Origin of the sequence: Rhodococcus sp. UFZ-B548 (assembly GCF_903819475.1) — a bacterium.
Classification (GTDB): Bacteria; Actinomycetota; Actinomycetes; order Mycobacteriales; family Mycobacteriaceae; genus Rhodococcus_F; species Rhodococcus_F erythropolis.
Genome location: NZ_CAIJDS010000021.1, coordinates 1 through 113288, shown reverse-complemented (window position 1 = coordinate 113288; position 113288 = coordinate 1). Strand labels below are relative to the sequence as shown.

Annotated in this window: 118 protein-coding genes, 1 pseudogene and 2 riboswitches; of the genes and pseudogenes, 62 read left to right on the top strand and 57 right to left on the bottom strand. The window is 62.0% G+C overall.

All coding sequences use genetic code 11. The features are described from left to right. Positions 1-61: 61 nt before the first annotated feature. Positions 62-143, top strand: a riboswitch (ZMP/ZTP riboswitch). Positions 144-161: 18 nt separating this feature from the next. Beyond that, complete coding sequence (locus tag H7C86_RS19195) at positions 162-662, top strand: GNAT family N-acetyltransferase (RefSeq protein WP_182262065.1); 501 nt, start codon at positions 162-164, stop codon at positions 660-662. Between the two features lie 224 nt (positions 663-886). Here the strand turns inward: H7C86_RS19195 and H7C86_RS19190 are convergent, their stop codons facing one another. Genes H7C86_RS19190 through H7C86_RS19180 form a run of 3 tightly spaced genes read right to left on the bottom strand, consistent with a single transcriptional unit; the run spans position 887 to position 2813 of the window. Further along, entirely contained in the window at positions 887-1375 is a 489-nt protein-coding gene (locus H7C86_RS19190; RefSeq protein ID WP_182262064.1) for a nuclear transport factor 2 family protein, read from the bottom strand. 56 nt (positions 1376-1431) lie between these two features. Beyond that, on the bottom strand, positions 1432-2331 hold the full coding sequence (locus H7C86_RS19185; RefSeq protein WP_182262063.1) for an SDR family oxidoreductase: 900 nt from the start codon (positions 2329-2331) through the stop codon (positions 1432-1434). Further along, positions 2328-2813 carry a nuclear transport factor 2 family protein gene (locus H7C86_RS19180; RefSeq protein ID WP_182262062.1) on the bottom strand — a complete coding sequence of 162 codons (486 nt, stop codon included), beginning with the start codon at positions 2811-2813 and terminating at the stop codon, positions 2328-2330. The genes H7C86_RS19185 and H7C86_RS19180 overlap by 4 nt, the downstream gene beginning before the upstream one ends. A gap of 104 nt (positions 2814-2917) precedes the next feature. Between H7C86_RS19180 and H7C86_RS19175 the strand changes: the two genes are divergently transcribed. The 3 genes from H7C86_RS19175 to H7C86_RS19165 all read left to right on the top strand — a co-directional run bounded on the left by H7C86_RS19175 (position 2918) and on the right by H7C86_RS19165 (position 6409). Further along, positions 2918-3586, top strand: a complete 669-nt coding sequence (locus tag H7C86_RS19175) for a winged helix-turn-helix transcriptional regulator (protein ID WP_182262061.1) — start codon at positions 2918-2920, stop codon at positions 3584-3586. 643 nt (positions 3587-4229) lie between these two features. Beyond that, positions 4230-5651: a DUF1214 domain-containing protein gene (locus H7C86_RS19170; protein WP_182262060.1), complete on the top strand. Its 1422-nt coding sequence runs from the start codon at positions 4230-4232 to the stop codon at positions 5649-5651. Positions 5652-6034: 383 nt separating this feature from the next. Further along, positions 6035-6409: a hypothetical protein gene (locus H7C86_RS19165; RefSeq protein ID WP_182262059.1), complete on the top strand. Its 375-nt coding sequence runs from the start codon at positions 6035-6037 to the stop codon at positions 6407-6409. 484 nt (positions 6410-6893) lie between these two features. Here H7C86_RS19165 and H7C86_RS19160 read toward each other — a convergent pair whose 3' ends face one another. Together H7C86_RS19160 and H7C86_RS19155 are read right to left on the bottom strand one after the other, a co-directional pair. Next, positions 6894-9497: a TrlF family AAA-like ATPase gene (locus H7C86_RS19160; RefSeq protein WP_182262058.1), complete on the bottom strand. Its 2604-nt coding sequence runs from the start codon at positions 9495-9497 to the stop codon at positions 6894-6896. A gap of 241 nt (positions 9498-9738) precedes the next feature. Beyond that, positions 9739-11001, bottom strand: a complete 1263-nt coding sequence (locus tag H7C86_RS19155; protein WP_220463466.1) for a DNA cytosine methyltransferase — start codon at positions 10999-11001, stop codon at positions 9739-9741. A gap of 212 nt (positions 11002-11213) precedes the next feature. On the opposite strand from H7C86_RS19155, the gene H7C86_RS19150 reads away from it, so the two are divergent. Then, the gene (locus H7C86_RS19150) at positions 11214-11444 is read left to right on the top strand and encodes a helix-turn-helix domain-containing protein (RefSeq protein ID WP_259349248.1); all 231 of its coding nucleotides are present in this window, start codon (positions 11214-11216) and stop codon (positions 11442-11444) included. Further along, entirely contained in the window at positions 11441-12454 is a 1014-nt protein-coding gene (locus H7C86_RS19145; protein ID WP_182262057.1) for a Cfr10I/Bse634I family restriction endonuclease, read from the top strand. Before H7C86_RS19150 ends, H7C86_RS19145 begins: the two co-directional genes overlap by 4 nt. A gap of 1 nt (position 12455) precedes the next feature. Here the strand turns inward: H7C86_RS19145 and H7C86_RS19140 are convergent, their stop codons facing one another. After that, positions 12456-12887, bottom strand: coding sequence for a very short patch repair endonuclease (locus tag H7C86_RS19140; protein ID WP_259349247.1), 432 nt, complete (start codon positions 12885-12887; stop codon positions 12456-12458). Between the two features lie 729 nt (positions 12888-13616). Between H7C86_RS19140 and H7C86_RS19135 the strand changes: the two genes are divergently transcribed. Further along, positions 13617-13865 carry a hypothetical protein gene (locus H7C86_RS19135; protein WP_182262055.1) on the top strand — a complete coding sequence of 83 codons (249 nt, stop codon included), beginning with the start codon at positions 13617-13619 and terminating at the stop codon, positions 13863-13865. Between the two features lie 86 nt (positions 13866-13951). Here H7C86_RS19135 and H7C86_RS19130 read toward each other — a convergent pair whose 3' ends face one another. Next, complete coding sequence (locus H7C86_RS19130) at positions 13952-14314, bottom strand: Lsr2 family protein (protein WP_182262054.1); 363 nt, start codon at positions 14312-14314, stop codon at positions 13952-13954. A gap of 400 nt (positions 14315-14714) precedes the next feature. Here H7C86_RS19130 and H7C86_RS19125 point away from each other — a divergent pair, with 400 nt between their 5' ends. After that, a complete protein-coding gene (locus tag H7C86_RS19125) occupies positions 14715-16850 on the top strand; it encodes a helix-turn-helix transcriptional regulator (protein WP_182262053.1) in 2136 nt (711 codons plus the stop codon). Between the two features lie 423 nt (positions 16851-17273). Here the strand turns inward: H7C86_RS19125 and H7C86_RS19120 are convergent, their stop codons facing one another. The 9 genes from H7C86_RS19120 to H7C86_RS19080 all read right to left on the bottom strand — a co-directional run bounded on the left by H7C86_RS19120 (position 17274) and on the right by H7C86_RS19080 (position 24009). Continuing rightward, positions 17274-17645 carry a hypothetical protein gene (locus tag H7C86_RS19120; RefSeq protein WP_182262052.1) on the bottom strand — a complete coding sequence of 124 codons (372 nt, stop codon included), beginning with the start codon at positions 17643-17645 and terminating at the stop codon, positions 17274-17276. A 162-nt stretch (positions 17646-17807) separates the two neighbouring features. After that, positions 17808-18446 carry a TetR/AcrR family transcriptional regulator gene (locus H7C86_RS19115; protein WP_259349246.1) on the bottom strand — a complete coding sequence of 213 codons (639 nt, stop codon included), beginning with the start codon at positions 18444-18446 and terminating at the stop codon, positions 17808-17810. Between the two features lie 146 nt (positions 18447-18592). After that, a complete protein-coding gene (locus H7C86_RS19110; protein WP_182262051.1) occupies positions 18593-18988 on the bottom strand; it encodes a hypothetical protein in 396 nt (131 codons plus the stop codon). Beyond that, positions 18985-19749, bottom strand: a complete 765-nt coding sequence (locus tag H7C86_RS19105) for a ParA family protein (protein WP_182262050.1) — start codon at positions 19747-19749, stop codon at positions 18985-18987. Before H7C86_RS19105 ends, H7C86_RS19110 begins: the two co-directional genes overlap by 4 nt. A 213-nt stretch (positions 19750-19962) precedes the next feature. Further along, on the bottom strand, positions 19963-21450 hold the full coding sequence (locus H7C86_RS19100) for a ParB N-terminal domain-containing protein (protein WP_182262049.1): 1488 nt from the start codon (positions 21448-21450) through the stop codon (positions 19963-19965). Between the two features lie 147 nt (positions 21451-21597). Then, the gene (locus H7C86_RS19095; protein WP_182262048.1) at positions 21598-22032 is read right to left on the bottom strand and encodes a hypothetical protein; all 435 of its coding nucleotides are present in this window, start codon (positions 22030-22032) and stop codon (positions 21598-21600) included. Between the two features lie 79 nt (positions 22033-22111). Then, positions 22112-22561 (bottom strand): hypothetical protein, encoded by a 450-nt coding sequence (locus tag H7C86_RS19090; RefSeq protein ID WP_182262047.1) that lies wholly within the window; start codon positions 22559-22561, stop codon positions 22112-22114. Between the two features lie 77 nt (positions 22562-22638). After that, positions 22639-22914 (bottom strand): hypothetical protein, encoded by a 276-nt coding sequence (locus H7C86_RS19085; protein WP_182262046.1) that lies wholly within the window; start codon positions 22912-22914, stop codon positions 22639-22641. A 117-nt stretch (positions 22915-23031) separates the two neighbouring features. Continuing rightward, positions 23032-24009, bottom strand: coding sequence for a DUF3560 domain-containing protein (locus H7C86_RS19080; RefSeq protein WP_182262045.1), 978 nt, complete (start codon positions 24007-24009; stop codon positions 23032-23034). 661 nt (positions 24010-24670) lie between these two features. On the opposite strand from H7C86_RS19080, the gene H7C86_RS19075 reads away from it, so the two are divergent. Then, a complete protein-coding gene (locus H7C86_RS19075; RefSeq protein ID WP_182262044.1) occupies positions 24671-25486 on the top strand; it encodes an SDR family oxidoreductase in 816 nt (271 codons plus the stop codon). A 161-nt stretch (positions 25487-25647) separates the two neighbouring features. Next, positions 25648-26652 carry a GAF domain-containing protein gene (locus tag H7C86_RS19070; protein ID WP_182262043.1) on the top strand — a complete coding sequence of 335 codons (1005 nt, stop codon included), beginning with the start codon at positions 25648-25650 and terminating at the stop codon, positions 26650-26652. 13 nt (positions 26653-26665) lie between these two features. Here H7C86_RS19070 and H7C86_RS19065 read toward each other — a convergent pair whose 3' ends face one another. From H7C86_RS19065 to H7C86_RS19055, 3 genes are all read right to left on the bottom strand, one after another. Beyond that, positions 26666-27862 carry a replication protein gene (locus H7C86_RS19065; RefSeq protein ID WP_182262042.1) on the bottom strand — a complete coding sequence of 399 codons (1197 nt, stop codon included), beginning with the start codon at positions 27860-27862 and terminating at the stop codon, positions 26666-26668. A 411-nt stretch (positions 27863-28273) separates the two neighbouring features. Then, positions 28274-28474, bottom strand: a complete 201-nt coding sequence (locus H7C86_RS19060; RefSeq protein WP_182262041.1) for a toxin-antitoxin system — start codon at positions 28472-28474, stop codon at positions 28274-28276. Positions 28475-28621: 147 nt separating this feature from the next. Further along, complete coding sequence (locus H7C86_RS19055) at positions 28622-29083, bottom strand: helix-turn-helix transcriptional regulator (protein WP_259349245.1); 462 nt, start codon at positions 29081-29083, stop codon at positions 28622-28624. A 1073-nt stretch (positions 29084-30156) separates the two neighbouring features. On the opposite strand from H7C86_RS19055, the gene H7C86_RS19050 reads away from it, so the two are divergent. The 17 genes from H7C86_RS19050 to H7C86_RS18970 all read left to right on the top strand — a co-directional run bounded on the left by H7C86_RS19050 (position 30157) and on the right by H7C86_RS18970 (position 48875). Beyond that, positions 30157-31338 carry an insoluble domain protein gene (locus H7C86_RS19050; RefSeq protein ID WP_182262039.1) on the top strand — a complete coding sequence of 394 codons (1182 nt, stop codon included), beginning with the start codon at positions 30157-30159 and terminating at the stop codon, positions 31336-31338. A gap of 221 nt (positions 31339-31559) precedes the next feature. Then, a complete protein-coding gene (locus tag H7C86_RS19045; protein WP_182262038.1) occupies positions 31560-32060 on the top strand; it encodes a hypothetical protein in 501 nt (166 codons plus the stop codon). Between the two features lie 3 nt (positions 32061-32063). After that, entirely contained in the window at positions 32064-34124 is a 2061-nt protein-coding gene (locus tag H7C86_RS19040) for a cutinase family protein (RefSeq protein WP_182262037.1), read from the top strand. Between the two features lie 152 nt (positions 34125-34276). Next, positions 34277-35926 (top strand): peptidoglycan DD-metalloendopeptidase family protein, encoded by a 1650-nt coding sequence (locus H7C86_RS19035; protein WP_259349244.1) that lies wholly within the window; start codon positions 34277-34279, stop codon positions 35924-35926. A gap of 80 nt (positions 35927-36006) precedes the next feature. Then, complete coding sequence (locus H7C86_RS19030) at positions 36007-36654, top strand: hypothetical protein (RefSeq protein ID WP_182262036.1); 648 nt, start codon at positions 36007-36009, stop codon at positions 36652-36654. Further along, positions 36651-37265: a hypothetical protein gene (locus H7C86_RS19025; RefSeq protein ID WP_182262035.1), complete on the top strand. Its 615-nt coding sequence runs from the start codon at positions 36651-36653 to the stop codon at positions 37263-37265. The genes H7C86_RS19030 and H7C86_RS19025 overlap by 4 nt, the downstream gene beginning before the upstream one ends. Before the next feature lie 49 nt (positions 37266-37314). Further along, entirely contained in the window at positions 37315-38685 is a 1371-nt protein-coding gene (locus H7C86_RS19020; RefSeq protein WP_182262034.1) for a ParA family protein, read from the top strand. Further along, positions 38682-39116 carry a hypothetical protein gene (locus tag H7C86_RS19015; RefSeq protein WP_259349243.1) on the top strand — a complete coding sequence of 145 codons (435 nt, stop codon included), beginning with the start codon at positions 38682-38684 and terminating at the stop codon, positions 39114-39116. Before H7C86_RS19020 ends, H7C86_RS19015 begins: the two co-directional genes overlap by 4 nt. Positions 39117-39188: 72 nt before the next feature. Then, complete coding sequence (locus H7C86_RS19010; protein WP_182262033.1) at positions 39189-39917, top strand: hypothetical protein; 729 nt, start codon at positions 39189-39191, stop codon at positions 39915-39917. 15 nt (positions 39918-39932) lie between these two features. Continuing rightward, positions 39933-42215 carry a hypothetical protein gene (locus tag H7C86_RS19005; protein WP_182262032.1) on the top strand — a complete coding sequence of 761 codons (2283 nt, stop codon included), beginning with the start codon at positions 39933-39935 and terminating at the stop codon, positions 42213-42215. After that, on the top strand, positions 42215-42532 hold the full coding sequence (locus H7C86_RS19000; RefSeq protein ID WP_182262031.1) for a hypothetical protein: 318 nt from the start codon (positions 42215-42217) through the stop codon (positions 42530-42532). Before H7C86_RS19005 ends, H7C86_RS19000 begins: the two co-directional genes overlap by 1 nt. Further along, positions 42529-44103, top strand: coding sequence for a hypothetical protein (locus tag H7C86_RS18995; RefSeq protein WP_182262030.1), 1575 nt, complete (start codon positions 42529-42531; stop codon positions 44101-44103). The genes H7C86_RS19000 and H7C86_RS18995 overlap by 4 nt, the downstream gene beginning before the upstream one ends. An 18-nt stretch (positions 44104-44121) precedes the next feature. After that, positions 44122-45630 (top strand): ATP/GTP-binding protein, encoded by a 1509-nt coding sequence (locus H7C86_RS18990; RefSeq protein ID WP_182262029.1) that lies wholly within the window; start codon positions 44122-44124, stop codon positions 45628-45630. Between the two features lie 130 nt (positions 45631-45760). Beyond that, on the top strand, positions 45761-46066 hold the full coding sequence (locus H7C86_RS18985; protein ID WP_182262028.1) for a hypothetical protein: 306 nt from the start codon (positions 45761-45763) through the stop codon (positions 46064-46066). Continuing rightward, positions 46063-47823 (top strand): type IV secretory system conjugative DNA transfer family protein, encoded by a 1761-nt coding sequence (locus tag H7C86_RS18980; RefSeq protein ID WP_182262027.1) that lies wholly within the window; start codon positions 46063-46065, stop codon positions 47821-47823. Before H7C86_RS18985 ends, H7C86_RS18980 begins: the two co-directional genes overlap by 4 nt. An 89-nt stretch (positions 47824-47912) precedes the next feature. Beyond that, positions 47913-48233, top strand: a complete 321-nt coding sequence (locus tag H7C86_RS18975; RefSeq protein WP_182262026.1) for a hypothetical protein — start codon at positions 47913-47915, stop codon at positions 48231-48233. A 48-nt stretch (positions 48234-48281) separates the two neighbouring features. Then, positions 48282-48875: a hypothetical protein gene (locus H7C86_RS18970; protein ID WP_182262025.1), complete on the top strand. Its 594-nt coding sequence runs from the start codon at positions 48282-48284 to the stop codon at positions 48873-48875. A gap of 546 nt (positions 48876-49421) precedes the next feature. On the opposite strand, the gene H7C86_RS18965 is transcribed toward H7C86_RS18970, so the two are convergent. The 5 genes from H7C86_RS18965 to mobF all read right to left on the bottom strand — a co-directional run bounded on the left by H7C86_RS18965 (position 49422) and on the right by mobF (position 56243). Next, positions 49422-50093: an RES domain-containing protein gene (locus H7C86_RS18965; protein WP_182262024.1), complete on the bottom strand. Its 672-nt coding sequence runs from the start codon at positions 50091-50093 to the stop codon at positions 49422-49424. A 6-nt stretch (positions 50094-50099) separates the two neighbouring features. After that, positions 50100-51128, bottom strand: coding sequence for a hypothetical protein (locus H7C86_RS18960; protein WP_182262023.1), 1029 nt, complete (start codon positions 51126-51128; stop codon positions 50100-50102). A gap of 97 nt (positions 51129-51225) precedes the next feature. Beyond that, complete coding sequence (locus H7C86_RS18955; RefSeq protein WP_182262022.1) at positions 51226-51429, bottom strand: hypothetical protein; 204 nt, start codon at positions 51427-51429, stop codon at positions 51226-51228. A 61-nt stretch (positions 51430-51490) separates the two neighbouring features. Continuing rightward, entirely contained in the window at positions 51491-51673 is a 183-nt protein-coding gene (locus H7C86_RS18950; RefSeq protein WP_182262021.1) for a hypothetical protein, read from the bottom strand. A 52-nt stretch (positions 51674-51725) separates the two neighbouring features. Beyond that, entirely contained in the window at positions 51726-56243 is a 4518-nt protein-coding gene (gene mobF, locus H7C86_RS18945) for a MobF family relaxase (protein WP_182262020.1), read from the bottom strand. A 325-nt stretch (positions 56244-56568) separates the two neighbouring features. Here mobF and H7C86_RS18940 point away from each other — a divergent pair, with 325 nt between their 5' ends. The 3 genes from H7C86_RS18940 to H7C86_RS18930 all read left to right on the top strand — a co-directional run bounded on the left by H7C86_RS18940 (position 56569) and on the right by H7C86_RS18930 (position 57940). After that, complete coding sequence (locus H7C86_RS18940) at positions 56569-57015, top strand: hypothetical protein (RefSeq protein ID WP_182262019.1); 447 nt, start codon at positions 56569-56571, stop codon at positions 57013-57015. Positions 57016-57355: 340 nt separating this feature from the next. Beyond that, the gene (locus H7C86_RS18935) at positions 57356-57721 is read left to right on the top strand and encodes a hypothetical protein (protein WP_259349242.1); all 366 of its coding nucleotides are present in this window, start codon (positions 57356-57358) and stop codon (positions 57719-57721) included. 18 nt (positions 57722-57739) lie between these two features. Continuing rightward, on the top strand, positions 57740-57940 hold the full coding sequence (locus H7C86_RS18930) for a hypothetical protein (RefSeq protein WP_182262018.1): 201 nt from the start codon (positions 57740-57742) through the stop codon (positions 57938-57940). 148 nt (positions 57941-58088) lie between these two features. Here the strand turns inward: H7C86_RS18930 and H7C86_RS18925 are convergent, their stop codons facing one another. Then, the gene (locus tag H7C86_RS18925) at positions 58089-59069 is read right to left on the bottom strand and encodes a DUF4192 domain-containing protein (RefSeq protein ID WP_182262017.1); all 981 of its coding nucleotides are present in this window, start codon (positions 59067-59069) and stop codon (positions 58089-58091) included. Positions 59070-59469: 400 nt separating this feature from the next. On the opposite strand from H7C86_RS18925, the gene H7C86_RS18920 reads away from it, so the two are divergent. After that, complete coding sequence (locus H7C86_RS18920; RefSeq protein WP_182262016.1) at positions 59470-59664, top strand: hypothetical protein; 195 nt, start codon at positions 59470-59472, stop codon at positions 59662-59664. Positions 59665-59672: 8 nt separating this feature from the next. Here H7C86_RS18920 and H7C86_RS18915 read toward each other — a convergent pair whose 3' ends face one another. Beyond that, positions 59673-60011: a hypothetical protein gene (locus H7C86_RS18915; RefSeq protein WP_182262015.1), complete on the bottom strand. Its 339-nt coding sequence runs from the start codon at positions 60009-60011 to the stop codon at positions 59673-59675. A 90-nt stretch (positions 60012-60101) separates the two neighbouring features. Continuing rightward, positions 60102-61004 carry an ArdC-like ssDNA-binding domain-containing protein gene (locus H7C86_RS18910; RefSeq protein WP_182262014.1) on the bottom strand — a complete coding sequence of 301 codons (903 nt, stop codon included), beginning with the start codon at positions 61002-61004 and terminating at the stop codon, positions 60102-60104. Positions 61005-61530: 526 nt separating this feature from the next. Here H7C86_RS18910 and H7C86_RS18905 point away from each other — a divergent pair. The 6 genes from H7C86_RS18905 (at position 61531) to H7C86_RS18880 (ending at position 65392) form a co-directional block, all read left to right on the top strand. Further along, positions 61531-62367, top strand: coding sequence for a hypothetical protein (locus tag H7C86_RS18905; protein ID WP_182262013.1), 837 nt, complete (start codon positions 61531-61533; stop codon positions 62365-62367). A gap of 234 nt (positions 62368-62601) precedes the next feature. Then, entirely contained in the window at positions 62602-62808 is a 207-nt protein-coding gene (locus tag H7C86_RS37285) for a hypothetical protein (RefSeq protein ID WP_259349241.1), read from the top strand. Positions 62809-63134: 326 nt separating this feature from the next. Then, positions 63135-63653 carry a hypothetical protein gene (locus H7C86_RS18895; protein WP_182262011.1) on the top strand — a complete coding sequence of 173 codons (519 nt, stop codon included), beginning with the start codon at positions 63135-63137 and terminating at the stop codon, positions 63651-63653. Next, positions 63650-64312, top strand: coding sequence for a hypothetical protein (locus H7C86_RS18890; RefSeq protein WP_182262010.1), 663 nt, complete (start codon positions 63650-63652; stop codon positions 64310-64312). Before H7C86_RS18895 ends, H7C86_RS18890 begins: the two co-directional genes overlap by 4 nt. 143 nt (positions 64313-64455) lie before the next feature. Next, positions 64456-64710: a hypothetical protein gene (locus H7C86_RS18885; RefSeq protein ID WP_182262009.1), complete on the top strand. Its 255-nt coding sequence runs from the start codon at positions 64456-64458 to the stop codon at positions 64708-64710. 25 nt (positions 64711-64735) lie between these two features. Beyond that, positions 64736-65392 carry a hypothetical protein gene (locus tag H7C86_RS18880; RefSeq protein WP_182262008.1) on the top strand — a complete coding sequence of 219 codons (657 nt, stop codon included), beginning with the start codon at positions 64736-64738 and terminating at the stop codon, positions 65390-65392. 31 nt (positions 65393-65423) lie between these two features. On the opposite strand, the gene H7C86_RS18875 is transcribed toward H7C86_RS18880, so the two are convergent. The 3 genes from H7C86_RS18875 to H7C86_RS18865 are packed head-to-tail and all read right to left on the bottom strand — an operon-like array spanning position 65424 to position 67122. Then, positions 65424-65999, bottom strand: a complete 576-nt coding sequence (locus H7C86_RS18875) for a recombinase family protein (RefSeq protein ID WP_182262007.1) — start codon at positions 65997-65999, stop codon at positions 65424-65426. After that, positions 65996-66904 (bottom strand): Fic family protein, encoded by a 909-nt coding sequence (locus H7C86_RS18870; protein WP_182262006.1) that lies wholly within the window; start codon positions 66902-66904, stop codon positions 65996-65998. Before H7C86_RS18870 ends, H7C86_RS18875 begins: the two co-directional genes overlap by 4 nt. Beyond that, entirely contained in the window at positions 66901-67122 is a 222-nt protein-coding gene (locus tag H7C86_RS18865; RefSeq protein ID WP_182262005.1) for a hypothetical protein, read from the bottom strand. The genes H7C86_RS18870 and H7C86_RS18865 overlap by 4 nt, the downstream gene beginning before the upstream one ends. Positions 67123-68043: 921 nt before the next feature. Then, positions 68044-68134, top strand: a riboswitch (Fluoride riboswitch). 17 nt (positions 68135-68151) lie between these two features. Here H7C86_RS18865 and H7C86_RS18860 point away from each other — a divergent pair. From H7C86_RS18860 to H7C86_RS18830, 6 genes are all read left to right on the top strand, one after another. Continuing rightward, complete coding sequence (locus tag H7C86_RS18860) at positions 68152-68637, top strand: CrcB family protein (protein ID WP_094731922.1); 486 nt, start codon at positions 68152-68154, stop codon at positions 68635-68637. Further along, entirely contained in the window at positions 68634-68999 is a 366-nt protein-coding gene (gene crcB, locus H7C86_RS18855) for a fluoride efflux transporter CrcB (protein WP_094650915.1), read from the top strand. Before H7C86_RS18860 ends, crcB begins: the two co-directional genes overlap by 4 nt. 10 nt (positions 69000-69009) lie before the next feature. Next, on the top strand, positions 69010-69570 hold the full coding sequence (locus H7C86_RS18850) for a universal stress protein (protein ID WP_094650916.1): 561 nt from the start codon (positions 69010-69012) through the stop codon (positions 69568-69570). 198 nt (positions 69571-69768) lie between these two features. Continuing rightward, the gene (locus H7C86_RS18840; protein ID WP_397517266.1) at positions 69769-70908 is read left to right on the top strand and encodes a LysR family transcriptional regulator; all 1140 of its coding nucleotides are present in this window, start codon (positions 69769-69771) and stop codon (positions 70906-70908) included. A 69-nt stretch (positions 70909-70977) separates the two neighbouring features. Then, on the top strand, positions 70978-72150 hold the full coding sequence (locus H7C86_RS18835; protein ID WP_094731921.1) for a TDT family transporter: 1173 nt from the start codon (positions 70978-70980) through the stop codon (positions 72148-72150). Positions 72151-72245: 95 nt separating this feature from the next. Then, complete coding sequence (locus H7C86_RS18830; RefSeq protein ID WP_094731920.1) at positions 72246-72593, top strand: hypothetical protein; 348 nt, start codon at positions 72246-72248, stop codon at positions 72591-72593. A 31-nt stretch (positions 72594-72624) separates the two neighbouring features. On the opposite strand, the gene H7C86_RS18825 is transcribed toward H7C86_RS18830, so the two are convergent. After that, entirely contained in the window at positions 72625-73260 is a 636-nt protein-coding gene (locus H7C86_RS18825) for a uracil-DNA glycosylase (protein WP_179282770.1), read from the bottom strand. A gap of 552 nt (positions 73261-73812) precedes the next feature. Between H7C86_RS18825 and H7C86_RS18820 the strand changes: the two genes are divergently transcribed. From H7C86_RS18820 to H7C86_RS18810, 3 genes are all read left to right on the top strand, one after another. Then, complete coding sequence (locus H7C86_RS18820) at positions 73813-74154, top strand: hypothetical protein (RefSeq protein ID WP_143545513.1); 342 nt, start codon at positions 73813-73815, stop codon at positions 74152-74154. A gap of 318 nt (positions 74155-74472) precedes the next feature. Further along, the gene (locus tag H7C86_RS18815) at positions 74473-75090 is read left to right on the top strand and encodes a bifunctional 2-polyprenyl-6-hydroxyphenol methylase/3-demethylubiquinol 3-O-methyltransferase UbiG (protein WP_182262004.1); all 618 of its coding nucleotides are present in this window, start codon (positions 74473-74475) and stop codon (positions 75088-75090) included. Further along, positions 75087-75434 (top strand): DsrE family protein, encoded by a 348-nt coding sequence (locus H7C86_RS18810; protein WP_006898207.1) that lies wholly within the window; start codon positions 75087-75089, stop codon positions 75432-75434. Before H7C86_RS18815 ends, H7C86_RS18810 begins: the two co-directional genes overlap by 4 nt. 37 nt (positions 75435-75471) lie before the next feature. Here the strand turns inward: H7C86_RS18810 and H7C86_RS18805 are convergent, their stop codons facing one another. Next, a complete protein-coding gene (locus H7C86_RS18805; protein ID WP_068575088.1) occupies positions 75472-76344 on the bottom strand; it encodes a cytochrome c biogenesis CcdA family protein in 873 nt (290 codons plus the stop codon). A 9-nt stretch (positions 76345-76353) separates the two neighbouring features. Next, complete coding sequence (locus H7C86_RS18800; protein WP_006898205.1) at positions 76354-77082, bottom strand: thioredoxin domain-containing protein; 729 nt, start codon at positions 77080-77082, stop codon at positions 76354-76356. A 104-nt stretch (positions 77083-77186) separates the two neighbouring features. Between H7C86_RS18800 and H7C86_RS18795 the strand changes: the two genes are divergently transcribed. The 3 genes from H7C86_RS18795 (at position 77187) to H7C86_RS18785 (ending at position 79358) form a co-directional block, all read left to right on the top strand. Further along, positions 77187-77699, top strand: coding sequence for a hypothetical protein (locus H7C86_RS18795; protein WP_006898204.1), 513 nt, complete (start codon positions 77187-77189; stop codon positions 77697-77699). A 78-nt stretch (positions 77700-77777) separates the two neighbouring features. Beyond that, positions 77778-78185: a DUF302 domain-containing protein gene (locus H7C86_RS18790; RefSeq protein ID WP_006898203.1), complete on the top strand. Its 408-nt coding sequence runs from the start codon at positions 77778-77780 to the stop codon at positions 78183-78185. Continuing rightward, positions 78186-79358, top strand: a complete 1173-nt coding sequence (locus H7C86_RS18785) for a hypothetical protein (RefSeq protein ID WP_006898202.1) — start codon at positions 78186-78188, stop codon at positions 79356-79358. Positions 79359-79380: 22 nt separating this feature from the next. Here H7C86_RS18785 and H7C86_RS18780 read toward each other — a convergent pair whose 3' ends face one another. Beyond that, positions 79381-79596, bottom strand: a complete 216-nt coding sequence (locus tag H7C86_RS18780; RefSeq protein ID WP_006898201.1) for a YgaP-like transmembrane domain — start codon at positions 79594-79596, stop codon at positions 79381-79383. Positions 79597-79629: 33 nt separating this feature from the next. Between H7C86_RS18780 and H7C86_RS18775 the strand changes: the two genes are divergently transcribed. Beyond that, on the top strand, positions 79630-80475 hold the full coding sequence (locus H7C86_RS18775; RefSeq protein ID WP_182262003.1) for a sigma-70 family RNA polymerase sigma factor: 846 nt from the start codon (positions 79630-79632) through the stop codon (positions 80473-80475). Between the two features lie 205 nt (positions 80476-80680). Here H7C86_RS18775 and H7C86_RS18770 read toward each other — a convergent pair whose 3' ends face one another. The 7 genes and pseudogenes from H7C86_RS18770 to H7C86_RS18740 all read right to left on the bottom strand — a co-directional run bounded on the left by H7C86_RS18770 (position 80681) and on the right by H7C86_RS18740 (position 87335). After that, complete coding sequence (locus H7C86_RS18770) at positions 80681-80899, bottom strand: hypothetical protein (RefSeq protein WP_006898199.1); 219 nt, start codon at positions 80897-80899, stop codon at positions 80681-80683. Between the two features lie 159 nt (positions 80900-81058). Further along, positions 81059-81604, bottom strand: coding sequence for a hypothetical protein (locus tag H7C86_RS18765; RefSeq protein ID WP_064113511.1), 546 nt, complete (start codon positions 81602-81604; stop codon positions 81059-81061). Beyond that, a pseudogene (gene ctaD, locus H7C86_RS18760) lies at positions 81601-83373 on the bottom strand (cytochrome c oxidase subunit I). The gene H7C86_RS18765 and the pseudogene ctaD overlap by 4 nt, the downstream one beginning before the upstream one ends. 82 nt (positions 83374-83455) lie before the next feature. Next, positions 83456-84298, bottom strand: a complete 843-nt coding sequence (locus H7C86_RS18755) for a sulfite exporter TauE/SafE family protein (RefSeq protein ID WP_006898194.1) — start codon at positions 84296-84298, stop codon at positions 83456-83458. A gap of 1 nt (position 84299) precedes the next feature. Then, on the bottom strand, positions 84300-84638 hold the full coding sequence (locus H7C86_RS18750; protein WP_006898193.1) for a rhodanese-like domain-containing protein: 339 nt from the start codon (positions 84636-84638) through the stop codon (positions 84300-84302). Between the two features lie 28 nt (positions 84639-84666). Continuing rightward, positions 84667-85455 (bottom strand): GntR family transcriptional regulator, encoded by a 789-nt coding sequence (locus tag H7C86_RS18745; RefSeq protein WP_151097339.1) that lies wholly within the window; start codon positions 85453-85455, stop codon positions 84667-84669. Positions 85456-85940: 485 nt separating this feature from the next. Then, entirely contained in the window at positions 85941-87335 is a 1395-nt protein-coding gene (locus H7C86_RS18740) for an MBL fold metallo-hydrolase (protein WP_006898191.1), read from the bottom strand. 579 nt (positions 87336-87914) lie between these two features. Between H7C86_RS18740 and H7C86_RS18735 the strand changes: the two genes are divergently transcribed. Continuing rightward, positions 87915-89120, top strand: a complete 1206-nt coding sequence (locus H7C86_RS18735; RefSeq protein ID WP_151097337.1) for an FAD/NAD(P)-binding oxidoreductase — start codon at positions 87915-87917, stop codon at positions 89118-89120. Further along, the gene (locus H7C86_RS18730; protein ID WP_006898189.1) at positions 89117-89653 is read left to right on the top strand and encodes a hypothetical protein; all 537 of its coding nucleotides are present in this window, start codon (positions 89117-89119) and stop codon (positions 89651-89653) included. The genes H7C86_RS18735 and H7C86_RS18730 overlap by 4 nt, the downstream gene beginning before the upstream one ends. A 93-nt stretch (positions 89654-89746) precedes the next feature. Here the strand turns inward: H7C86_RS18730 and H7C86_RS18725 are convergent, their stop codons facing one another. Both H7C86_RS18725 and H7C86_RS18720 read right to left on the bottom strand, forming a co-directional pair. After that, positions 89747-90010, bottom strand: a complete 264-nt coding sequence (locus tag H7C86_RS18725) for a metal-sensitive transcriptional regulator (protein ID WP_006898188.1) — start codon at positions 90008-90010, stop codon at positions 89747-89749. A 121-nt stretch (positions 90011-90131) separates the two neighbouring features. Then, positions 90132-92312 (bottom strand): MMPL family transporter, encoded by a 2181-nt coding sequence (locus H7C86_RS18720; RefSeq protein WP_182262002.1) that lies wholly within the window; start codon positions 92310-92312, stop codon positions 90132-90134. Between the two features lie 135 nt (positions 92313-92447). Here H7C86_RS18720 and H7C86_RS18715 point away from each other — a divergent pair, with 135 nt between their 5' ends. From H7C86_RS18715 to H7C86_RS18705, 3 genes are read left to right on the top strand one after another with little or no spacing between them, the layout of a single operon-like run. Next, a complete protein-coding gene (locus tag H7C86_RS18715) occupies positions 92448-92693 on the top strand; it encodes a DUF2892 domain-containing protein (RefSeq protein ID WP_006898186.1) in 246 nt (81 codons plus the stop codon). 20 nt (positions 92694-92713) lie between these two features. Next, positions 92714-93121 carry a DUF5313 family protein gene (locus H7C86_RS18710; protein ID WP_006898185.1) on the top strand — a complete coding sequence of 136 codons (408 nt, stop codon included), beginning with the start codon at positions 92714-92716 and terminating at the stop codon, positions 93119-93121. A gap of 3 nt (positions 93122-93124) precedes the next feature. Further along, the gene (locus tag H7C86_RS18705; protein ID WP_151097334.1) at positions 93125-93760 is read left to right on the top strand and encodes a class I SAM-dependent methyltransferase; all 636 of its coding nucleotides are present in this window, start codon (positions 93125-93127) and stop codon (positions 93758-93760) included. Positions 93761-94017: 257 nt separating this feature from the next. Here the strand turns inward: H7C86_RS18705 and katG are convergent, their stop codons facing one another. Beyond that, complete coding sequence (katG, locus tag H7C86_RS18700) at positions 94018-96213, bottom strand: catalase/peroxidase HPI (RefSeq protein ID WP_202427316.1); 2196 nt, start codon at positions 96211-96213, stop codon at positions 94018-94020. 93 nt (positions 96214-96306) lie between these two features. Further along, positions 96307-96711 (bottom strand): Fur family transcriptional regulator, encoded by a 405-nt coding sequence (locus H7C86_RS18695; protein WP_006898181.1) that lies wholly within the window; start codon positions 96709-96711, stop codon positions 96307-96309. A 269-nt stretch (positions 96712-96980) separates the two neighbouring features. On the opposite strand from H7C86_RS18695, the gene H7C86_RS18690 reads away from it, so the two are divergent. From H7C86_RS18690 to H7C86_RS18680, 3 genes are read left to right on the top strand one after another with little or no spacing between them, the layout of a single operon-like run. Further along, positions 96981-97946 (top strand): DUF302 domain-containing protein, encoded by a 966-nt coding sequence (locus H7C86_RS18690; RefSeq protein WP_039868152.1) that lies wholly within the window; start codon positions 96981-96983, stop codon positions 97944-97946. Beyond that, positions 97947-98498 (top strand): sigma-70 family RNA polymerase sigma factor, encoded by a 552-nt coding sequence (locus tag H7C86_RS18685; RefSeq protein WP_006898178.1) that lies wholly within the window; start codon positions 97947-97949, stop codon positions 98496-98498. Then, positions 98495-99172, top strand: coding sequence for a zf-HC2 domain-containing protein (locus H7C86_RS18680; RefSeq protein ID WP_151097330.1), 678 nt, complete (start codon positions 98495-98497; stop codon positions 99170-99172). Before H7C86_RS18685 ends, H7C86_RS18680 begins: the two co-directional genes overlap by 4 nt. 587 nt (positions 99173-99759) lie before the next feature. On the opposite strand, the gene H7C86_RS18675 is transcribed toward H7C86_RS18680, so the two are convergent. The 5 genes from H7C86_RS18675 to H7C86_RS18655 form a co-directional block, all read right to left on the bottom strand. Further along, positions 99760-100779, bottom strand: coding sequence for a recombinase (locus tag H7C86_RS18675; RefSeq protein WP_151097328.1), 1020 nt, complete (start codon positions 100777-100779; stop codon positions 99760-99762). A 32-nt stretch (positions 100780-100811) separates the two neighbouring features. Next, positions 100812-101978, bottom strand: a complete 1167-nt coding sequence (locus H7C86_RS18670) for a site-specific integrase (protein ID WP_039868144.1) — start codon at positions 101976-101978, stop codon at positions 100812-100814. 208 nt (positions 101979-102186) lie between these two features. After that, positions 102187-103398: a TniQ family protein gene (locus H7C86_RS18665; protein WP_241064937.1), complete on the bottom strand. Its 1212-nt coding sequence runs from the start codon at positions 103396-103398 to the stop codon at positions 102187-102189. 17 nt (positions 103399-103415) lie between these two features. Beyond that, entirely contained in the window at positions 103416-104354 is a 939-nt protein-coding gene (locus H7C86_RS18660) for a TniB family NTP-binding protein (protein ID WP_094610788.1), read from the bottom strand. Positions 104355-104358: 4 nt separating this feature from the next. Then, complete coding sequence (locus H7C86_RS18655; protein WP_094610787.1) at positions 104359-106038, bottom strand: Mu transposase C-terminal domain-containing protein; 1680 nt, start codon at positions 106036-106038, stop codon at positions 104359-104361. Between the two features lie 217 nt (positions 106039-106255). On the opposite strand from H7C86_RS18655, the gene H7C86_RS18650 reads away from it, so the two are divergent. The 3 genes from H7C86_RS18650 to H7C86_RS18640 all read left to right on the top strand — a co-directional run bounded on the left by H7C86_RS18650 (position 106256) and on the right by H7C86_RS18640 (position 108736). Next, positions 106256-106612, top strand: a complete 357-nt coding sequence (locus H7C86_RS18650; protein ID WP_182262001.1) for a hypothetical protein — start codon at positions 106256-106258, stop codon at positions 106610-106612. A gap of 451 nt (positions 106613-107063) precedes the next feature. After that, positions 107064-107759, top strand: a complete 696-nt coding sequence (locus tag H7C86_RS18645; RefSeq protein WP_182262000.1) for a hypothetical protein — start codon at positions 107064-107066, stop codon at positions 107757-107759. A gap of 311 nt (positions 107760-108070) precedes the next feature. Beyond that, positions 108071-108736, top strand: coding sequence for a hypothetical protein (locus tag H7C86_RS18640; RefSeq protein ID WP_182261999.1), 666 nt, complete (start codon positions 108071-108073; stop codon positions 108734-108736). Positions 108737-108855: 119 nt separating this feature from the next. On the opposite strand, the gene H7C86_RS18635 is transcribed toward H7C86_RS18640, so the two are convergent. After that, positions 108856-109086, bottom strand: coding sequence for a hypothetical protein (locus H7C86_RS18635; protein ID WP_182261998.1), 231 nt, complete (start codon positions 109084-109086; stop codon positions 108856-108858). A 70-nt stretch (positions 109087-109156) separates the two neighbouring features. Between H7C86_RS18635 and H7C86_RS18630 the strand changes: the two genes are divergently transcribed. Next, the gene (locus tag H7C86_RS18630) at positions 109157-109831 is read left to right on the top strand and encodes an LGFP repeat-containing protein (protein ID WP_050655212.1); all 675 of its coding nucleotides are present in this window, start codon (positions 109157-109159) and stop codon (positions 109829-109831) included. 113 nt (positions 109832-109944) lie between these two features. On the opposite strand, the gene H7C86_RS18625 is transcribed toward H7C86_RS18630, so the two are convergent. The 6 genes from H7C86_RS18625 to H7C86_RS18600 form a co-directional block, all read right to left on the bottom strand. Further along, on the bottom strand, positions 109945-110265 hold the full coding sequence (locus H7C86_RS18625) for an LGFP repeat-containing protein (RefSeq protein ID WP_182261997.1): 321 nt from the start codon (positions 110263-110265) through the stop codon (positions 109945-109947). A gap of 153 nt (positions 110266-110418) precedes the next feature. Further along, complete coding sequence (locus H7C86_RS18620) at positions 110419-112002, bottom strand: serine/threonine-protein kinase (RefSeq protein ID WP_220463465.1); 1584 nt, start codon at positions 112000-112002, stop codon at positions 110419-110421. A 137-nt stretch (positions 112003-112139) separates the two neighbouring features. Beyond that, positions 112140-112487 (bottom strand): hypothetical protein, encoded by a 348-nt coding sequence (locus tag H7C86_RS18615; RefSeq protein ID WP_182261996.1) that lies wholly within the window; start codon positions 112485-112487, stop codon positions 112140-112142. A 69-nt stretch (positions 112488-112556) separates the two neighbouring features. Continuing rightward, positions 112557-112775, bottom strand: coding sequence for a hypothetical protein (locus H7C86_RS18610; protein WP_182261995.1), 219 nt, complete (start codon positions 112773-112775; stop codon positions 112557-112559). 69 nt (positions 112776-112844) lie between these two features. Continuing rightward, positions 112845-113015, bottom strand: a complete 171-nt coding sequence (locus tag H7C86_RS18605) for a hypothetical protein (RefSeq protein ID WP_182261994.1) — start codon at positions 113013-113015, stop codon at positions 112845-112847. Then, positions 113012-113206: a hypothetical protein gene (locus H7C86_RS18600; protein ID WP_182261993.1), complete on the bottom strand. Its 195-nt coding sequence runs from the start codon at positions 113204-113206 to the stop codon at positions 113012-113014. The genes H7C86_RS18605 and H7C86_RS18600 overlap by 4 nt, the downstream gene beginning before the upstream one ends. Between the last annotated feature and the right edge of the window lie 82 nt (positions 113207-113288).

The following is a 113288-nucleotide window of genomic DNA, read 5'->3' as shown; positions in this document are numbered from 1 at the left end:
GGTAGCGGACACTACGTCAGACACACAAAGCACGACCCCCGATAATGGTTAATGCTAGGTTATCCGGCACGGCAACTGGCGATGGGTGGGTCACCACCGGGGAGCCCTGCACAAACGAAGCGTCGTCCGCCTGGGTGCTTCACCACTTCTGGTGAAGGAGAATGCCCGTGGTCGTTGTACGTCGTGCTGAGAGTGCCGACGCGGCCGCTATATTGGCGCTACGCCATGCGGCTGAGGACTGGCTAGCGTCACGATCCATAGACCAATGGAAGCCTCGTGAAATTCCACTGTCGACTATCGATCAGCAAGTCGCCAGCGGTGAGTTCATCGTCGGACTTCGGCCGCAAACGCAGTACATCGTCGCGGCAATGCGGCTGATTTGGTCGGACCCGAAGATCTGGACCGACGACGAGGACGCCTGCTACGTCCACGGACTCGTTATCGATCGTTCTCGCGCAGGCACCGGCCTCGGAACAGCAATGCTCGGTCACGCGTCCGATACAGCACGTAGGGCCGGTGTTGGCCGTTTGAGACTCGATTGCGCCGAAAGCAATGCCGCTCTGCGTAGCTACTACCAGCGCTGCGGCTTCACTGAGGTCGGCCGCCGTGATTTCGACGACGGCCAGTGGTTCAGTGTCACGCTGTTCGAAAAAGCGCTCTAATCGACTCGCTGCCACGCACCCCAGCAGCCGGCGACCATTCGCGGTCGTCGCCGAGCAGCGCCCAGACAGCCCGCGCTCACTTCGGCAAATCGCTCGGCCGAAATTGGTTGCAGCACAGCTCCTTAAGAGAATTATTGGTGAACCTGCATATCAAAACTCGTCGTATTGCCCCGTGCTCCTGCGTGAAGGAGACCGGGGACCGTCGGGTTCAGACTGCCGCGCGGTCAGCCCGCTATCGCGGTCCTGCGGGCTCGCTGCCAGGTAAGGGCGAGGGCGATGCGCGGTGCGGTTACGGCGAGGCGTAGGCGTAGGCGGGCGAGGATAGAGGTATGGTCGCGGACGTCGAGGTGGGCGTGCATCGTATGGTGGGTGACCAGTCCATCGCGGAACGTCCATATTTCGGTGCCGGCTTGGTTGAGTTCGTTATGGAAGCCGCCGGTCCAGGTGAGCGCGATCGTGGTGGCATCCGCGCACCGCACAGTTTTCGTTACGCGTAAGTGTTGCGTGCGCCAGAGGGTGGCGAGTTCGGTTGCTGCAGCGTTGATAGCGGTTCGGCCGACTAGGTGTTGTCGGGCTCCGTCGATCACCCATTCGGCGGTGGCATCTGGGGCGTACAGGGCTGTCCATTCGTGAATCGATGCGGTGTTGGTAATGCGTTCGGCGTTGGCGGCGAACGCATGTCCATCGAGAGCTTGCAGTCCGGTGTTGGTCATCGGTGTTCTTTCGTTCGGTTGGGTTCAGCTGCTGCGGATTGCGAGGCTGGTGGTCATTACCGGCTGTCACGGTCGGAGGACGGGCTCTTGCCTGCCATCTCGAGGGCAGCCTGCAGGGGGAGGGGTGTGATGTGTGCGAACGGCTGTGTGCGTGTGGGGTCGACGACGTAGTCGAATCGGTTGATGCTGGCGAGATGTCGACTGAAGTGAAACGAGTCATCGGTGAAGCGCGAAGTAAGGAACGCGTCGAGCGTGGGCGTACTCCACGGGACTCTGACGATCGGTCTGTGCAGGTTCAAGGCGTCCATGATCGCGCGTACGAGCTGCTCATGTGTGGGTTCGCCCGACGCTGGGATATCGACGATGCGGCCGATCTGTTCGGGGGTGGTGCCGGCGTGGACCAGACACTCGGTGGTGGTGGCGATGTCGACGACAGCCATGCGATGTCTGCGCCACGGGCCCATCGGGATCAGGGGAGCGCGGCGAATGAGTTGCAGGTAGGGCTGCAATCCGCGTGACTGGTCACCGAGGACCATTCCGGCTCGAACGACGATCATCCCGGGCAGGGCGAGGAGTTCCTGCTCGACGGCGAGGCGGTTGCGTTGGTAAAGCGGTGCAGGTGCGCCGTTGGGGGCGGGGAGGGTGCTGAGGAAAACGCAGCGAGTCAGCGCGGACGAGTTCGCGGCTGACGCGAAGTGGCGGGCCGCGGCGAGGTCGCGGCCGTCTTGATCGGTCGAATCCAAAGAATGCACGAAGTAGTAGGCGGCATCGATACCCGTGAGCGCCTCCGACAGTCCGACTCCGGTAGCGACGTCTCCGACGACGACCTGGTCCAATTCGGCTGGAGCGCGGCGGGGGTCGCGGACGAACCCGCGCACCCAATGACCATGCTCTCGCAGTCGAGCCGCGATGCGGCTGCCGTTGTATCCGCTGGCACCGACAACGAGAACTCTCACGATGCGCTCCCACGCGCTGGTCGGGTGACCGTGTGCAGCGATGTGTGCCCGTATTTCCAGGGGCGGGAACTGCCCGATCGCCACCACGACCGCCACACCGACGGGTGTCGAAGCATTGCCAGCACCAGCGGTAGCGGGTCGAAGAAGGCATCGCGTTCTACAGCTTTACCGTCGCGTAGAAGCAGCCGGTCCACACACGGCCACTCGATCCGTTGTCCACCCCAGCTCGCATGCAATCGCAGCTCGATGAACACCACCTCGGCGTCCCCGTGCCAGCGCACGATCTCCGCTCGCAGGTCCGGCATCCACCCCCCTAGAGCGTCGAACTCCCTTTGAACAGAGCGGATTCCGTCCAAGCGTTTGGTGAGTGGCTGAACGAGGATGACGTCGTCATGCAAGATTTCGGGCAGCCTCGCGGGTGACGGGGCAGCCCAGAAGTCGATGAACGCGTCGACGAAGTTCCGCGCTTCAGTAGTTGCCACCAGATGTCCTTTCGATAGGGGATATGCCGATGACTGTTACATAAAATTTAGAAGTAGGCAATACCAAATTACCTGTGAAGACTTCATTTATGTAAGCTGGCTGTATGACGCGGCGCAGCTATCAACAGTTTTGCGGGTTGGCCAGTGCGCTGGATACCGTCGGAGAACGATGGACGCTACTCATCGTTCGGGATCTGATGGCAGGGCCGAAGCGCTACACCGACCTGGCGGCATCGCTGCATGGCATCGGTACGAGCCTGCTCGCCGAGCGCGTCAAACAACTCGAAGCAGACGGGGTGATCACGCGGCGGGATCTTCCACCTCCGGCCGCGTCGACGGTCTACGAACTCACCGACATGGGATGGGAACTCGCCGACGCCCTGGTGCCACTGGCAATCTGGGGAGCCCGACACCAACTCAAGCCGGAACGAACCCCTGACCGACGCTTTCAGCCGGAATGGAGTCTGACCGTGTTCGCCAGACTCATCGCAACCAGTGAGCCGGAAGGGCGCGGAGTGTACGACTTCACGATCGACGGGGAGAATGTCCACATCACCCACGTCGGCACATCGACCACCGTGACCCGAGGCCTCGCGCCCGGTGGTGCCGACGCCACGGTCACCGGCGATTCGGGAACCGTCGCCGGCTTGGTCGCCGGTCGCCTTGCTGTCGCTGAAGCATTGACCACGGGCAGCCTGGCAATCGACGGAACCGATACCGCGTTGCATACTCTCGTCGCAGCGTTACCTCACACGGCTGATCGCCCGAACTGACCGATAGCCGTCGTCTGGACCCCGTGACGATTCGTGTTGTACGAAGACGTTGTCCATGACGACTTTTGGACGAAAAGTACTGCAGCAGAACAATACACAGCAACGTAACTGACATAATTTGAGTTATCGGCGAATCATTTCAGCTGGCATTCTGCTGAGCTGCAACAGATCTGCCCCCTCGCGGATGACTCGGGGGGACTGTCAGTTGTGGCGATTTGACAGCGCCGCAACCGAGACCCCGGCCCTGCACGTCGAGCCGGGGCAGTTAAACGCCATCTGCGTTGAGCACACAACCCAGATGACCCTCTTTCGGTGCGCGGTCAGTCATCCGTGCGGCCACGCTCGTTCCATCATAAACAGCATAATCGGTATGTATTGGACTCCCTTGCGCTACCAACCGGTAACCCTGCGGACCTCGAATTCAGCTCGACCGCCGCCGTACGTCGCGTCATGCCTTCGCTCAGTTCCGGGATGCACCGCCTCGTTCTTCATGCTCTGGACCGAGCGGCCGAAGTCATCGGCGGATGGGCGCCGCGGGCTCTCTTGATTCGGCCCATGACGGCCCTCTCCGGCAGGTAGCGTCCGAACTGTGGTCACTAGGGCATCTGCCCGGTTTCGACTCCCCGAACGAAAGGTACGAAGTATGTCCACCCTTCGCGATGCACGGTTGACCGGCGACGAGTCCATCGACACCCCGTTCGGCACGATCACCCTCGAACACGGCTTTCCCACGGACGACTCCTCTGGCCTGCTCTTCGATCAGCTCGATGCTCAACGCGCCGCCCAGGTGTACCTGTGGGCGCTTCCTCTGGTCGGGTTCGTCACCTGGCGTGAGCGCGCGGCGAAAACCTTCGACGCCACCCAGTTCGGCGACTTCGTCGTGTACGACACGCTGAGGGAGAAGCGGGGCATCGTCACCGCCAACCTCACCACCCCATACATCATCAATTTCACCAACATCTCCGACGGACCAGTGCTCATCGACTACCCCGCCGGCCCAACGGCGGGCGGGGTCTTGGACTTCTGGCAGCGACCAGTGGTCGACCTCGGTCAGACGGGACCCGACCAAGGCAAAGGCGGCGGCTACGTCATCCTCGGCCCGGACGACGACGCCACCCCATTCGAGGGATCCGGTCGATACGTGGCGCGCTCGGAAACAGTCAACATCTTCATCGCCTTCCGAGTCCTCACCGACGACCCGAACCTGATGGCCTCGTCAAAGCGTGGCCTCGCGCTCGGCCGGGCCGGTTCCACGCCCACACCCGTCCGATTCATCGAAGGCGTCGACACAGAGTGGAGCGCAACGCCCTCCCGCGGCCTCGGTTTCTGGGAGGATCTCGCCACTGCGGTGGACGAGGAATCCGTCCGCGAAGTCGACAAAGCCCTGATGGCGATGCTCGAACCTCTCGGGATCGTCAAGGGCGAGCCGTTCGCACCCGACGAACGCCAGCGACGCCTTCTCCTCGAAGGAGCCACGCTCGGGGAATTGATGGTCCGCAACATGCAGGTCAACCCGAGACACACGAGCCCGTTCTGGGTGGGCACGAGCTGGTACAAGCTCATCGACTTCGAGATCGAGCAGGAAACCGACACAATCTTGCAGATCGACCAGCGTGCCACCTTGTTCTACGAGGCAGTAACGACCACCAAGGGCATGGTCCACCCCACCCCAGGAACCGGCCAGGTCTACCTGACTACGAAGCGGGACAGCGAGGGCCGCCTGGTCCGGGCAGACCGCTCATACCGCCTACATGTTCCCGCGGACGTCCCCGTAGCCCAATTCTGGTCGCTCACCCTCTACAGCGAGGACACCCGGCGGCCGTACGAGAACGGCGGCACCGATATCCGCAGCGTGAGCCTCGACAGCCGGGACGAGAACCTCGACTTCAACGACGACGGCAGCATCGACCTGTACATCGGGCCGTCGGCACCCCACGGCGCCGAAAACAACTGGATGAAGACAGTCGCAGAAGACGGCTGGTTCGTCTACTTCCGCATGTACGCAGCCACCAAACCGTTCTTCGACAAGTCCTGGGCTCTGCCCGACTTCCAATCGATCCCATAACCCCCGGCAACACCGCTTCAGTTGCTCGATCAGCAATGCCCACGCTGCAATCGCTGGATAGTGGATTCATCGACACTGACCATTCCGCGGCGGAACACGCCGTATGTTGCGAGACTGTTGCCCGATAGGGTGATGCCCCCGACCTGAGCCAGATTGGGGGCATCCTTCACTCGGGAGAGAATCGCTCATCTCACGAGGAATCGTCATACTGCCACACGTGACCGTTTACCGGTTGAATGTCATGGCATCTGGTCGACAGTGCTCCCAGCCAGCACTTCTGATGGTGCAGCAGCTCGTTGCGAGCACTCCATTACGTGCGCACCCGGTCAAAACACCGAGCTACAAGTCCTGACGAATCCGATGTTGTTGTCTACGCTGGGTAAATGCAAGTGGACGGTATCGACGACCACCTCATCGAGGATGCAGGAGAATTGGTGCTCGATTCCCTCGACGTCCTCCTCGAACGTGTAGCCAGCCGACCGGAATTCGCACCCAAAGCAGGCTCACCAAAATGGCTCAGCGAATGGAATGACCGCGATTCCGATGCGGGACGTGCCCGCGCCCGTCAACACTTGCTCCTCAGAATTGCTCTTGCTGCTGCCGCTCACATCACCCCACGCACGGACATCGAGCTAGCCCGACAGATGGGCATCCCCCAGGACATGATCGAACGTGCACAAGGAGTGCGCCCTCGGTCACGGAAACGTAAGAGCCGAAACATATCCGATGGATCCCCCGTGCAACCTGCACTGTGGTGAGGCTCGATCAAAAGCACCACGACCACCCGAAACACCGATGAAGGATGCCCGCTCGAGGCAATCTTGTCTGCCCATAGCTGCCGCGCCACCGCTGCGCGCCGGCTTGCCAACGGATATGCAATCGACAGTCCCAGCGACCGAGTTCCCATCGCCCTCAACACCGTCGAGAACTTGGCACCCGCAACAATTCGACATTGATTCTCGACACGGGTTCTCGACAAACTCGACCTGCACAATCCCCGCGGCCGACCAGATGCCGAATAACGATTTTCGGCAGAAGCCGTACCCGGCGTTCCCATGCAGCTCTGAACCTGCAAACATCCACTAGGAACCACCTGGCAGAACGTTAAGAAGTTCGCTGGAAGTGACCTGCGCCCTGTGTCTACCCATAACAGGTGACCGCCGAGGTCGGTAGTACGCCGAAAGCGACACTCCCCTCCCGCCTGCATGACGCTCAAAGTGCCGTGGTCGGATGCGATTCGTATCAGAATCCATAGAGGTGGTGTCGGGCGTTGAACGCTGTGGGTCCGCCTTCCAGGATGTTCTCTGCCAGCGCCCGGATAGAGCTGTCGTCAAGTGAGCCGATCCCGCCCTCTGCCGGCTTGCCATGTGTCCCGTCACTCTCAAGCGCGATAATTAACTCCGCATCGCCTAGTACAGGGACATTGGCATTGTGAGTGCTCGCGATGACCTGGCGGCTACCCTTCAAATTGCGAAGGTTACGCACGATGCCCTTGTAGACGAAGTTGTTGTCGAGATCGTCTTCCGGTTGATCGATGATTAGTGGCGCATTCGATGCACCCAACAGCAACAGCAGTAAAGCGGTTGCCCGCTGCCCTTTCGAGAGTTGATCCATCGTGCGGAGTCCAGAGTTGCCGTCGACTTGGAGGAGCACCTCAACAGCGAGCTCGACCGAAAGCTCCTCCAGCTCGCGGGCGAGTGCCTCTCCTGCTATGACGAGACCTGCGGCTTGGGCACCTCGGATATCGAGTTCGGCAAGCGCATCGGTGCCCTTGCGGATGGCGGCGGCAAGCGCCCGCGGCGAGAAATCCGAAGTGTTGACAGCGGCATTGATCTGAGTGCGCTGCCCGGTTGTGTTGTCCTTTATGACGTTCAGGATGTGGCTACGATCGGCGGATGGGACCGGACGCACGACAACTACGCCACCTGTCGCTTTATTCGCCGCCCGCACTGCAAGCTGTAGTTGCTCTGTTCGGCGAGTCCCGTGTCTCAGCAGTTCATCGAGAAGCTTGTCTCGTTGCTCAAGGAGCTTGTCGACCTCCCTTTCTTGCGCGATAAGACGTGGCTTCGAAGTCTGCAGGTGAGTCAGCTCGGCTTTGGCGGATACGTATTTGTCTGGCTCGAGGCCCATTTCATTGAGTTCTCGCAGTACTTGACCGTATCCGGCGAGCTCGGTAGCAGTAGCTGTTTCCCATTCCTGTCTGGCCGCGTCGATTTCAGTCTCAGCCACAGCAAAAGCTTGGATGGTCTGGGCGCCGATCTCGACAAGCCTGGCGTGGAGTGTCGTCACCGCTCCCGTGACACGCTGTAATCGCGCTTCCTGAGGCGCGTCTTGGGTGTATTCCACTGGCGCGGTGAGGTCGCGGATCTGCTGTGTCTGGATATAACTTTCGTAGCTCTGTCGTGCTGCGTCGACGCGGTCCCTGCCCTCTTTGAAAATTGCCTGATCCTGTGTAAGGCGTTGCTGTCCGGCCAGTTTGGCGGGTACATCGGTCTTCTCGTAATGACCGACCTGCTCTTCTAACCGTCCGGCCAGAGCCAGCTCGCTCTCAAGTTCGAGCTTGGCATCTTCGGTTCGCTTCAGGTCCTCGCGGTTCTTCCTAAGCTTCGACAGAGTTCGTGTCAGCTCGATGTCCTCGCCGCCGGACCCGTCGAAACGCCGGACGAGTTCTGCGACGCTTGCCGAATCACCTGCCAGCTCGGCTAGTTCGTGCTGCCCGAAGATCTCGACCGGTCCAATGGCATCTTCTGGCGTCAGCTTGGTCCGTTTGCCGTTGGCGTCAAGGACTACCGGCGGATGAGGAACTTCACGTTCGACGGTGAATCGCTGGACGGTGGGCATCACCGCCTCAACCTCCACGCGGACGATGGTGCCGGCGTGCAGCACGTGATCAACCATATTCTTGTGGTCGGATTTCATCTGCCGCGAGATTGCGTCAATGTCGAGCGCATAGCGAATACTCTCGATGACCGTGGACTTCCCGGCACCGCGACCACCGATTAGGGCCGTCAGATCCTCTGAGATCGGCAGCGAGACTCCATCGAGATAACCACCCACCCAGGAGACTCTTTTGATTGTCGGACGAGGTGCGACGGTTGGGTCTTCTCGGCGGACGCGGGTTTCGGGAGTGCGCACTGCGAGCTTGAGACTTCCGAGTGAAGGGGTGCTGATTTTGAACCAGCAACTTGCTCCGGTGGTGCGTAGCTGGCGGGGCCCCATCACGTCGTCCGCGTGGATGATGGCCAGTGGATGTTTCCTCTGGAAGTGGCCAGTGCCTTCAACCACTGCCTGCTGGTCCCTCGCTTCTGCGACGCTCGGTGTAATACCGATGACGTGCAGATCTGGATGCTGGATCATCGCAGCCAACGGTTGCCCGGAGCGCGTCGTAAGCATCCCTGCAGGTTCGACGTTGACGTGAGCGGGGATCGGGAGTGCTCCGTCGGCCGTCATTCGCTCCATAATTTTCGCGTAGGACTCGCCAATCGTGCCGTTGCCGCATCCAGGAGAAACGCCGCAGCGGCCTATAGAAGCATTAATTATTGAGAAATCGGTCCCCCCCTCGAAAATCACGAGGACATGAATACCCTCGGATGAATTGGCTTCAAAGCCCGGGAGCGCGACGATCCCTCGGGACGTCGCCGCATCGACGAGCCCGCGAGCCGAATCGACACACCAGTGATCAGTGACTGCTATTAGGCTAATGTTCTGCGCAGCACATTCGTCGAGGAGAGCAGTATTGTATTCCTCCTCAGTCGCGAAGAACCTTTTCGGAGCGCTTCGGCCTTCATATGTGTAAGGATTTACCTGAAGGGCTGCGCGAATCCATTGGGCACCGTTGCTTGTCACTCGGTCCTCGTCCTTTGCTCTTCACCCAGATCATGCATCCGGACGACAACTCTAAAACTCACCTAAATTACTCAGAGACAGCCTAAATGCACAATACCAATACCAATGCAAATGGCTCATATTGGAGATTAAAAAGGCTAAGCCATGAACCCTCCACGGACTAAGTCAACGTGACGCCGCCGCTTCCGCTCTCGTCGCCGATCGGAGCGGAACGACAATGGTTTGTGGACCAGCTCTGAGGCTATCCCGCGGCCTCGGCTGTCAACTCCAAGGAGAGTTGCTGCGACTTACGCTTTCGGCCATTCGAGATCGTGACAATTTCCGCGCTAGGGTCGAGAATGTCCAACGCGTCTGCAGCCGCCCGGGCAACAGCACGTCCGAGGATCGGCGGCACCGCGTTCCCTATCTGCTTAAGCATCTGCCACTCGCTGGAGTGGAAGACGAAACCATCATGGAACGACTGGAGGCGAGCAGCTTCCCGAACAGTAATCCACCGCTCAAATTTCGGATGAACCCATTCCGATAGGTCCCGGTGCATCTGCGCCAAAATCGTGTAGGCGGGACGGTCCACCGGCAATCGTCGCCATTTCTCGGGGCGGAGGCCATTCCAAACGTCCTTTGGAAGACTGTCTCCCTTCGCGCCTGGCTTCAGCAGGGCGATCAAGTCCTTGCGCCGCTGCTGAATTTCCTTCGTGTGGTGGTTACTGAGACCTTTCGTATCGATCCCACGAGCCGCGACCTTATATTTTGCGGAGTAGTAGCTGCCACTCCTGTCGAGTCGCATGTCGTCGAGGAAATCGGATTTGACACGCGAGGAGGGATACTTGACATCCTCGTAATGGATTGCCGTCGTTTCCGGAAGATCCCGAATCGCTGCCCACGCGGTGGGAGCCTCACGCCCATGGTTTGCGAGCGAGTCAGCGAGGAACTCGTTGATCTCGACTCCGAGCTCTTCACCATCCCGGATCCCAAAAAAGATGGCTCGCTTACGGACCTGAGGTACCCCGTAATCTGATGCTGTCACGACTGTGACACCGCAATTCTTGTAGCCTGCCTCACGAAATGCAGCAAGGACCTCCTTCTTGAACCGTCCCTTTCCGAGAAGGAGCATGTTCGGAACGTTCTCCATCAAAAAGACCTTCGGCTTGAGCTGCTTCAACACGCGGATGTACTGCAAATACAGCTCGTTACGTGGATCGTCGAGGATTCGTGTTCCGATCTGGCTATAGCCCTGGCACGGTGGACCACCGAAAAGTAGATCAACCTCAGTAGTCGAGAGGGCATCGAACCGCTCGCTGGCTGTACCCCATGTGGCTGACTCGCTATTCAGAAAGTCGTGCACATCACCTTCGAACAGCGGCACTTCGGGGAAGTTCGCGCGATACGTCTCACATGCGAATCGGTCCATCTCTACCGCAGCGAGCACGCTAAAGCCGGCTAGACGTACGCCTTCACAAAACCCCCCGCAGCCCGAAAACAGCGACACAGCAGTACGTTCAGACACGCAACTCTCCTCCTGGTAGTCAAGGCACACGCAGCGTATCCACGTAGTCCGACAGGTTCTTACTTCACCGGCGAATGTTACATTTAGTCCACATTTCGTGTCCCATTGCCCCAGGCGTCCACAAATAGCGATGGCGTGCGTCACACAAGAAAACGCGAATGTGACTTATAGTCCGTGGCCTCATCGTCTACATCGCCATACTCTGATCCATCGTGCCTCTTGTCGAACTTCCTGCCCGCTTCGGGCTGGTCGTACGGCGTGCCCGTATGTCTGTCGGGCTGTCGCAAGAGGGCTTGGCCGCCGCAGCTGGCCTCGATCGGACCTATATAAGCAGCCTGGAACGTGGAAAGCGAAACCCAACATTGATCACGCAGGAGCGCATTGCGGCGGCACTGGGACGTCCGTTGTCGACGTTGGTCGCTGAAGCCGAGGGACTGTCGTGACCTTCCGATACAGCCAGGTCGAAATAGACAAGCTAACGCCGGAACAGCGCATGATCGACGATTTGCGAAATAAGCCGATCCGTAGGCGTAATACGCAATTCAGGTTGATGCAAGGGAATATTCTCGCCTACACGTTCGACGAGACACTGCCAGGCTGGGGTTCTCCAGGCTTGAATAAGATGCCATTCAAGCAGGTCGTGGATCAGGCCCTCGAAAACGCTACTGCCGAAGGTCGGCACTATTACAAGCAAGACTTTCAAGTAGCATCGAATGCTGTTGCCAAGGTCACGGGCGACATTTACGAAACGCTGACAAGCGCCATCCTGTGGGATGCCGCTACGCACTGGAATCGATTCATGTGTGGTGGCGATTGGCCGGCGTCGCCGCGATACCAGCGTCCCACGGCAGGCAGATCCCCAAAGCGGCAAGTGGCAGTACTTAATCTTCCGCGGCGCTACGACTGGGTACATCTTCTCGAGCCTCAGGCCACCGCGAAAATTTCGGAACTGAGGGACTCGCTGGGTGGCAGAGACCTTTCGATGCCGACCTCCACACCGGATATCGCGATAGTGGTTCTTCCGGAGGACGTACGGGCTGATGACGTCTGGAGAACACCGATCGCCAACCTCAGACTGCCTGCCCAGGCTGTACTGCGCGACGCGCACAAGCTCGTCAAAGGAAAGGTCGAACCCGGCGAGATCATTCTTGCTATGGCGCTGAAGAGCAGTCTTCGCTCCGACCGCTTATATCAACCTTTGTATGAGGCAAATGTCATGCAACTGATCCTGGAGGGCCATTTGGGAGCACCTCGCGTGGAATTCGAGGTTCATGCACTCACCGCAGAAGGAACAAGTGCCGACGATATCTACCGGGCTGCTTCCCTACATTCTGCCGGTATGCCTTATGCGCACAGGGCAGTTCGGGAGTTGTATCAACCGGATGACGGAAGTCAGATCATCGCGCGTTTCCTGTCATTCCTTGACCAGCGGATGGCTCAGGTGGCTCTGTAATCTAGCCAGACTCGCGGGGTCCTGTCGGTTGCCTTCCCATTTCTTCAAGTGTCCGGTACACCGCAGCGACACAACTCGCCGGATCATTTTGGACTTCGAAATCCCAGAATCGAACGACCTTCCAACCCATCTCCTTAAGCGTCGCAGTATTCCTCTTATCCCTCTCCTGGTTATTTGTGATCTTTTCTTTCCAGTACTCAGTTGCCCGCTCAGGGTGCCAGTGGTCGGGGTGTCCATGCCAAAAGGCCCCGTCAACGAAGATTGCGACTTTCCATCGGGTGTAGGCGATGTCGGGCCGACCAGGTACGTCTCGTAGGTGGACGCGATACCCGACTGCGCCGACAGCCCGCAGTCCCTTCCTGAGCGCCAACTCTGGCTTTGTGTCCTTGGACCGTATCGCCGCCATGACCCGAGACCGGCCTGCGGGCGTCAAGTGATCTGCCAAATTAGTGGTGGGTAGGGACTGCGTGGACGACGGCAGCAGTTAAAGGTTCAGGCATCGATAAAATTCTCTCTCCATGAGAATTACGCTTCCTGGGGAGGCAATGAGGCTAAGAGCTCAAGAAGCGCTGCAGGCGTACCATCCTGCGTTGTTGCATACAGGATAGCCTCAGACACGTCCTCCGAGTCGTATACTCCAACGGCCCAGCCACTTTGCTCGGATCGAGTCCATGGCAGCGGTTGGTCTATGTCCGTAATCAGTACATTATGTCTGTTGCCCAAGTTCAGCTCAATCGCAGGACACATACCCCCCGTCTGTGTGAACTCTGGACGGTAACCGTTCTCACTCAGAAGCCGAAGTATGTCACCGTACTCTTCAGCGCCATCCCTCATCGCTCTTTCGTAGACCGCGGTATTCATTGGCCTATTATATCGCCATTTAGGGGTCAGATGCAACGAATTCAACCGACACAAATATTCCTCAGACTGACACACTCAAAAATATTCACGGAAATTGAGCAGAACCCGTTTTCAATCACCGTTAACAGCAATCGAGCAGGAGGACAAATGACGAAAGAGAATCTTTCGCACAGCGTTGTCATTCAATAGATAGTTCAAGCCTAGTTTTGCCACCTGATCGATTGTCTCAAATTCGAATCGATTGAACGACAATAGGATATTAACGGATGAGCCTGTCGGATTGTCTGCCAGAATCAAGTTTATGTCCGATTCTGACGCTCCACGCACTGATCCCATCGCGGTGGGTTCCCGGGTCACGGTGATCCCGATCTCCGGATCACGGTCCCGCAATACCGAGCCGCAGGTCGGTGTCGTGGTCGAGGACTACGCCGACAATGTCATCGATAGCTCTGACCTGGGGCGGGATTGGGCGCCGGTGCTGCGGTGGGCGATCGCCCTCGACGACGGCCGTCTAGTCTTCGCCGCCGAGGGTTGCCTTGAGCTCGCCTGAATCTTTCCCTCTCTCACCGAGAAGAATCACGAGATAGAAGTACGACGCACGTTGGGTGTCAGTGAAAAAATGCGCTGTTCACAATCTCAATGTGCGGCGTCGAACGCATCGATGACCTCGGCTTTGATCCGCCCACGTGGGGAGACGTCGAGACCGTTCTTACTGGCCCAGTCCCGAATTGATTTCAGTTGCTCGACTGATCGACCAGAACCCGACGACGCCCTGGCCGCAGTCGAGGTTTTCGCACGGGCCTTGCCGGTAGAGGAGACCTTCTCCGCGACCTTGATATAGGGAGCGAATACCGATTCGATCTTGTCGGCATTGGCGGGTCGAAGATCGATCCGATAGTCAGCACCCTGGTAGGAGAAGGTGACTTCGTGTCCTAATCCGGTGTCGATGGGTTTTCCGTCGAGATCGTCGATAAGTTGGCGAATAAATATTTCGGCCACAGGAATCCTCTTCGTTGCGTGTTGGATTAATGTCCAGTTCATATTATCTGGAGTATCTGATAATTCAGGACACTCCTACCGACGCCGCGCCGACTACCCACCTGCTGGCGGCCTCGGACGAGCCCGTGGCGGTCTCGGCAGTCGATCGGTCCCGATTTTCGGCGTCGCCGAACGATGTTTCATAAACGGCCTTGGCCTCAACAGGTCAACGCATCATGCAGCGTAGCGGGCGGCCCCGGGATTCTGCTGTTCATGGGAGCGACGGGAAGCGATCGGAGCTCCAAATCACAACGAAACACCAAAAAATTTGCATCGTTTCATTAGTCCCTTGAAACGAATCATTGACTTTCCTGGGTTGATGCTGCATTCTTTCCTAATTCATTCGAATCGAAGGTGGGCCATGTCGACGATCAACTCAATCGGTGCCGTTCAGCTAGGACATCGCCTCACTCAACTGCGCGAGCAGACGGGCCGGAAGCAGGGCGAGCTCGCTAAGCAGGTCACGTGGAGCCCTGCCATGCTGTCCCGCATCGAGGCCGGCGATCGCCAGATTTCAGACGAAGAGCTCAGGATGCTTCTGGCTGCCATCGGGACGCGCGAAGCCACAGAGTTGGCCGACGCGCTGACTCGAGATTGGTCCATCCTCCCCCGCCCGGCACTCGATCATTCTGACCAAGAACTGCTTTGGGATGCCGAACAGCTCGCCAACGCGCTCCTACAACTCGCTGTCGCACCGAGCGTCCGTCCTGCGTTCGAACGACGACTGCAGGAATACATCGAAGAGATCCGTGAGGCCGCCAAGCTCCTCCTGCGCCGAGAGCACGGCATAGCGTTCATCGGCAGTATCGGGGCCGGAAAGTCGACGGCAATCTGCCGCGCCACAGGCCTTGAGGTCGAGGGCCAGCATGGGCGTCCATCGCCAGTGCTCGAGACGGGTGGCGGAGGAATTACGTTGTGCGAAGTCCATCTCCGAGTCGGTCCAGGCTACGGCGTCGTCGTAGAACCGCGCACGCATGACGATATCCGCGTTGACGTCGAAGACTTTGTCGACCACCTACTCCGCACGGGACAAACCGACACGACAGACGAACACGCGACCGAGGGTTTTCGAGCCGTTCCACGCGAGATCGAGCGGGCGATCCGCAACATGGCAGGCTTGAATCCAACGCGGACAAAGGGTGCGGACGGAAAAACTGTCCGATCGGACCCCGCCAAGGACCTCGCCACTGCTATCCCGTCAAAGCGCGAACTCGTCGTCGAACTACTGACACGGATGGGGCTCCACCGGCGAGACCGACGAGACGAGTGGTTTGACCCCAGCATTGCTTCAAACCCGTTGGAATGGCTGAAAGGCACATTCGAACGCATCAATAATGGCCGACACCCAGAGTTTTCGCTGCCGATGCGCATCGAACTGGTTCTCCCGGAGCTGATGGAGAACATACCTGAGCTGACGATCAACGTGGTCGACACAAGAGGTATCGATCAGCCAACAGGGAGGGCGGATCTGGAATCACATCTGGAAGATCCGCACACGGTCGCGGTTCTGTGCTCAAGCTTCAACGCTGCTCCGGAGCAGTCTGTACAGCACCTTCTCAAGCGAGCCCGCGAAATCGGCAACCCCCAAATTGACTCCAACTGCGCGATTCTGGTCCTTGCTCGACCGGAGGAAGCACTTGCAGTCAAGGATGAAACTGGGCTCCGAGCCGAGTCGATAGAGGAAGGGTATGAGCTCAAGTCTGAACAGGTCAGCGTCGCGCTCGGTCCCTACCAACTCGATTCGATGCCAGTAGAGTTCTTCAACTCTCTCGACGACGATCCGAATCGGCTTCGCGATTTCCTCGCTAACCGCGTGGCACATACTCGGCAGGAGTTTCGTCGACAGCTACGCGACATCCTGGTAAACGCTGAGAAGCTCATCGAAAATGCCGAACAAGAGCAAGTTCTCGAAATTCAACGCGAAGCCAGCCGTCATGTAAGCAGCTGGGCAAAAAACAACCGTGAACCAGCTACAGTGCGCAGCCAGATCCACGACTCATTGTTTACTGAAATCACTTCTGCTCATGCAAGTTCCGTCCATGCCGCGGCGAGGCGTGGAGGTGAATGGCGGTCACTTAGCTACTCACATCAACTTGGATTCGGCGCACGGCGACTCGCGGTTCTCACCCTGCGTGATTCGGTGAAGGGATTCGCGACGCTGTGCGAGACACTGTCTGACTCGATGCCTGAGGCCAAGGAGCTGCTGTCTCAGGCGGCACGGCTAATGTCCCAGACTTATGACGATCTGCTCAAGAAGATGCAGCTATCTGGCAAAACCCTGTACCGAAAGCAGCTGCAGGAGGACACCGCAATGTGGACTGACTGCATGCAAGCATGGGGCCAGGGATCCGGCTATCGGAAGCGGGTCGTAGAGCGCAGCCGTGATTGGTTTGCCGAGAAGGACCGCGTGGACCTTGAGGACGAACTTCGGATGACGCTGGCTCGTGAGTGGGCAACGCTCCTTTCTCGTGTCGAGGCCATTTTCGACGCTGACTAGCTGTGTTCTACACAGCTCTTGAGATGTTCACCGTTACCGACCGACATAGTATCGAGATGACAGCCCTGGCCACATCAGAGGAGTCGTTTCATCTGCCCCCTGACCAGGGCATCGACGACCTATTCTCATATCTTCGATGATTCGAGCTATTGGCGAGTGCCGTCTGGTGGCTGCTCGGCGGCGAGCACCATCCACGTTAAAGGCTTGTGCGGGAGCCACGGAGGGTGAGACCGCTTGGTGTCGCGGTAGCTCTGGTTTGGGGTGGATGAGAATCAGGTCGCCACATGTGACTGATCTGCAAGGGTTCTTGCAGATCAGGACCTTGGCTTTCGCTTCGGTCGGATCAGTGTGGCGACCTGTTGCTCATCGCGATTTTGATGGTAGTTCGAGGGTCTGACAGGTTTGGTGAGGTCGGGTTCGTGGTCAGCAGGTGTGAATCTGGGTGAATCCAGCTTTTTCCGCTAGGGCGACGATGTCTTTGCGGTGGTGTGTGCGCCGGAGTATGCCTTTGTCGGGCATCGGAACGGCCGCGAAGATCTGTCGTTTGTTTCGGTCGTCCCGGCGGCCTCTGGTGATGTCGATTTTGGTGGCGTGTTCGTCGATGGCGTGGAGCATGGTTTCTGTCGTTTTGTGGAGCGTCGCATAGTTTGCGGTGAGTTCGTCTTCGGGAATGTGTCGGTCGAAGACGAGGTTCCCGGCGCGTAGATGGCCGTCGACGAAGCGCTCGATTCGGGCATTCGTTTCGCTGTCGGTTTCGTCGTCCGCGCCGTGAGTTTCGCGGATTAGCCGGGCCATCTCGGCTCTTTCCGGCTGGGATAGGTCGGCAATGGTGCGACAGTGCAATGTGCTGCGGGTTTCTCGGAGTAGGTTGGTCAGCTCTTCGACGCTGATGTCGTGTCCCTGGTTTGGCATTTCCGTCCCTGTTCGATGTGTGGCGTTCAGTGTCTCAGGTGGGGTTTAGAGGGTTGCCGGGACTTTATGTTGGCTGGCCGATGTCAGGTGGGCGGTGATGGCGTCGGCGATGCGGGTTGTGAGGCTGATGTCTTCGCGAAGGACTGCGGATGTTTGAACGGCGCCGGTGAATCCTGCGCACAGGTTCCATGCGAGTCGGTGCGCTGTGTCGGTATCGCGGATCTCGCCGGTTGCGATGGCGCGGTCGACGATGTCGCTGGTCTTGTCGACCCACTGCCAGTAGGCATGTAGGGCACCGTCGATCGCGGGTTCGAGGCTGAGTTTCATCCCTGCTCGCAGATTAGGGTTCGTTTCGATGTGGTCCGCGAGGCTGCGGAATGCGGTTGCCAGTTGTTCTGTGGCTGGTTCGCCGGTGGCGGCGGCGTCGGAGAAAGCTCGGAGTATCTCGTTCGACCAGTCGGTGATGAGCTGCTGCGCGATCGCTTCTTTGGATGCGAAGTGAAAGTACATTCCGCCTTTGGTCGTTTCGGCGTCGGTGCAGATGTCGGTCATGCTGGCCAACGGGTAGCCGACTGAGTCGAATTTGGCTGCGGCGGCGGTGAGAAGTTTGGCTCTGGTGCGTTCGGCTCGGGGTTGCAACGTGCGCGTCGCGGCGTTCGTGGGGTGGCCGATAGGATCGCTCATGGTCACAGTCCATTTCTGTGGCTCGGCCCTGGTGGTGTTGCGAGCACCGTCAGGGCCTTTGTTGGCAGTTTTTTGCCACTTAGATACACCTTAGTTCACTGATAATGCAGTGTTAATTAGGTTCGATTCAAGGGTTTTTTCGGTTGTTACTTGGGGCCTGGCTTGAGCTTTCCTTCGCGCTCGGGGAATTCTTTGCCGTCGTTGTACTGGTCGCGCAGTTCTGCGAGGAGTTTGTAGAGCGCGAGGTCGATGAGGTTGGTGAGGCTGCGCGGTGCGGTGGGGTCTTCTTTGAGGAATTCGACGGCGTTGCGTGCTTCTTCGAGTCGACTCTTGGTGAAGGTGATGGAGGATTTGACGGTGTCGAGGTTGCTGCCGCTCCCCTTCGGTCGTCCGCCTTTGTTCTTCTCCACTACCGGCGCGGGGGTTTCGGCTGGGGTTTCGGTGGATCCGCCGGCCGCGGCTTGCACCAGGTTGGGCAGTCGGTTTCCACGCTTTTCGAGTGGATTGTTGGCGAGGCCGGGCTTGCGTGCGGGGGTACTCATTGTGGGGCCCTTTCGATCAGTTCTTGTGCTGCGTCTCGGTATGCGCGTGCGGGTGTCGACGATGGCGAGTAGGTGACGACGGGTTCGTGGGCGCTGTAGCTCTCGGTGACGCGGACTGATTTCGGGATGATCGTTTTCATCAGTTGGTCGGGGTAGCTCTCGCGCAGTGCGGCGATGACTTGTTGGTCGATGACCTGTTGCATTTCGACGCGGCCGCAGATGATGTGGTTCAGGCGGGCGGTGGGGTTGAGTAGCTCGACCTGTTCGGCGATGTAGTCCTCGATGCGCAGGACGGCTTCGAGTTCCATTGATCCGGTGCTGACGGGTACGAGGATTTCGTTGCTGGCGACGAGTGCGCTGATGGTGGTGTTGCCGAAGTTGCCGGGGCAGTCGATGAGGGTGAAGTCGACGTCGGGGGCTTCACTGAGGGCGCGGCGCAGGATTTCGTGCGATCCGGGCTTGTTCATGAAGTAGGGGTTTACGTTGCCGAGTTCCTTGGTGGCCGGTACGACCTGGATTCCGGATTCGGTGGTGACGGTGGCTTGCTCGATGCTGGATTGGCGCATGATGACGGACAGGACGTCATGTTCGGCGGTTTCGGGTTCGAGTCCGAGCCAGATGGTTGCGCTGGCTTGTTCGTCCATGTCGATAACGCGGACGGTGCGGCCGGTCTCGACGATGGATTGTGCGAGGTTGACCGTGCTTGTGGTCTTGAGTGTGCCGCCTTTGTGGTTGACGACAGCAATGATTCGGGGGGCCATGAGTGGTCCTTTCGTGGTGGGTAAATACTACTTAATTGAGGTGGATTTAACAACAATTTATGCGGTTAGTTCGGTCGTATTTATGGGGTTTGTTCTGCCGTTTTTATTCGGTGGGTGAGGTGCTGGAATTGCCGGCGGGCCAGGCTCGATGCCTGGCTTGCCGGCCACACCACCCGAGATCGGGAGAGGGCTGGTCGGCCCTCTCCCGGCTTGTCAGTGTCCGACTGTGCAGGCGGTGGTTTCGATTTCGCTGAGGGAGTAGCCGATGCTCTCGAGGTAGCGCAGGTAGGCGACGGTGTTTTCGTCGCGGTTTCGCCAAACGTGCTTGCCGGTGACGGCTTCGTGGGCGGCGAGGATTTCGGCGAGGACGAGCACCTGGGCGCGGCCTTCGGTGGCCTTTGCGATCAATGCGGCGATGCCGGGGGTTGATCGGTAGCCCTCGACGGTGTCTTCGGTGCCCAGTAGTGCGTTTATTGTCCTGCCAACCTTAAAGCCTCCGATGATGCCGCGCCGGTGGGCGAGGGTATCGGCGACGAAAGCGGCTGATCCTTTCGGGGCGGTCTTGCGGGCAAGGTAGGTGGTGAGCCATTGCAGGCGAACCGTCTCGGCGCTGTTCCATGCTTTGTTGTTGTCGATGACCTGCCGGTGTGCGGCTAGTCGCTTTTCCCTTTGTTCGTTGGTCTCCCCTGTGGCTGCGGTGGTGTTGCCTCGTCCGTCGCGGCGGTGCAGCTGGGCGGCTGCGAGGTCGGTGCAGTAGTAGACCGGCTCCCATAGATCGGTGTTGGCAATCGCTCGCGGGTGGTGCAGTCCGTCTTCGGGTTCTCCGTCTTCGTCGGCCTCGAAGTCGATGGCGTCTTCGTCAACGGGTTCGCCGGTCTCGATGATGGCGTAACCGTCGCTGTGCTCCATGAAGACTGCGAGGTGTGCGGGGTCGATGGTTTCGTCGTTTGCCGCGTCTCCGGCTGCGTCGATGAGGTAGTCGAGTCGTACGGCGGTGGTGTCGCCGTAGTTGGGCCTGCGATCGAGGTTGCGGAATCCGAGTTCGATGAGCGGTTGTGCGGCCGCGGCGCGTTTGGCGCTTAGCTCCTTTGCGTCTCTCTGCCGTTGGATTTCGTGGTCGAGACGTCCGAACCTGAGGCCGTTTTCGAGGCGGTCCAGGGCGTCGGTGTCGTCCTCGAACTCGGCGAAGGCTGCGGCCTGGTCGAGGGTGAGGCTGGTGTTTTCGAGGCGGTCGCGGGCGGCGGTGTTGTTGGCGATGGTGAGGGCTGCGTCGACAGTGGGGCGTTCGATCTTCATGCGTTTTGCGATCTGGTCGGCGCTGACTCCGAGCAAGCTCAACTGTTCGATGTTGTCGAGTCGCTCGGCCTCGATGTATCCGGTGCGGTGTTCGTTCTCCGACCATTGCGAGATGAGTCGGTCGATTTCTGCGTCGTCGCCGGTGGCCTCGTTTCCGACGACATAGACGGGGACAGTCGCGAGTTTGGCGGTGACGGCTGCGGCGGTTCGGCGGTGTCCCATCCGCACTCGTAGGGTGTCGTCGGCGGTGCGGACTGCGACGATGGGAACTAGTACGCCCGACTCGGCAATGCTGGCGAGGAACTGGGCGTCGAGGCGCAGTTCGCGTCGGTTGTTGCGGTCGGTGAGCAGCGTTGCGGGGTCGGCGTGGACGAGCTGGGCGGTGGCAACTTCGATGTTTGTCATAGGTTAATTGTAACCCTTTTAACTCATTATTGAGTGTTTTTCTCACGTTAATTAGAACCTATTTAACGTGAGGTATCTCACCCCGATAAGCTCTTGACCTGCGAGTATGGCCGGTTTTCGCTCTTGCGTACCGGCCATACTCGGCAACTAGGCGGCTGCTGTCGTGGCTGCCTCCGACAACTCTCTCTGTAGATGAGTGGTCAGCACTGCCGCGACTCCGTGAAAGAGCGGGCCGGGGCGGGCATCGCTTCCGGACAGAATTACTGCTCGGCCTCGTAGCGGCGCTTCGGGTGCTGCGCCGTACCGGGTGAGAATCGCCGTTGCGGTCTCGTTGATCGGCTGGCGTTCGTCGGCCTGGTGGTTGGCTCCGACTGCCATGCACGCGATACCGGGTGTGTCTCCGATCGGGTGGAAGAGTGCCCACGTGTCGCGGACTGCGTCGAATGCCGCTCCCCTGCCGTGATGTTCGGCGCGGACTTTCTCGGTGGTCCCTGCCCAATAGCTGCTGACGGGGATTTGCTCGGGGTGGATCGTGCCGTCCGTCTCGATGACGAGTGCGGGCAGGTGTGCAACGGTGGGCATGGTTGCCTCTCTTAGACTGAGGGCGCGGAACCGGGCAGGGTCCAACTGTCCGGTTCCGCGCCGTTTTTGGTGGGGGGGGTTAGTTCTCGATGCGGTCGTGAACTTTCAAGATGTCGCAGCGGTAGCCGAGCTGGGTCTCGGCGTACTCGGGTAGTCGGCTGTCGGAAGTCGAGGCGAAGTTGCCGCCGAACATGGTCCACGAATGGGTGCGGACGTAGCGTTCGGCGGTGGTGTCCCAATGGACGGGGACGAAATTGCCGTACGTGGCGAGTGCCCTTGCTCCGGTTCCGAACGAGTGCCTGCGGATCTCGAGGGCGACTGCTGGCGCTTCGTCGCTGGTGTTGAATACGCGCATCGGCTTCGGTGCCGGGTAGACAAATCCGGTGGTGTACTCGGTGCAGTCGAGTACTCCGACGAGGATCAGTCGGGTTGCGCGTGAGGTGATTCCGCCGTTGGTGCAATCTCCGTGATGGGCGTTGCGGTAGACCTCGAGGGTTAATCCGCGGGTGATGTCTTCCGTGTTTGTCATAGGTTAATTGTAACCTAATTAACCTGATTTCTACCGTTTTTAACAGGTTAATTAGAACCTATTTAACGTGTTCCGGGTCACTGGACTTTCGGCGCGCTTTCCTCTGCTCGGACCGCCTTCCGATAGTGGTTCTCGTCCGGTTCGTCGCTTCGACCGTGGTGTTCGATGAGCGATTGCGCTGCGTCGGCGCGGCCTGCGAGGGCGAGGAGTGCGGCGAGTGCGTCGGCTTCGCTGCACGCGAGGTACTGCCCGAGAGCGCTGTGGGTATCCGCATGGCTGAACACTTCTGCGAATCGTTCGAGGGCCTCAGCGAGTGCTGTTGTGTCGTCGGCGGGGGTCGTGGTGCGCTGCATGGCTGGCCTTTCAGTTCCGGTTCTGGTGCATTTATCGCGTTAGTTGCGTGGTGTTTATGGTGTTGGTTGTAACGCTTTGTGGAGCGTCGCCGGTGGCGACGCTCCACAGGACCGGGTCTAGGCTGCTGCGCTGCCGGGGGCTATGACCTCTCCGGTTTCGGGGTTTCGGGCTGAGGTGATCGAGTCGTATTTGACGGTGTCGGTCCACGAATATTCGGTCTCGCAACTGACGCTTTTTGCGTTGACTCGCTTCACTTTCCACCACCGTCCGCAGACCTGGACGTGATAGCCGGGCTTGATGTCGGCGCGGGTGTAGAGCTTCTTTCCGTCTGCTTCTTGGGCCTCGCGGACGTCTTTCCAGTAGGTGATCTGGGTTGTCAGTCGCTCGATTGAGTCGTCGAGTTCGGCGCGGTAGTCGCCGGTCGCGGGGAAGTTTCCGAGCTCCAACTTTCCGGCTTCGTTGGTGCGTAGCGACTGGGTGACTCCGTCGCGTGCTCGTTGTGCTCTGCGTAGATCCGCCTCGAGTGCGTCGATGCGGCGGGCGATTCTGCCGGGGTTGTATCGGCTGTCGGTGGTCGATCGCGCTGCGTCTGCTTTGGCTTTGGCGCGTTGGGTTTCGCGGTATGCCTCGACTGCTGCGGTGCTGGCGGCCTGTGTCCTGGCAAGGTCGCGGCGGTGGCGGCTCTCGGAGTGGTGTCCGACCAAGATCGGCTGACCCATCGGATACCGGTTGGCGAGTTCGTGCGCCCTGCGGTCGGCCGCGTCTTCCTCGGCGGTCTTGCGCTCGACTTTCGCGTCGAGTGCGTCGACTCGGTCGGCTTGCCGTTGGGCGCGATCTGCCTCGGATTCCGCCATACCTCTTACCCCGGCCCGAATCGTCACTGTGACGTTAAAGCCTGCGGCCTCGAGTGCTGCGCGGGTCGCGTTGATGCGGGCGGTTTTCGGTGCAACGTCGCGACTGCGGGGGATGTACCAAGCTCCGAGATTGCGGGACCAGCGCCACTGTTGAGCTTTGAGGATCTCGCCGGTTCCGTCGCCTCGGCTGGTGCCGTCGATCATGGTGCCTTCGGCTTCGGTGTGATTGATGGTGAGCATGTCGGGGTTGGTCCCTTCGTCGGTTCGGGTGGGTCTTGGGCGATCCGCGGCGTTTGGCCGGGGATCGCGGGTGGGTGTTAGTTGTTGCTGGCGGTCTTGTCTTCGTCCTCGTCGGCGGGGGAGGCAATTTCGGTGTTTATCATAGGTTAATTGTAACCCTTTTAACATATTTTTGAGTGATTTTTCGATGTTAATTAGAACCTAATTAATGTGAGGTGTGCCACTGAAATATGGCCTTGACCTGCGGTTTTGGTCTCTACATATGGGGTGGGTGTGGGTGGTAGGTCATCCCGTCGGCTGAGCGCGTCTCGACCGTGCTGCTGCCCGGTGGCGCAAACATGTTTTTCGTTTGCGGTGCTGGGTGGCGGTGCGGTAGCTCTCGGCGGGTCGAGGGGATGGGCTGCGACCTTGCCGGGTTGCGCTGGTGTTCGCGGCCGTCATCCCGGAGGCTGCCTGGGGTGTGGGGGCGGCGAGCGCCCCACAGACCACCTGCGAATCCGCCGGCCAACTACTGACGCATCCACCTCGACCTTGCGGCGCTGGGTGGCGATTGTGCGGGAGCGACGGAGGGTGAGTCCGCTCTGTGTCGCGGTAGCTCTAGCCTTTTTCTTGAATGAGCTTCCACCGCAACGCCAATCGAGCTAGCCGATAGTGTCGTCTGATGGCTTATTTCAATAATCGTGTTGTCGCAGTAACCGGCTCCGGATCGGGTATCGGCCGGCAATTGTCAATCGCTTTGGCCGCGCAAGGTGCGCGACTGTCTCTCCTCGATCGTGATCCTGCCGGTCTCGACGAGACAGTTCAATTGCTTGGTGCGCAGGGTGATTCGGTGCTGTCGTCTGTGGTCGACGTGACGGATCGAGAAGCTATGGACCAGTGTGCAGCGATGACAGCGCAACGATTCGGTCGTGTGGACGCGGTTATCAATAACGCTGGCATTTTGTACTCGGGCGATGTGCTGGACACGGAGTTCACGGATTTCGAGCATTTGATGGATGTCAATTTCTGGGGCGTTGTCAACGGGTGCAAGGCATTTCTGCCGTTCGTGATGGAGTCCGACCGTGGAAGCGTCGTGAATGTGTCATCCGCTTTCGGACTAATGTCGGCGCCGGGCTATTCGGCGTACAACTCGGCGAAGTTCGCGGTGCGCGGCTTCACAGAGTCCCTTCGACAGGAAATGTTGTTGAGCGGCAAACCCGTTCGGGTCACCTGTGTGTTTCCTGGTGGAATCAAGACTACGATCGCCAGGTCTGCGCGCGTGGCGGCAACGCTGGACAAGGCTGCGGTCGTCGAATCGTTCGAGGGCAGTATCGCTCGCACGGAGCCGACCGAGGCTGCGCGGGTCATTCTTCGTGGCGTCGAACGGGGTCGGCCGCGAGTGTTGGTCGGCACGGACGCCCGGATCGTCGATGTCATCACCAGGGTTGCGAGCTCGGGCTATCAACGCATCATTCCCGCCCTGAAATCAGGTAAATAGCGCTAGTACTTTTGGCGGAGCGCCTGGTCAGGGATGTGCGAGTCGGGACTAAATACCTTCACTGACAGTGACAATTTATGTGTAACGAACAGTTACAAATCGGGCAGATTTCCGCTAGTGTTCCCTCTTGTTCTGATCCGCGGGGAGAGGCAAACAAGTCAGTGGCAGCAAAATGGTTGTTGATCGAGACGGTCGGCGGCGCTACGCCGTCAATCGTCGGAATGGGTAGTACGCCACGTAAGTTCACGGCGCTCGACAAGTTCTTCAAGAGCAAGGACGCGCTCAACGAGGTCTACAGCGTGATTGTCGAGGTGATGGCGTCACCTGCGGCTATCGACCGCGTTTCTGATGACGGCCGGCGGCGAACGATCGTCGAGCCGCTGTTGACGTTCGCGGGACGGATGCACGGCATGTACCTGTGGACGGGCTCTCCAGATGAGGTTGTGCCCAAAAGAGATCCGGCCGGAGCGTGGTTGTTCAATCTGACTGCGAGTAAGGCCAGCGGCAGTAACGACCTGCTGGATCTGTACGCCGTTCCGGAAAATGAGCGTCACACAGAGAAGGCGATGGCCGGCGCGTTTACCCGGTTGGAAACCAACAGTGACGAAGCTGAGGCGTTGGTGAAGATCATCCAGTCGGCTCCCGGCACTATTCATCAAGCGGTATGGAATGTGCGGCGCGATGACGACGAACTCCGCGCAGCACATTTTTCGTGCCGGATGCTCGAAGAGATCGACCCGGAGAGCGGGCGGCGAGAGGTCATTCTGCGGGGTATCACGCAGGACATCGGCCCGTCGATCGACGTCTCGGCAGCTCCGCCCCCTATCGTGCTCGAGCATCGAGTACTCGAAGCGGTCACCGAAGAAGGTGTGCACCGGGCGATCTGCAATCTCAGGACGTTCCAGCTGATTCGGTGGATGGGGCCACCGCTGCCGGACGTCGCGTGGGAATGGGTCGATGACCAGCCCGAACCGGGTATGCACCCGGACGATATTGCGTTGGCTCGGGCGATGTCGGCAAATCTGGCTCGAGGAAAATCGGAAGGTGTACTTCGGTTCCGGAAGCTCGACGGTGAGTGGCAGAAATGCCATGTCGAAGCCAGGTTGATGGCGCTCGATCAGCACACCACTGCTGGTTTGGTGACAGTTCGAGCTGCGTCTTCGTAGATTGACGTCGGGGTCACTTGGCCGTTTCTTCCGGTCCGGTGATCCCGCGCTGCCGATCACAGAGTTCGGCTCGTGCGTGTGCGGCTGCTTGTCGGTCGGCAGCTTCTCGTCGACGGCGGGCTTCCGCAAAGTTGGGGACGGCGGCCATTGCCGCCCGTCGTCCGGGGGAATCCGGGCCTGCTGCATTGGCGCGGCGGGCACGCTCGGCCTCGAATTCAGCGGCGCGTTGTGCACGTTCGGCGCGGCCTTGCTCGTAGGCGATCCGGTCGAGGACGTGGGGCGGGAAGTCCATATCCTGCGTCTTGAGCAGCCATTTCATGAATCCTCGGGGGTTCTCCGGCTTCGGTGCGAAGGTTCGGGCGGTGAGGATTGCGTTCAGATCGTTTCCGGTCCAACCGTGGGCAGCTGGTTCGACCAGTGCGGACGCCCAGTCCTTCACGGTCAGTGGGAGCGCCCAAACTGGTGTTTGCGTGCTCCTGAGCCACTCAGCGGCCAGCAACCGGCCTTTCCGCAAGCCTTCGAGCCTTTCGCGATCGGAATCTGATTCGATGCTCCGCGAAGCGGGTCCTTTTGCCTTTTTGCGTGTGTTTAATTTACTTAAAGAAGAAGAAGATCTTTTAAAGAGACCCCAGAGGGGGTGGGGTGCCATTTGGATAGATCCACTGGCTGACGTGCGGGTTTTATCCACAGGCCGGAACGGGTGCAACGCGAACACCGACGCCCATCCGCGGAACTTGTCCCCGACCCGCCATGAGGCGTATCGCTCGATCTTGGTGCGCAGTCGGCCGCGTAGAACCTCGGTAGCGACGCGCAGGAGTACGAGTGCCTTGCGTGCGCGTTGCACGGTGCGTTCACCGAGTCCGGTGAGTTTCATGATTAGTTCGACGGTGGCGCGGGAGTTACGACCGGTTTTGAAGTCTGCGACGCTTGCCATGACGGTGGAGACAGCGAGAAGTGATTTGAGTCGGATGCCGCCGCCACTGCTCTTGATCAGTTGTGGCCGGATCCGCTCGTACTCGGCTTCGTAGGCACTGCGCACTACCGTTTCGACCCAGTGCTGAGCGTCTTCCCAGGTCGCGATGCCGCTGTAGACGGGCTCGGTGACGGTCGCGTTCTCGCCGATGTATGCCCAATCGGGCAAGTTGAGGTCTGCGGCCAAGTCCAGGTTGAGACGGCACAGCTGCCGGCACGCCTCTTCCTGTCCACCCATCTCGCGGATACGTCCTGGCCAGAGCTTTGTGCACTGGTGGCCGTGGGTATGTCCGCGGAGGGCTTTGGGTGCGCGAGCAATGCCGCGACGCGGACGCGTCGGGCTACTACCGCAGTAAGTCCGCTGTATCGGCGCGAATTCGATCGACGAGACACGCGCAAAATCATTTGTTGAATCCTGAACAGGGCAGCACAAGCTGGTACCCTGGGCTCTGTCACGCAAGACAGTCCCTTCGGGGAAGAAGCAGTACCTGAGAAACGAGCTGCAAACTCGTATCTCGCAAACTTGCAAGAAAAAACCCTCGACCCCGCCCGGCTCGGGGGTTTTTTGCTGCTTAGCTGCTGGTCACTGCTAACGATGTGTGGTTGTCACGGCATCCCCCGCCCGGAGCTGCCGTCTACGCGAGACTCGTTACGCGGTGAGCTGCAAAACCTCCTGGTCAAGCTCTACGACAAGTTCTTTGTGTCCAGTCCAGGCAGCGAGCAAATCCGCGAGGAACTGGCTTTCCGAACTGGCACCGGCTTCGATCCTGCGCCGCTCGAGTTCTTTGGCTACTGCTTTCGGCACGCGAGTCGACACACGAGTGCGATCACCCTTGCTAGGTGTAGGCATTTGCCATCTCCTTTCGATCCCCGACCGATGTACCTGGCATCCTGCGCCAGGTTCCCGCTCATCTTGCGCCAGCATCGCTGATTCGTCGCGACGACACGCCGCTGCGGATCGAAACTTTCCATCGAGTTGGAATTATGGGGAGTTTTTTTAGGAATCGCGGAAACGCTTCGCGCGCGCCTTCATGTTCGCGCGATCAAGCTCCCACGCCTTGGTGACCAGCTCTTTCGTAACCCCGTACAGTTCCGCGAGTTGGTCGGCCCGTTCGTCCTCATAATCCTTACGACCCTTTTCGATTCTGCCGAGAAGAGTCGCGGAAACTCCGAGCTGTTGCGCGGCGCTCGCCTGCGTCAGTCCGGCTTGCACCCGCAGATCGCTAAGCCCAAGTTGATCCGTGGGTATCGGAACCAGGTCTGCAACCGTGAGCCGCAATTCGGCTGCAACCTTCGCCAATAACTCGGGAGTTGGTGCGGCGCGGCCTGTTTCCCATGCGGACACTGCCTGTGCCGAGACACCTGCCGCATCGGCAAGGTCTTCGATCGTCGCCTTGCGTGCCTGTCTGTAGCGCCGCAGACGCGTTGCGCTAAAGCCTCGGACGGCACTTCGCGACACTTCAACTCCCAGTTCTTGTGATTGATCCCTGTGAGTCATTGTGTCGCCCTTCCGGCTCGCCCTTTTCCACTGGTGTTTAGAATAATAGGGTGTTAAGGTGGATTCGATCACAAGGGTACCAAGAAAGAGCCCAGGTCAGGAACCCAACGAAAGGAAATGGAGGGGTCATGAGCACAGTGAATGAGTTGCGGGACACAAACTGCACGGTTTACTCTGCTCATGCGTGCCCAGCCTGGGAATCCTCGGTACTTGTCGATGTCGGTACCGCTTGTAGCGCAGAAGAATTTGCACACGTCTATCCCCGTGTGCCTTCTGAGTCCGGGCGGGCACTGATGAATTCCTATGTTCTACGCGATGCTGCGACATCGCGGCCGCGAGCCACTGTCGGTGGCCGCTCTCTCCTACACGCTGCGACCTCGACAATCGTCGAGGCGTTTCGTGTGCCGAAAACCCCAGGTGTGTTGGTGATTGGCGTCCCCTCACACACCTGGGGTCCTTCTACGTCTGCGATGCAGTACGCACGTTGGCGTTCGGACCGCAGGCCTTCGAGCTTATGCGGTCTGATTGAAACCGCAACCACTCGGAGGCTGTCATGGGCAACAACATTGCTCAAGTCACAAGCGCCGCCTGGGTAAACGCCGGCGCTGCTCCCAATTCTTCCGACCTCGGGGTCGGGCAATTTGTTGTACCCAAATGCGGATCTTCCGCCCCCAGCTCGGCCCGTCGTCCAGCGCCGCCCGCGCTGTCAGATGACGTGGTCGGTGACGCACCCACCCGTCTCTCCCCGCCCGGAGATCGGGTGGGTGCACCTACCATCACCCGCTGTATTCCTCTGTTCGCCAACGTCATTCACTGTTCTGGCAGGAGCCCTGGCCACGTCTGCATGAGCGTGCCCGTTCCCGGATTTTTCCGAAGGTGCCCGCTCGGACACGTCCTCCTTCCCACCTCGTCAAACATCTACCGACTTCTCGTCAACAGGTGTTGATCTCGCGAAGAAGTTCCGTGGCGATCTATCGCCACCCCCGTCCGTAACACTGCCCCGTATTTACACCCCAATTGGAAGGTCCCACACAATGAAGCATCACAAGTCCGGTCGCGGTAAGCACCGTGCGGTCAAGCAGTCCGCGGTGGCAGCGGGAACATTTTCCCTTGTTGTGGCTGCGGCGTTCGCCAATGGCGGGTTAGCCGTCGCGGCCCCCCAGCCTGGCATTACCGGGCCTGCTCCTGGTCAGCCGGGTGTGACGTCCCCGGCACCGTCCGCGCCGAGCACTCCGGCACCGACCCAGTCCGCGCCGCCGCAGGCGTGGGTTCCGGTACCCGAGCAGTATTCACAGCCGACGAAGCCTCTGCCGAACTTTGACTACGAAGCGAATCAATACATAGCGCCCACCACCCCGGCGTACACCGGCCCGATCGACTACTCACAGCTGCGCTTGCCAGCCGAAGAAATCCTCACCCCCACTGAGGTGTTCATTGCACCTCCACGAACTGTGATGGTCGGCAACGCGCACTTCAACCAAACGAACTGGATGACCGACGAAACCGTCGACCGCACGAATGCCACCACGGGTGCGGCTCTGGCGATGGTGACGGATTTCTGGATCAGTCACAACATTCCAGCTGATCAGGCTCAGCAGCTCGCGGCTGCCCAGCTGGCAGGTACCGCAGGTGGAGCGATTATCGCGGCCGTTGCCGCAGGCGGAACCGCCGCTTCCATCGCCGGTCTCATCGGCGGCACCATCGGCGGCACAAGCGGTGTCGTTCTCGCCGTGGACGCACTGACCCCCTGGGGAATCATCCCGGCCGGGGTGGTTGCCACGGCTGCCGGTGCTGCAATCGCAGCCGCCGTCATCGGCATCCCCGTTGCCGTAGGTGCCGGAATCCTCGGCGGCATAGGCGGTTTCGCTGTCGCCACTGCATACGGTGACGGAACAAATGGTGTTCCCCAGACGATCGAGGTTCCGGACATTGACCAGCCCGCGATCACCGCGCAGGCGCAGGAAACGCTCACTTCCTGGGAGCAGTCCGGGCCTGTCGGCACGGCCGCGGCCACCTTCGTGCGTGACACCGCCGCTAACGCGCCGGTCGTCGACAAGCAGATTCGTAACGCTGTTACGTCCGTTCCGGGTGGTGCGGGCGTTATCGCCACATTCGACCAGGCAGTGACCGATTTCCAGGCGGCGACAGCAGTTCCGGGTCTACCTCTGGGAATGATCGCCGACGCAATCGGTGCCGGTATTCCGGCTGCTGCGTAGTGGATCGTGCCGGGGCGGGCACGTACTCGCCCCGGCTCACTATCACTTATTGCCGTGTAGACGAAGGAGTTTCAAAGATGCTTGGGCGAGAAGGATCTGGCACTAAGTCCGCAGTGCGTAGTGCAACTGGCGGGACGGGAGCCGGTGCACCGCGTGCGCCTCGTCCGCCGCGCCGACCTCGTGTTCCACGTGCCCGCACACCTCGCCGTCAGGTCGTGGTGATGACCGGACTGGCATTTGCTGTCCTGCTGCTTCTGGTCGGCATCGTGTTCCTCGCGGGCACGTTGATCAAGGGCGTTACCGATGACGAACCCTCCGACCTCAGTCAGATCGTCAATTCTGCTGCGACACCGTCGACTACGCCTGCTGCGGAACCTGTCGGATGCCCTGTCACGCCGGGTGATCAAAGCAGCGGCGAGGCTGCGATCGCCGCGTTCGAGCACGCCTACTACTCGTTGCGCTCGGCTGATGCGGTGATCGCGGTCATGGCCCCTGGCGCGGTGAGCTATTCACCGGCCGAAATGCAGGCGGGGATCGATTCGATTCCTGCAGGAACGACGTACTGCATGACGGTGACCGGCGTGAGCGCCGGGACGTACGCACTGGAGTTGACCGAGACCAGGCCCTCAGGCAAGGGCGCTTCGCTCTTTCAGCGTATTACGACTGCCGAGATCGACGGTCGGCATTTCATCACGTCCATCACTGATGCAGAGGGAATCTGACCAATGAGCATCTCTTCCACCGCCCGTTTCGCGTCGGCATTCGCCATCATTTCGACGCTGGTCGCGGGCTTCGCGGCTGCGCCGCTCCTGGCTAACGCGGCACCGTCCGCAGCGTCGGGTTGCACTCGGTATATCGGTGTCTTCGCTCCAGGAACGACTGAGACCCGCGCCGACGCCGATCCGTCGAAGCCTGCTGGAATGTTGGGCGAGGTGGGGGAGAAGCTCGAAGCGATGTACGGGGCGAACACCTTCCGTGCCATTTATCCGTCGTACCCGGCGGAAGCATTTTTGCAGTCGGGCATGACCTACTCGGCATCGAAGACCGCCGGTGATCAGGCGATGGCGACTGCGATGGAGCAGTGCCCGAATTCGAAGTTCGTGATCGGCGGGTATTCACAGGGCGCGCAGGTCGCCAACGACGTCGCCGTCAACATCGGGGCAGGCAGCGGCCCTGTTCCCGCTGCGTCCGTCCTGGCTGCGGTCATGCTCGCTAATCCGAAGCTCGGCACCGCTGGTTCGCAGGTTGTCGGCCCCAAACTCGACGGGCAGGGCATCGCCGGTCCGGCTGCGGAAGGGTACGGCGCCTTGTCGGGTCGGGTCTTCGACATCTGCCACCCGGAAGACAAGTACTGCAACACCAACACCGGTAAAGATTCGTTCCTGGCGTCATTGGGTCGCGTGCTAGCAAATCCGCCCGGAACCGTCGCACCGACAACCGCGACTGCTGTCTCGGCAACAACTACTCCGGTCGTCGCCGGTCAGACCGCGATCACCCCGACGGACACGGCCGCGAAGCCGACATCGACTCCGCCGGCCGCCGGAACCGCCAATGCGTCGGAGTTCTTGGGCGCGGTGACCTCGAATTACGGGTACGCGGATCTCGCGGCTGCTCCCGGTGCAGCGTCGGCGTTGGCGACCTCGGTGGAGAAGCTGCAAAATGCGGGCCCTCCGACATCGACGTCGGCGGCTGTCGATGTCGCCGCCGTTCGTCAGCAAGCGCAGCTGCTGGCCGGAACCTTCAAGCCGGTCCAGCAGACACAGACATGGATGGCAGCGAACCCGGCCGCTCGCGACGGGTTGCGCAGCGCTCCGGCCGATTCTCCTGAAGCCACCACGAACTCGGTCTTGGGCGCGCTCGACAAGGTCGATGTTCCGCAGGTTCTGGGTGCCGCCGACCAGGTGGTGACGTTGGCGAACAGCATCCTCTCTAGTGGAGGCAGCGGGACGGGCGGCACCTACGCGGGTCTGACCGGTCCCGCGCAGAGCTTGTCGAACGGTGTGGCTCCGCTGGCGGATACACCGACCGATCAACTCACCACCGCCACGTCGATCCTTTCCGCGATCCAACCGGTGACGATCATCAACCAGATTCTCGGCGTCGTCTCGGGCGTGACCTCGGTGGACTACAACGCCGTCGCGGCCAACCTGCAAATACTTCCCGGTCATCTGTTGGCTGGCAACGTCAAGGAAGCTCACCGGGTCGCGGGGGAGCTGAACAACCAGCTCTCCCCTTTGGTGAAGATGGCGGCCGGGGTCGATCTGAAATCGGTGTCGCGGATCTTGGCACTGATCCCCGATCCGTCCGGAACAGCCGCCTCGGCGGCGTTGGTGGCGAACCTGCTGGGCAATGTCGACATCATCCGCCTCGCGCGCGATGTCGGGCAGCTCCAGGAAGTCGCGTGGCAGGTCGCCGAGACCGGGAACGTCCTGGCTCTCGGTCAGCTCCTCCCGATCGGTGTGGATCTGGCGAACGTCGCGCTCGGTGTCCTGACACCGGGGCAGAAGATGACCGCCGATCAGCTCCACGAACCGGCCGATTCGATGACGGCGCTGATGGGTGCGCAGGCGCAGAACTCCGATTTCGTCGGTCTCGGTAGCTCGGTCCTGGCGACGGTGACCTCGCAGGATGCGCAAGCACTGACGTCGGTCGTCGATGCCGGATTCACCGCAGCGAGTTTCCTCGGTTCCCGCGTTCACGAGTCCTACGGGCAGTGGTTGATCGACGGAAAGCGAACCGCTCTGGACGCGATGGTCGATATCTACCAACAAGCGATCGGCGGCTGACGCCTGGCGGCGGGTGAGCCGAAAACGCTCTTGGGCGAGAGCTTTTGACGTGCACCTGCCACTCCTCATACTCACGGCCCTCGCGGCCTCGATATAGGTCCACACACGTTGCCCAGGCGGGCACGGCACGACACAACGACAAGGACAAGGACATGACGATGGGTGATTCACCCAGCTCGAACAAGACCGGCCTCAAGGCCACTGGCGGCGTCGTTGCCGCAGTGGTCCTGATGCTCGGTTTCGTCATGTTCGGTACCGACAACAACCCCAAGACAAGCGTCGATTGCCTGCCCACCTCACCTGCGGCCGGTTCGGCGGCACCGTCTCCGGGAACCAAGACACAGCCGCTCAAGGCCGGTACCTACCAACTGACGTCAGGTTTCGGTCCTCGCGGTGGTTCCATGCACCGCGGTACCGATTTCGCCGGCCCGCTCGGTACTCCGATCTATGCCGCTACCTCCGGTGTCGTCGCAGCAGCCGGTCCGGCGAGGGGGTTCGGGAGCTGGGTCATCATCGACACCGACGTCGACGGGAAGCGAATTTCCACCGTCTACGGGCACATGGCGGCCTCTACGATCAAGGTCAAGACCGGTGATCAGGTCACCGCTGGTCAGGAAATCGCTGGCGTCGGTAACGAAGGCGAATCCTCTGGCCCGCACCTACATTTCGAGGTGTGGGAAGGTGGCCGACTTCCGGACGGCGCCGGAACACCGACCGATCCCGCCCCGTGGCTTGCCGGTGCTGCCGAGCCGTCCGGACCTCCACCCGCTCCCGCGCCGGGCACCGGGGTTCCTTCTCCCGCGATCGTCAACGCTGCTGCGATCACCCCGCTTCCGGCGGGCGCCGGTTGTGGTGGCCCGAGCCTGGGCGGCGGAGGGCTCAAGCCGGGCAGCGTGCCTGCGGAGTTCGAGCCGTGGATTCTCAAAGCTGCCGGTACCTGCCCTGAAATCACCGCCCCGCTCCTGGCTGCGCAGTTCAAGCAGGAAAGCAAATTCATCGTCACCGCCCACAACGCCAAGTCCGGCGCCGACGGGCCAGGTCAATTCATGCCGGGGACGTGGGAACAAGAAGGCATCGACGGGGACGGTGACGGTACACGCGATACACGTTCGATTGCCGATTCCGCGATGTCGATGGCGTCCTACGACTGCAAGATGCTCGAGCTGACGAAGAAGGCGATGGCCGACGGCCGCTTGCAGGGTGAGCTGATCCCGCTGACGTTGTCCATGTACAACTGCGGCCCCGGAAACACCTTGTTGCAGGGCCAGGTCTGCCAGAACGACGAAACACGCGGCTACGTCACCAACATCCCCAAGGTCGCGATGGAGGAGTTCACCGACACGTCCGCTCCGGCGGGTCCGATTCCGGGTGGCCCGTCGACCGGCTCGGTTGTCGTCGATGCCGCTCTGCGGTGGCTCGGTACGACGTATGCCTGGGGCGGCGGCGACGAGAACGGACCCACGCGCGGTGTCCGTGACGGCGGAGTGGCAGACAGTTTCGGCGACTTCAACAAGATCGGGTTCGACTGTTCCGGACTAGTGAAATACGCAGTCGCGCAAGCGACAGGCGGCCGAACGGTCCTCCCTCACCAGGATCAGATGCAGATCGACGACTCTCGCGGAACGCCGATCACCAACCCCGCCAACCTGCGCCCAGGGGACATCATCCAGCCCCGCAGCGGCCACATCTTCATCTGGATGGGTGGTGGCAAGGTCGTCGAAGCCCCGCAATCGGGCGATGTCGTCAAGATATCCGACTGGACCCCACCATCCTCGGGATTGGCAGCGAAACGATTTGCCTGACAAGACAATCCAGACCAGAACATCGCGAGCCGATGACCACCCCGGAATGAGTTTCACCCGAAGAAAGGTAGATCCGAGAAATGACGGCATCCGCAGCCACCGAATGGGAACAAGCCGCCGCCGCAGTGCGCGCCGCCGCTGACGAGTTGCGCACCAGCGACTCCTCTGCGATGCGGGCGTGGGCCAAGAGCAACAATCTGCTCTCGCGCAGCATCTGGCCGAAGGTCAAGCGCGAGTTGGTCAAGCAACTCGACCTCGACTACGACGTACTCCGCGACGCGGAAGCGACCAAGCGCAAGAACGAGATCGCCGAAGCCGCAGCCACCGCACCGTTGGTGGAACTTTTCGCCGCCGGTGACGAGAGGGGGAGCTTCGCTGTCCTCGGACCGGTCGACGACGCTGCCTGGTACGGGACATTCCACAAGAACGACACGGTCTTCAAGGAAGGCAACCAGCGTTCGGCAGACGACTCCGCGGCCGGTAAGGCCGTGTTCCTCGCCGGCAAAGCACGTGAGGATGCGAATGTTCCCGCTGTGCGGCTGCTCCTGCACATCTCCAATCCGGAGATCGACGGGAACTCCCTCGCCGGTATGGCGGCGAAACACGGTGTTGCACTCGACCTCGACATCACCGACGACAACCGGGCCGTGGACTGGTGCGAAGAGCCTGGTTATCAGGCGTGGCAGGCGATCCGGTTGTCGGATCTGTTCATCGAGGACGAGTCGTGAAACGCCACCTCGCGGCCGTCGCTGCTGCATGTGTCGTCGCTATTGCCCTGGCCGGTTGCTCGTCGGGCACAGAAGGCACTGCAACCGGCCCCTCCACCACGACGACGGGGGCGCGGGCGCAGCAATGGTCCCCGAACGAGACGTCCGCCGTCGATCCCACACGGCCGGCGGCCACCGTTCCGGAACAAGCTCCCGAGCAGGTCGCCGTCGTGGACCGGAGCGATCCGGCTGCCGTCGCCGACGCCGTGGTCACCACCTGGTTCACCTGGAATACCGCTGACGACCGCGGACCGAACGACGCGGCAGCACGTACCGGTGCGCTGCTCACCGAACGCTTCCTCGGCGATGTCACCGGCACCACCCCGACCGGAAGCCCCGGCGGTCAGTGGCTCGAATGGGCTGCGAAGGACGCACAGGTCTGGCCGACGGTCAGCTCTGTCCCGAACCAGGGCGCGGTGGACACCACTTCGGCGGTGCACCGGATGTACCAGGTCGAACAGACCGCCATCGCCGCCGACGGCTCCGTTGTCGGCGTCGACACCGCAATCGTCGCCGTCCTGGTAGTTCAGCGCGGAGGTCAATGGTCTGTCGACGACCTCAAACAACTGTGACCAGAAACAAGAGATACCCCGGAACCAACACTCCCCGAAAGGAACTCCTGTGAGCACTCCTAACCCGTACGAACGCCAGAGCACCTACGAGGCCGAGATCCCGGTGAATCTGCGCAATCAACGTCTGCGCCGCCCACCTGCTCCCGAACCGGAGGCAACCCCGGTCGAGACCGTGGACGAGTCTGCCGACCTTGACACCGCTGTGGACGAGACCGACACCGAAGCTTTCGACGAGACCGAACCCGGTTACGCGGACCCGTATGCGGTTGGGCAGGACGCCCTCGCCGAGATCGACGACCCCGAGATCGTCTATCGCCGCTTCGAGCGGGACACAGCCGCGATAGACGCAGGCCCGGCGAAGTGGGGGTGGCGCGGGCGAGTCAATGCCGCTGCCGGGCTGCGGATGGCTCCGAAGCCGGACTCCGCAGAAGTTCGGTTCCGGCAGTCGGTCACACGGGTTCAGCAGTCGTTGCCCGGATGCATGGTCGTCACGGTGATCGGCCTCAAAGGGGACGCAGGCAAGACGTCGACCACTTTGACCCTCGCCAATACCTTCGGCACCCATCGCGGGCGCGGAGTCGTCGCCTGGGATGCCAACGAATCCACCGGCACTCTCGGCGATCGGGCCGCCCGCACCACCGATCCGGAGCTCGGCCCGTGGGATGTACTCGAGAGGGCACACGACCTCACCTCCGCGGGAGCGGTATCGGGTGAGTTGGGCCGGTATCTACGCCTGCAACCTACTCATGACGAGGTGTTGGCGGCAGACAATTCCCCTTCCCTCGAACGCGGGATCGGCTGGGATGAATGCGCGGCAATCATGGCGGTGCTGCGCCGCCATCGCGACCTGATCTTCATCGACACCGGCAATGAACCAGTGGCCGCGAATTGGCAATGGGCCGTGCAGCATTCGAACCTGTTGGTCGTTCCGCTTCCGCTGCGACTCGACGATACGAAGTTGGCGTTGCGGATGTTCAAGGGGATCATCGCTCGAGGTTTCGGACATCTGGTCTCCTCGGCGATCGTCTTGACAGTCGTGACGCCGGGCTCGGATGCCACCCTCGAACCCGAACTCGTCGAGGCCCTGGCTCGACTCGGCCTTCCGGCAGAGAACATCATCCGGGTTCCTTATGAGCCCTCGTTCGCGACCGGGGAGCGCATCGTCTACGACCGGCTCCTACCGTCGACGATCGAGGCATACACCAATGTTGCCGCTGAAATCGCGGACGCTCTCGCCGCGAGTGTGTACGGCCGCGCCGCCGAATACGCCGACGCGTACGCCCCCGAACAGATCCGTCGACCACCAGAAGCGCCGCGCCGCGCTCCTGCGCCGCGCGTCGCGGCGTACCGAGACTTCGACCCTGAGAGATACCGCGAACCAACACCCGAACCCACCTCACCGAAAGGACGTTTGCAATGAAAACTGTTACTCCACAGGCTGGTTCAGCAACATCGACGACCACTTCCTCGAAGGCGCCACTACTGCGGCGAGCATCCGCTGTGGCGATCACTCTTGCCGCAACCGCAGTCGTGCTCCTGCTCTCCGCTGGCGCCGCAAGCGCACAAATCCAGAACCCCATCGACGGAGTCAAGCCGGATCTCAGTGTCTTCGGGCCTGCATTCAACAACGTGTGGGTGCGTGTCATCGGCGGAATCTGGGCCGTTGCGCTCGGTGCGAGCACGGTCAAACTCATTTTCGCGCTCTACAAGATGCGGTCGATGAAGGCCGCCGGCATGCCGCAAGAAATGTCCGACGCCAGTGGGGAAGCGAGGATCGCCGGTATCGCGTTCGGCTGCCTGGCCTCGGTCGGCATCATCACCGGCGCGATTCTCTTCCTGGTCGGCGGCTAACTGATACCGGCCCGCGCGTCCTCTTCGTATTCCTTGGTTTTCCAGAGCTTTTGACGAGAAAGAGATCTGATCATGGCGAAAGATTTTTCACAGGTGGGATCGAGCAGCGGCCCGTCCTACGCGACCGGCTCCCCCAGCAGTGGCCCGGCCTCCGGACTTCCGTTGTGGGTGAAACTGGCGATCGGGTTCAGTGTGCTCGTGCTGATCGTCGGCATCATTGCGGTCTTCACCTCGGGTGGTGATGACGACTCCGATTCCGGCGCCGATGCGATCCGCGCCGCGCACGGACCGACCACCACGATCGACGGCGTTCCGGCCGGATACACCCGCGATCAGGCCGGTGCGCAGACCGCGGCGGTGAACTTCATCCAGGCGAACGGGCAGACATACCAGGGCCGGATCGATGCGGCGAAACTCCGGGAAGTCGCTGTTTCGGCGAATGCTACCGACGCATTGAATGCTGTCATCGACGTCTCGAGCGGCCGCACCGACCTGGGGAAGACCGTCAACAATGTGCCGCTGATCGTCACTGTCACCGACTTCTCGCAAGATTCGGCGACGGTGTCGGTGTGGGGCATGGGCGTCGGCCAGAGTCCGGTCAGTGAGGGGAGCGACAAGGTCGGCATCCTCACCGTCTATTCGACGAGCACCGTGACGATGAAGTGGGAAAACGGGGATTGGAAGGCGCAGGACTGGAAGTTCGTCAGCGGCCCCTCTGCGGAAGATGCACAGTTCCCCGCTGCTGATTCACCGCTCTCGAAGCCCGGCGCGAATGGCTTCTACACGTTCTACGTCAACTAGAGAGGGGCCGGGCTGATGTGGCGCAAAATAATTCTGGCCGTGGTCGTGGCATTGTTCGCGATGCTCGGACTGGCGTTGCCGGCGGCAGCGCAGCCGACGGCTGTCCCCAACACCGATCCGGCTCCCGGCGTGCAGAATGCCACTCAGTCGGGCAAGGAACTCCCCCAGGGATTTCCAAATGATCTGAAGAAATTCGTCGCCGGCACAGAAGAATTCAAATCCGCCTCGTGGTTCACCGGAGTCTGCAAGGACAAAGGCGGCGACATGGGCCAGTACTCGACGCAGGTCCTGCACAACGAAAACCGGTTGATGTACTGGACGGCAAAGGAATCCGAACGGATCGCCCTGTGGGCATCGCAGGTGATGATCTCGAAGAACCCTGTCCTCATCGAGGCTCTGGCCGCAGCCGGCGGTGTCGGTACGCAGATGTCCGGCGTCGATATGGGTGTAGAGGCGAACCAGAAAGCCGCACTGAGCATCACCGACGAGTCGATCCTCAAGGGCGTCTACCCGGACACCTACCCCCTCAATGAATCTGCGGACATGTACCCGCCGTCACCGACCTGCGCCGACGATCTGGCTCGGTGGACGACGAAAACGACGACCACCTGGGGTTTCGAGTGGAGCCCAGCTCCGGATGCGGCCTCACTTGCGGCGATGAAGAAGCAGCCGAACGCCGACAAGGTGCCGGACGCAGCATGGACCGACGCGTGCTCCGGGGGCAATGTTCCGAGCGTTCTGTGCATGCACGCGATGTTCGTCAACTGCGAACGCGCCACCCCAGGGGAGGACATGTTCGCGTGCACGGAATGGAACACCCGGATCGGGAAACTGTTCGGCGGCACCATGAACTGGATCGACCAGAACACCAGTTTCAGTGACCGGCTCGGCACTGCCCTCGAAAGCACGATGAAAGCCACTCCGGCATACATCGGGGGCAAATACATCGTCGACAGCTACACCTGGGCGTGGGACACGTTCGGCGCCCCGATCGGTGATCTCGTCGATTTCGTCAAGGACCCGTCGGATGTGATCGATTCCTGGGCGAACAAACTCAAAAGCAGCGCCATCAGCACCACCAATTCCGTCCTGACCGGCCTGGCCGGAATCGGCGAATTCGACCCCGCCAGAGCAGAATTCATTGCCGTGTACGCCGTCTCGACCGGTATCGGATTGTTGGTGCTGGTGCTGATGACGATCCTCGCGATCTACAAATCCTCCGACGGAGGTATGACCGGCGAAGAGCTGGCCAAGTCCCTGTTCGGGTACATGCCGGCCGGAATCATGTTGATGATGTTCGCGCCCGCCATTGCGCAGCTGCTGATCTCGCTGATGCACGAAATGTCGTTGGCACTGGTGGAGTGGATCGGGACGAGCACCGACGAAGTCATCGGCAACATCTCCTCAGTTCTCGGTTCGCTGACCGACTCCACCCTCGTCGGTGGTTCCATCGCGGCGATCGTCGGATTCGGGTTGATGTTCCTCGGTGCGATGGCGATGTTCTTCGGATTCTTGATGCACGCGGCGGCGTTGCCGATCCTGGCGGTCGTGTGCGGCATCGCATTCGGCATGTGGGTCCACCCCACCTGGCGTAAAAAGGCACTGCGACCGGTGATGATGTTCCTCGGAGTAGTGCTCTCGAAGCCGCTGATGTTCCTGATACTCGCCGCTGTCTTCGCGGTCATCAACATCGCCGCCAAGGGTTCGATCGCCGACGACGGCAAGCTCGAATCGCTCGGCCAACTCTCATTGGTCGCGGTCTGCTTCGTGATCATCGGCCTGGCGCCGTTCTCCATGCTCAAGTACTCCCCGATCCTTCCGACCTCGGCCGATTCTGCAGACTTCGGCGGCGGCGGTTCACAGGCCGGGCAGACCATCGGATCGGGTGCGCAGATGTTCCAACAGCGTGCAGGCGGCGGGTCCGGTGGAGCTGGTTCGCACAACTCCGATGCTGCCGGGTCACCGGGCCGTCAGGTCGAAGGCGGTCCGGTCCGCGGCGCCGCCGGTCATCACGGGGCCTCTTCATCCGCAGATGAGAGCTCAGCGTCGAGTACCCATGCGGCTGCATCAGGTGGCCACAACGGTGCGAGCCACCAAGGGGGAAGCGCCGCGAAGTCGGCGGGCAAGTCCGGGGGAGCGGAGTCGAAGTTGATGGCCGCAGCGGGAAGCACCGTCGGATTGGCGGCCGGGGCGGCTGTCGTGGCCGCACCGATCGCCCTCGCTGCTGCCGGGGCGGCAATGAACAAGGCCGGATCAGCCGCACAAAGTGCACCCGAACATGCAGATGGAGACAACTGATGAGAAAGCAACGCACCACGTACTTGGGTCGGCAATTTGGATTGAGCGCCATGATGCAGTTCCGAGATCCGGTGGTCCTCACCAGGATTGCAACGATTGTGTTCCCGCTGTATCTGACGCTCATGCTCGGGCCATCAGTGCGAACATTCGCATTGGCAGTCGTCCTGATGGTGGCAGGCCTCGCAGCGAGCACCGAATTTTCCCGCCCGGACACCTACGCAGACCGGTTAGCGCGTACGTACCGAAACCGTCAGCTCGACAAGCGAGACCGTCTACGACGGGGCGGCAATGAATCCGTGAACGGAGACCGGCGATGAGCGAGCAACGTACAGCGATCTTGGGGCGTCAGGTTGCCCGGCGAGGTCTGTTGCCGTTCCCTGAACCGGTGGTTGCCGCCTGGGCCGCAACGGTAGGTGTCGCATTGTTCGCGTTGTTCGTCGTCGGGCAGAGCGTGTGGGTCCTCGCTTTCGACGTGCTGCTGATCGTCGCGGTGCTGGCCGCGACGACCGATGTCAATCACCGTGAGTCGTACGCGAGCCGCAAAGCGAAGGCGATCCGCAACAAGCAACGCCGCAAACGCGGTGAACACGTCCATGTTTCACCGCTGGACCCGAATTATGGCGATCCCGCGTTCGATCCGGGGTGGGCGTACCCGCCGATGTTGGGGCAGACCGCCCCGCTCGACCTCACCGGCACCGGCCTCGACGATCTGTTCGTGGTGGAAAGCCGCACCCCCGGAGACAACGACCAGTACACGGTGTTGATCGCAATGCAAGGTCTCGCGGAGGGGTTGCGCGGAGATCAGGCGTGGGCGGTGACCTCCGCCGCGTTCGGTCGCACTCTGGCCGGGTTCGCGAAACGGTCTTCGTTCGTGCGCGGTATCGAACTGTTGAACCGGTCGGTGCCGGCGGATATGACACCGCACGAGAACTGGATGGAAGCGAAAATCGCCGAAGGTGATCCGGTTATGCGGATACTTCCGGCGATCCGCTCGTACGGTCAGCTGATCGACCGGGTGGAGCCGTACTCGGAAGGGCACTACTCGTACGCGGTGCTGATCTTTCCGAAATCGACGGCGCTGTTGATGGAAGGCGCCCGGCTTGCGCGCCGCAAAGGTGCCTCGACCATCGCCGGTGTCGCCCAGGTCATCGTCGACGAGACCGAGCGTGCCGTCGGTGCTCTCACCCGCGCCGGAATGGGACGAGTGCAGGTGTACGGCGAACAGCGCACCTGCGCGGTGATCCGCTCGTGCCAGGACCCTAGTTTCCCGCTCGATGCCCACAAGGGCGTCCGGTGGGAGGACTGCTGGCCCTCGTACATCGGCCGGGAGGAATCGGTCGAGGTTGCCGGGAAGTGGAACACCCGCGTGGGCACTATCCCGCCGCGGGCCATCGAGCCTGTCGAACTCGGCCCCTTGTGGCTTGCGGACCTGCTCACCGGGGTCGAGCCAGATCCGGGCGACGACGAGATCGCCGCCGCGCCGACCATTCGCACGGTCATGGTGCGGATGGACTTCGTCGAAGCCGCCCATGCCCGCAACGCCGCTGTCAAAGACGTCACCTCGGACCGGGCACGGCAGATCGGCGAAGGCCGAAAAGGCAAGATCACGGACGGATCGTCGGAAGTCGCGGCATCGGAATCTGCTCACCGGCGCGGGGATCTGAAACCGGGTAGCGGCCATCACGGAATGATCTATTCGTTCGCCGTCTCGGTCACCGGCCGCGGTGAAGACGATGCCCTGCGCGCGTGCACCCGCGTCGAACAGGCTGCCGCTGATTGCGGTATCGGCGAGATCGAATGGCAGGACCACCGCCACGACGTTGCGTCATTGCTGACTCTGCCGCTCGGCCGCGGACTCGCGGCCACCAAGTGGACCCGCGCCAAGTAGCGAACCAAGGACACCGACATGACGAACACGCAACAGCGCGCCGGCTACCGCCGCAGCCACAAGAAGACCATCCGCTCGACCCTCACTCCCGCCCTCGGGAAGAAGAACGCCACGATCGAAAGTCCGGAGGAAACCGCAGTTGCCGACGCAGTTGTCGCCTCCGACCGGATCACCGTCAGGCGACCACCACCCAAACGCAACAAATGGCTGGACCGGTGGGGCTGGTACGAGATCCGCTCCGAAGGTGCGTGGACGTCCACTCGCCAAGGTGAAGCTCTGAACCTGGCCACGATGCGCCGCTCGGTCCGCCACCAAGGGCTGATGACCGGACTGAACAAGATCAGCCAGACGATGGAGATCGTAGACCCGTTCGAGTTGTACGGAACGGAAATCGAGAACATCAACATCGCTGTCATCGGAGACATCGGCAAAGCGAAATCCTCGCTGATCAAGACCGCGTTCTGCTGGCGCCAGCTCGCCCTGCCCAATCGGCAGGTCGTGGTGATCGACAAGAAGCGCCAAGGAAACAAGGGCGGCGAGTACTCGGTGATCGCCGAAGCCGCCGGCGCCCGCTCGATCCGATTCCACGCCGGCGGCGCGGACGGAATCGGAGTCCGCCTCAACCTCCTCGACCCGGCGATCGCCAGCGGTGCCGAACGCACCGACGGAGTCGCCCCGGCCGGGCAGGAAGCCCTTGTCGGCGCCGTCATCGAGGACACCATCGGTCGCCCGCTGGTCGAGACTGAGGACGCCGCGCTGCGTTTGGCGTTGCAGGTCGTCAATGCCCGCGCGGCAACGGAAGGCCGCGAGCCGATCCTGCGCGAACTCGCCGACGAGTTGCTGAACCCGACACCAGGTAGCGGGCAGACGTTCGGAGACCTGTGGACCGAGGACGCCAAGCGGTGGGGTCTGACACCGGGTCTGGCGCTGCGCAAGCTGTGCGAAGGCGACCTCAAGGGCCTCGTCGACGGCGCAACCTCACCGGAGGTTCGCGAGGCACTCGAGCATCCGTTCGTGCACTTCGACGTCTCTGCTCTCCCGAACAAGGGTCCCGCGCTGCGGGTGATCATGACGGTGATCAACACCTGGCTCGCGAACGTACTCGCGGCCCGATCAGCGCAACACATGCAGACCGTGTTGATCGTCGAGGAAGGATGGCACGTCGCGGACGGATCGACGGGAAAGGTGTTCCGCGAGAACATGAAACTTTCTCGCGGCCTGGGTCTCTCGACGTGCTCGGCGTTCCATCACATCTCCGATCTGCCGACCGATTCACCGGCTCGGGCGCTGATGAAAGAGGCCGGAATCGTCTTCCTCTACGGGCAGGACCGCGTCGAGGATGCGGAGGAAACCGCTCGCATGTATCACCTTCCGCCCGGCTCGACGGAAATCATCATGTCCCTCGCCAAAGGCCACTGCCTCGTCAAATACGGCACCGCCGATCCGATCCTGCTCCAGCACGTGCGTTCGGACATCGAAATCACGCTCACCGACACGGACGAAGTAATCAAGGGAGAAGCAGCATGACCGCTGGTGCACTCGAGTGCGCCTGCCCGCCCGAGATTGCGATGTCCGGTCCCTTGTTCGACACCTGGCGCTCATCCCCCCGATCGGTGAATGAGAAGCACACCGCCGCCCACTCAGAAGGAGAAATCGTATGAATGACGCTCGCACAGATCACAGGTTTCGCGTGTTCAACGGGTCCGCTGCCGCCGTATTCTTTGCCGCGATCGCTTTCTTACCCCAGTTCTCCCAGGCCCGTGAGGCCCTGGCAGCGATGTGGGCACTCGGCGGCGACAGCGTGGTCGTTCGGCAAGCAATGACCGCGAACGTGACGCTCGCCCTGGTGGCCGTAGCAGTGGTGAGTGCCGTCATGGCCGTGGTGTCCGGTTGGTCTCTGCTACCCCGACCATTGCATCCCAAGCCTGCGATGACCGACCGGATCGAAGGAGACAAGCCGTGAGTACAGCGCAGCGTCCTACCAAGCCGATAGTGACACCGGGTGTGATCCCGATGGCCGCTACCGCATTCGCCGTGGTGTTGAGCGTAGTCGGGGGTGGATATCTGTCCGGGGTCTTCGCCGGCACCGGCGGCGCATTGCCGTCCGGGATGTACGGAGTGCTCGACGTGTTCAAAGGGCTGTTCCTGCATCCGGCCGATCCGGCGTTGGCCTGGCCGGAAGGCTCGCGTCCGGGCGGTCCGGTCCTGACGTGGGGATGCATCGCCGTCCTGGCGGCTTTGTGCCTGTGGCTGGGAATGTTCATCTCGTCGAAGATGACGATCCGCCGCGCTGCGCGCCGTGTTCGGGAGTCCGGTTTCGCGGACCGCGCCGAACTTGCCCGCACCGGTGTCAGTGAGAAAGCCGCAGTACGCAAGGCAAAAGCGACGCGCCTCTCGCTCAAGGATGTTCCGGTGCGCCGCATCGTCGCGGAGGCAGAAACCACGAAGATCGCCACGCTCTACGACGGCGGTGACGGCGTGTACTTGCAGTACCGAGACGGGCTGACCTGCACGGGGCCGACCGGTGCCGGCAAGACGTGGCGTGTGTGCTGGAAGGGCGTCGTCGACGCGGCCGGTTCAGTCGCTGCCACCTCGACCCGCGGCGACCTGCTGCGCTCGACGTGGGCGGAACGCCGCGAAGTGGGCCGGGTCGAGGTCTTCGACCCCGAACGACTGACCGCGATCCCCAACCCGATGCGCTGGTCAATGCTGGCCGGGTGTGATGACCCGGAAATAGCCAAACGCCGAGCAGAGGCGATGGTGCAGGCCATGCCGATGGACGAGACCAGCAATGCCGGCTACTGGAACGGCAAAGCCGCGATGCTCATGCGCGGCTACCTCTACACCGCGGCCGTCAAGAACAAGGATTTGATGGATCTGAGAATCTGGGCGTCCTCGCGCAACGTCAAGCTGGTGCGCGACGTCCTAGGGGCGGATCTGCCGGACTGGGCCGCTGAACTCGAACAGGCGTTGGACTCGAAGTCCGACTCCGCCGACGACGTGGTCAGCGCCTGCGCCCGGTTGCTCGAGCCGTTGGCGTCCCCGAAGTTGATGGCTGCGCTGAACGTCTCGCGCCGTGAGTCCGCGGATCTTCATGCGTTGATGACCGAAGGTAAAAACACCGTCTACGTGGTCTCGGAGGGGCACAGCGCATCGGCGGCCGCGTTCACCACTGTCCTGTCGGCTGAGTTGTATCACGTGGCCAAGACACATGGGTTGACCCAGCCGGACGACAAGATCGACCCTCCACTGCGGATGGTCCTCGACGAGATGAACAACGTCGCGGCGATTCCGAACATGCCGGACCTGATCACCGACTCGGGCGGGCGCGGAATCCAGATCTGGGCGCTCGTACACAGTGCCTTGCAGAACGAGAAGCGCTGGGGCCGTATCGGGGGCCAGCAGCTCTCGACGTCATCGCCGGCTCGGTTGTACTTGCCTGGTCTCGGTGACGAAAGCGAGTTGGCGGCACTGTCTCGGTTGATGGGTAGCCGTGACGAATACACCAGCCACGATCCGCGTTCGGCCCCGCGTTCGGTGCCGGTGATGGCACTCAACGAGATTCGTGAGATGCCCGAAGATCAAGCGTTGATGATGTTCCGCAACGTCAAGCCGATGAAGGTGCGTCTTCCGTCGGTGTGGGATGTTCCCGACCTCGCCAAGCGGGTCCGGGCGAATCAGGCGGCGTTCGACGAGTTCTGCGCGAAAGGCACACGATGACAAGCCGAACCGGCAGCGACCTACCGTCGCCCGTTTTGCAGCCGACGACCACCGGATCGGGCACCGCATCCGGAAGACGGAGGGGTGCGATGAACGCCGACGAAACATCATCTGCGGCACAAAACATTTCGGACTCACCCTGGCTGAGTGACGATCACTGGGAAGTCGGGGACAAGGCCTGGTGGATTCTCGTAGCCGACGACAGAACCGACAGGAAAATGGTCGAGGTCGTCTCCCCGGAAGAAGGGACCGTCCGCGACCCGAACGTGACCTACAACGACGGAGTGTTCCGGGCTACCGGCAAGTTCGAACGCATTCGACACCGCGGGGACTCCTGCGCCCCGTGCGCAGACTCTGTCCTCGAGATAGAGACGCATGGGCCGGAAGACTTCTGGTTGCTGCACCGCTGACCGTCCCGCGTGCGCGACACTCCGCTCTTTCGTTCGAAAGGAACTTCGATGACCATTCCGCAGTACAACCCCGGCCCTGCCGACTGGCGACACCTCGACCAGGCGTCGTCGGCGGCGTTGTGGCTCGAGCTCCGCGAGTGGGTGGAGTGGCTGCGTCGACGCTATGACCTGGGTAGTGAGATCAAGTCCTGCTGGTTCAAACATGATCCGATGGTCGAGGAGTTGACGGCGGCGATGTGGGCGCACCGTGAGGTGTACCAGCAGCTGAAGAAGAACCTCTATCACGGAGGTATGGCGGCGTGGCATTACCAAGTGCTGTGGCCTCTGGTCGGACGCATATCGAAGATGGGCTTCGGCGAATGCCGCCGCGGTGTGTGCGGGTTCGAGCCGGACGCGCCGGAGATCGCCGACGACTTCGCCGAGTTCGTTGCTGCTGAGGTCGCCGATCGCCCCGAATTCGTGCCTGATCCAGAATCAGTCACCAGCGGTGCGGAGGCGCTGACGATGGATCAGGTTCTCGAGATGATCGACGGCGCCCGCGCAGTCGCCGAAGATCCATCCGACGATTTCACGGCCGTCGACATCGACGGTGTCCGGTGGGAATTCGACGACGAGACCGAAACTTACCGGCCCGCCGAATAACCGCTCACAAGCCGAAGTATCAACGACCCCAAACCCTTCGGGCGGTCTCGCCCACCGTTCTAGAGTGCGGGTTGCGGGGTCGTTGATGCTTCTCGTGTCCGCCACGGCTGCGGCGATCGTGGGTTGTCCCGCCTGGGGCCTGCGTGTCGCACTGTGGCGGACACACCCTTTTCTTCATAGGATGCTCTGCAACACAACTCGATTCGGATTGGTGGACTGCGATGTACGACTATGACCCTCTGGGACGGATCAATATCCCCGCGGTGCGCTTCTTTTCACGCTGGGCGTCTCGTCTGGTCGCGTCTGGGCTTTGGATCGCAGGGGTCGGATGCTTAGTGTTGTTCGCAATCGGCGAGCAGGACACGATGACAGCACGGGCATGGGTCGTATTGCCTGCCGTCGCGCTGCTGCTGGTCGGCGCAGCATTCCTCGTGATCTCCAAGTCGAAACTGATGTTCGCTCGGTATTGAAAGTCTCAGATCCGGCTAGAACACAGAGTGATGTGGCCCCCAACGGAGGTTAGGGACCACACCTTTCACCAGGGATTTAAGGTATTTTGCCGCTGTACTTGAGGTTGAACTCCGAATCCAAAATGTCGAGAACCTTCTCGCGTCCGTCGGCGTCGAAGAAAATGTCGAACTGGTCCAGAATCGTCAACTCAGCCGGCCTGTGACGGGAAATGAACATCAACGAGGTCAGGTCGTCGTGGTTCGCACATCGGTACTTGAGCCCGTTGGCTGACAAAGTGTTTGCGAGCACCTTCGTTCCAGTTTCCCGGGTCCGGTTGTAGTCCTCGCCGAGCAACAGGCTCGCGTTGAGATTGAGTCGAGAAGTGTGTGCCCCATAGAGAGACGCCACCACCACGTCTTCTTCGAGTCTCATTGTCACCAACGATTTTCCGACTTTTTTGCCTGGCATATTCTTGGGCACCCCTACCAGCGCGGGACGCCCGATCATGCCTCCTGTGATCTTCTCTCCTCGCAGCACGCCTTCAGCGATCGCACCTGCCATGCTTTGAGCTAGGTAGATGTAGTGCCCAAGACTCGCATCCAGGGGTTCGAATCGTCCCTGTCCAAGATCCCCCAGAGCGCGGGGTGACTTGGAGTTGTAGGAATTTGCGTCCCACGTCGCGTAGGTAGGGTTAATTCGGTACAGCACCGTGCCTGCGGGAATGGTTTCGAGGTCTGCTTCCAGCCCGTTGTACTCGTTGGTTGGCACGTGTCCTCAGCTCATACCGCGAGAGCCGAAAGCGAGGGTGTTGTCTACCGCCTCTTCCGTCAGTTCTCCCGCGATAACGAGATCGACGGGCCGGCCACCGAGTATCCGATCAGGCGTGTACCACCAGTCGAGGGTTCCCCACGGATCTTCGCTGCTCTCCATCTCCGAGTTCGCGTAAGCCACGACAGGGTGAATGCAACGCCTCAACGCGTCGATCTGGAACCGTGGGTAACGGTAGTACCCTGAGATTTCTACGCCTAGCAGCTCGTTGCTCTGCCGACGTCGCTGGGCAAGTGTTCGGTTCGGGTTTCCGGACGGTGACAGCAACTCTCCAACCTCGCTGGAACTGAGGGTTTCTTCGAGCGAGAGCGGGAAAACATAGTCGAGTGGCCCTGTAGCAGTTTCGAGTTCCACGGACAGCGGTGCACGCTGATCCGGTTGCTCGACATGCGCTTTCAGCTCGCGACTCTCTAGTTCGACAGCCTCTGCAATCGGCTTCAACGCGCGCAATCGCTCTTCATAAATTCGAGCGGCCGACGTCTCCGAAGACCCTCCAACGACGACTTCCAGGATCCCGCGACTCAATACCGAAGAATCCTCAATTAGCTTGACGAGCCGCGAGAATCCTTTGGCCTTAGCCCACCAACTATGCGAGTCCCCGGCAACTTCGTGCAGCAAAAATTCGTAGATAGCAGCGTCTTCGGGTCCGTAGACCTTCGTTGAGGACATCAAATCGCGTCCGGACGGCCGCTTCCGCTTTACCCGCTTCTTCGCAGGGCCGTGCGGATGCAATGGACCTGCCGACGATTTGAGAAAGGCGTCGAAATCCGTGGGATAGGGCCAAATGAGAGCCCTCTTTGCAGCTGCGGCCTTTGCAACGTCGACCTTGTTCCCAGCAGGGTGGCGCCGCAGTCCTTTGGCCGCAACCTTGATGACGAACATTTCACCGTGAGTTCCAGAGTGCCCTACGGCCAAGGCTCCCTTCTGACGCAGATCGTCGCCGTCAACGGAAGACCATCCGGACTTCTTGACCATGCTTTTCCCCTAACACTTACGGTAGATACACCTGATTCTATCGCGTATCTACCGTAACTGCATGTTGTTTTGATCTCTTCCCGTTGTGCGCTCACCACTAGCGGGCGTCGAACGACTCGGGGCCATCCCAGGTGCCTTGGATCGTCGTGTCGTGAGCGGCGGGCCGGAAGGACAGCATCACGTTGCCTTCTGCGTCGATTGCCTGGTTTGCAACGCTTGCCGGCAGCGGCGTAGTGCGCGGTGCCCAATTCCACGGTCTGGCCGTTGATCGTGAGCCCAAGGGGAGGTGGGCTACCACCACGGCGCGAATCCACTCTGATCGACCTCGTCCATCCCCAAGCCAGAAGCAATCGTCAGTTGCCTCACTCCCCAGTCACCGTTTCGCCCGCCAACAAGCGGGCCGTACGCAACGTCGCGATCGCTGATTTTTCCGTGAGTGTGCATGCGTCGAGAATCCCGATTCCGACGGCGGCGTACTCCTGAATGGTGACGAGGGCGTCAGCCAGCGACATTGTCGCGCGTACGCAACCAGGTGGGGTGAACATTCGCTTAGAGCATGGTCCAGCGCGCCTACAAGCGTGGGCCTCGGCGGCGCGCCTACAAGCGCGGGCCTTGGCGCCGATTCTCTTGTTCGACGTGGTGGGCGATGGTGTGGTGGTGTTCGATCATCGCTTGTTCGTGTTCGGCACGGCGTTGTTCTTCGCGGTGTTCTTGGATGCGGTCGTGCAGGTCGTCGATGTCGCGGTGGACGGTGTTGAAGGGTGCGGTGTCGGCTTTGTTCTCGGGGCGGTCGCCGGCCACTGAGGTGGTGTCGGTGATGTTGTAGCGGTCTCGGTATGCCTGGATTTCGGCGGCGGTGCGATCCCACTGTGCTGCCATCTCGGCGTCCTCGGGACGGCTTTCGAGGTGCTCGGTGAAGCGCAGTTCGGGGTCGCTACTGCGCTGGCCGTCGGTGCCGATGCGTCGGGTGTTCGCGGTGTGTTCGGCGGCGATGTCGGTGTAGATGGTCTCCAGCTGCTCGGCGAGTGCGGAGTCGATGAGGTGGGCGTCGAGATCAGGGGAGTGCACCCAGTGCGGTGCTGCTGGGTCGACGGGCTCACGGGCCGCCGGCGCGATGGTGTCGAGTGCGTCGGTGATGCCGGTGACGTGCGCGGTGGAGTGCGCGACGGTCCCGATCTTGCGGCACAGATCCTCGACGTCGAGGCCGGCGTGAGTGACGAGTTCGCGGATGCGGCCCACTGCTGCGTTCCACCGCGGGTCTTCGGTGCGTTCGGCGACGGCGATCGCGGCGGGGAAGTGCTCGCGCAGGATCTCATCGTGTTCTGCTGCCCAGCGGGTGTTCGTCTTCTCGGCCGCGGCGGCGATGGCTGGTGCCATGTCTTTGATCAGGTTCGCTGCGGTGACGTCTTCGCCTCGCGCTGCGAGTTGTTGCGCGTGCCAGGCGAGAACTGCCTCGGGCGCGAGGCCGGCGAGCGCTGCTTTACGCAGGTGGCGGCCGATTCGCTGCACCCCGGCTTCGGAGAGGAGGCGTTCTGCGATCTCGGGTTCGAATGCTCCCCGGACGGGGCGTTGGATGCGGGTGGTGTCGAGTTGCGCGCGGGTCTCGTCGTAGCGGCGGATGGTCGAGCCGATGCCGTCGGTGCGCTCGTGTTCGGGGCGGGCGGTGGCGTAGCGGTCGGCGAGGATGCGGGCGTAGTCGTCGAGTTCTTTGTCGGTGCTGGTGGTGCGCGGGGGCAGCGGCGAGAGCGTGGTGTCGGCGCGCTCGGCTGCCGCTTCTGCTGCGGCTTGGGTGGCTTCGATGATGCGTGAGTTCAGGACTCGGGCGACATCGCGGGCACTGTGGAGTTCACCTGCTGCGAGTGCGTCGTTGAGGATGCGGCGGGCGCTGTCTCCCCGGTCGTGTGCTTGGCCGAGTGTGGTGCGGAGCGCGGCGAGGCTGCCGGGGTTTTCGGCGGCGATCGTCGCGAGTAGTGCTGCGGGCAGCGCCCGGTCGAGGACTTCGTCGAGCCAGCGATCGCGTAGTCGGCTGTGCGCGGCGTGGTACGCCTCGCGGAGTCGTTCGGGGCTGCGGGCGTGCTCGAGTGCGTCGCGGATCTCGGTGATGGCGGCTCGGTGGCCGTTGTCGTTCGCGAGGATCTTTTCGAGGACTTCACGTGAGGCCGGGGTGGTGATGGACCCCAGGTGCATGCCCTCGGTGTCTTGGGTGACGCCGGGTTCGACGGGGACGTACAGGTGGTTTTCGGTGCGCCCGCGGGTGGTGGCGACGTAGAGGCCGGGCCGGTTGGTGGTGTGTCCGACGGTGGTGTGGGAGGTGTCGACGGTGATGCCTTGGCTGCGGTGCACGGTGGCGGCGTAGCCGAGTTCGGTATTCCGTTTCACGTACCGGGCGGGCAGCGTGATCGTGCCGTCGTGGGTTTTGCTGCGCAGGTTCAGTGAGCCGTTCTCGTTGACGGCGGTGACGGTCCACAGGTCACCGTTGCGGACGAACATGTTGCGGCGTCGGCCGCCCTTGGTGCGTAGACCGCGCTTGTTCTTGCGGGTCAGGACGATGTCACCGACTCCGGCGTCGAGTTCGTCGGACAGGGTCACGGTGTGTTCGGCTTTGGCGGTGCCGGCGGCGCGGTAATGCGCTTGGATCGCAAGGTTCACTTCGCGGACATCGTCGCGGGTCGAGAGCATGACGATCGAGGATTTACCGGCTTCGATGTCGGCGAGGTAGGCGGTGGCGGCGGCGTCTTTCATCTCGGCGGCGGTGCCCTCGTGCACCCACCCGCGGGAGTAGAACAGCTCCAAGCTGCTCTCTTCCCCGTGCCGCAGGGCGAGTGAATTCTCGGCCTGCTCGGTGTCTTTGCCGAAACGCACGACGACCGTGAGTTCTGGAGCGTTAGTTTCTTCGGCGAGCAGCCGCAGCGCACCGCCGGTTTCGACGGCGTCGAGCTGATTCGGGTCACCGAGCAGTCGCACGACAGCGCCCTTGGCTGCGGCGATTTCGGTGATGGCGGCGAGGTCTTTGGTCGATGCCAAGGATGCTTCGTCGACAAGCAACATCGCCCCGGCGGGGATCTCGATGTGCTCGGGCAGGCTGCGCGGTTCGTTGCCGTCGACACCGCGCCACGGGTAGGTCAAGGTAGCGAGGGTGTGGGCGGTGACGCCGATTTCTTCGCCCAAGGTTTCGGCTGCAACGGCGGATGGTGCGAGCGCAATAACCTCGTATCCGGCGGCGCGCCAGGTGTCGGTGACCGCTTTCATCGACGTCGTCTTGCCAGTGCCGGCCGGGCCGACACCGACGGCGAGGAGTGTTCCGGACCCGACGAAATGCTCGGCAAGCTCTCGCTGTCCGGCGTTGAGCGGGTGATCGCTCGTGCGGGCGATCTTCTCTACAACCTTGTCTAGTCCGGCCTGCGGCGCGATGTACGCGGTCGGCGTTCCGGTGGAATCGAGCATGAACTGCTCGGCCGTGATGATGCTCGCGGAAGTATGCAATGCGGTGCCGTGATTAGTGAGGATGAACTCACCGTCACGGCGTGTGAGAGCGTCCGGAGGCGGGGGTAGTTCCGCAGCAGGGAGGTGCACGGACGCGCCCAACACGTGTTCGGTGACGGCTTTCACTGCGGCTGCACGGGCTGCTTCGTCGGGGAAGGACACGGCCGCAAAGTTCGCATCGACGGCGCTGTGTACGTGGGTGATCGCCCACGTTGCGCGGCCGTTCTCGAGGTATTCGACGACTCGCCTCGCTTCCTCTGCCGGTGTTCCGGCGGTGCGCATCGCCTGGTGCTCACGCACACCGGCAGCATGTTCGCGCTGCACCCCGCGCCACTGCTCGGCCAGCGCTGCCACCGCTGTGTCGTCGCCGAGGATCTGCGCGGATCGGGTGATCCAATTGTTCTGCATCTCGCGCAATGTTTGCGGTTCCTGCTTCCCGGCGCGGGTGTCGAGGTTGGCTTGCTGGTAGAGCGCGTACATCGCCTTCGCACTGGGCATCCGGTCGTGCTTTTGACGGTATTCAGCGACCAGCTGATCACGGCGGGTCTCGATCTGACTGCGTCGTGAGGAGAACATTTCACACAGTTGCTGTGGGACTTCGGCGATCTCAACGACGTTCTGCCGGCCACGTCCGGTGCTGCGTTCGGTGAGCCCGAAACCGAGTTCGGTGTGCAGTTTCGACATGATCGCCGCGTTGTAGCGCTGCGAAGCCGCGACGGCGTAGCGGTGCAGGGTGGAACCGTCGAGAGCGCGCCACTTGCCGTCCTTTTCGGTGCAGACCTTGATGGATACTACGGCGTGGGTGTGCAGGTTCGGGTCCCCGGCGCGGGAGTCGTAGTGGTCGTAGAGGGTGGCGACCATGCCGGTGGTGTCCTGCACCTCTTGGCTGGTCGCGCCGGTACGGGTGAAGCATGCTTCCTTTTCGATCCAGCCGAGTGTGCCCTTGACGGTTTCGTGGTGGATTCGTTCGATCTGGCGGCGCAGATCGTCGTCGGCGAGCGCCCACATCGTCGACACGCTCTTGGGAGGGGTGAACACCAGATCTTGTCCTGCGACGGGTTGACGGACGCGGTTCTTCTGTGCCGAAATCCAGGACCACAGCTCCTGCGGGTCCTGCGCAGAACGCTGGTGGGTCTCCTCGAACAGTGCAGTTCCGACCTTCTCCATCAACGCGCCGGACTCCGCTTTGGACGGCCTGCGCGCGTTGTCGACGGCGAACTGCTCCAGGGCGGCCCGGTGGGCTTTCAGCAGGGGAATGTCGTTGGCGAAGTCCGGGAACTTGCGGCCGAGTCGGGCCTCTTTGACGGCCTTCTTCGGGTCCATCCCGCCCTTGATTGACTCTTCAACCATGGGGTCAGCGTTGGGGTGCATGCCCTCCCCGAAGAGCGCTTTCATCTGAGGTTCGGACACCGTGGCGCCGTCGGTGATCCGATACTCGTCCGCGATCTCGGTGTCGGCATCCATCCGTGCCAGATCGTCGAGTCCGCCCCCGAACCACGTACCGGGCGGGGTGCCGTGCGCGGAGTAGTAGTCGGTCAACTCCTGCCCGTGCTCGCGTTCGCGGTCAGCGGTGGCAACCTGCTTTGTCAGGTACTCGTAGCCATCGCCCGCGTGCAGCACGTGGAGGGTCATCACAAGGCCACCTTAGCCGCCCTCAGCGCCGCCGAGAAAGCACCACACCCCCACAGTCTGAAATTCAGCAAGAGGTGTGTCTGATTTTGGGGGTTTGGCTGAGTGAAACGAAGTGCATGTGGTGAGGAACGAACTGCTGGTACTGAGGGAAGCGAAGTGGTTGAAAAAGTGGATGAGCTGGATGGATAGATGGTTTGACATGGTGATGTGTGAAAAGGTTCAGTGGAGTTGTGATGGCTGGCCGAAGATTTTGAGCCGGGAACCGTTAGGTGGGGCGGGGAACAATTGATGGCCGATCGCCGCTGGCGGCGGTATGGTTTGCGGCATGGTGTCCTCAAATTCATCCACGGTCAGCGCGAGGGATCGGGCACGCGCAGCGAATGCCGCCCGTCTCGCGGAAGAGCAAGAGCGACTGAAGAAGGTCGAGGACGATCTCGTCCGGTTCTTCAGGGCGCAGGAGTCGCGGGAGAAGATCAGCGACGATGCGCGGGCGCGTATCGAGCGCATCCGTGAAGAAACCGAGACAAAGATCGCGGACGCGGATCGTTCCGGTGCGGCTGCGATTGCGGATCTCAAATCTCGCGGTGAAACGGTGGCGAGCATCGCGCAGCTGACCGGTCTGACGACGAGTGAGGTCAACAAGTTGCTGCGGTCGGCCAAGCCGAAACAGAAGTCGGAGAAGGTACCCGCCGACAAGGCCGCGGCGAAGGACGATTCTTCACCTGCGCCTGCGTCGACCTCGTCGACTAATTCTGCCGCGCTGGCGTCGTAGAAGCGGTCAGCAAATCAATGCCGGCCTTCGCGGTTTTCCCCGGTTGGGTGTCAGCGACCGATTGTGTGTTGCCTGAGATCGAGCGGAGCGGGAAAAGAAATCTCGGGCATCCACATGAGGGATATCGCTGTCCCCGGTTGGGGGAAACCCCGGCCGATTCGTCGGCAAATCTCACAAGCGTTAGGGGTTCGTTCTGATGGCGGACGTCCTAACGCTTCCGGCGCTAGGCGATCCGGAGTGGGAGCGTTTCGAACGGTTCATCGTGCGCGGGCCTGGCGAGCGAGATTGCCATTTTTGGACCGGGAGTATTTCTGATGACGGGTACGGAAGATTTTGGTTGATGCGCGATGGACGGCAGCGAGTTGTGCGTCCTCATCGGTACGCGTTGATGCTCGAACTCGGTCGGCCGCTGACCGATTCCGAGTTCGCGATCCACGAGGTGTGTGACAACCCGATTTGTGTCCGGGCCACGACGAGCATCGCCGGTCGTCCGCATGTAGTTGCGGGCACGCAATCGCAGAATCTTGCAGGGATGAGCGCAAAAGGGCGCGGCGGCGGCCGGGGGCAGAGCTGGCATTGGTACGGCCCGGATCGCGCCGCCCGTGCGGCGCGATCGAAAGCTTTACGGGCTGCATTGCGCAATGGGTGGGATGCGGACGCGGTGGAGTCCGCTTTGCTGCGCACGGATACTCCGACACTTTTTTGACTACCGAAAGGCACGTAGATGACTGAGAACGGCGCTCCGCGCAAGCGATCGGCAGTGGAAGCTTCTCTGTATCAGACAACCAAGCACACGCGGGTCATCACGGACGCGGATTTGGCGGCTGTGGTCGAGGGTTTGACCGGTGTTCCGATTCCGGTGGTGGATCGGCCGCGCATCGACTTTGCGTTTCCGGCGCCGGGTGATCCGGACATTTTCAACTGATCGGGTAGTTAGGCGCGGCCAGCCATTCGGTATGCGCGGTGTCGCGTAGTGGTTGTGAGGGCTCGATGCCCGAACAACCACCATCACGTACGGGGGCGGCCCCGACTCTCTCGAGTTGAGTCGGGGCCGCGTTGTTCGTTGGGGACGGCTATTCAGTGTCGAAGTCGATTCCGATCGAACGTGCCACTTCGACGCCGATTGCGCCGAGTTCGGCGATCGCTTCGGGCTTGATCCCGACAGTGAGGGATGAGTCGAGTAGTTCGAGCAGCTTGGTGAGACTGGGGTCCACGTCGATACGGCGGGCTGTCTCGAATGCGATTCCGGCGGCGGGTCCGTCACCGTCGACATAGGCCGCTAGCCCTGCGAGGGTAAGCATCTGGACGCGGAAGTTTCCGCGTAGGTGCGCGGCAATGGTGGCGAAGGTGTCTGTTGCGGCTGCGGCGCTGATAGTGACGATTCCGATCATCGCTTCGCGGTGGTTGGTGTCCATTGCTGCGCACAATCCGGCGCGGGCGGCTAGGTCGCGGCTGGGTACCTCGAAATTGCGCACGGTCGCGGCGATTTCGGCGATCGTATTTCGTGCGAAATCGTCGCCTTGTTCGTGGGCTGCTGCTCGGGCGGCGTCCATGTCGGCGGCGGTGTCTTCGGTGAAGCGGGCTTCGATGTCCGCGCGCGTGGTCGGGGCCTTTCGTCCGCTCATGATTCGGTGCATGTTGGTTTCCGAGAGTGTCGGGTCGGTGGTGTGTCCGCTCTCGTTTCCGTTGGTGTCGAACCATTGCGCGCCGACTTCGAGGGTTTCTGTGACGAGGGTTCGGATAGTGCGGACGCCGATGGTGTCGAGTTCTCTTTGCGCGCCTTCGATCTGGTCGAGTGCGGCTGCTGCTACCGGGCCTGTGCCGATAACAACCCAGATGACGGCCGTTGCTTCGGCCTGCTCGAACGCAATGCGGTATTGATCGGTCGGCGCAGCTCCGACAACGTCGGTGCGCGCTATGAACGCAAGCATGCCCGGTTCTCCTTCGGCTCCGCTGAGTGCGATCATCACGAGAGAATCGGTAGGGGCGAAGCCGAGCAGCGCCGGGATTGCGGCCAATACCTCGGTGGCGGTGTTCAAGCGGATGTTCTGCATGGTGTTCCCCTTGCTGTGAAAGTGACCGGGCCTCGTGCCCCGCCAATTTTTTTCGCCTTCTGGCAAAGGAGAATCGCGTCGGCATGAGGGGGCCGGAGCGCCACCCCTGGGCCGAGAAAATTTCGGCGGGAGCTTGCGAGTGGCGAAAATTTCTCGGAGCCACCGGCCGGCGCTTGCGCCGCCAGGGGTTGCGCGCAGGTCACCGCCGACGAGAATCGGAAGGCCAGAAGTGAAAACAAATCAATGTTTTTCACAGAACGGAGCGCAGCGGAGTTCATTTCGGGGGACACCGAAGGTGGCCGGCCGCCGGGCAGGCGTCAACTTTCCCGGGGCGATATGAAGTCTGCTCGACGAGAATCGCTGCACTTCGTCAGCTCCGCCAGTGAGGTATACACAGACCATGACGAATACGGTCTTGGATGAGCTCTGGGACACGCTCGATGCCACAGGTATGCAACTCACGTGCGTTCGTAGTGCCCGTAAGCATTGGTGGAGTCGACGCACTGAACTCCACGATCTCCCGGATTCCGATATCCGCTCGTTGATCAACCTTGTTCATGAGGCAGACGGCATCTCGCGGACACAAGAAAACTGATCCGGACTTCACCATCGGAAGCAGATTCCGTGCGGTGCGGCGGCGCGCTCGACTCGGCCGTAAACCCGATTCACGCGTGAGGGTGCGATCTGTCCGGCGTCGTAGGCGCGGCGGGTCGCGACGGCGAGCAGGGCGACGGCTTCGCGGGCGGTCACTTCGTGCGCGAGGGTGAGCCACCCGATTTCGGCTTGCATCCCTGCCGCGCTCGTGGCGGCGGTGATCTTTGCGGTCAGTGTCTCGAGGATCTCGGTGGCCGCCATTCCTGAGGGTGTGATCGCGGGGTACGCGGCGTCGATGGTGTTGCTGTACATCGTGTCGGCACGCAGTTCGTCGGTCGTGGTGCTCATGTCGTTGCCCTTTCGTAGACTTCCAAGCGCGACACCGGGCGGGCTGCCTCCACCCGGTATCGCACCTGTGTTTGTGGGGTGCTGCCGTCGCTAGGCGGCTGCGGTGTCCTCGGCGTCGGCGTCGTCGGGTTCGAGTGCCTCGGCGAGGGTGTGGACGGTCGCCAGGACTGCGCGGGCGGTGTCGGTGATGACCTCGAGGTCTCCGTTTCCCCATCCGGCGATGTAGCCGATGCTGTAATCGGTGGTGTCGAGTCCGAGCAGTCCGGCGAGGACGTAGGCGACGGATTCGGCTTCGACTTCGGCGCGGCCTCGGTGCAGATCGGCGGGGTCGATGTCTCCGCTGGCGTGCATGAGCGCGTGGGCGGCTTCGTGAATCATCGTTTTCGCGGCTTGGGCGTCGCTGATCGTGTCGTCGACGATGATGCGGCGTGATCCGTCGAGGCTGGTTCGGCCGTTCGTTTCTCCGGCGATGTGCTCGCGGGTGACGGTCCATCCCTGCTCGGCCATCACCTGCGCGATGCGGGTGTAGATCGCGGCGGGGTCTTCGCCTTGCAGTCGGGTGGTGATTGTTTCGGCGGCTGCGGCGGGGTGTCCTTCGATCGGGTCGGTTTGGGCGATGTCGAACACGGACAGGATCGGGAACCGTGCTGCTCGGCGGGTGGTTTCCTCGCCGGTCTCGGTGTCGGTTTCGGTGATCTTCTTGGTCGAGTAGCCGAAAATCTTGATCGACTTTTCGCCCTTGCGGACCTGGCGTCCGAGTTCTTGCCACTTGCGGAATCCGGCGACCTGGCTGGCGTCCGGGGCCTGCGAGAAAATCAACATGACGTTGTTGAAGCTGTAGGAGTGGAACGCTGCTGCGGCGGTCAGGTAGGCGGCCCATGCGTCGGTGTCGGTGAGCTGGGCGACTTTCGCGGTGATGCTCTCGTGCAGTGCGGCGGCCTGCTCGCGTCGCGCTGCGCTCTTGTCTGCCGTGGTCTTCGCTGGTGCGCCCATAACTTCTCTGTCTCCGCTGATCCGGTGGCGTCCCCCTGCTCGGTGGCCGCCAATTTTTTTGCCCTGCTGGCAATGGAGAATCGGATCGCCGGAATGAGGTCGGGACGCAACTTCTGGGCCGGGAAAATTTCTCTGCGAGCGTGCGAGTGAGGTTTGAGAAAATTTCTCGGAGCCCTCGGGCCGGCATCGCCGCCAGGGGTTGCGCGCAGGTCACCGCCGACGAGAATCGGAAGGCCAGAAGGACAAACAAATCAATGCTTTTCGCTGGTGCGGAGCGCAGCGGAGCTCAATTCGGGGGACACCGGTAGGTGGTCGGCCGCCGGGCAGGCGCCAACACACCGCCGGTCAAGAGTGCAGCGTTCGCACCTCCCACTCGGGTGGCTCGCGGGGTGATTGTGCGGGAGCGACGGAGGCCGGCCACGCTTGGTGTCGCGGTAGCTCTGTGCTTTGGTAGGTAAGTTCGACTCCAGACGCCGGGTGGTGGTCTTAGCCAATCCTGTTGGAATTCATGGTGCATAATCACCGTATGGAACTGGGTATTTATCTCGACTCAAAAGCAATTAACGCCCTCAATGAGGAGATTGCGCCTGCGGAAATGAAATCTTTCATAGCCCGAATAGTTAAAAAGAATGCAGATGAGAGGGCGGGCTCGTCGGACGAGATCCATCGAGTGATGTTCTACAACACCGTTATAAACTCAGCGAGCAATATTACACAGAGACCGGGTTACGTTCTTGAGGATGATGGTTATGGTATGTACGAGCCGGCCGTGGTGGCCTGGCATGACGGTGAGATTAGTGCGTCAATTAGAGCAATGAGTTCGGCGGAAATTGCTGAGTTCTCGGCAGAGATGGTGGCTCATCGTTATTTGAGCTTGAAGTCGATCAATGAGGTGTTCGAAGCGTTCAACTTCGGTGCCCGAATTCGTCGGCCAGAGCAGGGAAAGATTGAGGTCGAGATCCTTGAGGCCACCGATCTCGATCAGACGGTTGAGGAGTCAGCTCATCAGAACATTCGAGCGCTTTTTGCTCGGGCGAGTTCCAACCTTGACGCCGGCGATTACACGGGTGTGCTGGTAGCGGTAGCGAGTGCGTTGGAAACACTCGCGAAGGAAACCGTCGGCACAAGTGCAGTCGCGAATAAGTCCATGGGGCAATTCAAGACTGAGTACAAGGCTGCATCGAATTTGCCGGATCCGGTGGTGGACTACATGCACGCGATCTTTTCACGTCGAAATACGGAACCAACCGCAGGTCACGGAGGTTTGGAGGAGCCAACGTTTACTCGCGCGGAGGCGGTGGTGATGTTGAATATGGCCAAAGCGTTCGTTGCTTGTGAGAACGCTCTGCGTGATTCCGCGTGATCGGACGTACCGCTGTTTGTGGCCGCTGCCTGCTAGTTTTTGGGTTGTCCGCTGGTCGACACGAGATGGGGGAGGCAGTTGTTGGATAGTTGGAGTCCGGATTTTCGGCCGCGGGCGTGGGCTCGGGATAAGGAGCAGTTCGCGGCATGGACGGGCGGTGCTGCGGTTCGTTCTCCGTGGAAGCGTCGCAGGTTCAGGATCTGGCGCGAAGAGCAGCTGTCTAGCAAGTTGCGTTTGGCTCACAGGGCTGAGCAGAAGCGTCGGGCTGAGCTGATGGCGAATCCGAGTCCTGAGCTTGTTGCGGCGTATGTGGAGTTGCGGGCTGCGGAGACGGCGTCCGGTGCGCGGATCGGTTGTGCGCGCGGCGGCGATATGAGTGACCCGAAAACGGTTCGGGCTCTGGCTCGGTTGCTGAGCGATCACGCCGAAAAGTTCCAATAGCGCCGACATCCGGGCGCATTACTCCTGGTGTCAGGCCTTGATCACGGATAGAACTTGTCTGAAGCATCCCCGGTTGTGCTCGTGTGTCGCTGATACGTCCGCGCGGTGAGGCCTTCGGGAGTTACTGCGCGGCATTGATGTGTTCGCCGCTGCCCTTCCGCGTGCGGTAATCAGTGCGTGACAAAGATAGTTACAGAACCTATCTTCAGTTATTTTCCAGACACAGATCACAGTTATTTTTTAGACATAATTTTGCCGGATTCGTTGAGATCGAAACCAGACACGATTGCGCGGGCGCGCCATTGCGTCGCGGTATGTGACTCGGTGTGTTTCTGAACCAGTTTCATGCGTTGAACTGGCGATTCAATCCGCTGCAAAGTGGGGTCGCGGCCGGCCGCAAAGCTGTGCATAATGACTTTTATCAGGCCTTGAGTGAATTCAAATTTTCCTTGTGCAGGGCTTTAGTCTGTCTACAACCGGGAGTTCAAATGATTGAGTCTGTCAGTGCTTTGTCGTCAGCGCCAGCGGTGGGTTCTGGTGATTGGTGGCCGGTTTTGATGATGGCGTCAGCGGTGTCGGTCGGTGTCGCGGTGGTCGGTGCGATTGTGGCGGCGTCGGAACGGTCGCCTTGGCCGTTTGCCGTGGTCGGTGTTGCATGCCTGAGTGCGTGGGCTTTTGCCGATGCTGCGTTTGCGAGTGCCACGGCGAGTGCGACGCAGCTGGCAGCGTCGGGGCCGCTGCCCTTGTCGCTGCTCAATGGGATTGGAACGGCCGTTTTCGTCGTCTATGTCGGTTGCGCCGTGGTCCTGGGGATTATCGCCGGTTCCGGATGGATCGAATCGTGACGGCGGCGAGGCACGCCGATGGTGCGGCGTTTGCCTCACTCATTGCTGGTCTGAGTGTCAGCCGGGCCCGGCGTCTGGTGATGTGCTGGCGCGAGTTCGTGGCTGCGATGTGGGGTTTTGGGCAGAGTCCGTTCGAGCGGCAGAAGCGTGTCCGATCGCTGCTGTTTTTACTGGTCCTCGCGGGGTGGGTTCCGGTTCTCGTTGCTCTGGGCTTGACGTGGCAGGCGGCGGTGCAGCTCGGCGGGGTTGCGATGCTGTCTTTCGCGGCCGTGTTGCTGGTGAGTTGGCCGGTGGCCTCGGTGTTTTCGCCGGGTTTCTGCCTGGAAAGCTCGGACAGTTCCGCGTCGCTGCGGGTGGTGCCGAGAGATGAGGTGCCCGGGGTGTTCGAGGTTCGGAGTTTTTCGCGGTGGCCGATGACGGAGGCGACTGCCAGCTCTGCGGACGAGGTTGCGGGTTTGGTGGGTGGTCTTGCTGATGAGTTCAGTGTGACTTTGGTGGCGTTGGCCGCTTCGGATTCTCTGCGGCGTAGTTACATTCGGAAGTTCGGGTTCGTTGGAGCGCCTGAGGACCTGTGCAGGATGCTGACGGGTAAGCGGTTGAAGCCGTTTTTGGTACGCACACCAAGGATTGCGGTTGAGCGTTCGGAAGCTGCTGGCTGATTTGTGCTGGTGTTGGGAGTGTGCGACACGCCCGAGCGGATCGGTTCTTGTTAGAATGTGCGCACCCCCGTAGGGGGTGCGCAACCTCGTTGTCGCGTGAAAAGCGTTCTGTTTCTTGACTTTTCTGCCCTACCGTCGCACGCATGACGACCATATTTACTCAGACGTATATGTCGGCCTCTGATCCTGATGGCGTGGAGTTGTTCTCGCTGGAACCTCTGTGGGATGTGATTAGGGATCATGCCTTGTGGTTGTTGGTGATCGCTGTCGCGGTGGCTCTCTGGGGTCATGCGAAGGTGCAGGGCTGGTTCGGATTACGCGCCTCGATGGGTGTGGGCGGCACGGCCGTTATCGCAGCAGCGGTATTCGCGGTGGGGGTGTTGGCGGTGTGGTGGTAGCGCGCAGCCCGTCTATGTTGGGTGAATGACTGAGGCCATGCCGAGTGACGATTTTGTGGTTTCGTTCGCCACAACGGACGATGCGCGCGCCTGGTTGATCGACCGTGTGTCGTATCTGGCACGGGTGACGGGACAGCAGGGTTCGCCGCGAGTTTCGTTCAGCGCGCTGCGGACGGCGAATGTGGCCGGGTCGGGTGCGCCTACTCCTGCGATGTACTACTTCGAGACAGACGAGTTGGTGTTTCATCCGAGAGAGGTGACGGCCGGGGTCGTCAGCACTCAGATTGTGGACGCAATTGTGTTGCATGAGTTGGGTCACCGGACTGACCGGGGTCCTATGCTGCGGAAACGGGTCTCTCAGGGGTTGTGGATCGCCGCGGCCGTGGTCGGTGTGTGGTTCCTGCTCTCTCATTCCGGGTGGGCTGTGGCGCTTCTCGCCGTGACTGGGCTGTTGGGTTATGCGTGGTTGTCGTGGAACGCGTCGGCTATGAAGAACGCGGAGGACATGGCAGATGATTATGCGTTGGCCCACGGTGGTTCTGAGCCGATTCTGTCGTTTTTGAGGGCTTCTGCCGCCGATCCCACGAACAAGGGGACGGCTGTTCATCGGAACCCTGCTGATCGGTTGGCTCGAATGGAGCGCAAGGTCGTGGAAACAGGTGCGATACCGCGTCGGTTTTGACGGTTCGTCTCGTGTTTCGTTCGTGTGAGGATTACTGCTGCTCGCCGGCCCTCTCGGGTGCGAGGGCGCGACTGACGGATGATCTGCCGACACGGAGTGTCGAAGCTATCGTGTCGAGGCTTTTGCCCTGTTCACGCATAGTGCGGGCGAGTTCGGTGCGTTCGGGTGTCATGACGGTGGGCCGGCCGCCGTGTCGGCCTTGCCGGCGGGCGGCTTCGAGACCGGCATGAGTGCGTTCGACGATCATGCGGCGTTCCATTTGAGCGAGGGCAGCCATGATGTGGAAGAGGAATTCGCCACCTGCGGTGGTGGTGTCGAATCCTTCTGTGAGGGAACGGAATGCGATGCCGCGTTCGCCGAGGTTGTGGACGGTGTCGATGACGTGGCGGACGGATCGTCCGAGGCGATCGAGTTTCCAGACGACGAGGACGTCGCCGTCGTGGTCGCGTAGGTAGTTCAGGCATTCGGTGAGCTGGGGGCGCTGCGCTGTGGAGCCGGATTCGTAGTCGGTGAAGGTGCGGATCGCTCCGGCTTGGCGGAGTGCGTGCTCCTGCAGTTCGGGGTTCTGTTCGAGGGTGGAGACGCGGGCGTATCCGATGATGCTCACAGTCTCGGTCCTTCTGGTCTGCTGCTGTGTTGTGGGATGGTGCGGCTGTGCATGAGTTGGTGGTCGACTTCTGGGCTCCAGTGGGTGTGGAACTTGGTGGTGTCGAGGTCGGCTAGTTCTCGCTCCGGAGTGGCCGGCTTCGGCGTTGGCCGGATCTCGGCCGCCGGTGGTTCATGTTGTGGTGCTTCGGTTTTGATCTGGCTTGCCCAGGTGTAGGTCTGTTCGGGCATGGTGTCGTAATGTTCGATCATCGCTTGCCAGTGTTCGGGGAAGGTCATGGCGTTCTCGCGGGGTGCGGTGGAGATGGAGTCCGCGGGTACTTCGGTGACAGGCTTGATCGCGGGCCGTAGGACGTCGGCGAGGATGGTTCCGCCGTCTACGTAGGCGAAGTTACGGGCGGCCTGGACGGCGTCGACGCTGAGTTCGCGCCATTCGATTGCCCATCCGACGTCGCGGGCGAGTTGGTCGAAGAAAACCCTTTGGGTGCGGGAGTTTCCGTCGACGAACGGGTGGACGCTGGTCAGGTCTCCCCAGTGCCCGGCGAGATCCTGGACGAACGCTTCGTGGCTGTGATGGTTGACGTAGACCCCGCTGCTGATGTCGGCGAACACTCGATCGAGTTCGCCGGGGATGGCCGCTGGCGGGTCGTGGAGAATGCCGAGATCGCCTGGCGCGGTGTCGATGGTGCGGATTTCACCGGCCCATTCGTAGAGATCACCGAGTAGGTGTCGGTGGATCGCTTGCAGATGCGCAAAGTCGAAGTGCCCGTCGATCGGGTTCGCTGCCAGCTCCGCCATGCGGGCAGCGGCGATCGCGCCTTCGACCTCGGCGAGGATCTGAGGGTCTTTGTAGCCGAACCTGTTTCGGAGTACTTGTGTACCCGGGTAGCGGTAGGAATCGGTCACAGTCCGTGCCGCCGGCGGATCGCGGCATGTGCAACCTCGATCGCCTCGTCACCTGTTAGATCTCCGGCAAGTACCGATCGAGCAGCTGTTTCGGCTTCGGCAGTGAAGGGGACTCCGCCCATTTCGAGGCCGGCGCGGATGCCTGCTATCTCCCGTTCGATCTCGCCCGCGGACAGGATGCGGGTGGGTTTGCGCGGAATCTCGTCTGGATTCGTCATGGTCTGGTCCCCCGGTTCTCGTTTTGCGGCTGTACGCGTTTCTGCGGTTTCAATGCCGCAGACCCTCTGTCGGAGGTCACTGGCGTCGTGTTCGTCGTTCTGCGTTGAGAGTGATGCTATCGAACCGACCGAAAACGATCTACTCGAATGTTTCGGTCGATTTAGTTTCGGGATGAGTTTCGGTCGACGGTTTGGCGTGGTCGCTCGATCGCTGTCAGTTTCAGAAGACGACTGCACTAGTTCAGAAGACGACTGCACTTACCCACCACACGGGAGCGCCGGTCAGTAGCATTCATCCCGCCGAGCTACGCGTACAACCACCATATAGAACAGCTTCTGTGATCGAAAAGTCCTCGATCTACCAGTGAACATGATTGCCCTCGACACGTCGTGTGTGTTCCCTTGGAGTCTTTGACTTTGACGTAGCTCGTCACCGGTATGTTGAGTGTGCTTGTGCGCCAGACGTTCTATGCGTTCGATTCGAAGTATCCCGATTCACTCTCGACCTACTGCAGTGGGGTTAAATTGTGTGGCGTCAGTTCATGTTCGAGTGTGGTCTAGTCGACTGCGTGTCGATGCGGCGTGGCAATGAACCTCGGTTCCGAGCCTGGTGCCCGCTCTGAGTTCGACGACAATGCTGTGTTCGGCGAAATGTTCAGCGTCTTGGTGACGCCGTGTGCCACGTACCCGTGTTGAGAAGATCGCGGTGGTCGGCGGATCGGGCATACCGGGCTTGATACGCGAACACCGGTGTCCGATCCGACCCGTTGCACGGCCGGTGCCGTCGTGGCCGGTAGTCGAGCTCAACAACCGGGTTTCGGCTGTTGAGCTGCAGCGCTGGCACATAGACACCTCGGCCTGCTGACAGAGAATCTCGAACGTACACCGGATCTGCTTGGGTCGATCCCTGGTCAGGCTATAATGGTGTCCGGCGATGGATCTCCGCCGAGACCGCCCCGGAGGGGGTTGTCTGAACCGCCCCAACCCTGGGGCTGATGGCTCCTTTCCCTGAGTGGAAGGAGTCTGTCCATGAATGGCCATCACGATCCGAATCCGACCCTACCGGTCGATCCCGACAGTGCGCCCCCAGGCCCGCTGCATGCGCGACCGTCCGCGATCGCCGCAGTCGGTGCCGGTGGATTGATTGGGGCACCACTGCGATACCAGCTCGGACTGTGGTTTCCGACTGCCGCAGGTGGCTGGCCGGTGACGACCTTCGCCATCAACATTGTTGGCGCATTCCTACTCGGTTTACTGCTGGAGGGATTGGCTCGCCTGGGCCCGGACATTCGGCGGCGGCAACGAGTCCGGCTGTTGGTGGGCACCGGGATGCTCGGTTCTTTCACCACCTACAGCACACTGGCCGTCGATACCGATCTGTTTCTGCGCAGCAATCAGTGGTGGGCCGCCGGCAGCTACGCGGCCGGTACCGTACTGGTGGCGATGGTGGCCACCACCGCCGGAATCGCGATCGCCGCTCGACTGCGGTCACGGTCCGCAGAGGCGATTAGATGACGACACTCTGGATCGCCTGCGGGGGCAGCGCCGGGGCGATCGTCCGTTTTGTGCTCGACGGGGCCATCAGGCACCACCGGGCGTCGGATTTTCCCTGGGCGACAGCGACCATCAACGTGACCGGATCGCTGCTCCTCGGGTTCGTCATCGGACTGATCCTTTTCCACGGACTACCCCAGGAACTTCAGCTGATCGTGGGCATCGGGTTCTGCGGCGGGTACACCACCTTCAGCACCGCCAGTTTCGAGACGGTGCAGCTGATCCAACGTCAGAAGTACATCGCTGGCGTGTTGAACGCGGTCGGCACCCTGCTGGTGACTGTCGTCGCCGGCGGTGCCGGTCTCATCGCCGCTTCCGTATGAGGAGAAAACAATGACCGAAGACGATCCCAGCCACGCCTCCTGCGACGACCTAGGGGACTGGCGCGCTCCGTTACAGGTGGACGGCCCCGCCGCCTCGGTAGAACCGGTGTGCCAGCTGGTCGTGGGGTTCGACCGGCACCCAGCAAGCCACGCTGCCTTGACCTACGCGATGGACCTTGCCGGTCGACTGAACGCGTTCCTGCATGTAGCGCACATCGTCGACACCGATGACCTGCCGATCGACCCGGACAGTGCCGACTGGGAGCAATGTATAGGCGATGTCGTCGACCAAGAACGCCGCGAGGCATGCGCGATGCTGGCCGCCATCCCCGGGAACTGGGCGTTCTACTCGAGGCGGGGCAACCCGGCTCGACTGTTGACCATGATCGCCGACGCCAACGACGCCCTGATGCTCATCATCGGTACCAACCGCGGCGGGATGATGTCACTGGTGGAGAGGGCCGTCGGCGAATCTGTGTCCGCGACACTGGCCCGCCACGCCCACCGCCCGGTCCTCCTCGTCCCCGCTACCGATAGGCAGCATAGTGACGCAGCCCAAACACGCCGATGACCCATCCGCCGCGCCGGGTTCCCACCGCGCGCTTCCAGAAAGAAATCCACCGAACCGCCGCGACCATCGATGGGGGGCGTGTCGGTTCGTTGTCGCGTTCGGGACGGTCAGCATGCTCGCGGACTTCGTCTACGAAGGTGCCCGCTCGATCACCGGCCCCCTCGCCTCGCGGGGGGCTATCGCCTTCGTCGTCGGGGTGTGGTCACCGGATTCGACGAGGCCGCAGCGCTGATGGTGCGCTCGGTCTCCGGCCCGGTGGCATACACCGACCCGCCGCTTCTGGGCGTCGACGTATCCGGTTACGCAAACCCCGTCATCACCGTGCACTTCCTCTGGATCGCCGGCGCTGCATTGAGCATCGAATGGGGACTTTCCCGGCAAACCCGCCTGTGGCCCCGTGCCCAGTACGACTGCAGTCTCTACGCTGGCACCGTGCCCCTGCCGACCCATGTGACCGACCTGATCAGCTACGAATTATTGCTGTCCGTCGCCGAGCTGGGAAGCATCGGGCGCGCAGGGGCTGCGCATGGCATGTCGCAGCCAGCGGCGAGCGCACGCCTGAAAGCACTCGAAAGCCGCGTCGGGGTAGCACTCCTGCATCGCGGGCAGCGAGGTGCCACCCTCACCGCAACCGGCGAATTGGTCGCCGGCTGGGCCGAGCGCGTCATCGCCGAAGCCGCCGAGCTCGCCACGAGCATCGCAATGCTGCGCACCGACCGCCACAGCCACATTCGTATCGCCGCAAGCCTCACGATCGCCGAATACCTGATACCGCGATGGCTCATCACACTGCGCTCCCACGACACTTCCATCACACCGGCTCTCACCTCCGGAAACTCTGTCGACGTAGCCGCATCGGTGCTCGACGGCCGCGCCGACATCGGATTCGTCGAAAGCCCCGATCTGCCCAGCGGACTCCAATCGAAGGACGTTGCCCGCGACGAACTCGTCGTCGTCGTCGCCCCCGATCATCAATGGGTTCGACGAACGATCACGGCGAGCGAACTGGCCGCGACACCGCTGGTCACCCGCGAACCCGGGTCCGGCACACGTCTCGCGCTCGAACGTGTGCTCCGGACTGCGGGCCCACTCGCCGCGCCACTGCTCGAGGTGTCCTCCACCACTGCCATCAAAGCTGCCGTCATCGGCGGCCTCGCACCGGCCGTACTCAGCTCCCTCGCGGTATCCGCCGAGATCGCCGCCGGGACACTGGCCCGCGTTCACACAGAGGGGCTCGACCTGCGCCGGTTCCTGCGTGCCGTGTGGCCCGCGGGCCGTGAACTGCGAGGACCGTCGAGCGACCTGCTCGTCGTCGCCCTCAGATCCCCGCAGCCATAACCTGAGGTTGGGACCGGCCAGGTAATCGGTGTCTACCGATGACGACTGTGTGCGACGACGCTGGAAGTCATGACCACGACAGCTCTGCACCGCTCCTCCATCACGTCTCGGCGCGGCGACGATACCGAGCGGCCGCGCAAGTGGCCGGTGCTCTCCGACCTCGACCACCCGAGCCAGATCTTCGAACACATCACCCCCAACTGGTTCGCCTCGGTCATGGGCACCGGTATCGTCGCCAACGCCGCCGCCACCCTGCCCGCCCACATCCCCGGACTGCACGTGTTCGCAACGATCGTGTGGATCGCAGCGTCGGTCGCCTTGATCACACTCTCCGGCGCCTTCGCAGTGCACTGGATCCGACACCGGCAGTATGCGCGTGAGCACGCCGCGCATCCGGTGATGGTGCAGTTCTACGGCGCACCCCCCATGGCGCTGCTGACCGTCGGTGCCGGGACGATGCTGCTGGGCAAAGACGTCATCGGAGCGGCGCCCGCAACCGTGATTTTTGCCGTCCTGTGGACCGCTGGCACAGCCCTCGGGCTGATCACCAGCATTCTCGTGCCCTACCTGATGATCACCGCCCACGATCACCAGACCGCCGTCGCACTCCCGGCGTGGTTGATGCCCGTCGTACCGCCGATGGTGTCCGCCTCCACCGGTGCGCTGCTGCTCCCTCATATCGCGGATGGGCAGTGGCGCCTGGCCATGCTGTCCGGTTGCTACGCGATGTTCGGGCTGTCACTGATCATCGGAATGCTGACCATGACGCTCATCTACGGACGGCTCGTCCACGGCGGAATCCCGCCGGTCCAGGCAGCACCGACGGTGTGGATCACCCTCGGCATGATCGGTCAATCGATCACCGCCGCGAACCTGCTCGGCAACGATGCACCCTTGGTGTTCACCGGCGAGACGGCCTCCGTCGCAACCGGTCTGCACGTGTTCGGCATTCTGTACGGACTGGCGATGGGCGGCTTCGGCGTCTTGATGTTCATCCTCGCAACCGCCCTCACCATCCATGCCGCCCAGAAGGGACTGGCGTTCTCGTTGACCTGGTGGTCGTTCACCTTCCCCATCGGCACCTGCGTCACCGGTGCCACTGCCCTCGGCGGCGCTCTGGGGTCGGCCGCGGTCGAGGCCATTGCGATCGGACTGTATGCGGCGTTGCTCGCAGCCTGGGGCACAGTCGCCGCCCACACTCTCCGCGGTAGCGTGCAAGGAAAACTTTTTCAACCCAGCTGAACCGACCGCCGGGTAGTACCCACTCGGAACGCTGATACCGAACGAACAGCGTTGTTCCAATCGACCACTGACCCCGGAAAGGACTCACGATCACGATGAACACACCGAATGCAGACACACCGACTTCCGATACCCCGAGACGGGGCAGCCGCGGACGCGTCTGGGCGCGAGTCACCGAAAATTATCTGGCCTGGCTGTTGCTGATGGCGGGAACAGCTGCTGCGGGGGCCTTTCTCACTGCCCTCGCCGGCGGGTTCGAGGGCTGGACCGTCGTCGCAGCGATCGTGACAGTGGTGCTGTTCGCGGGATGTTGGTTCTCATATCGAGACGGTGCACGCCGGGGTGCCGCCGAACCACACATTGTCCAGTACCACCCCGACAGCCCGGACGAGGTGATCGACATCGACACCGACACCGGCGACCGCCGACCCCACCAGGACTGACCGGTCGGAGGCAGCAGCAGCACGATCCGGCCTACCTCAGCACAGTGCGGGGTTCAGGTGCCTTCTCCAGGTGCGTTGCGACCGACAGTGCTGCGTTGATCAACCGCTGGCGAGCAGCCGCCGGTGCGTGTGCGTTGCGAGCCGAGGGGTGCGGTGCCGCTATCACTGGGAGGAGGCGGGTGGGAGCAGATGCAGTGATGACGCGCATGTAGCCATCGAGAGCCTTCGCACCGAGAACGAAAACCACCTCCAGTTTCGGCAGCAAGGCCATGAGCTCGCCGACATATGGGCCCGCCTCACCGAGAACGGATGCCGTCGGCGATACCGGATAACCGGCGTCGTCGAGCACTGCCCACGGCACGATATTCCACTTGACGCACTGCACCCGGTCGATACCCGCGTCGGCGAACACCGATTTCAGCACGGGGTTCGTTCGATCTGGATTGTCGAACGAACACATGTTGGTCCCGCCCGGACGTATCGTTTTCGGCCCCGGAGACTCCAACAGCACCAGACAGCGAGCCGCGTCGCCGCCGTCGTCGGGATCGAACAGTGGAATGGACCGTGCAGTGTCGATCCTCCATCGCAACACCGACGCATTGAGTGACCGGACCGGGGCATCGTGCGCGCGGGCGTGCTTTCCGGACCACACGTCATCATCTGTCATACGCCGCATTCACTGCTGACCACGCCACACGTACTGCTGGCCATGGGAAACGCACCGTGAGCCGTAGACGCCAGCTCTCGGTGGCTCGCCTCGACGAACACTGCTGAGCGTTTGACGACTCCGCTGCCTGAACACACCTGTCAGATAACCACGACAGGCCGTGTGGCGCCTATTGCACCCGTCTTCTCTTCGACTTCTTTCAGATCGGGTCGAATACCCCCTAGGGTACTAGCATACCCCCTTGGTATATGCCACAGAGTGCACCGAACCGACCGAGAGGACCACCCCCACTCGTGCCCGGCATGCGGTAAGACCACCTGGGCCGGTTGCGGTCGCCATATCGACAGCGTCATGACGAACGTTCCGCGATCGCAGCAGTGCACCTGCTCCACCGAGTCGCCAAATCCAGCAACACGCAGCAGCTTCTTCCGCTGCCTGTTTCGTCGTTGACACCTCACCTCGCAGCACTTCGAGAGCATTTGAGGCTTTTGCGGCCTCCCCGTATACCCGCACCCGTCTTTAGGAGAATGCTATGTCCGTGCCCGCCCCACTCTGGGCTTGGCTCTGCTCGTGGCGCTTCTCGGACTGGTAGGCACCCCGCCGCTGGCCGTGTTCGTCGGCAAGCTCACCACAGCCACCGCAGCCTGGGACGGCGGGCACGCGTGGCTGGCTCCGGTGGTGATGCTCAACAGCGTGCTCAGCCTCTTCTACTATCTGCGCTGGCTGGCCCCATCGTTCTCCCAACCGGATCGAGGGGCCACAGCACTCCCCAAGCCAAACGGTTCAGCCGCCTGGCCGACCGCCGTCGCCGCACTTGCGGCAACAGCGAGCCTGGTTATCGGCATTTCGGCCGGTGTCCTGTGGACCGTCGTGGACGGCATCGCCGTCATTTGAACGCGGCATACCCATACTGCGTCGACCCTGCGCCGTACCACCGTGCCGTCATCGGGTCGTTGTCAGTTTCAGAAGAGAGCAGCACGATTTCGAGAGTTCACTGCACTGATGCGGTTAAACGTACTCTGTCAGAGTCCAAGTTCAGGACATTCGATTCCGGGCTCGTACACTGCGATGGTTTTGTGCGCGGACCTTTTTCTACCCTCAGGTCCGACATAGTCACGGTCATTTCAGAAATTGCGCACCACCAATTACCCCTGGGGGTACTCTGGCGGATTCGAGTACTACCCGGCCCGTGTTTTGGAGGAATGTGCGTAGATGGATTCATCTGAGTGGGATGCGCGTTACAGCAGCGTCGAGCATCCGTGGGGCTCGGCCCCGGCGGCTGCCCTGTCTGCGCGGTTCGCGGAGCTGACGCCGGGCCGGGCGATCGACCTGGGCTGCGGAGACGGCCGCCACGCTCGATGGTTGGCCGACGCGGGCTGGACAGTGCGCGCTGTCGACTTTTCTTCTGTGGCAATCGAATTGGCACGCAGCGGCGGCGAGGATCGGGCGATCGACTACACCGTCGCCGACGCCCGGACCTGGGAACCATCCGAACCGGTGGATCTGGTGGCCATCGGCTTCCTGCATCTACCGGTCGACGAGTTGGTCGCCGTCATTGCCGGTGCAGCGAGTTGGCTCGCACCGAGCGGACGGTTGCTGTATCTCGGCCATGCGCTCGAGAACTTCACTCACGGTATCGGGGGCCCACCCGATCCGTCGATCCTGCCCGCCATCGACGACCTCGCCCGCGCCGCGAGCGGACTGCAGGTCCGCGAACTGGGACACCTGGTCCGCCCGGTCGGCGAGGGTCGGGCCATCGATGTCCTTCTCCACGCACAGCCCTGGGGCACCGCAGCTCACCGCGATCTGAAGAACGGAACCTTCACGTGACCGATCATCCCACTCCCCTGCGCGTGGTGTTCGCGGTGAACACCACACCCACCGCCGTGGTGCGAGCGATCCACAACCTTCTCGATGCTGCGACAGAGCCGGTGACGATCGAAGTCGTGTGCTTCGGACCGGGCCTCGATGCGGCCTTGCGCTGTTCGGATATCTCCCTGGAGATGCGGGCGTTGATCGACTCTGCCTCCATCACGGTGAAAGCATGCCGCAACAGTCTGGAGGGCAGAGGGCTCGGTGACGACGATCTGCTGATGGGTGTCGAAATGGTTCCCGCTGCAGTGCTCCATCTCGCTCGACGTCAGCGAGATGGATGGTCACAGCTCTACACCTGACGTCACATCCCCGCTCCAGTGTCGTAGGCACACCGTCTCAGAGAGTTCGGTCCTCGCGTTCACCGAGCTCGGAGGACTCGGCTGCGGTGTCGCGGTCTCGACCACGGACGATGCGCACCGTCAGGACTGCGATGATCACCAGCACTGCGATCAGGAGCACTGCGGTGTTCGGTACCGCGTCGGCCACGTCGCTGATCCAGACCTGCAGCGAGTACTGACTGTCGACCCCCATGACGCCGCCGAGGTTCGCTGTGCCCTCCGTGAGCAGGAACAGCACTCCGATACCGATGAAAAGCACCCCCGATATCAGAGACGTCGTGTGCGTTTTCAGCGGTCCTATGCTGATTTCCTTGCCGCGCAGCCACGTTCGTGATCCGAGCGAGAATCGGTCCCAGACCAGCGCCAGCACGAACAGGGGTATCACCATCCCCGCTGCGTAGAGTGCCATGAGCACTCCGCCGTATACGGCCTGACCGCCGGCGACGGCAACGGTCAGGACCGCGCCGAGCAGGGGTCCCGAGCAGAACCCTGCGAGCCCGTAGACCGCGCCGAGGGCGAACACCGATCCGGTGGAGGAGACGTCGATGCGCGCGGCTGCTCTCTGAGCGGACCCCAGCGCGAAGCCGCGACCGACGATGATCATCACTCCGAGGGCGATGATGACCACGCCGCCGATCATCGTGGTGACCTCGCGATACCGGGTGATCGCCGAGCCGATGGCCCCGACTCCAGCACCGAGGGGCACCAAGACCGCTGCCAGCCCGAGGTAGAAGATCCCGGTGCGGCCGGCGAGCTTGCCGGCCCCGTCGAAGGCGTACGCGAAGAAGGAAGGAAGTAGCAGGGCCGAGCATGGACTGAGAAGTGCCAGCAGCCCGCCGAGAAATGCTCCGAGAAGTCCGATCTGCGACATCGTGCCGCCCTACGCGCCGGCTGCCGCGTCGATCAGATCGACGAATTCCGAGAACGGTTGCGCGCCCAGAACCGGATCTCCGTTGACCGAGAACGCCGGAGTGGCCGGGATACCCAGCGACTGCGCTTCGGTGGAGTCGGCGGTGATCGCGGCGTCGAATGCGGTGCCGGTGGCGTCGGCGGTGAACCGAGCCATATCCGGTACCCCGGCCTGTTGCGCGTAGCTCTGCAGCGACTCCAGTGTCAGGTCTGCGTGACCGGTTTCGGGAGCATCGGCGTAGACGGCGCGGGTGAACTCCCAGAACTTGCCCTGGGCGGCGGCGGCGCGTCCGGCCCGGGCGGCGTCGAACGATTGTTGCCCGAAAATGGGTAGGTCTCGCCATTCGATGCGCAGGGTGCCGGTGTCGACGTATCGGTCGATCAGCTGCGGCTCGGTGTCCCGGCTGAATTGGGCGCAGAACGGACACCGGAAGTCCGAGAAGGCGATCATCACCACCGGGGCGTCGACGTCGCCGAGGGCCATCGGATCATCGGGCTCGCGGTGCGCCAGATCGCCGAGCGGTCCCATCACCGGCGGTCCGCTCGCGCTGCTCGACCCGGCGTCCGGTGCCGCCTCCGACTGCTCGTCGCCACCGGTCGTTCCGAGTACGAGAGCTCCCACGAGCACGGCCGCCACCACGACGGCGATGGCCAGGAGCACGATGTCGCGGCGGCGAGTGGAGCGAGATGTCGAAGTCATGCAATACCTTTCGGCAGTCGGATACTGGCAGCGATACCCATCTGGGTATAGCCTCACAGTGTCACCCTACTCACACAACTACACCTCGTAGGAGATCCCAGCCGATGACAGAGCCCGCCACCTCCGACCGTCTCGACGTCGATGCTGCCGGCCGTTCCGGTGACGGGGTGATCGCCGAGTCCGATCGTTTCCGGGGTTGGGGGGCGCGGGTACTGCGCGGCACCGTCGCCGGTGTGGTCACGGTGTTGGTGGTGGGCATTCCCACCGACATCATCGACACGCCGGTCTTCGGCCGTGAGGTGCCGGTGCGGGCGTGGGAGCTTCCGGTTCTGCTGGCCACGGCCCTGTTGACCGCACTGTGGTTCGGGATCGACAAACCCGCGCAGGTCGAGCGGACCGGCACACCCGCCGCTCTCGGTGTGGTCCTGACTTTCTTCGCCGTCGGGTGTCCGGTGTGCAACAAGCTGGTACTTCTTGCGCTCGGCACCTCGGGTGCACTGGGGTTGTGGGCACCGATACAACCCATCCTTGCCGGGGTGTCCCTGGCAATGCTGACAGCAGCGGTGATCGTGCGATGGCGCAAACGCGACTGCACCTCCGCGTCCTGCGCAGCATGACCGGGCGACGCCTGCTCACCCGTGCACCGACCATCGGGTGACCGGCACCCGAACCGATCGAAAGGAACCGAACGAACTATGACCGAATTGGCCATCGGTACCCGCGTGGACATGCCGTTCGAGGAAACCGTGGACGCAACCCGTGAGGCACTCGCCGAACAGGGATTCGGAGTGCTCACCGAGATCGACATGCAGTCGACGTTGAAGAGCAAGATCGACGCCGACATCGAACGCTACGTCATCCTCGGAGCGTGCAATCCGCAGTTGGCGAAGGCTGCGATCGACACCGATCGGCAGGTGGGGTTGCTGCTGCCGTGCAACGTGGTGGTGCGGGCCGATGGCAGCAGCACGATCGTCGAAGCGATGAACCCCCAGGTGATGGTGGGGCTCTCGGATGCAGCGGGCCTGGCCGAGGTCGCCGACCGGGCCACTGCACTGCTGCAGAGCGCGATCATGGCACTCGGCGGAGACAGCACCACCGCATAGATGGGTGCGCACCGTATCGGCAGAGCGGCGGCGGTGATCGGGACCGTTGCACTGTGCGCCGTCGCGCTGGCGTCGGGGTGCAGTTCCTCACCTGCTCCCGACACCACGGGCACCGATCCGGCGGCACATCCGTCGTCGCCGGCCGCGCCGCCGCCGGGCTTCGGAGACACGGCCCTGTGGTCGATCCCGTTCCTGTCGCAGCCTCACATCGTCGAGGACGGGTTCGTCGGAGTCGTCGACTCCTCGGACGCATCCGGTTCGCACCGGGTGCAGGTACTCGACGACACCGGCACACCACGATTCGGCGTGGACGTACCCGCCGATCGCGACGAGTTCGCGGTGACGAGCACACACAACCGTGAGCTGTTGATCACCGAGGACATCGATGATCCCGGTTCGGGTGCACCGGCCACGGTGACCGCCCGCGATACCCGCACCGGCGACCTCGTATGGGGTCCGGTCTCCGCTGCAGGCTGCCTGACCGGGTCCGGACTGCTGATCGACGCCGACTGCTCGCAGACAGCAAAGCCCGCGGCCGTGGCCGCCATCTCGGCGACCGACGGACACCGCACCGACCTGACGGGTGCGATCTCCGAATCCGGTGGATACGCGGTCACCGTCGACGGCGACACAGCGCGCATCGTGACCGCCGACACCGGCAACACCGCCTGGTCCACCGACACCCTCACCCCGCCCCCCGCAGCGATCCCCGGGACCGCACGATTCGTCGCCACCGCCGGCAATGCAGTGGTCGTGGCATGGACGATCCCGACCCGTCCCGAACCGATCCAGGCGGTCTATCGCCTCTCCGATGCCGAGCTCCGATGGATCAGCGGTAGCCGCAGTCCGATGGTGATGACCGCCGACAGCAGTAGCGGGGCGACGATGATCACCACCGCAGACCTCACCGACGACGGCATCGCTGTCCTGTTCGAGCAGTACGGCACCCGAGGTTTCACCGCCGATCAATTTCCCGGTGCCGACCGCTTCTCTCTGGTCGGCGGCATCGTCTACGGCGCGTCGGACTCGCGGGTGACTGCCATCGATGCGACCTCCGGCCGCGTCACCGGCACATCACCGAGCGCCGCACCGACAGCAGTGACCTCGAACGGTGTCGCATTGGCCCAGAGCAGCGACGGGTACACCGCATTCAAGGTGATCCCCCATTTCTGAGCTGCCCGCCCGCACACCCCGTTCAGGACGTCTTGGGACGACCTCGAAGATCGACGGAGAACAACGGACCGAGCAGACACACGTTGATCACCCCGGTCAGCACGAAGACACCGCCGATCACTCCCACCACGATGCCCCCGACACCGCCGAGCACGACGGCGACCACGATCAGAGCGATTCCCACCACGATGCGCAGTGCGCGCCCGGCAGTACTGCGCATGAATTCGACGAACGACATGATGATTCCAGTTCTGTAGAGGGACTTTCACTGTTGGACGGGCGAGAACGCCGAAGTGGACCGATCCACGGCTCCTCGCGCGAACAGCCCAACCCCAACCCCAGCCCCGACCTCGACAGCGCGGCATACGACGAGCGCTTCGCGCGCGATCTGATCGACCAGGGCACGACTCTTCGTAGCTTCGCAGCCGCGATGACACGATCACCGGCCGATACCGACGATCTGGTGCAGGACGTCCTCGAACGCGCATGGCGCAACCGGAGAACGTTTCGATCCGAATCGGCGCTCACGACGTGGCTCTACCGGATCACGATCAACCGTGCCCGCGATGTGGCCGCACGCGCGGAGACTCAGCGCACCGAACCATCGGGCACGGGCGACATCGATGTATCGATCAGCGACCTCGAGCACCCCGAGACGGTCGCGCAGGCGCTCAGCGATCGATCCACGGTGCGAGCGGCGCTGGCGACGTTGACCGTCGAGGATCGAATGGTCCTGGCACTGCACGACGGCGAGGGCTGGACGGCGACACAGATCGGTGCGGTCGGCGCGCTCACCACCGCAGCGGTGTACAAGCGCATCCACCGTGCACGGGTGAAGCTGCTACGCGCCCTCGACGACGGTCCCGCACACCCGCGAAACGACTCCCAGGCGTGCCGGCGCACACTCGCCGCGGCATCGGACTACCTGGACGGGCGTCTCGATGTCGACGCGTCGGCCCGCATCGATACGCACCTGCGGCAGTGTCGCCGGTGCCCACCCATCGCACAGGCCCTGATCGGTATCAAGACCGCACTCGGCCTGCGGCCGTGGACCAGCGCGGTACCCGAACAGTTCGTCTACGACGTCGCCCACTTGGGCGGACCCCCGCCGCGATGACCGATCATCCCCGACACCCGGAAAATATACCCCATAGGGTATATTGAAAGTGAATTGTCGACCGAGGGAGAGACTCATGTGCAGGGCTGTCACGTGCAAGAAGTGCGGGAAAACGACGTGGGCGGGATGTGGTCAACACGTCGATCAGGTGATGCGGGGCGTTCCGGCGTCCAATCGCTGCAAGGGGCACGACTCCGATCCGAAGTCACCGGGATTGTTCTCCCGCATGTTCTCCAAGAAGTAGATCGCGGTCCGCAGCCCTGGTCTTGCCAGGGCTGCGACCCGAGTCGTCGTTCTTCGTGGTCTCGCCCGTCGCGGCGCGCCGACCGGCCAGACCGTGCATACGCAGGTCCGCATCGTAGTGAACGAACAGCCCCCACCCGATCAGGTGCAACACCACGACCACACTCGCCATCGCCGGCAAGCGGGGGCTCCGTCGCGGGAAAGTCGATGTCGCGCAGGCACACTCGCGTCGGTCACCGGCACAGCCAGCCGTCCGGCGGGCAGTCGAGGGTAGTTACGATCGACGTCTGCGACCCTGGAGTGGCTTTCGCCGCCGCGGGGTGCAGGCGAGGTTGCTCGATCAGCTTTTCCCGTTCCCGGACATATCGTCGTCGATGCTCGGACCGACCCCGACCCCGACCCCGACCAAGGTCAACGATCGGCGATGGTGAGGATCGACCCACACCGAAATGGTGGCACCGGTCACCAGTGCGCGGACGGTCGACCGTTCTGCACGCACATCGCACTGGTACGTTCCGGACCCGGGCACCGTCACTTCCAGTTCCACCCGTCGTGAATCGATGTCGGTGCCCAGGACCACCGCCCACCCCTCGACGATGTCGTCCTCTCGGTCCGCCGCGGTGTCCCGGACCACGGATACCGCTGCAGGATGCAGCGGTGTGCGGGCTGCGAACATCATCGCCGCCATCAGCAGCACCGCGAAGCCGGCCACCACGGCAGCGGTGACAGCGGTCGCTGACCCGGGTGAGAGTCGAGGGACGAGGAAGGTGAACACCAGGATCAGCGCGAGCACGTAGAACCCCATGGCGACCGCGATCGCGTACGACACCCGTCCCGGTACCAGGACAGCGGCACCTGTCGAGCGCCGTCTCCGCGCGCTCGTCACCGTCTCTCCCCTGAGGTCCCGCTGGCGGTGCCCTCTTCGACGCCGTCGGCGATCACTTCGGAGGGTGCCCGCACAGCGGCGGTGTGGCCCGTCAGCCCGACGTGGGCTTCGGTGCGCATGCGTTCGACCATATGAGGGTAGTGCAGCTCGAACGCCGGCCGCTCGGAACGGATACGAGGTATTTCGGTGAAATTGTGGCGGGGCGGTGGGCAGGTGGTGGCCCATTCGAGAGAGTTGCCGTAGCCCCACGGATCGTCGACGGTGGCGACCTCGCCGTATCGCTAGGACTTGAACACATTCCATACGAACGGCAGCGTGGACAGCCCGAGAATGAACGCTCCGATCGAGGAGATCAGGTTCAAGGTGGTGAATCCGTCGGAGGGCAGGTAGTCGGCGTAGCGGCGCGGCATCCCTTCGTTGCCGAGCCAGTGCTGGACCAGGAACGTCATGTGGAACCCGACGAACGTCGTCCAGAAGTGCCACTTGCCGAGGCGTTCGTCGAGCATGCGTCCGGTGATCTTGGGAAACCAGAAGTACACCCCGGCGTAGGTGGCGAAGACGATGGTCCCGAACAGTACGTAGTGGAAGTGAGCCACCACGAAGTAGGTGTCGGTGACGTGGAAATCGATCGGGGGGCTGGCCAGCAGCACACCGGTCAGTCCGCCGAACAGGAATGTGATCAGAAATCCGATGCTGAACAGCATCGGGGTTTCCAGGGTGACCTGTCCTCGCCACATGGTGCCGATCCAGTTGAACAACTTCACCCCGGTCGGCACGGCGATGAGGAAGGACATGAACGAAAAGAACGGCAGCAGAACAGCTCCGGTGGCGTACATGTGGTGCGCCCACACCGTGATCGAGAGCGCTGCGATGCCGAGGGTGGCGAAGATCAGACCCTTGTAGCCGAAGATGGGTTTGCGGCTGAAGACCGGGAAGATTTCGGAGACGATGCCGAAGAACGGGAGCGCGACGATGTAGACCTCGGGATGGCCGAAGAACCAGAACAGGTGCTGCCAGAGCACCGCTCCCCCGGTCGCCGGGTCGAACACGTGACCACCGAAGTGTCGATCGAAGGCCAGCCCGGCCAACGCGGCCGCGAAGGTCGGGAACGCCAGCAATACCAGCACCGAGGTCACGAGCATGTTCCAGGTGAAGACCGGCATCCGGAACATCGTCATGCCGGGTGCGCGCAGGCACACCACGGTGGTGATGAAGTTGACCGCGCCCAAGATCGTGCCCAAGCCGGACAGGATCAGCCCCAGTACCCACAGGTCGGCGCCGACGCCGGGGGAATGCAGTGCGCTCGTCAGTGGGGTGTAGGCGGTCCATCCGAAGTCCGCGGCACCTCCCGGGGTGATGAACCCGGCGAGCACGATCAGCGATCCGAACACGTACAGCCAGTACGCGAACGCGTTGAGCCGCGGGAACGCGACGTCCGGTGCCCCGATCTGAAGCGGCAGAATGTAATTGGCGAATCCGTACGCGACCGGGACGGCGTAGAGCAACAGCATAATCGTGCCGTGCATGGTGAACAGCTGGTTGTACTGCTCGTTGGACAGGAACTGCAACCCCGGTACGGCGAGTTCGGTGCGCATGAGCAGCGCCATCAACCCGCCGATGAGGAACAACCCGAACGAGGTGACCAGATACATCTTCCCGATCGTCTTGTGATCGGTGGTGGTCACCAATTGGAACAGCGTCGAGCCCTTCGGCTCGTGACGCATCGGATACGGCCTGGCCGCCTCAGGGCGGGGAATCAGTGCGGTCATCGACGATTTCCTCGAACTAGGTGTGGGATGCGCCCGCATTTGCATGCGCAGAAATAGGCTCAGTGATGCACAACGATGTGCGTTACAGGGCCATGGAGGCCTGGACGGTGACGTAGACGGCCACGACGAGCAACAGGGCTGCGAAGCTACGGGTGAGTGTGGTGGCAGAGACTTTGTCGCTGATGGCTTTTCCTGCGAACGATCCGGCGATGGCCGCGAGGGTGAACGGTACGACGATCTCCCACGGGATGGTGGCACCTGTGCCGAGGCGTTCGGTGAAGGCTCCCGCGCTGGTGATGGAGATGATCACCAGCGACGTTCCGACCGCGACGGGCATCGAGTAGCCCAGTGCCAGAACCAGGGCGGGGACGATGAGGAAGCCGCCGCCCACTCCCAGAAACCCGGTGAGGAAGCCGACGACGAGCGCGGAAGCGACCAGCTTGACTACCTGCGACGTGGTGATCTTCACTTTCGCGGGCTTGGTGGCGACCGCAACGGCACCCGGGCGTGTTCCCGCGGTCTCGGCCGGGTTCGGTGTCGGTAGGTCGGCATCGTGTCCACGCCGGGTGCGGCGCAGCATCGCACCGGCGGCGACGATCATCAGTGCCGCGAACGCGAGCAGCAAGATCTGCGGGTCGACCGATCGGTTGAGGATCGATCCACCGAAGGCGGTGACCGAGCCCAGAATTCCGAACACTGCCGCTGCCCGCCACCGAACGTGCCGTGCTCGCGCATGACTGATGGCCGCGATGATCGAGGTGATTCCGACGATGATCAACGAGGCGCTCGTTGCCGACTGCGGTTCGACCGCCAGGAGATACACCAGGGCAGGAACAGTCAGTATCGATCCCCCACCACCGAGCGCGCCGAGGGAAAGACCGATGAGAATCCCTGCGGCAACTGCAATCGCCAGGGTGGCGACCATGTCAGATCACTGCGCCGGGGGTGCCGTCATCACGGACCACAGGGCGGCCGTCTTCGTGCCACGCTTTCATTCCGCCCGACAGATTGTGCGCTGTACGACCGGCATCGGTGAGGGCCGCGACAGCTTTGCTCGACCGAGCGCCCGACCGGCACACCACGACCAATTTCTGCTCAGGAGGGTAGGCAGCAGGATCGAGATCGCCGAGGCGTACATGGACGGCGTCCGGGGCGTGGCCGGCAGCCCATTCGTCGTCCTCGCGGACATCGATCAGGATGGCTCCCGATTCGGCGATCAGTGCATATGCGGCGGCCGGATCGGCTTCCGGTGGTGCTCCAGTCATGAACAACGCTCCTTGGATCAGTGGGTGCTTACAGGGCGTGCAGCGGCGTGGCCGGCACGAAGCGATAGCCCTCGCTCGGTGAGAACGTGGCCGAGACGGTGAACCGATCTCCTCGAATCACTGTGTGCCGCAACTCCACCGGCCGGGAATTCATGCAGCCCAAGCGGCGGATCGACAGCGCCGCGGTCTTCGAGTCGAGTTCGAGTGCTGCCGCATCCTCCGGATCCGGCACGACGGCAGTGACGTCCTCGCGGCCACCGGTCAGGCGGATGCCGCAGCGTTTCTCGAGCTCGATGTAGAGAGCCGTGTGAGTGAAGTCCGCATCCAGGAGGTCGCGTGCCAGCTCCCCCGGCAACCAGGCACGGTCGAGAGCCAACGGCATGGTCCCTGCCATACGGATGCGCTCCAGGTAGAGCAGCGGAGCCTTGGGACCGACCTGCAAGGTAGCGGCCACCGCGGGGTCGGTCCGCAGTTCGAGTGCACGCACCATGCTGTGCTGAGCAACACCCGTGGCTTCCACGGCAGCGAAGAGACTGTAGAGCGCACCGAGTGGCTGCTCGATCACCGGCGGAGCCGCCAACCGAGAAGGCCGGCCACGCTCTGCAATCAAGATTCCTTCGTTCCGCAGGTGCCGCAGGGCCTCGCGGGTGGTGTGACGGCTCACCCCGTAGCTCGTCGTCAACGCATGCTCGCCCGGGAACTCGGAGCCGGCGAATTCGTCGTCACCGATTCGGCGGACCAGATCGGCATGCAGTTGCGCCCACAGCGGCATCGCACTGGAGCGGTCGAGCGCGGCGCTGCGATCGGGTTCAACCATCAGAGGCCCTCCTGTCGATCTGTGTCGGAATCCGAATTCGAGCCGCCGGCTGCTGACCCTCGGGGCCACTGTACAACAAATGTACGTACATCCGTACGGACGGCAGTGATGCTCTCTACGCGTCGAAGCGATGTCGACCGAGGATCTCGGGGACCGCAGCTCCCCCCGTCCCCGAGAAACCATCCGTCGGCGTCGCCGACACACAACGAGACAATGCTTGCTTCGAAAAAAGTTGTTTCCCACCACGAACGAGCGCCTGGTGGAGATCGCGCCGAACCTGGTGAATCCGCCCGCGTAGCGAGCGTCATCGGTTCGCTTCCCAGTCGGTCCCGGATCAGGCCAGTCGGTGCCGGATCAGGAGTGTCGCCCGGGGGCTGCTCGCCCGGGGCCTGCTCTACCGTCGGTGGCGCAGCGAGCCGACAGGGCGAGCACCGGACCGAACCGGGGGCGGACTGCACGACCGCCTCCGATTCGGGCGGGTTCGATCAGACTGTTTCGAGGTTGCGCTCGGCCCAGGCGGCGTAGCTGCCCTCGAGTTCGACAACTCGGTAGCCGGCGCGGCGCAGGGCGCTGGCTGCGACCGCGTTACGGACGCCGCTCTGGCAATAGGTCACGATCGGACCGCCCGTGGGCAGTCCGTCGAGGTTCCACAGCAATCGGCCACCGCTGAGCTGTTCGGAGCCAGGTATGTGGCCGTCGGCGTGTTCGGTTTTGTTGCGCACGTCCAGCACCATTGCCGGGTCGAACGAATCCAGCTCGTCCGCACCGATCGTCTCGGGTGTCGTCATGGGGAGCCCTCGTAGACTCGTGACGTACCCGGTCACCGTATCGATGCCGACCCGCAGCAGGTGATCACGTAGCTCGTCGGCGACGGCGTGGTCCTCGGCGAGCACCACCAGTGGAGTGTCCTCTCGTTCGGGGTCGTAGACCCAGGCACCGAACGAGGCTGCCTTGTCGATGCCGGGGATGTTGAGCGCTCCGGGGACAGCGCCGGCGTGCACCTCATCTTGGCCGCGGGTGTCGAGGAGGACGACCTCGTCGGAGTCGAGGGCGCGTGCCAATTCTGCGGAGTCGTACTCGCGCAAGGGAGAGAGTGGCCCGAGAACGACCGGGCCCTGCTTGTTCTGACGCTTCATCCGGCCGAAGTAGGCGTGTGCATCCGGTTGACCGTCGAGCATCTCGTCGACGAAGCCCTGCTCGTCGTCGCGCTCGACATACCCGGCCCACCAAGCGAAACGGCGTTCGTAGCCGACGCTGGTCGACGGAAGCGCGCCGAGAGCTTTTCCGCAGGCACTGCCCGAACCGTGACCGGGAAAGACCTGGATATGATCCGGCTGCGTGACGAACGACCGCTTCAGACTGCGGAAGATCTGTTTGGCACCCTCGAAACGGGTGTCGACACCGTCTGCAGCTTCGTCGAGTAGGTCCGGGCGGCCGAGATCGCCGGCGAAGACGAAGTCGCCCGTCAACATGTATCCCGGAGCATCGGCGAAGGCGCCGTCGGTCACCAGGAACGAGAGGTGCTCCGGGGTATGACCGGGCGTGTGAACGGCTTGCACGGTGATGTTGCCCAGAGCCAGCGTGTCGCCATCGTGGAGGCGTTCGGCCTCGAAGCCGTACTGCCAGTCGTCGCCGCCCTCTCCTGAGACGTAGGTGGTCGCGCCGGTGGCCTTGGCCAGCTCGCGGGTGCCGGACAGGTAGTCGGCATGGATGTGGGTCTCGGTGACGGCGGTGATGGTCATGCCATGTCGATCGGCCAGGTCCAGGTACACACCGATGTCGCGGCGGGCGTCGACCACCACTGCCTCTCCCTTGGCCTGGCAGCCGATGAAGTATCCGGCTTGGGCGAGGTCTTCGTCGTAGATGCGTTCGAGAAGCATCGAAATCTCCTTGTCGATCGTGGTGGCGTTCGTACAGGTCTCAGAATTCATGGTACCCCGTGGGGTATTTCAGGAGGTTCTGTGCGGCGAGGTGCACGGTTCCGATTCCTGCGGGGTGGAGGTGAAGTGGGCGGCATTCCACTGGGCGACCAGGGGCATCGCAACCGACTGATCCAGCGAGGCGCAACGACTCACAGCGACATCGCAGTGGTTGCCGATCATCACGTCCTCCTCAGCCGTCCGGCACTCGCCGACTCGGGGCGGACGAGGAAATTTCATTCGTCCCGAGTGTGGCGTTTGTCGGTATTGGCGACTAACCTCTTCCATAATGTACGTACATCCGTACGATCAATCAAGGAGAGGGCGACGTACACCTCGGCACGTGCCCTTGCACCACCTGCTCGAACGCCGGAATGACCTTCCAGCACGACTGCTGTGGATGCAGTGCACCTGGCTTCAATGACCACCAATGTTGTGACCACACGGCTCGCGCCCACACCGACGTCGAGCTGAACCACCCGGCATCAACCGAAATCGAGACAGCGCTCACCGAGCTCGTGTCTCGAACAGGAGGACCACATGTCCGCGCACACCATCGACCACAAAGTCGCGATCATCGGCGGAGGCAACGCCGGTATTTCGCTCGCGGCACGTTTGCGGCGAGCAGGAATGACCGACATCGGCATCATCGAGCCGGCAGAGACCCACTATTACCAACCTTTGTGGACGCTCGTCGGTGGAGGCCGCGCCCCGGCCTCGGAGAGTGCGCGCAGCGAGGCGTCGGTGATGCCCCAGGGCGTCGGCTGGATCAAGGATCGCGCCGAGGGGGTCGACCCCGATGCCCAGACGGTCAGCACCTCCTCGGGAACTACGATCCATTACGACCACCTGGTGGTGTGCCCCGGCATCCAGCTCGACTGGGATTCGGTGTCCGGCATGGCCGAATCGATCGACACCCCGCAGGTCTCGAGCAATTACCGCTACGATCTCGCACCCAAGACGTGGCAGATGATTCAAAAGATGCGGTCGGGCACCGCCGTGTTCACGATGCCCTCCGGCCCCATCAAATGCGCGGGTGCCCCGCAGAAGATCGCGTACCTCGCGGCCGACTACTGGCGCGAGCAGGGCGTGCTCGATGCCATCCGAGTTGTCCTCGTCCTGCCCACACCCGGAATGTTCGGGGTACCGGTGTTCGCCGAGGAGCTCGAACGAGTCGTGGCGCGTTACGGCATCGAGGTGCGCAAGAACAGCGAAGTCACCGCTGTCGATCCGGACGGCCGGTCGGTGACGATCACCGACAACAGTGCAGGTACCACCGACGAGCTACCCTACGATCTGCTCCACGTCGTACCGCGCCAATCTGCACCGGACTGGATCAAGGCCAGCCCCATAGCGGACCCCGAGAATCCAGCCGGATACGTCCAGATCGACAAGAACACACTGCGTCACAACAGATTCGACAACGTCTTCGCCCTCGGTGACGCCGGATCGTCACCGAATTCCAAGACCGGTGCCGCCATCCGCAAGCAAGCACCCGTGGTCGCCGAGAACCTGCAGGCGAGCATCGCCGGCCGTCCACTGACCGCACAGTACGGCGGGTACGCCTCCTGCCCCTTGACCACCTCTCGTAAGACGATGCTTCTGGCCGAGTTCGACTACACGATGCAGCCGGCTCCCTCGATACCGCTGATCGACACCACCCGCGAACGCCGCGACATGTGGTTCCTCAAGAGACGCGGACTGCCGGCGTTGTACTGGAATGCCATTCTCACCGGCCGAGCGTGAACGGTCGACCGCCGCACAGTTACGACCGCGAGGGCGACCTGAGCCACTATCGGTCGGTGTTCGAGGCCATCGAACGACGCGTGATACCGGAGGTGGTGATCACCCGAGTCACCCCGTATCTGCTCGTTCTGGTGTCGGCGGCCGTGCTCGGAGTGGTGCTTCCGCACACCGGCGGCGCACACGGGTACGACGTTCTTCTGCGCACCGAAAGCGCCGACGCGGAATCAGCGGGTGTGTTGGCGACACTGTTCACCGCATTCACTCTCACGTTCACCGTCGTAGCGGCCTCGATCGCGCGTCTGGTTCGGCGTTTTCGGTGGGCCGCTCTGGCTTTGGCGGGCAACGGTGTCACCACGGTGTTCGGTGTGCTCGCGATCTGGGCTCGGCAGTCACTGGCACCGACCGCGACGGTGGCGGGTCCATCGATCGGCCTGTATCTGGGGGCGGTGGCAGCCCTGCTGTCCACCGTTCTCTGGGCTCGTGTGGTGTTCACCCGCCCACCCGAGCATCCCGGTCCAGCGCGCAGGAGCTGACACGTCGCGGGCCCGAGCACCCCATCTCGAACCGGCTGTCCTGCCTCGGTCCGATCACCCCCGTGCATCGATGCGGGGGTGATCGGACCGTTGTCAGGCGAGGGCGAGAAAGAGCTTCTCGAGCTCCGCTTCGCTCATCTTCTCCCCTGTTTCCGCCCCGGTGATGCACTCACGGAGTCCGGTGGCGACGATCTTGAAGCCTGCCCGGTCGAGAGCCTTCGACACCGCGGCCAGCTGGGTGACGACGTCCTTGCAGTCACGGCCGCTCTCGATCATCGAGATCACTCCTGCGAGCTGACCCTGCGCACGCCGCAGACGGTTCAGTACCAACGCGATGCTTTCGGTGTCACCGGTCATGTCGTTCAGTCCTTCGTTCGATGAAACTCCAGGTTACCCCTAGGGGTAAGAGTGGTCGTGGTGGCCGACGCCGGACGGTATCGGCCACCACCATGGTGAGCATCTCGACTGTGCGAGCGTCTCAGCTGTGCGAGAAGCCGATCTTGGGTAGTACTGCTCGTAGCCACGTGGGTGACCACCATGCGGCATGGCCGGTCAGGCGCAGGAGCACCGGCAGCAGAACCAAGCGGATGAGTATCGCGTCCAGCAATACGGCGACACCCAGAATGATGCCCATCTCCTTGGGTGGCAGTGGTTCGGCGAGCGCGAACGAGAAGAACACCGCGATCATCACCGCTGCCGCCGCGAAGATCACCCGACCCGAATGCGCCATTCCGTCGACCTGAGAACCGTGCGGATCACCGGTGTTCTCGTAGTGTTCCTTGACGCTCGACAGCAGAAACACCGTGTAGTCCATCGCGATTGCGAAGATCATCGCGAAGAAGAACACCGGGCCCCAACCGTTCAGGAATCCCTGCGGGGTGAATCCGAGCAGCGACGCCCCGTGACCGTCTTGGAAGATCAGCTTCGCCACACCGAATGCTGCGCCGGTGGACAGCAGGCTGACCACGGTCCCCAGCAGGGCGATCAGCGGTGCCTGGAGCGCGATCAGCAGCAGCAGGAATCCGAGCACGAGGATCACCGACACCACGATCGGCAGGTACTCGTTCAACGCGGTCTGCAGGTCCAGGTTCTCCGCGGGTGCACCGCCGACGATCGCTCCCTCGGGCAGCTCGGCGCGCAAGGCGTCGAGTGTGGTCTCGAGTGCGGGGTTCGACGGGTCCACGTTCGGGATGGCCTGCAGCATGACGTAATCGGATCCATCCATGGCGGGCATGGGCGGCGTCACCATCGATACGCCGTCGACGCTCGCTGCGATCTGCGCGGTCTGCTCCGCCTCCGCCGTGGGGGCGATGATCTGCAGCATTCCTGGTGCACCTTCACCCATCTGTGCCTGCACCAATTCGTAACCCTGCCGGACCGGAGCATCCTCGGGCACAACCGAAATGGACGGCATGGCGACCTTCAGACCCAGAGCCGGAATCGACAGCGCCACCAGAATCAACAGCGAGCCGATGGCGAACGGCCACGGATGCTTGTGCAGCAACTGACCCCAGGACGCGAATTTCGGCGAACGGTGCACCTGACGCTTCGCGTACGGGAGGGAGCCGGCATTGACCTTCGGTCCGAGCTTGCCCAGCACTGCGGGGAGCAGTGTGAGGGTGGCCGCGAGCACGAACACCACCGCGAGCATGATGCCCACGGCCATCGTGCGTACCGCAGGTGCCGGTACCAGAAGCACGGCAGACAAGCTGATCAGCACGGTCAGACCGGACAGCAGGACTGCTTTGCCTGCCGTGTCCATCGTTTCTGCCACTGCACGCTGCGGGTCGATCCGTCCGGCGTCGATGGTCTTTCGGAGCGCATCCCGGAATCGAACGACGAGGAAGAGCGCGTAGTCGATACCGAGCGCCAGCGCGAACATCATCGCAAAGTTCATCGCCCACACCGAGATCGGTGTGATTTCGTTCAGCAGAACCAGACCACCCGCGGATGCGACCAGACCGGCCAGAGTCAACAGCAAGGGCAGACCTGCCGCGACGAGCGATCCGAACGCGAGCACCATGATCGCCAATGTGACGGGCCAGGAGATGATTTCGGCCTTGATCATCGCGTCGTGGTTGGCCTTGTTGAAGTCACTCCACAGTGCCGATGCTCCGGTCGGGTAGACCTCGATCGAGTCCGTGGAGGCTGCGGTCAGCTCACCTTTGAGATCGTCGACGGCCTTCACCATCTCGTCGGTGGTCCCGTTCGCTCCACCGATGAGGATCCCGGTGTGTCCGTCGGGGCTGATCGACATTCCCGGTTGCGGGGGGATCACCTCGGAAATCCGCGAATCGGCGGCCAGAATGTCGGTGACCTCGGAAATGACCGCCGCGACAGCGGGATCGGTCACCTGCTCGGTGTCCGAATGCACGACCACCTGGATCGCGGCCGAGGAGTTCCCGCCGAAGTGCTCCTGTGCGAGTTCGCGAACCTGGACCGACTCCGATCCGTTGGATTGCCACCCGGCACCGGCGAGGGATCCGAACACCGACGGGGCGAACGCTCCCAATCCGATGATGACCACGAGCCACGCGGTGACCACCCACTTGAAGTTGCCTGCCATGCGCGCACCGAAGCGCGCCAACGGCCCGCCGGTGATTCCTGGCGGCGAGTTGTCTGCAGAACTCTCGTCGGTTCGAACGTCGGTGGAACTCACATCGTGTCCTTACTGGTCGGGAAGATGGAGGAACCGTAACACGGTACCCCCAGGGGTATGCTGGTATCATCGTATCTACCCCCTAGGGTATGCACGGACGACCGCACCACACGCAGAGAAGCGAGGATCTACCGCATGTCATGCACCGACACCCTCACCGGCCCCGGCGGACCGAGTATCGAACGCGCAGTCCCCGCGCTGGCGGGCACCATGGTCCTTGCCAGCCTCGCCGCCGGTTCCCTTCACGACCGCCGCTGGCATGTCCTGACAGCATTCGTCGGCGGGAATCTGCTGCTGTATTCCGCAGTCGGATGGTGCCCGGCCAGCCTGTTGATGAAGCGGCTGGGGATGCGTCAGAGCACAGCGACCCCGACCCGGTGAACCGCAACAGGACCCGCCCTTTGCCGTGGCAGTGGGTCGGCTACGCCTTCGGCCGCACTCTGCCCTCGACCATGACGGACTGGGTGGCCAACGATCTGACGGGCAATCACGCCGTGGTTCGGCACCTGATCCGCGGCCAGGTTCCGTTTCTTCCCATCTACGCCGTGTTCATGTTCTTTCCGGGTGAACTGTGGTTGCGTGGCTCCATGGTGCTTCTGGCGGTCCTGCTCTCGCTGTTCTTCACCGCCTCGTACATGGAAGAGAATCGGCAACGCCGCCTCGTGCGACACATGCTGCCCCGCGATCTCACGAACTCCCGTAAAGCGCAGGAATCGGAGCTGGTCAAGAAGCGCTATCTGGCGGCGCACCCCGAGTCCGAGGCCTCACGCACCGCCGCGGCACCCATCGCTCCCGGCCGGGAGCACTGAGCGATGGTCGGCGATTCGACGCACCGTCTCGCCCGATGGCAACGATTCTGGGACAAGCAAGCGGCCGGTTACGACAAGCACATGACCTTCCTCGACCGAGTCCTTTTCCGCGACACCAGATCCTGGATCTGCAGTCGCGCCCGAGGCCAGGTTCTCGAGGTCGCAGTGGGAACGGGACTCAATCTCGAGCACTACCCGGCGGGGACATCGTTGACCGGAATCGAGCTGAGTCCGGACATGCTCGCGCAGGCACACTTTCGCGCCGCCGACGTCAGACCGGATGCGCACCTGACGCTCGGGGACGCTCATGCTCTCGACTTTCCCGATGCATCCTTCGACACCGTGGTGTGCACGTTCTCACTCTGCGCCATCCCCGCCACGGACATCGCGCTCGCGGAAATGTCGCGGGTGCTGCGTCCGGGTGGAACGTTGCTACTCGCCGATCACGTCGCCTCGTCGATCCGGCCGGTTCGATGGATCCAACGCGCCCTGGAACTGGTGAGCGTCCCGATCGGCGGCGAGCACTTTCTGCGCCGGCCCTCGCTCGTGATCACCGGTGACGAGAGCTTCTCCATCGAGGACATCGACCGGTTCACTCTCGGTCTCGTCGAGCGTCTTCACGCCACGAAAGTGGCCTGAACGGGAGCAAGGACCACCATCCTCGCGGCACGAACTACCGGCCACGCCCGGCTATCTCGGTCTCGACGAACTCGAGAAGTTGCTTCTCTGCCATCCACCCACACTTGTCGCGCACCCACGGCGAACAACCCAGGATGTAGGGGCGACGAGATCAGCCCACCGAGACTTCGCAACGACGCCGAGGCTCCGACGCTGAACCCATTTCACCCCCGCACCGAGAGTCGGTACGGGGGTGAAGATGGGGTTCGATGGAGAAATCAGGCCAGATCGTAGCGATCGAGCATCATGACCTTGTCCCAGGCCGCGACGAAGTCGCGGACGAACTTCTCCTTGGCGTCATCGCAGGCGTACACCTCTGCGATGGCGCGCAACTCGGAGTTCGAGCCGAAGACCAGGTCGTTACGAGTTCCGGTCCACTTCTTCTCACCGGTAGCGGCATCCTTGGCCTCGTAGATGCCCTCCTCGGCGGCGGGAACCCACTCGGTGCCCATGTCGAGGAGGTTGACGAAGAAGTCGTTGGTGAGCGTGCCGACCTTGTCGGTCAGAACGCCGTGGGTCGACTGCTTGAAGTTTGCTCCGAGCACGCGCAGACCACCGACGAGCACGGTCATCTCGGGTGCACTGAGCGAGAGCAGGTTTGCCCGATCGACCAGGTTGAACTCGGCCGGCAGCTTCTGGCCCTTGCCCAGGAAGTTACGGAAACCGTCGACCTTGGGCTCCAGATCGGAGAACGAGTCGACGTCCGTCTTCTCCTGCGTGGCATCCATGCGGCCCGGGGTGAACGGGACCGTGATGTCGACGCCGGCGTTCTTGGCGGCCTGCTCGACGGCTGCGACGCCACCGAGTACCACGAGGTCGGCGAAGGACACAGTTCCGGAGAACGACTGCTGGATTCCTTCGAGAACGCGGATGACCTGTGCGAGCTCGTCGGGCTCGTTGACCTCCCAGCCGGCCTGCGGCTGCAGACGCAGACGGCCACCGTTGGCACCGCCGCGCTTGTCACTGACGCGGAACGACGCCGCCGCCGCCCACGCAGCCGAGATCAGCTGATCCTGAGTCAATTCGGATCCGAGGATGGCCTGCTTCAGTTCGGCGATCTGGGCGTCACCGATCAGCTCGTGATCGACGGCCGGGATCGGGTCCTGCCAGAGCAGGGGCTCCGCGGGAACCTCGGGGCCGAGGTAACGCGTGACCGGTCCCATGTCGCGGTGGGTGAGCTTGAACCAGGCCTTCTGGAATTCCTCTGCGAGCTCCTCGGGATGGTCGAGCCACCGCCGGGTGATCTGCTCGTAGATCGGGTCGACGCGCATCGCGATGTCGGAGGTGAGCATCGACGGGTGGCGACGCTTGGAGGGATCGGCGGGGTCGGGAACGAGGTCCGCACCTTCGCCGTTCTTCGGGCGCCACTGGTGCGCGCCGCCCGGGCTCTTGTAGAGCTCCCACTCGAATCCGTACAGCGTCTCGAGGAAGCTGTTGTCCCACTGCGTGGGCGTCGGGGTCCAGATGACCTCGAGACCACTGGTGATCGCGTCTGCGCCGACGCCGCTCTGGAAGCTGTTCTTCCAGCCGAGACCCATCTGTTCGATGGGAGCGCCTTCGGGCTCTGCCCCGATGTGCGCGTCGGGATCGGCAGCGCCGTGTGTCTTGCCGAACGTGTGTCCACCGACAGCCAATGCGGCGGTCTCGATGTCGTTCATGGCCATGCGGCCGAACGTCTCGCGGATGTCCAGTGCGGACTGCACGGGATCCGGGTTACCGTTCGGGCCTTCGGGGTTGACGTAGATCAGGCCCATCTGCACTGCGGCCAACGGGTTGTCGAGGGTCGTGCGATCACCGTGGTAGCGCTCGTCGCCCAACCAGGTCTGCTCCGGGCCCCAGTAGACGTCCTCGTCCGGCTCCCAGGCGTCGACGCGTCCGCCGGCGAAGCCGTAGGTCGGCAGACCCATCGACTCGATGGCGACGTTGCCGGTGAGCACGATCAGGTCGGCCCAGGAGAGCTTGCGTCCGTACTTCTGCTTGACCGGCCAGACGAGGCGGCGTGCCTTGTCGAGCGAGGCATTGTCGGGCCAGCTGTTCAGCGGCGCGAAGCGCTGCATACCTGCTCCGGCACCGCCGCGTCCGTCCTGCTTGCGGTAGGTGCCCGCTGCGTGCCACGCCATGCGAATGAAGAAGGGGCCGTAGTGGCCGAAGTCCGCGGGCCACCAGGGCTGCGAGTTCGTCATCAGGGCTTCGATGTCGCGCTTGACCTCAGCGAGATCGAGAGAGTTGAACTCGGCTGCATAGTCGAAGTCCGGGCCCATGGGGTCGCCGACTGCCGGGTTCTTCTTGAGGATCTTCAGATTCAGGGACTTGGGCCACCACTCGCGGTTGCTTCCGCCTTCGACGGGTGCCGGCATCGAGTCGTGCATGACCGGACACTTGCCACCCGACTCCTGTGGCTGGTCCTGGTTCATCTCTTTTTCGCGTGTTGTGTGGTCCTCGGACACGAGTTTCCCTCCAGAAGATGGTGAATGATCTGATTTCCGCGGCGCTCCCGCGCCGCGACATCAGGGGCTGACGCTGGTGGAGCAGTTCTCGCACAGGCCCCAGTAGATGACCTCTGCCTCGTCGACGACGAAACCAGGGGCCTCCGACGGAGTGAGGCACGGAGCCTCGCCGACGGCGCACTCCACATCGGCGATCGCGCCGCACTTGCGGCACACGAGATGGTGATGATTGTCGCCGATCCTGCTCTCGTACCGGGAGACCGAACCCGACGGCTGAATGCGCCGGACCAGTCCCGCGATGGTCAGAGCGCGGAGCACGTCGTACACGGCCTGGCGCGAGACGTCGGGCAGGGTGGCCCGAACGGCTCCGTAGACGGTGTCGGTGTCGACGTGCGGATGTTCGTGCACCACGTCGAGCACCGCCAGACGGGGGCGGGTGACTCTGAGCGCAGCACTACGCAGCATCTCCGAGTAGTTCGACGATGAGCTCACATCGACCAGTATGCATGACTTTTCTGGAATGAGTCCGGAAACTGAGCGACGGACTGATGTGAGGCGGCGAGCGCAGAGCCAGCGCGTTCCGCGCCGAGTGGCACCGAGATTGCGGGGAGCAATCGCCGGAGGATCTTCGGTTCGGGTGAACCCCTCAGGCTCGGTGTGCGTACACCACAGTGAAGCCCACAGCAGTCGTGGGCCCGAGGACAGGACACGTGATGAACACTTCAAGGTTCCGTATGGCAACGTCGCTCCTGGCGTCGGCGGCGATGATCGCCCTCGCCGGGTGCGGTTCCACCGAACCCACCGGTTCGGTCGCTGTGTCGAGCACTCCGGTGTCCACGTCGGCGGATCCGAGCGCCTCAACACCTGATGCAGCACCGTCCGAACCCGGTCTGGTGGTGTACGCCAGCAACTACTCCGTGAGTGACACGGTCTCTCGGGTCCAGCGCGCGCTCGAGACGGTGGGGACTGTGGCAGCCACTGTGGATTTCGAGAAGTTGGCACAGGGAACAGGTAAGACGATCCGTCCGACCACCGTGGTGATCGGGGGGAATCCGAAGGCGGCGTCGCCGTTGATCACCGCGGATCAACGGGCCGCGATCGACCTTCCACAGAAGTACCTGGTCTGGCAGGCTGCCAACGGGACGGTGTTTCTGGCATACAACTCCGCGGAGTACATCGCGGCGCTCGCTGGTATCCCGGTGTCGTCCGACGCCCTCGACGGACTCCGGGCCGGGTCGGCATCCACCGCGTCCGATGCGACGGGATCCTCGGCGGCCGCTGCAGAGGGCACCGATGTGTCCACAGCGCCGAGATACCTGGTCGAAAAGACCAGTGATGCATCGGTTGCTGCGTCCATCGCTCGATACGAGGCAGCGTTCGCGGCCAAGAATCAGCCCACAGTCGCCACCGTCGATCTCGCGTCCGCCGCTGCCGAGACACCTCTGAGGCCCACCATGGTCACCTACGTCGGTAATCCTGCGGTCTCGACTGCGCTGGTCGGAGCGCAGCAGACCATGGGGATCGACCTCCCCGCCCGATACGTGGCGTGGCAGGACTCCGAAGGGATCGTTCACGTGGCTCATCCCGATATCCGTGTACTCGCTGCTCGGCATTCGATCTCGCCGACCAATCCCGTTCTCGACATGGTCGAGGCCGCCACGACCGGTTTCACCGATGCCGCTTCCGGCTCGGGCAGTTAGGTGGACGGTGTCGAATCCGGCTCACAGCAGAACCATCAGCTCGTCGATGCGTCCGAAGTTGCCATGTCGGCGCTCTTCCGCGAGCACCAGCATGCAGTGACTCGATTCGTCAGCCGCTACACCCAGACCCGCGAGCAGTGCGAGGACATCGTCCAGGAGACGATGTTGCGTGCGTGGCGCGGGATCGACCGCATCGATGTGACAGCAGCATCGACGCGGTCCTATCTCATGACGATCGCGCGAAACGTGCTCACCGATCAGTGGCGGGCGAGCACGAGCAGGCCGACTCTTGTCCACGACCAGATCGCACTCGCTGCCGAGTGCATCGACGACGAATTGGGCGGGGTCCTCGACGGGTGGCTCATAGACGAGTCGCTGCACCGGTTGTCCGAGGAGCATCGAGCGGTCATCGTGCTCATCTACTACGAGGGCCGAACCGTCTCCGAAGTGGCCGCACACCTCGATATCGCGGTCGGCACGGTCAAGTCCCGCTCCTACTACGCTGTACGTGCCCTACGCCGGATCTTCGACGAGTTGGGATTGATTCCATGAGCTCAGCGCACGACGAGATCCGACCACTGCTCGGGGCGTACGTACTCGACGGACTCGAGCGCGACGACCGAGCAGCGGTACGACGACATCTCGACGACTGCCTTGCCTGCCGAACCGAAATCGACGTACTGGCACCCGTCGCGGGTGTGCTTCGACGTCGAAGGCAGCCAGCAGATCTCTCACCGGTGCACTCGACGGCCGGTGCAGACCAGCGACTCGACCACCTGCTGAGCGCGATGAGGCAGCAACGGACCTCCGAGAAGAGGCGGCGGCGAGTGTGGACTGCGGTGTCGGCGACCCTCGTTCTGGGAGTCGCTGCGGCGATCGTCCCGCTCAGTAGCCTCGCCCGCTCCGACGATTCGACAACGGTGAACGATGCGGGAGCCCGCCCGCTCGTTCTGTCGAGCACCGTCGGGGCCACAGGTGAGCTCGAGCTCACCACGAAAGCCTGGGGCACATCGATCGACGTCGACGTCCAACAACTCCCCGACGCAGGCGTCCTCACTCTCCAGGTGGTCGGCAACGACGGGGCTCGACAGCAAGCAGCTCAATGGTCGGTCACCGCGAGCCGAGCAGCAGCGGTGACCGGCGCGACGTCCCTTTCTGTCGAGGACATCCACTCGATCGTGATCGACGATCCGGCGGGCAACACGATCGCGCGGGCCTCTCGCTGAGACCGAGTCGTCACCGACACGGGCCAGGTTTGGATGCGGTGCCTCGAACCGCATGTTGGTCGAACGGCCGGCCGAGTGGCTGGACCGCAGTCGAAGGAGGTCGGGGCGCTCACGACGTACCCCGGATCGAAGTCCGAGTCCGACCTGCGACATCGAGCGATCACACCAGTCTCCTCGTCTCACCAGAACCAATCGACCCGCAGCCCACTGTCGGGTGTCCCACAGAAAATTACGGATGTCGACGACACGTACGTCGCAGGATCCGAGACCCCTAGCTATCCGAGGCGACCCAGCGAGCATCGGATGTATACACGGTCAGATGTACCCCATGGGTATGTGCTGATATCACCCTCAGGGGCTCATACTCGTAGTCGTTTGCGATGACTGTGACGACAATTGGACGCGCCTTCGGTCGTCTCGTCGTTTCGGCGGTCGGGTATCGAAGACGGTGCTGCCATCGACCCAAGGGCACCCACTCATCGACGTAGACATCGAGCCGGTGACGGAAGTCGACATCTGTGTCCATGGGTCGACAGCACACCGACAGTGCAATCAGTCCGCCGATGCCAGTTGCCCGAGAGACAGCATCAACAGTCGCCGCGATCCCATCCGTCGTGTTCGTCGAGAATGTCGACGAGAGTGCGCAAAAGATCGTCGACGCGGTCATTGATGTCGTCGAACCGATCGTCGAGCTCGGCGAGGCGGATGTGTGCGTCGCGCCGGGCACGAATCCCGTGCTCGTAGTAGGCATTGTCCAGAACGAAGCCCGATCGACCTGGTTCTGCTCCTTGTAGAACAGCACTGTCGGGGTCGTTCGTCGTCCACAGGGTGCGCGGTCGATGCGCAGCCGGCCGACCGTTCAGGTGAGCGCGCGTCAGTGCGGACAGCGACTGCACTGTGAGCGGTTCCGGTGTCCAGGGTGTGTAGCCCCAGCGGTCGATACGAACCACAAGCGGCTCCTCCGCGTGCTGCGCTGTCACCACCGGAGACTCAGACATCGAAGGTGAGCGATCGGGGTCGAGAAATTCACGGAGCATCGAGATACTCGCGGAGCGATCGAACATCGACTGAAGTTGCGCCCAGCGCCGGTACACCGACACCGGACCGGACTCACCGTAACTGCCGAGCATGGTCGGGGTGACCCGGTGCAGGCCGGAAACGATCAGGTCCGGCCCTGCGACCTCGATGTCGCCGCGGCGCAGAGTGCTGATGTCACGGTAAGTCAGTCCGGCAGAAACCAAGGTGAGTATCAGTGCATCACGTCGCCCGAACAGCCCGTATGGCCATCCAGACGACAGAATGCCGTCGATGATCGATGCAGCGCAGCCACGGATTTCGGTGAGACGTTCCCGGCGGCGCTCTGCGAGAGCGAGCCGAATGGGGACCGAGCGACCGGGTTCGGCCATACCGCGACTGCGGTGGGCAGCGTTGACAGCCGATACTCGACGACGCTGCGTGGCGACTGCGGCAGGGTGGTGGTCAAGAAACTCTGCCAGTGTGGACGGTGTAGCAGGCAGCGACGACCGGTCGCTGGCAGCGCACCAGTCGCAGAACAATGCCCATGTGTGTTCTGCGGAGCGGCCGAGACCCGAGATGCCATAAGCCACCGAGCCGAACGTAATTCCGTTCGATTCCGGTTTCATAGTCCGAGGTCGGTGACGGCGTTGCCGAGCATGGGTGCGTGCTCACGGGCGTAGATTTCGACCATCCCAGGGGTGGTGTGGCCGGTCTGGCGCATGATGGCGTGGGCGTCTGCGCCGTTGCGGAATGCTTGGGTGACGAATCCTGCCCGCAACGAATGCCCACCCAACTGTGTGACCGTCTCGGGGTCGAAGCCGGCGCGAGCGGCGCGGCGACGGATCGCGGCGTGCACCGCAGCCCCGGAGAGCGCAGTGTCGGAGAGGTTGCCATTCTTGCGGACCGATCGGAACAGCGGCGAAGATTTGTCGGCGGCGGGCAATGCTCCCCGGCACACATGAGAGTCGAATGGTGTTGCACGGGAAAGTAACCGAATGACGGCGACTCTGCCGCCGGTGTCGAACGCGGCGACGAGCTGCAGCCATCGCACCCACGCGCACACCGGGCATGACTCGTGGCGGTTGGTGAACGGTAGTGCTTTCACTGCTCCGGTGCCGGCCTGGTCGGTCTTGGACTTCCGGATCTGTACGTGCGCGCCGTCGAGACGGTCGCGGCGGACATCGCGGCATTCGAGCGCTACGAGTTCACTGCGACGAAACGCGCCGGTGAAGCCCATCAGCAGCAGCGCGGTGTCGCGGCGCTCGAGCACCTCGGACGCCCACCCGACAGCACTGCGGCGCGCGTGGTCGACGATCGTGGTGATGTCGGAGGTCAGCAGCGGTGCCCGCGGGTTGCGGGGCCGCTCCCCCGCCGACGCATAATCCCGACGAACACCTGCCAGAGTCGCTTTCACCATTTCGTGTCCGCACGGGTTGTCGTAGCCGGCGCTGCGGTGGCGGTCGGCGATCGCTGCAATCCATTTGCCGAATGTCGCAGGCGCATACGCCCGCGTGCCGTCGACGGTGAGTGTGTCGGCCGCGGCGACGAGATACGCGGCCACCACGGCGGGATGCGCCGGCAACGCGGCATGTCCGGTGGCGGTGCACCAGGTCTCGAAGCCTCGCCACGCCGAGCTGTAAGCCCGGCGGGTACCGGCGGACCGCGATGCAGCCATCGACCGCTCTATCCGGGCGGCAACCTCGGGCGTCAGATCCGGAAACACCGCTGCGCCACACGACACGACAGCTGGGACAGTGTTCGGGCCGTCTGCTGGCTGGCGTTCTGTCATGGAAAGGACTGTAGCGGGCAGCTCCGACACATTTTCTGGATCCAAAACCACGCTCAGCTGGTGGTTTGTGGGTCTACGGTGCGGGAAGGAAAATTCTCGTCGGTCACCGCACAAATAACGTTGGTGACTGTGACACCGCCGCCAAAACGGGCCTTGTCGGCCATCGCCGCGTGTGCGTCGCGGACGACCCCGCTCCATCGGGCGAGAACTACGTCGGCGGATGTTGCAGCGGGATCCCGTGGTCGACGAACAGTCGCACCGTCTCATCCAGCTCCGCTGCGGTGCGGCACCCCCAGCGCAGGAAGTTGTACAACGAACTGGCGGATGCGGGATCGACGCGCGCTGCCTCGATGGCGGCCTCGGCTGCAGCGTGCGCGTCAGCCCATAAATCGCGCTCGGGTGCGGGATAGGACGAGCGCGTCGGAGGTGTCCCGGGATCGACCGGCTCATAGGGTCGTGGGCGCAGCAGAGATGCGTGCGCACCGCCGGCATTGATCTCACCGCTCTCGACCATCGCGATGCCGATCGCTGCGGCCTCGAGGACTTTCGCCTGCTCGTCCCAGTGCAGGTCCTCGAACGGAACCCACGCGGTCCGCAACGGGCGAGAACGACCGGCGGCCCTCCATATCGCAACGAGTCTCGTCGCCCACCGTCCGGTGCGAACCAGTGGCGAGGACACTTCGTCGACGACGGTGCGCAGAAGCCGGAACCACACTGCGGCATGTACCCGGCCTGAGCCGAGTTCCACCCATCCCGTCGTCAGAGCCTCGGTGCTGCGCCGATCGAGGTCCGTGACCGCTGAAGAAACCGGAACGGGCGAGACCCGTTCGTCCGAACCGAACCGGACCTGATCCCAGAAGATCGCATGACCAGGGAAAGCAGAGCAGGGTTCGAGTCGACAACGGTGGTCGAGGCAGCTGCTCAGCACCGGATATTGACGCAGCAGAGTCATGTTGATATCAGCAGTGGATTCGAGGCTGTCGACACATGCCGGGCATGCCCGACTGCGCGGAGTGCTAGCCCACGGCAACCATGCCTCGCTCGTGGGTGTGCGGCGTCGTCGATCCTCCCTCGCGAGGTCGGCCGGTAGCAGGATCGAAAATTGGTGGACGTAGGTGTCGAAGTCGCAGTCGGCGGGGTCGGTGCTGTCGAGCAGCCACGGTGTCCACCCCGCCAACGTCATCATCCGTACCCTCTCTACCGGAACTGCGCCGCGAACGGCCAGCTCGGCAAGTATCGGCTCCGGTGTGTAGCGGTCGAGATCCTCGACAGCACAATCGATATCGACGTCTGCGAGCAGGTCAGAAGGCCTGATGTGCGGATACAGCTCGCATATCCGGGCCAACCAGGACGAGAGGGCCTCACCTGGCAGTGGCTGCGGGTGCAGCGGCCACGGGCGAACGTACGCATCATCGGGCATAGGTGCGAGCCGCGCGTTCATGCGAGGTGGCGCTCGAACTGGCGGCGGCGCTCCGTGGGGCCGACGTACGGAGTGCGCGTGAGCACCGATGAGGTGATCGCTTCCTCTCCGCTGTCGACGGCGGTCACTGCTGCGGCAGTGAGCAGCGTTGTCAGTTCACCGATGGTGCCCTCGGAGCGAGTGAGGAGGTAGTCGGTCATCTCCGGTGATGTCAGGTGCGAGGGTTTGCGGAGGGGGAAGCTCGTGGTGAAGCTGGCCAGCAGTGATCTGGCGTCGGCCGTGTTGGTCCAGACCGGCAAAGTCATGGGGTGGAATCGGTTCTCCAGCTGAGGATCGGTCCGGATGGCGAGGTAGGCGTCGCGGGTTCCGACGGCGACAAGAGGAATGCGTAGTTCGTTGCCCAGGAATCGCAGCACGTTCAAGAATTCGCGGCGGACGTTGTCGCGGCCGGCGAGAACATTGTGGAGCTCGTCGATGATCAACATCCGTACGCCGGTGGCGCGGAGCAGCATCAATGCTTGCTGTTCGAGTTCGTGGACCCGATTGCGTGGTCGGGTCGGTGTTCCCAACGCTGTGAGCAGTGCGAGGTAGAACCGGCCAGGTGACGGGTCCGGGGGCATCTGCATGCACAACACCGGTATCTGCTCGCGGTCGGACAAGCTGATCGGCGGATGAGTGCGCCGGAACTTTTCGATGATCATCGACTTGCCGTTGTTCGTCGGACCGAGCAACAGTAGGTTCGGCATACGCTGCCGGTCCGGCCACGACAGCAACGTCTCCAGATGGTCGATGACCGTACGAGCCTGCGGATACCCGATCCACCTCTCCGACCGGATCAACCGGATCCGCTCCGCATCGTCGAGTACGGTGAGCGGTCGAACCGACTCCCGCAGGTGCCCCAAACCCTCGCCGGACGACTCGGTGGGTTCGTCGCTGCTTCCCATCGATGCGGTCATCGCCTCACCATTCCTCGATGTCGCTGAAGACCGGCGTTGCGGTGCCGCCGTCCGCTCGAGGCTCCTCCGGCGGGTGAATCGCCGGGATCGGTGCAGACGCGACGCCGGTGAGATGCATACGGCGGGCACGGTTGCGCCGGGCTTTGCGGGTAGCTTTCTGCGAGCGGTCGGTGACCTCGCGCATCTGCTCGATCATCGAAAACAGTGCGCTCTCATCGACGTTCGACCGACCTTGTTCGCGGAGACGAGTGATAGCAGCTCTGTGCTCCCACAGTGTCACCGCGGGATGTGACATCGTCCGATACGGCACCTCGACATAGCCGGCACCCTCTGGTTCGAGGACCCAGATTCTGCTCAAATCGCGTGGGTCACGTCGTATCACGAACCGCCCCAAATCCTCTCGCCGCGCAACCCACGGTTTGAGCGCGTTCGAGAAGTAGTGCACGTGATCGAGAACGAAGCCCGTGCGCGTCAGACGTCGCCGGATGACGGGAAGAAAGTCCACCAGGAACGCGGTTTCGCCGAGCACCACACGAGGGGCATGACCAACTGCGGCGACCGCGCCGGCCCACACGGCGGCCGGAGTGTTCCCGATCCCTGTGTGAACGCTCGCGTGATACGAGGCTATGGCCAGGACCAGCCAGCGCTCCAACTCACGCAATGTCAACGCCGCGTGCTTGTCCGAGTCGTAACTTCCTCGGTCCGCGGGGTTCGAGAAGGTGGTCCCAGGCAGCTCGTGCACCGCCGTCATCGCCGTTCCGATGATGCGTTCGACGATCCCGCCGTAGTGCGGTCGGCCCGGAGGACGGTATTCGAGTGTGATCGCGTGCTGGGCGCATCCGCGACGCAGCGCTTCGCTTTTGAACTCGGAGGCGTTGTCGAGATACAACTGTTTCGGCTTCCCTGCCATCGGCCAGTGCACCTGCTCCGCGAACTCGCATGCCTCCAGCCATGTCTGTTTCTCGCAGCACACGCGGCCCAGGCACAACCCGACCGATATCGACGACGGCGGCTCCAGAGTGACGACGAACCCAAGTACGGAACGGCTGAAGACATCGATGGCGATCGTCAGGTAGGGGCGGCCGATCGGTTGCCGCTCGTACTCGTCAACGACCATCAGATCGACGACGGTGTGGTCGATCTGGACCTGATCGAGAATCCCCGACACCGTCGGTGGACTGTCGCCGGCGGACTGACGTGGGCGGGCGGCATCGGGTCCTCCGCGTGACCTGGCCACCGATGCCGGATGGAGCGCGGCGATACGCGCGGTGACGGTATTTCTGGCCGGCACAGGCAGACCCGCGCGGTGGCACGCCAACGCGATACGTCGATGCAGCGCAGCGACACTGAGCTTCTGACGGTGAAGAAAATATCGGGTGAGATGATCGCCGATCACGTCCTCGACCTCGGCCGTTACTCGGCTGCGGCCACGCCCACCCGACGAGACCTTCGTCAGAAGATCGGTGACTGTCCCCGTCCCGTTCCTGAGCCTGCCGACCAACGTGTAGACCTGCCGCCTGGACAACCCCAACCGCTGCGCGGCATCGTCGACCGCTTCCAAACGCACCGGATGCATCTCCAGCAAGGGAGCCAGGACAGCGAAACGGGTCTCGGCCTGGGACCACCGCTCCCCCGACGCGGTCAGCACACCGGTCTCCACGACGTCGAGCTTGTCAGGGTCCATCACAAGCCTCCCTGTCACCGAGAGCCGAACGTGCGACCGTGCACCGCACTTCTGACATCAGGATGTCAGAAGACCACTGCACTCACCCTCGAAACACCTGCAAAGAGTGCAGCCGTCTTCTGAAATTGACAATCGCGTCAATTCGGGTCGATTCGTGGGCCGAATACGGCCGTTTCCGGCCTGGCCTTCTTATTGTTAGAGTGCTAAATATAAGAGCATGAATGATGAAGATCGGCAGAACGCTCTCGCGGACGTCGTGGAACTTGCACGCCTCCTGCACGCTCTCCGGGGGCTGTCCGATGAAGTCGAGGCGCTCCTTGCGGATGCGATGAAGATCGCTCGCAGCTCGGGCCTCAGCCAGGCACTCATTGCGGAGGCTGCGGCGCTGTCACCTGGACGCGTAAGCCAAATCGTCAAGTCCGATGGAGCGGTAGTGTCGCGATCACAGGTACACGACCGGGTATACAAGATCACCGAATGGCCCAGCGCCGCATTGCGGACTTACTGGGCCTCGTTCCCTGGGCGCATGACCATGCCGCCCTACCCCCGTCGCCGCCCTACCCCCGGTCGATGACGGTCGTTTGCGGTCGTAGCGACACATGCGGATGGGCGCCTTTCGGAAAAATCAGCCACTCGCATCCCTTTTGCCGCTTTGGGGACCTATTTCCCGGATCTGAACCGCCAATGCCCGCCGACCAGGCATTAAACAGACCGGCTGCCCCTGTTACCAAAGTGAGACCAACATTCCTCCGAGAAACCTGAGAGAGTACTTAACGTAAACAATGAAAACGCAAGTACGACAACGGTTACGGGCTCAGCATCCGCCGAACCCGCCCGCCACGGCAGATCTATTTGCCGTCGGACCAGGAGGTCGAAAGTGGTTGCTTCCGGACGAGGTCCCACTGTTCGGATCGTTCCGGAGCGTTTGAGATATCGTCAGAAGGATCCAAAAACGGACGCCCCGCGGCATCCGAACCACTTTCTCAACCACTACCGGAGTGTCCGCAATCCGAAGGGGCTATGACATGTCGGAGCGCATCAACTTCGCATATATACACTCCAACCCTGAGTGGGATGCACACGTTCTCCGCAGTGGGCAGGTCTTACGACTCGCTGGAGAGAACATTCCGGACCCGAAACTGGCCGAGAAACTTGATGAACTCGCTGCTTCAACGCGATCACGCCGAGATCAGTTGATTCGTAGTCGTGAACTCCCCGAGGCACGTCGGACCCCGCAAGGAGACTCCCAGCTTCGAGCCTCATACGGAATCTCCCTGCCGTTCAACCCGACCACTGGACTCGACCTCCGACTAGAAAACCTTCGGCTGTTCCACACCGGGCTGGCATTTCAAGTCGTCGCCCACGAACCGACCGTCGACAAGATGCCATTTCTGGGCGCCCCAGACAGCGAACAGATGAACCTTGGGTCCCGCATCAAACCCGGTGAGCCACACCGAATTCGACTCATAGTTGACACAATAACCGGACCCATCCTTTCAAATTCGGACCACCCAGGTGACTTTCCGGACGATCCGAACACCCCATGGCTCTACGGCGGCCGATCGTGGCGAGGGATAGCCGAGAACCTATACGGCATCGCAACAGGCGGAGAGTACTTTCTGAGCCCCCCGCCGGGAGGCCCTGTGTGGATTACAGTCGCATACCCCGAGTTCAACATTAAACCGACAACCATTGAACTTTCGTTGCCCGACCACGCGTAGCAACTGCGGACGACTCAAGCACAAAACTCTCCACGCCAGTTAACACTGGCCCCAAATAGATAATCGACCTTATATCGCCATAAGTTACTCAAAATCTATTTATCTTCACTCTCCTTGTTTGCGCCTATCGCCCAACAAGTCCAATTAGCGTGCTCGCTATTCGACATTTAACGCTCTCTTCAATTTATGTTGCTAAAGCGATCCCCAATCCTGCACTTTTAGTATATTCGCATATCCAGTTGAACCAATTTTGAGCACCTGACTCATATTGGATGTTCGATTTCATCAAAGAAATCACCCGAAGGAGAGACATGCGTTCCATTTTCAAAATGGCAACTATCGCTGCCACCGCAATAGTATTATGCACTCCGTCAACGGCGTTCGCTCAACCTGAAATCGTTCCTCCGCCGGAACCATCCGTAATGGAAGAGCAACCCCTCAATCCCCAACGGGACTGGCCCGGTGTAAATATCCCATCCGATCCATCCAACGATCCTGATTTGCAACCAGAGTATTTCACCGAAGAAGGCGATGCTGGCGTTTCTTCGTGGAGCAATATGCACGCCTACATCGGTTCAACGATAACTCATGGCCCTTACCTCAAGCTTACCGACATGATGGACTTTCGCTTCACAGTGTCAATGAATTCCATTCGGCCAATGGTATCCTGGAATTGCAGCTACTCCCCAGCCGCGGATCCAGAATATCTGGATCACGATACCCACCTCACCCTGTATCTGATCGTCAATGGCCAGAAGTCATGGACGACGCCGGTCGATCCATTCAGATGCAATGGAGGAGGATCTGCCGTAATCGACAATCCAAACAACTGGGCGAACCAGGATATCCAGGTCGCAGTAAGAGCTTGGACGGCCAATCTCGATGACGACTATCAAACCGTGGGAGTAAAGACAGGAACGGCGACTTGCGATCCTCTCCCAGTCGGACAGACCAGTGGAACAATCTGCAGATTCTGATCGAGATATTACCGTCTATTGAAAGGGTAAGTCTAAGTAATGAACGCGAAACTTTTGAAGAAATCATTTGTTGCTGTAGCAGCTTCCTCTATGATGATTTTCGCTGGAGCGAACCTCTCTCATGCCCAACCTGAAACGTCGAATACGTCCCAGACCTGTGAAACCGTCGCCAGTTCGACTACCTCTTCACCGGCCAACACGACGACGAGCACTGCAACTCCGTCGACCTCATCAGCGCCTACTTGCACCCCATCGGTAGCAAAACCAACTACAACCACCCCCTCGACCACAACACCTACGCGATCGTCCTCGGCGACAGAAACCCCCAGCTCTTCGTCTTCGACTCCCACGACCGCAGCGCCGACCGAGTCGGCACAAAATGATGCAAGCTACCCCAAATCATCGATCGTTCCCGGTCAGATGCGCTCAGATCGGGAAGAGATACCTGGCGGTTTCACCAAAGAAGAAGCCGACGAAGCAGAGGTCAAAGAGGCAAGGCTTCAAATGGCCAGGGTCGCAGAGGGCTGCCAGATCTATTGGCCATCACCGAACGAAGTTTGCGGGCTCATCCGCGACAAATACAATCTTCTCGGCGGACCGGGAAGCTTCCTGTCTTTTCCCCGCACCAACGAACTTACGAACCCTGACGGGTTCGGACGGAGGTCGGAATTTCTCGGGGGTAGTATTTACTGGTCGCCCGCGTCTGGAGCAAACTCCGTTGCTCACCATTTCCTGCTGAAGTGGGCGGACCATGGATATGAATCCGGATGGATGGGATATCCATTGACTGAGGAATTGATCAACGCAGACGGCATCGGCCGCCGCCAGCAATTCCAGGGAGGATACATCTACTGGTCCCCGCTGCCCGGTGCTCATTCAATCGGTGGAACAATTTTCCAGAAATGGGGCGAGCTGGGATATGAGACGGGCTCGATGGGGTATCCAACTAGCGACGAGATCAACACAATTCCGGAGTTCGCCAGTGTCAGCCAGCGTATGAATTGGTTTGTGGGCGGCGCGTTGCTTTGGGACGGTGGCACAAACACTGTGCAAGTAGCAAACCGTTCGTCCTGGGCTTCACTCAGCACGAACTAGCTAACTCGAATACTCAGCACATGACGTCAGGGTTGGTTTTTCACCAACCCTGGCGTCATATGCCTCATTTTTTCCAGCGGGCACTACAGAGATGAATACCTAGATCCAAGAATCTATACGACGTATGCGCCGGTGGCCGGGGTCCAGTGAATAGCTCCCCCGGTGAACTCGCTTCGCTTTCCTATGCCGTCGGGATCAGTGGTTTCTGCCGACTTAGGCCATCCCAACGAACTTGTCGCTCCACCGAGAGTGTTGTAAAGATCGCGGATTGGTCCGCACACCTCATAGGGCGACGGCCAATAGAGTTGGCAGTCGTCCGTCAGAACTGAAACAACATCGCCAGCCGGTTGTGCTGGTGGAGCAGCGCTTGCGTTTGCTGTATTCAGAACGAGCGTCCCTGCCAATATGATCAGCGAGATCAGAGTTCTTTTCATCTGGACTCCTTCTAGGCGACTTGTCAGACATCAGCCGATAACAGACCAACCAGTCCTATTGTAGGGGAATGTTTCAACCTCGAAGCCGAATTTAGAAGTTCATCCTCTGTGGCATATACCCCGAGTCCGTTTAACTCTCCGGCCAAACAAGGCCTATGATCGCCGCCAAGTTCCTTCTGCAGAACGCTCGGGCATAGTTGAAGGACGGTTCAGTGAGCCGGACGCGGCTTGCCCTAACCAACTGGCCCACCTGCCGATGAATTCATCAAGATCCTCCAAGTGAAGCCGCGTGAACGGCCATGCAACCTGGTACTCCGCCATTCCGGTCCACACCGCTTTTGCCGACTCCTCGCCTGGGTCGAGGGCGAACGGATCTTGCCTTCCCTGCTTGTTCACCATGGGTGAGATCATGAATGCCGTTTCATACCAGCCGTATTCGCCAGGTTTCTGGATGTCACCGAACCACAGTGAATGCGAACGGCCTTCGTACGCGTATTGATCGGCCGGCACCCGCAGACTGAGAGAAGCAAACGCGACAACGTCGAATGCCGGCACTTGCCACCCGCCCCAGGGCGCCCCCGTCTGGCGACGAATCGAGCTGAAGCTGAGGGTTGCCTGGCCGAGCCGTACCCTCCAACTCGCGTCACTCTCGCTCTTCCAGTCTCCCGAAGGAGCCGAGTCCATCAACTCATCTCGCAGTCGATGCGACAGACGGAGGAGGCTCCGCTTCGCGGTACTCACAAGCTCGGATCGTGTCTCGTCAGCCGTTTTCGCTTCCGATGCTCTTCGTGCCGCTTCTGCGCGCTGGCGCACTTCCGCGTGGTTTGCCTCCTGCAACTGCATAAGGCCAGGTGAAGAGCTCACCTGCTGGCGGTGACGATTCAAACGCGCACGAAAATTTTCCGGGGACGGCCGTGCGGCGGGAGCTTTGTACAAGCATTCCTCGACCAGCGTGGCAAGAACGGTTGGAACGCCCACAAGGTCTTTGGGGTCGCTGTGCAAATGGGCATTACGCAGATCCTCGACCGTGTTCGCCTCAAAAGGGTAGCCGCCAGCGAGCATCTCGTAGGCAATCACGCCCAGTGCGTACATGTCAGCCGCTATGGTGGCATGTTCGTTTCGCCAACGTTCCGGAGCTGCATAATGCGGCGTCATTGCGAATTTGTGTGTGTCCGGCGCTGTGGAAGCCTCTGCATATCGAGAAATGCCGAAGTCGGCGAGACACCACTGGCCGCCGAGCCGGAGCACGTTCTCGGGTTTGAGGTCGCGATGGACAACTTTGCCATCCAGATCAGCTAAGGCATCGGCGATATCGCCGAGGATGCCGACAGTCTCGTCAATCGAAAGGGTGCCTCCCGAGTGATCCAAGTGTTCGCGTAGCGACAGATCGGCTCGAGGCATCACAAGCACAAAATTGCCTGCGTATTCTCCACAATCAATGACAGGCACTACGTTACGGACATCAGTCGGATTGACGAAAAGTAGTTCACGGCCTGCTCCTGGCACTTGAGGCACGAATTTTGCCACCGCTTCACCCCCGTCATCACCTCTGACGGCAAATACCTGTCCGAACCCCCCGGAACCGATGCGATCTCCAATCGTCCATCGCTGCCCGAGCTGTATCTGAGTGCCCTCAACCACGAGATTCTCCACAGAGATGAGGTTATAGGGGTGTGACAGCGCATCCTGAGGAACGGTCGCTGTGACGACCGAATACCGCTGGATAGCTATCCTCACCACGAATCAGGCTTTGGATTCGAAGTCTCTGAGGCTTGGCTGTTTCCGGCGGCGAGCGCCTATTCAGCGAGATGCCGAGCTAGTGCAGAGCGATGACGTTGATGCCGGCAACCTGAGTGTTGTCCGGGTCTGCTCGCTCATCGGTTCATCTCCGTGTGATTGCTCGGCCATACCGCGGTGCGCTGCGTCTGTTTGGTGGTGTGGTTGGTGGGGATCGGTGCGAGGTGATGGAGGCCGGGGAGGCTGTAGGCGGCCAGCGCGAGTCGGGTGCGCCAGGCTTTGTGTTTGAACGCCCAGATCCAGTGTCCGGTCATCCAGATTGCGAGGCCGGCGGCGAGGATGGCGTAGGCGGTCGGGGTGCTGCCGGTGAAGCCGATGCGAAGCAGACCTTCGAAGACTGCGATCGCTCCTGCGAGTCGGGCGATGATTGATCCGAATCCCCAGATCAAGAGTGCTGCTACGGCGATGATCGCGGCGATAGCCATGCGGTTGTCCTCCTTCTCGTGGGTGATTCGGGTGTGGTTCGTAGTGGTCGAGCGTCGAAGAGTGCGCTGCTAGCTTTGCCCGCTGTACCGACGCCATACGAAGGGTGCGGCGCAGAGGAGCACCAGCAACAGCGTGACCAGGGCGAAGATCATGCCGAATTGCCACGGCCTCATTGCGTCCGGAAGAAACACCCAGCCGATCAGTGTTCCGAGTACGAATGCGGCTACTGCTGATCCGGCTCCTGCTTTTGCGACTGGGGCAACGATGGTGGCGATCTCGTTGTTCATGGCGGTCCTTTCTGTCGTTTCTGGTGAGTGTGCCGTGTAGGGTCCGACAGGGATTGCAGTGTCGAGGGGTCAGAACAGGGTGTTTTGCGCGGTGTGAGCTGCTGCGTCGGTGCGTTTCTCGTAGGCGGTCGCGAGGGTTTGCGCTGTTGTTGGGCTGCATCCCATTTCGGTGCCGATGTCTTCCCAGCTGGCTCCGTGGTGATGCAGTAGCCAGGCGTCGTGTTCGTCGTCGTCGTTCATCGTCGATCCTCCTTGTCGCTTGGAGCTTTTCGGAGTCTGGAGGCTTTGGCGAAGCTGTAGGCGGAGTCGGTGAGGGCGATGATTCCGGCGGTGATCATGTGTTTGGTGCCGATGGTGAAGTCCAGGGCTGCGACGGCGAGTGCGAGGACTCCGAAGATGCTGTGTTTCACCACTCTTGGCTTGTTGGTCATGGGCGGCCTTCGCGGATGGCGGCGAGACGTTGGGAGGCTGCGCGGCGTTCGCGGCCGATGCTGAGCAGGTGCTCGAACAGTT

Coding starts and splice junctions, on each gene's coding strand:
- H7C86_RS19195 (WP_182262065.1), top strand. CDS start 162: ATGCCCGTGGTCGTTGTACGTCGTGCTGAGAGTGCCGACGCGGCCGCT.
- H7C86_RS19190 (WP_182262064.1), bottom strand. CDS start 1,375: ATGACCAACACCGGACTGCAAGCTCTCGATGGACATGCGTTCGCCGCC.
- H7C86_RS19175 (WP_182262061.1), top strand. CDS start 2,918: ATGACGCGGCGCAGCTATCAACAGTTTTGCGGGTTGGCCAGTGCGCTG.
- H7C86_RS19170 (WP_182262060.1), top strand. CDS start 4,230: ATGTCCACCCTTCGCGATGCACGGTTGACCGGCGACGAGTCCATCGAC.
- H7C86_RS19165 (WP_182262059.1), top strand. CDS start 6,035: ATGCAAGTGGACGGTATCGACGACCACCTCATCGAGGATGCAGGAGAA.
- H7C86_RS19135 (WP_182262055.1), top strand. CDS start 13,617: ATGTCCGATTCTGACGCTCCACGCACTGATCCCATCGCGGTGGGTTCC.
- H7C86_RS19125 (WP_182262053.1), top strand. CDS start 14,715: ATGTCGACGATCAACTCAATCGGTGCCGTTCAGCTAGGACATCGCCTC.
- H7C86_RS19120 (WP_182262052.1), bottom strand. CDS start 17,645: ATGGCCCGGCTAATCCGCGAAACTCACGGCGCGGACGACGAAACCGAC.
- H7C86_RS19115 (WP_259349246.1), bottom strand. CDS start 18,446: ATGAGCGATCCTATCGGCCACCCCACGAACGCCGCGACGCGCACGTTG.
- H7C86_RS19110 (WP_182262051.1), bottom strand. CDS start 18,988: ATGAGTACCCCCGCACGCAAGCCCGGCCTCGCCAACAATCCACTCGAA.
- H7C86_RS19105 (WP_182262050.1), bottom strand. CDS start 19,749: ATGGCCCCCCGAATCATTGCTGTCGTCAACCACAAAGGCGGCACACTC.
- H7C86_RS19100 (WP_182262049.1), bottom strand. CDS start 21,450: ATGACAAACATCGAAGTTGCCACCGCCCAGCTCGTCCACGCCGACCCC.
- H7C86_RS19095 (WP_182262048.1), bottom strand. CDS start 22,032: ATGCCCACCGTTGCACACCTGCCCGCACTCGTCATCGAGACGGACGGC.
- H7C86_RS19090 (WP_182262047.1), bottom strand. CDS start 22,561: ATGACAAACACGGAAGACATCACCCGCGGATTAACCCTCGAGGTCTAC.
- H7C86_RS19085 (WP_182262046.1), bottom strand. CDS start 22,914: ATGCAGCGCACCACGACCCCCGCCGACGACACAACAGCACTCGCTGAG.
- H7C86_RS19080 (WP_182262045.1), bottom strand. CDS start 24,009: ATGCTCACCATCAATCACACCGAAGCCGAAGGCACCATGATCGACGGC.
- H7C86_RS19075 (WP_182262044.1), top strand. CDS start 24,671: ATGGCTTATTTCAATAATCGTGTTGTCGCAGTAACCGGCTCCGGATCG.
- H7C86_RS19065 (WP_182262042.1), bottom strand. CDS start 27,862: ATGGGTGGACAGGAAGAGGCGTGCCGGCAGCTGTGCCGTCTCAACCTG.
- H7C86_RS19060 (WP_182262041.1), bottom strand. CDS start 28,474: ATGCCTACACCTAGCAAGGGTGATCGCACTCGTGTGTCGACTCGCGTG.
- H7C86_RS19050 (WP_182262039.1), top strand. CDS start 30,157: ATGAAGCATCACAAGTCCGGTCGCGGTAAGCACCGTGCGGTCAAGCAG.
- H7C86_RS19045 (WP_182262038.1), top strand. CDS start 31,560: ATGACCGGACTGGCATTTGCTGTCCTGCTGCTTCTGGTCGGCATCGTG.
- H7C86_RS19040 (WP_182262037.1), top strand. CDS start 32,064: ATGAGCATCTCTTCCACCGCCCGTTTCGCGTCGGCATTCGCCATCATT.
- H7C86_RS19035 (WP_259349244.1), top strand. CDS start 34,277: ATGACGATGGGTGATTCACCCAGCTCGAACAAGACCGGCCTCAAGGCC.
- H7C86_RS19030 (WP_182262036.1), top strand. CDS start 36,007: ATGACGGCATCCGCAGCCACCGAATGGGAACAAGCCGCCGCCGCAGTG.
- H7C86_RS19015 (WP_259349243.1), top strand. CDS start 38,682: ATGAAAACTGTTACTCCACAGGCTGGTTCAGCAACATCGACGACCACT.
- H7C86_RS19010 (WP_182262033.1), top strand. CDS start 39,189: ATGGCGAAAGATTTTTCACAGGTGGGATCGAGCAGCGGCCCGTCCTAC.
- H7C86_RS19005 (WP_182262032.1), top strand. CDS start 39,933: ATGTGGCGCAAAATAATTCTGGCCGTGGTCGTGGCATTGTTCGCGATG.
- H7C86_RS19000 (WP_182262031.1), top strand. CDS start 42,215: ATGAGAAAGCAACGCACCACGTACTTGGGTCGGCAATTTGGATTGAGC.
- H7C86_RS18995 (WP_182262030.1), top strand. CDS start 42,529: ATGAGCGAGCAACGTACAGCGATCTTGGGGCGTCAGGTTGCCCGGCGA.
- H7C86_RS18990 (WP_182262029.1), top strand. CDS start 44,122: ATGACGAACACGCAACAGCGCGCCGGCTACCGCCGCAGCCACAAGAAG.
- H7C86_RS18985 (WP_182262028.1), top strand. CDS start 45,761: ATGAATGACGCTCGCACAGATCACAGGTTTCGCGTGTTCAACGGGTCC.
- H7C86_RS18975 (WP_182262026.1), top strand. CDS start 47,913: ATGAACGCCGACGAAACATCATCTGCGGCACAAAACATTTCGGACTCA.
- H7C86_RS18970 (WP_182262025.1), top strand. CDS start 48,282: ATGACCATTCCGCAGTACAACCCCGGCCCTGCCGACTGGCGACACCTC.
- H7C86_RS18960 (WP_182262023.1), bottom strand. CDS start 51,128: ATGGTCAAGAAGTCCGGATGGTCTTCCGTTGACGGCGACGATCTGCGT.
- H7C86_RS18950 (WP_182262021.1), bottom strand. CDS start 51,673: ATGTTCACCCCACCTGGTTGCGTACGCGCGACAATGTCGCTGGCTGAC.
- mobF (WP_182262020.1), bottom strand. CDS start 56,243: ATGACCCTCCACGTGCTGCACGCGGGCGATGGCTACGAGTACCTGACA.
- H7C86_RS18940 (WP_182262019.1), top strand. CDS start 56,569: ATGGTGTCCTCAAATTCATCCACGGTCAGCGCGAGGGATCGGGCACGC.
- H7C86_RS18935 (WP_259349242.1), top strand. CDS start 57,356: ATGCGCGATGGACGGCAGCGAGTTGTGCGTCCTCATCGGTACGCGTTG.
- H7C86_RS18930 (WP_182262018.1), top strand. CDS start 57,740: ATGACTGAGAACGGCGCTCCGCGCAAGCGATCGGCAGTGGAAGCTTCT.
- H7C86_RS18925 (WP_182262017.1), bottom strand. CDS start 59,069: ATGCAGAACATCCGCTTGAACACCGCCACCGAGGTATTGGCCGCAATC.
- H7C86_RS18920 (WP_182262016.1), top strand. CDS start 59,470: ATGACGAATACGGTCTTGGATGAGCTCTGGGACACGCTCGATGCCACA.
- H7C86_RS18915 (WP_182262015.1), bottom strand. CDS start 60,011: ATGAGCACCACGACCGACGAACTGCGTGCCGACACGATGTACAGCAAC.
- H7C86_RS18910 (WP_182262014.1), bottom strand. CDS start 61,004: ATGGGCGCACCAGCGAAGACCACGGCAGACAAGAGCGCAGCGCGACGC.
- H7C86_RS18905 (WP_182262013.1), top strand. CDS start 61,531: ATGGAACTGGGTATTTATCTCGACTCAAAAGCAATTAACGCCCTCAAT.
- H7C86_RS18885 (WP_182262009.1), top strand. CDS start 64,456: ATGACGACCATATTTACTCAGACGTATATGTCGGCCTCTGATCCTGAT.
- H7C86_RS18880 (WP_182262008.1), top strand. CDS start 64,736: ATGACTGAGGCCATGCCGAGTGACGATTTTGTGGTTTCGTTCGCCACA.
- H7C86_RS18865 (WP_182262005.1), bottom strand. CDS start 67,122: ATGACGAATCCAGACGAGATTCCGCGCAAACCCACCCGCATCCTGTCC.
- H7C86_RS18860 (WP_094731922.1), top strand. CDS start 68,152: ATGAATGGCCATCACGATCCGAATCCGACCCTACCGGTCGATCCCGAC.
- crcB (WP_094650915.1), top strand. CDS start 68,634: ATGACGACACTCTGGATCGCCTGCGGGGGCAGCGCCGGGGCGATCGTC.
- H7C86_RS18850 (WP_094650916.1), top strand. CDS start 69,010: ATGACCGAAGACGATCCCAGCCACGCCTCCTGCGACGACCTAGGGGAC.
- H7C86_RS18835 (WP_094731921.1), top strand. CDS start 70,978: ATGACCACGACAGCTCTGCACCGCTCCTCCATCACGTCTCGGCGCGGC.
- H7C86_RS18830 (WP_094731920.1), top strand. CDS start 72,246: ATGAACACACCGAATGCAGACACACCGACTTCCGATACCCCGAGACGG.
- H7C86_RS18825 (WP_179282770.1), bottom strand. CDS start 73,260: ATGACAGATGATGACGTGTGGTCCGGAAAGCACGCCCGCGCGCACGAT.
- H7C86_RS18815 (WP_182262004.1), top strand. CDS start 74,473: ATGGATTCATCTGAGTGGGATGCGCGTTACAGCAGCGTCGAGCATCCG.
- H7C86_RS18805 (WP_068575088.1), bottom strand. CDS start 76,344: ATGTCGCAGATCGGACTTCTCGGAGCATTTCTCGGCGGGCTGCTGGCA.
- H7C86_RS18800 (WP_006898205.1), bottom strand. CDS start 77,082: ATGACTTCGACATCTCGCTCCACTCGCCGCCGCGACATCGTGCTCCTG.
- H7C86_RS18795 (WP_006898204.1), top strand. CDS start 77,187: ATGACAGAGCCCGCCACCTCCGACCGTCTCGACGTCGATGCTGCCGGC.
- H7C86_RS18790 (WP_006898203.1), top strand. CDS start 77,778: ATGACCGAATTGGCCATCGGTACCCGCGTGGACATGCCGTTCGAGGAA.
- H7C86_RS18785 (WP_006898202.1), top strand. CDS start 78,186: ATGGGTGCGCACCGTATCGGCAGAGCGGCGGCGGTGATCGGGACCGTT.
- H7C86_RS18780 (WP_006898201.1), bottom strand. CDS start 79,596: ATGTCGTTCGTCGAATTCATGCGCAGTACTGCCGGGCGCGCACTGCGC.
- H7C86_RS18755 (WP_006898194.1), bottom strand. CDS start 84,298: ATGGTCGCCACCCTGGCGATTGCAGTTGCCGCAGGGATTCTCATCGGT.
- H7C86_RS18750 (WP_006898193.1), bottom strand. CDS start 84,638: ATGACTGGAGCACCACCGGAAGCCGATCCGGCCGCCGCATATGCACTG.
- H7C86_RS18745 (WP_151097339.1), bottom strand. CDS start 85,455: ATGGTTGAACCCGATCGCAGCGCCGCGCTCGACCGCTCCAGTGCGATG.
- H7C86_RS18740 (WP_006898191.1), bottom strand. CDS start 87,335: ATGCTTCTCGAACGCATCTACGACGAAGACCTCGCCCAAGCCGGATAC.
- H7C86_RS18735 (WP_151097337.1), top strand. CDS start 87,915: ATGTCCGCGCACACCATCGACCACAAAGTCGCGATCATCGGCGGAGGC.
- H7C86_RS18725 (WP_006898188.1), bottom strand. CDS start 90,010: ATGACCGGTGACACCGAAAGCATCGCGTTGGTACTGAACCGTCTGCGG.
- H7C86_RS18715 (WP_006898186.1), top strand. CDS start 92,448: ATGTCATGCACCGACACCCTCACCGGCCCCGGCGGACCGAGTATCGAA.
- H7C86_RS18705 (WP_151097334.1), top strand. CDS start 93,125: ATGGTCGGCGATTCGACGCACCGTCTCGCCCGATGGCAACGATTCTGG.
- katG (WP_202427316.1), bottom strand. CDS start 96,213: ATGAACCAGGACCAGCCACAGGAGTCGGGTGGCAAGTGTCCGGTCATG.
- H7C86_RS18695 (WP_006898181.1), bottom strand. CDS start 96,711: ATGCTGCGTAGTGCTGCGCTCAGAGTCACCCGCCCCCGTCTGGCGGTG.
- H7C86_RS18690 (WP_039868152.1), top strand. CDS start 96,981: ATGGCAACGTCGCTCCTGGCGTCGGCGGCGATGATCGCCCTCGCCGGG.
- H7C86_RS18680 (WP_151097330.1), top strand. CDS start 98,495: ATGAGCTCAGCGCACGACGAGATCCGACCACTGCTCGGGGCGTACGTA.
- H7C86_RS18670 (WP_039868144.1), bottom strand. CDS start 101,978: ATGACAGAACGCCAGCCAGCAGACGGCCCGAACACTGTCCCAGCTGTC.
- H7C86_RS18665 (WP_241064937.1), bottom strand. CDS start 103,398: ATGCCCGATGATGCGTACGTTCGCCCGTGGCCGCTGCACCCGCAGCCA.
- H7C86_RS18660 (WP_094610788.1), bottom strand. CDS start 104,354: ATGACCGCATCGATGGGAAGCAGCGACGAACCCACCGAGTCGTCCGGC.
- H7C86_RS18655 (WP_094610787.1), bottom strand. CDS start 106,038: ATGGACCCTGACAAGCTCGACGTCGTGGAGACCGGTGTGCTGACCGCG.
- H7C86_RS18650 (WP_182262001.1), top strand. CDS start 106,256: ATGAATGATGAAGATCGGCAGAACGCTCTCGCGGACGTCGTGGAACTT.
- H7C86_RS18645 (WP_182262000.1), top strand. CDS start 107,064: ATGTCGGAGCGCATCAACTTCGCATATATACACTCCAACCCTGAGTGG.
- H7C86_RS18640 (WP_182261999.1), top strand. CDS start 108,071: ATGCGTTCCATTTTCAAAATGGCAACTATCGCTGCCACCGCAATAGTA.
- H7C86_RS18630 (WP_050655212.1), top strand. CDS start 109,157: ATGCGCTCAGATCGGGAAGAGATACCTGGCGGTTTCACCAAAGAAGAA.
- H7C86_RS18625 (WP_182261997.1), bottom strand. CDS start 110,265: ATGAAAAGAACTCTGATCTCGCTGATCATATTGGCAGGGACGCTCGTT.
- H7C86_RS18615 (WP_182261996.1), bottom strand. CDS start 112,487: ATGGCTATCGCCGCGATCATCGCCGTAGCAGCACTCTTGATCTGGGGA.
- H7C86_RS18610 (WP_182261995.1), bottom strand. CDS start 112,775: ATGAACAACGAGATCGCCACCATCGTTGCCCCAGTCGCAAAAGCAGGA.
- H7C86_RS18605 (WP_182261994.1), bottom strand. CDS start 113,015: ATGAACGACGACGACGAACACGACGCCTGGCTACTGCATCACCACGGA.
- H7C86_RS18600 (WP_182261993.1), bottom strand. CDS start 113,206: ATGACCAACAAGCCAAGAGTGGTGAAACACAGCATCTTCGGAGTCCTC.